The sequence below is a fragment of the Streptomyces sp. NPDC002845 genome (assembly GCF_053591955.1).
Genome location: NZ_JBSFUU010000011.1, coordinates 55,693 through 164,231, shown reverse-complemented (window position 1 = coordinate 164,231; position 108,539 = coordinate 55,693). Strand labels below are relative to the sequence as shown.

The following is a 108,539-nucleotide window of genomic DNA, read 5'->3' as shown; positions in this document are numbered from 1 at the left end:
GCCCGCGTCGCCGAAACCATTCCTTGGTCCATCCTGGAAAGTTATCCCGAAATGACCAAGCGTGGCCCATCAATCAAGAAGCAGCTTCCGACCCGCCGTCACCGTCGTGAAACTCAGCGCGTTGCCGACCACGGCGACGGCCGCCAGAGCGGTCAGGGCCGCGCCCGCGGTGAGCGTGACCTGCGTGGAGCGGGGGCTGCGCCACAGCGCGTAGAGCACCCAGCAGAACACCGCCGCGAGCAGGACCACGCCGACGACGCCCTGCTCGGCCGCCTGCTGCAACGGTGCGGAGTGAGGCTTGCCGTCGGTCGGCAGCGACTGGGCGACCGTCGCGCTGAGCTCCCCGAAACGGCCGGGCCCCACGCCGAGCGCCGGGTCCCGGTGCACCATGTCGAGGGCGTCGCGCCACAGCAGGACCCGCTGCGGGGAGAGCCAGCCCTCCAAAGAGGCGGTGAGCCCGGCCGGCAGGACGTCCTCGGCGATCGCCCAGCTCGCCCCGGTCACCAGGGCCGTGGCGAGCGCGAGCCCCGCGAGCCCCGGGCCACGGCGCGGCATCCGGGCGGCGGCCAGCGAGCACAGCAGCACTCCGGCGCAGGCGACGAGCCCCGTCATCGAGCCCAGGAAGCCCGCGGTCACCGCGACTCCGGCGGCCAGCAGCCGCAGCGCGAACCGCAGGCCCGGCGGGCGGGCCGCCCAGGCCGCACAGTACGCGGCTCCCGCCGACAGGGCCAGCAGCGCGGCGGTCGCGCCGGTGTGGCCGAGCGGGGAGACCAGGGGCGAGCCCGCGACGGTGTGCGGAGCGGCGAGCGCGAGGCCGAGGCCGGCCAGCGCGGCGGCACACGGCGCGGCCACCGGCAGCAGCGCCCCGCAGATCCGTCCCGCGGCACAACCGGCGGCCACGGCGAGCACCGCAAGGAGCACGCCCTCCGGGCGGCCGCCGCGCCCGGCCGCCGTGATCAACGACCAGCCCGCACAGGCTCCGAGCACGAACACACCCGTGACATCCGGAACGCCGCGTCTCTCACCCGCGGCCGCCGAACCGGCCGCGGACTCCGTTCCCCTGGACCCCACCCCGTCGCCCCCCCCGATTGTGACGGGCCCCGACGGTCGTGGCAGCCTTCGGCCGCACGTCAGTGGCTCGGGCACACGGTAACGGGTGATGCGCCGGTTTGTGGATGAGTTGGGCAGGAACGTTGCGGCAGATGTGCGGGAGGGCGGTCGGGTCCCGTACCGCGGGTGCGCTGCCGGGCCCTGGACCGCGGGTGCGCTGTCGCGCCCTGGACCGCGGGCGCGCTGCCGGCCCCCCGGACCGACCGCCCTGTCGGCGCGCCGGTCACGCGCCGTACACTTCCCGGGGTGACCGTCACCGCAACTCCCGTAGGCGAGCCGGAGCAGCTCGACCCCCAGGCCACGCCCCTGTCGCGCGCGGCCCGATGGGCGCGGCGGCTCCTTCCGGCCGCCGCCGCGGCGCTCTCCGGAGTGCTGCTGTACGCCAGTTTCCCGCCGCGCACCCTGTGGTGGCTGGCCCTGCCGGCCTTCGCGGTCTTCGGCTGGGTCCTGCACGGGCGTACCTGGCGCGCGGGTCTCGGACTCGGTTACCTCTTCGGCCTCGGGTTCCTGCTGCCGTTGCTCGTGTGGACCGGCGTGGAGGTCGGTCCCGGGCCGTGGCTGGCGCTCGTCGTCATCGAGGCGGTGTTCGTCGCCCTCGTCGGGGCCGGTGTCGCCGTGGTCTCGCGGCTGCCGGGATGGCCGGTGTGGGCGGCGGCCCTGTGGATCGCGGGCGAGGCGGCACGAGCGCGTGCGCCGTTCAACGGCTTCCCCTGGGGCAAGATCGCCTTCGGGCAGGCGGACGGCGTGTTCCTGCCGCTCGCCGCGCTGGGCGGCACCCCGGTGCTCGGCTTCGCCGTGGTGCTGTGCGGATTCGGGCTGTACGAGCTCGTGCGCCTGGCCGTGGACGCGCGGCACACCGGCGCTCTACGCCGGGCAGCGGCGGCCGTGGCGGCACTGAGCGTGGCCGTTCCCGTCGTGGGCGCGCTCGCGGCCCGCACCCTGGTGAGCGACCGGGCCGAGGACGGCACCGCGACCGTGGCCGTCATCCAGGGCAACGTCCCGCGCGCGGGGCTCGACTTCAACTCCCAGCGCCGCGCCGTGCTCGACTACCACGCGCGCGAGACCGAGCGGCTGGCCGCCCAGGTCAAGGCCGGCGAGGCCGACCAGCCGGACTTCGTGCTGTGGCCGGAGAACTCCTCCGACATCGACCCGTACACCAACGCCGACGCCTACGCCGTGATCGACGCCGCCGCCAAGGCGATCGGCGCCCCCATCTCCGTCGGCGGTGTCGTCCTGCGGGACGGCAAGCTCTACAACGAGCAGATCCTGTGGGACCCGGAGACGGGCCCGGCCGACACGTACGACAAGCGGCAGATCCAGCCCTTCGGCGAGTACCTCCCGCTGCGGTCCCTGATCGGCGCGATCAACAGCGAGTGGACGTCGATGGTCCGCCAGGACTTCAGCCGTGGCAGCGAGCCCGGTGTGTTCACCCTGGACGGCACCCGGGTCGGCCTCGTCACCTGTTACGAGGCCGCGTTCGACTGGGCCGTGCGGGACGCCGTGGCCGACGGCGCGCAGATGATCTCGGTCCCGAGCAACAACGCGACGTTCGACCGCAGCGAGATGACCTACCAGCAGCTCGCCATGTCCCGGGTCCGCGCCGTCGAGCACAGCCGCACCGTCACCGTGCCGGTGACCAGCGGGGTCAGCGCCGTGATTCTGCCGGACGGGACGATCACCCAGCGCACCGGGATGTTCGTCGCCGACTCGCTGGTCCAGAAGGTCCCCCTGCGCTCCTCCGAGACCCCGGCCACACGGCTCGGCGTACTGCCCGAGGTCCTGCTGCTGCTCGTCGCGGCGGGCGGGCTCGGCTGGGCGGTGACTTCGGTATTGCGCGGGCGACGCGCCGGTGACGTGTAGCCGTACGCCGGTCGTATGCGCCCCCGAAAGCCACCGGGGCGGCGGAACCGGGCCGTTAGGGTCGGGCGCATGGCAACTCCTGACTTCATCCGCACCCTCCGGGCCTCCGCCGGACATCAGCTGCTCTGGCTTCCTGGAGTGACCGCCATCGTCTTCGACGACGAGGGCCGAGTGCTGCTGGGCCGCCGCTCCGACACCCGCGGGTGGGCGCTGATCGGCGGCATTCCGGAGCCGGGGGAGCAGCCGGCGGTCTGCGCCGTACGGGAGGTCTTCGAGGAGACCGCGGTCCGGTGCGAGGTCGAACGCGTCGTACTCGTCCAGGCCAACGAGCCGGTGACGTACGCCAACGGCGACCGCTGCCAGTACATGGACGTCACCTTCCGCTGCCGGGCCGTCGGCGGCGAGGCGTGCGTCAACGACGACGAGTCGCTGGAGGTCGGCTGGTTCGCGGTGGACGCGCTGCCCGACCTGAACGAGTTCGGCCGGTTCCGGATCAAGCAGGCGCTGACCGACGCGCCGACGTGGTTCGACGCCATGGTCTGACGGCGAGGCACGGGCGCCGGGCGCATCGGCCGGAGCGGGGTGCTTATGCAGTGTTCATGCCATGTCTGCCTTCTGGTGGGTGTTCTCGACGAGGGATCTTCACGCACGGCGGACAGGCTGTGAGTACACCCGACCATGAGCCGAAGGAGCTTCCGCGTGCCGAAGTCCCGTATCCGCCGGTCCAACGTCCTCGCCGTGACGTCCTCGCTGGTGGCGCTCGCCGTGACGCTGCCCGCGCAGGCACACGCGTCCGGCGTCCTGCCCGCGGTCACGCCCCGGGCCGAGACGCCGGCGCTGTACGACGACGAGGCGGGCGGCAACGCCGACGCGGACGACCCGGCGATCTGGCGCAACGCCGCGAACCCGGGGCGGAGCCTGGTCATCGCCACGGCGAAGGAGGACGGCCTGCGCGTGTACGACCTCGCCGCCCGGCAGATCCAGGCCGTCGCCGCCCCGGCCGGGCCGACGCCCGACGACGCCCCCGGCCGCTTCAACAACGTCGACCTCGTCCACCGACTGCGGCTGTCCACCGGCCGGGCGGACCTGGCGGTGACCAGCGACCGCGGCAACGACCGGCTGCGGTTCTACCGCATCGACCGCGACCGGCCGGGCGGCCCGCTCACCGACGTCACCGCCCCAGCGGTACCGCCCGTCTTCTCCGCGGATCAGGAAGAGATCAACGAGCAGCGCACCGCCTACGGCCTGGCCACCTGGACCGACCGCTCCAGCGGCCGCGCGTACGCGCTCGTCAGCCGGCGCGATACCACCAGCGTCGCGCTCCTCGAACTCGTCCCCGGCCGCTCCGGCACCGTCACCTACCGCACGATCCGCACGCTCGACCTGCCGTCCTCCTTCCGTCTGCCCGACGGTACGTCCTGGACGCCGTGCGAGGAGCCGGGCGAACTGCCGCAGGTGGAGGGCATGGTGGTCGACCCCGCCAACGGCACGCTCTACGCCGGCCAGGAGGACGTCGGCATCTGGCGGCTGCGCGCCGACCTCACCGGTACCCCCGAACTGATCGACAAGGTCCGCGAGTACGGGGTGCCCGGTACCTACGACGAGACGACCGAGGAGTGTGCCCCGGGCGCCGACCCCGGCTTCGGCGGGACCCGGCTCACGGCGGACGTCGAGGGCCTCACCCTGATCACCGAGGCCCGCGGCGACGGATACCTCCTCGCCTCCAGCCAGGGCGACAACACCTTCGCCGCGTACGACCGCGAGCTCGACGACGACAACGAGTACGAGGGCGGCTTCCGGGTCACCGCAGCCTCTGCGACCCTGGACGGCTCGGAGGAGTGCGACGGCGCGGCGGCGCTCAACGCCCCGCTCGGCGCCCGCTACCCGCACGGCCTGCTGGTCGTCCAGGACGGCGACGCCACGCCGGAGAGCGACGGACGCCCCGCCACCGGCTTCAAGTTCGTGGACCTCGCGGACGTGATGGACGCGCTGGACGACTGACCGGCGCACGGCCGTGCGGAAGAAGCGCCGGCCTCAGGTGGACTCCCGTACGACGAGATGGGGTGTGAAGACCACCTTCCGCTCCGGGACCGCCTGCCGGGCGAGCCGGGCGATCATCAGGCGGGCCGTCTCCTGGCCCATCCGCTCGATGGGCTGGTGGATGGAGGTGAGCGGGGGATGGGCGTGGACGGCGACCGAGGAGTCGTCGAAGCCCACGACCGCGACATCGTCCGGAACGCGTCGCCCGGACTCCGCCAGGACGTCCAGCGCGCCGGCGGCCATGAGGTCGTTGGCGGCGAACACGGCGTCCACCTCGGGGGCCCGCGCGAGGAGGTGGCGCATGGCGGTGACGCCCGAGTCGCGGGTGAAGTCGCCGTGCGCGACCGGGCCCTGGGACAGACCCGCCTCGGCGAGGGGGCCGCGGAAACCGGTCCAGCGGTCGACACCGGCCTGGATGCCCAGCGGGCCGGTGATCACCGCGATCCGGCGCCGGCCGCGTTCGAGCAGATGATGAGCGGCACGTCGTCCGCCGTCGGTGTTGTCGAGGTCGACGCTGAAGTCCGGTGTGTAGCCGGTGGGCGCCCCCATCATGACCGTGGGCATACCGCACGCGTCGAGCGTCCGGGGCAGGGGATCGTTCTCGTGCAGTGAGCTGAGCAGGACACCGTCGACATGACGTGCCGTCAGAAAGGCCGTCAGGCGAGCGTGTTCCTGCTGGGAGTGGGCTATGGCCAGAAGCAACTGGATGCCCTCGGCGGCGAGGGTCGCCGTGGCGCTGCGGACGAGAGGCGAGTAGAACGGGTCGTCCCAGAAGCCCCGTTCCTCGGTCACGGCCACCACGAACGCGACGGTGTCCGTGCGCTGCCGCACCAGCGCGCGGGCGGCCTGGTTCGGTACGTAGCCCAACTCCGCGACGGCGCGCAGCACCGCCTCGCGGGAAGCCTCGCTTACGGGCCCGGAGTCGTTGATGACGCGTGAGGCCGTGCCCCGGCCGACGCCCGCCCGCGCCGCGACGGCCTCCAGCGTCGGCCTCGGACTGCGCCGCTCCATGAACCAGCCCCCATCTCACGATCAACTTGTGGCTCTATATTTTAGGCAACCTTCCTGAAAGATAAGCCCGTTTCTGGGCAACACCACATCCGGCGGGCCGCAGGGCGCCCGGGACGTCCCCGCCCCGTCCGGGGCGGGGACGTCGTCATGGTTACCGGTTCAGCAGGGCCAGGGACACCGCCGCCGGTACGAGGGCGTACCCGGCGGGCCGGGTGGTGAACGTTCCTCTGCCCTGCGTGCGGCTGCGCAACCGGGTCGCGTAGCCGAAGAGTTCGGCCAGCGGCACGGTCGCCGTGACCACGGTCGTGCCGGCCCGCGCGGTCGAGCCCGAGACCCGGCCGCGCCGTGCCGCCAGGTCACCGAGCACCCCGCCCACGGCGTCGTCGGGCACGGAGACCGTGACCTCGGCCACCGGTTCCAGAAGCGCGGGCACGCAGGCGCGCAGCGCTTCCCGGAGCCCGAGCCGGCCCGCCGTGCGGAACGCCATCTCCGAGGAGTCCTTGGAATGGGTCGCCCCGTCGGTCAGCGTGACCCGCAGCCCGGTCACCGGATGGCCGCCGAGGGGACCCTCGGCCAGCGCGTCCCGGCAGCCCGCCTCCACCGCGCGGACGTACTCCCGCGGCACCCGGCCGCCCACCACGGCCGACCGGAACACGAACTCACCGGCCGAGCCCGCCGCGATCTCCAACGGCTCGACGTCCAGGACGACATGGGCGAACTGGCCCGCGCCGCCGTCCTGTTTGACGTGCCGGTACACCAGCCCGGACACCCCACGCACGACCGTCTCGCGATACGCCACCCGCGGCCGGCCGACGGCGACCTCCAGCCCCTGGTCGCGGCGGAGCTTCTCCACCGCCACGTCGAGGTGCAGCTCGCCCAGGCCCGACAGCACGGTCTGGCCCGTCTCCGGTTCGGCCCGCACCACCAGCGACGGGTCCTCCTCGACCAGCCGGGCGAGTGCGGAGGCCAGCCGGTCCGTGTCGAGGCTCCGGCGGGCCTCGATCGCCACGGACACCACCGGCTCGGCCGCGGTGGGCTGTTCGAGGACCAGGGGCGCGTCGGGCGCGCACAGGGTCGTCCCCACGCGGGCGGCCTTCAGCCCGACCACGGCGACGATGTCCCCGGCCACCGCCAGGTCCGTCTCCGCGTGCCGGTCGGCCTGCACCCGCAGCATCCGGCCGACCCGCTCGGTCCGCCGTACGCCCGTGTCGAGCACCGTGTCCCCCTTCCGAAGCGTCCCCGAATACACCCGCAGACAGGTCAGCCGGCCCGTGGCGGTCGAGTTCACCTTGAAGACCAGCGCGGCGAACGGCGCCGCCGGATCGGCGGCCCGCTCCAGCACCGTGTCGCCCAACGTGCCGCGCACCGGCGGCACGTCGAGCGGCGACGGGAGGTACGCCACGACGGCCTCCAGCAGCGGTTCGATACCGCGGTCGCGGTACGCCGACCCGCACAGCACCACCACGCCCTCACCGCCGTGGGTGAGTTCGCGCAGCGCCGTGGCCAGCGTGCCCGCGGAGAGCGCCGAGTCCGCGCAGAACTCCTCCAGCGCGGCCGGGTGCAGCTCCGCCACCGTCTCTTCCAGTGCCCGGCGGCGCCGTTCCGCCTCCGCACGCAGCGCCTCGGGCACCGGACCCTCCTCGTACGTGTCACCGCCCGCGCCCCAGACCAGCGCACGCATGCGCACCAGGTCGACCACACCGGTGAACCCGTCCTCGCGCCCGATCGGCAGCTGGACCACCAGCGCAACCATGCCCAGCCGCTCCCGGATCGAGGCGACCGCCGCGTCGAGGTCGGCACCCGCGCGGTCCAGCTTGTTGACGAAGGCGATGCGCGGTACGCCGTGCCGGTCGGCCTCCCGCCACACCGCCTCGCTCTGCGGCTCGACCCCCGCCACGGCGTCGAACACCGCGATCGCCCCGTCGAGCACCCGCAGCGAGCGCGTCACCTCGTCGGAGAAGTCCACGTGGCCCGGCGTGTCGATGAGGTTGAGGCGGTGGCCGTCCCAGTCACAGCTCACCGCCGCGGCGAAGATGGGTGATGCCACGGTCGCGTTCCTGCGGGTCGAAGTCGGTGACGGTCGTGCCGTCGTGCACTTCGCCCCGCTTGTGGGTCGCGCCGGTGAGGTAGAGGATCCGCTCGGTCACCGTCGTCTTGCCGGCGTCCACATGGGCGAGGATGCCGAGATTCCGTACGGCGACGAGGGGAACGGTGGGACGGGGTTGCGGGTTCGTGCGCACGGCCCGTGGCCTGTCGTCAGGCTTTCGTCAGAGACGAGAGGATCGAGAAGAGGGCAGCGCGATTCCGCGACGAAGGACGGAGGACGAACAGGGCGTGGCGCGGGCGGTCGGAACGCCTGGCGCGGGCTCGGGTTCACTCCGCGCGCGGCGCGGGCGTGCCGAGGCAGGCTCGGACGCCCGCGCCGCCGGGTGCGGGAGGGTGTTCGTCGCGGTCGTCCGGTGACGGCCGCGCAGCCGGCACCGGGTCTACGAAGACACGAGGATCACGTCGTACCGTGCGCGGGGGACGACGACCGCGGTGCGGTACCGCACAGCCGGGCTCCCCTCGTTCGTCACACGGATGGAAGCGCGCCGCGCTCTGCGGGCGGCGCGCACGGCGAGTGCAGGGAGACCGGCTCCGTCCCGGCATCAGGTTTTTCGACGCCTGCCGGGACGGAGGCCGGGCTACTCCACCGCGCGGCGCCTGGCTACTCCGCCCCGCGGCGGGCGGCGGCCTGTCCGCGGCGGCGGAGCAGGAGGAGGCCGCCGGCGACGGCGGTGATGCCGGTCGCGGCGGTCCACAGGGGCAGCTCGGAGGAACCGGTGGCGGCCAAGTCCCCGTCCCGCCCGCCCTGCGAGCTCGGGGAAGGGTCCGCGGCGGGGGACGCGGCGGCCGAAGCCGGGTCCGACGGCGTTTCCGAAGGCGTGCCGGACGCCGCGGCGGACGCCGAAGCCGACGGGCTCGGCGACGTGGCCTCGACCACCGCCTTGTCCCGGGTGAACGCCAGCGTGCCGAAGCCGAGCTGGTCGTAGCCGCCGCTGTTGGGGCCGTAGTCACCACCGCCGCCCTCGGGGGCCGACTTGGCCGCGATCTGCGTGAGGTACGAGGCGGACAGGCCCTGGCGCTTGGTGTAATGGTTGGCGATCATGGCCCAGATCGGGCGGGTCATCGCCGGGTCGACGGCCGCGGCCGCGGTCGCGGTCTCCGTCCCCGACCAGCCCTCGACAGCCCCCTTCTCCCGGGTGTTGGCGGTGTACGGCACATACCCGCCCATGCTCCACTTGGCCACGTACTGCGCGCCCTTGAGGAACCGGTTGTCGTCGTAGCCGTACAGGTCGATGCCCTGGTTCCAGGCCATCTCGCAGAAGGTGCCCATCAGGCCGACGCCGAGCAGCGCGTGCCCCTGGTCGCGCCCGGCCTCCAGCCACTCGGCGAGCCCGTCGTCGCGCACGACCGGGATGGCGTTCTTGACGGAGCCCAGGCCCTCGCCGTGCTTGAAGTACTCGACGGCGCGCTCGACTATGGCCTTGTCGTCGCAGAAGATGCCGGTGGCCAGGACGCAGGCCATGTTGCACAGGTCCCAGTTCGGCCAGTAGTTGGTGACGACCGCGCCGTTGTGGCGGACGAGGAAGTCCTCGCTGAGCGGGTAGAAGACGTCGAGCATCATCTTCTGGAACCGCTCCAGCTCGAAGCTGTCGTGGTCGCGGACGAGTTCGGCGGCGTTGGCGAACTGGTAGCCGTACAGCCCCGCCGCCAGGAACCGGTCCGCGCTGCCCTTCAGGCTGGTCAGCGTGGCCGACCAGGCGTTGAGGATCTCCACGGCGGTGTCCGCGTGCGCGGTGTCGCCGCTGACGTGGGAGCGCAGGGCGTTCTGGTAGGCGGCGTGGATGTCGTTGTAGAGGGTCCGGTAGTTCTGCGGGGAGCCGTTTCCCCGGTACACCGTGGCCTGCGGGTTGGCCTTCCGGTCGCTCTGCGCGTGCCGGTTGGCGGTCAGCTTGGCGAAGCCGGCCGTGTAGGGGGCGGCGCCCGCCGTCACCTTCGCCGCCATGCGGTCGAGGCCGGCCCGGGTGTGCAGCAGCCCGGGGTGTGCGAAGGCCGGCTCCGCGGCCGTGGCGGGTGCGGCCGCCGTCCCGATGCCGATACCGACCGCGCCGCTCGCCACTCCCGCGGCCTTCAACATGCTCCGGCGGCTGATCTGAGGTGTCACTGCGTCGTTCCTCGCACTCTCGTGGGTGGACGGTGCCTACGCACGGGAGACGGCGGAGGGGGACGCCGATAACAGAAAACGAGCGGCACCGATCTTGCGGTGCCGCTCGGGTGATGCCTCGGCGCCGGGGCGCCTCCTGAGGGCTCAGTCCCGTCCCGCCCCCCGGTACAGATCCAGCTCTCCGTCCAGCTCGACGGCCAGGACGGTCGCGTACGCGTCGAGATCGGCCTCGCCGGGCGCGTCGATCCAGGTCACGCCGGGTACGTGGTCGAGGCCGCCCGTGACGTGGTGGCGCAGTTGTGTGCCGGTGCCCACGACCGTCACCCGCTCGACACGGTTGCGCAGCCCGCGCACCGAGACGGCCTCACGCGGCACGTCGAAGCACATCAGGTACAGCGTGCGCCGGTCGGCCGAGAGAGTGCTCGGGCCGTAGTGGTGCCCGGCGGGCAGCCCAGCGGCCGTGCCGTAGACGGCGTCGGCGTGCCGTGCGATCCACGTGCCGAGGCCCTCCAGACGCTCGACCTGCTCGGCTGGGATCGTCCCGTCCTCCTTCGGGCCGACGTCGAGGAGCAGATTGCCGCCCATGGCGATGGTCTCGGTGAAGTAGCGGACCAGCTGCCGCACCGACTTGTAGTCGTCGTCCCGGGGCTGGTACCCCCAGGAGTCGTTGATCGTCAGGCACAACTCCCAGGGCCCGTCCGGCGTTTGGAGCGGCGCGCCCTGCTCGGGGGTGGCGTAGTCGCCGCGGCTGAGCATGCGGGCGTTGAGGACGGTGTCCGGGCTGCCCGCGAGGATCAGCTCGGCCAGCTCCCCGATCCGCCACTGCTCCTCGGTGCGCTCCCACTCGCCGTCGAACCACAGCAGGTCGGGGCGGAACCGGTCGACCAGCTCACCGACCTGCCCGTCGCGGTACGCGAGATAGCGCGCCCAGGCCTCCGGGTCCTCCTTGCCGGGCTCGGCGTGGGAGTAGGGGTTGGCGTCGTTGCCGCCCGGATGGGTCTCCGGCCACGCCTCGATGCCGGGGTGGCGCAGGCTCGCGTAGTCGGGGTGGTTCCAGTCGGAATGCGAGTAGTACAGGCCCACCTTGAGGCCGTGCTCACGCAGCGCGTCGACGTACCCGGTGAGCAGGTCGCGGCCTGCCGGGGTGTGCCGGACCACGTTCAGGTCGCCGTGCGCGGTGTCCCACAGGGCGACGCCGTCGTGGTGGCGGGCGGTGAGCACCGCGTACCGGGCGCCCACGCGGGCGAACAGCCCGGCCCAGGCGCGGGGGTCGTACGCCGCCGCCGTGAAGCCGTCGAGCTGTTTCATGTACCGCTCGTGCGGAACCTCGCCGGTGTAGAAGGACCAGGACTCCGGCACTCCGTCCACGGCGTAGATGCCGTAGTGGATGAAGACGCCCAGCTTGGCGTCGGGGAACCAGGGTTGCATCGGCATGCGCCCACGCTAAGCACGCACCGGTGACGGACGCGTGGGCAGCGGTCACCATCACTGGTTCATTTTCACCCTGTGCACCCGCCGGCAGGCGCATCCCTCGTATCGGCGCACTTGGCCTTATCCGGCACGGCGTACGCGGCCGCCGACGAATACGCGCGGATCCTCGCCGAACGCCCGCTGAGCACCGACCCCGGCCGCACTCGCGCCGAACTCCACGACTGCCAGAGGCACTTGGGCGAGGCGCTGGGCGCGATCCACACCGCCGAGGCGGCGCTCCAGCGCAACGCCGAGGACTGGATGGAGGCCTGCCGCCGCAATGTGACCGGCGAGGAGGCGTTCACCGACGTCGTCGACAACCGCCTCGCGATCGTCTTCCAGATGGCCGGGCGCATGGCCTACGACGTCCTCCACGGCAGCCTCTTCCGCACGGCGGGCTCCCGCCACGCCCGCGACGGACAGCGGATGCAGCGCTACTTCCGCGACGCGGCCACGTACCTGACGCATGTCGGCGCGTCCATGGCCGAGCCGCTCGCCCGGCGCGTCGGCTGCGACCGCCTGGGGCTGCCGTCCAAGGACATCCCGCTGATCCCCTGAATCATCGGTGACTCCGTGAAACGTTGGGTGACCTCGTGAAACGTCGGGTGATTCGCTGAACCGTCGAATCATCGAGGACGGCTCCGAACCCCCGTGTTCAGGAATGCTCCGGCCCTGGACGGGTACGCGAGTTGCGACGCGCCCGGGACGGATCTTGTTGGGGATCTTGTCCCGGGCGGCCGCAACTACCCCGGGATCTGCCATGGACACACCCTCGAACAACAACGCGCCCCAGGCCGTGACACCGGCGCAGGAGGCGCTGAACACCCTCGCCCAGGACACCGGGGACACGGCCGCACTGGACACGCTGGCCGGTAGCGAGGTGCTCGTCCCGGTGCCGGACGACGCCAGCGACGAGGAAGCCACCGACCCCGCCGCCGTGGCGCTGCCCGTTCTGGAGCAGCCGGGCGGCGAGCAGGTGGTGCCGGTGTTCACGTCGGAGCTGGAGATGGCCGGACTGCTGCCGTTCGTCTCCCGCTACCGTCTCGTGCCGCTGGGCGCCCTGGCCTCCCAGTGGCCGGAGGGAGACCTGTCGCTCACCATAGACGCCAGTTCACCGCACGGCCTGACGCTCAACTCGGAGGGAGTACGCACCCTGCTGGCGCGCTGACACCGGACGGGTTCGTCCGCCGTCCCCGCGTCAGCCGTCCAGCATGCGGGCGAGGACGGCGCGCTGCAGAGGGAGGACCGCGGTGTGCAGGTCACGGCCCTTCCGGGTGAGGGCCACCCACACCCCGCGCCGGTCTTCCTGGCAGACCGAGCGCTCCACCAGGCCGTCCTTTTCCAGGCGGCCGATGAGCCGGGACAGGGCACTCTGGCTGAGGTGGACCCGGTCGGCGATGTTCTGTACCCGGCACTGCTGACCGGACTCCGCGGCGGCGGCCTCGGACGCGAGGATGTCGAGCACCTCGAAATCGCTGGCGCCCAGGCCGTGCGGATGCAGCGCGCGATCGATCTCGCACATCGTGCGCGCGTGCACCGCGAGGATGTCCCGCCACTGCTCCTCGAGCCGGGCATCGGCCGTGTTCGCTGCCATACCTGCACGGTAACAGAGGTCCGGCCCTTAATTGAGTGTGCAACTAGTGCGGTTGCATCTACGGTCGTGCCTACTCGGCGGCGGTGTCCTGCAGGAGCCCGATCAGATTCCCGTCCGCGTCCTTCACCGATGCGATCAGCCTGCCGCCACCGACGTCGTGCACGTTCTGCAGCGGCTCCGCACCCGCGCCGAGCAGGGCCGCCAGGGTGGCCCGGATGTCCGCCACGTGCCAGTACGGAACGGGCCCGGTCATGCCCTTCGCGTGACCGTTGGGGTCCAGCCCGACGTCCTGCCCCGCGTCCTTGAACCCGACGTAGTACGCCGAGTCCGCGTACGGCTCGCTCCCCAGCAACTCACCGAACAGGGCCTTTGCCCGGTCGAGATCCTTGACGGGGTAAATGATCGTCTTCAGGCCGGCGGTCATGGCGTACTCCTCCGTGGTCGTGTCGTACCGGCGGGCTTTCACCGGTGCCTTCACGCTAGGGCGCGGGAGCGGCGGGCCGCTTCTCAGATCCTGACCGGTTGCCGCGCACCGGCCGTGCCGATGTCCGTCGCCGCCGGGGTCGGCACGGGGCCTTCGGCATGAGGGGGAACGCCCGGGGCGAGGACGTACGGGGCCTCGCCCCGGGCGTTGTGCCTCACAGCCGGTCGAGGATGCTCCGGAGCTGCGTGACCTCGGCGGACTGGGTCGTGACGATGGCGTCGGCCATCTTCTTGACGTCGGCGTTCGAGCCGTTCCGCCGCTCGTCCTCGGCCATGGTGATCGCGCCGTTGTGGTGCTCGATCATCATCTCCGCGAACATCTTGTCGAACTCCTTGCCCTTCATGGCCATGAGCTCTTTCATGTCCGCGTCGGACATCATGCCGTCGCCACCGTGGTCCATGCCGGGCATGGACTCCATCGTGGCCGGCTGGTTCCAGGACTCCAGCCAGCCCGTCATCGTCCGGATCTCGGGGTCCTGGGCCTTCTCGATCTCCGCGGCGATGTCCTTGAGCTCCGCGTCGGAGGCCCGGCCGTCGGCCGTCCGGGCCATCTCCAGGGCCTGCTCGTGGTGCGGGATCATCATCTGCGCGAACGCCACGTCCGCGTCGTTGAAGTCCCCGGACTCGGCGCCGGCGCCGGCGGCCGCGGAGTCGGTCGCGGCGGCCGAGCTGCTGTCACCGGCGCCCGAGTCGGCGCTGTCACCGCCGCAGGCGGCGAGCAGGAGGGCTCCGGCGGCCAATGACGCCGACGGCCGCGATACGGCGAGCGGACGTGCGGCGCGGGGCGCGCGTGAAGAAGACATGCTGAATCCACCTCGTACTGTCAGTTGTCGCGTGTTCTTGGGCGTACGTCGATGACGCGGGACCGCGCGTGCGTGCGCGCCCGCGGGAGGGCGTACGGCCTATATCCGCAGAACCGACAGCTGGGTGAGATCAGGACCGCGCGGCGGTGGATCGGGGCGCCGAACGACGGGCCCCGGCGCGAGGAGGCCGAGCGTCCGGTCCGTGCGACGGGCCAGCGCCGCACGGACGAGCACGACGACGAGCAGCAGATGCCTGAGGGCACCTCCTGCTCGCTGAAGCCGGCTCATGCTCACCGGGCAGCGTCTCTGATTGGCTTAGGGATCCCCCGTGTTGCTCAGGGATGTGAGCCAGTCGCCTTCGTGCCCTGGTGCTGAACAGCGGAAGCCGTCAGCCCTCGTGGCCCGTCCCTCCGGACGCTGGTCGGTGAGCTCTCGCGACCTCACCGAGGAGGGTGCCCGACGTCGCCTGGGCGCCGGGCGTGCGCGTGGCGTTCTGTCACGGGATCGCTACGGATCGCTAATCCAATTGGTGAGCCTCCGTGGGTTGTGCGGCTCCTGTGCGGCGCGTACGCCGATGCTATGCCAGGAGATACGGAGCCACCTCCGGAGGGTGTTCAACCGTATGCGCGGGGAATCAGGTCGAGTCCCGCCGTACCAGCTCGGTCGGGAGGATCACCGCCGCCGGGTCCTCGCCGCCGATCTGCGCCAGCAGCACCCGCACCATCTCGTTGCTGATGCGGTCCCACGGCTGGCGGATCGTGGTGAGGGCGGGGCTGGCGGCCGTGGCGGCGGGGGAGTCGTCGAAGCCGCCCACGGCGACGTCCTCGGGGACCCGGCGCCCGGCGCGGTGCAGCGCGGTCAGCACGCCCTGCGCCATCAGGTCGGAGGCGACGAACACCGCGTCCATGTCCGGGGCCTGCGCCAGCAGCCGCCCGGCGCCCGCCTCACCGCTGGCCCGGCTGTAGTCGCCGGAGACGATGAGGCGGTCGTCGATGGTGAGGCCCGCCTCGGTGAGCACCTCGCGATAGCCCGCGAGCCGCTCCACACCGCCGGGGGTGTCCAGGGGACCGGTGACCACGCCGACGCGGCGGCGGCCCAGCGACAGCAGATGGCGCACCATGTCACGGGCGCCGTCGCGGTCGTCCGCCGCCACGTAACTCACCTTGGAGCCGAGGCCGATGGGCTTGCCGCACGCGACGAGCGGCACCCCCGCCTCGCGCAGTTCCTCGGCGACCGGGTCGCCGGAGTGGCTGGAGACCAGCAGGACCCCGTCGACGTGCCCGGCCGTGATGTACCGCGTGATGCGCCGCCGTTCGTCCTCGGTGCCCGCCAGCATCAGCAGCAGCGGGGTGTCGTGCGCGGCCAGCGCCTGGGTGCAACCGCGCAGCAGGACATTGAAGTTGGGGTCCTCGAAGAACCTCTCCTGCGGTTCGGTCAGCAGGAAGCCGATCGAGTCGGAGCGGCCGGTGATCAGCGAGCGGGCGTGCCGGTTCACGACATAACCCGTCCTGCGGATGGCCGCGTTGACCGCCTCCTGCGCCGCCGGGCTGACGTAGTGGCCGCCGTTGAGCACGCGCGAGACGGTGCCACGGGAGACTCCCGCCTCGCGCGCCACATCGTGAATCGTCGGCGGCCTGCGCCGGCCCCCCGTGTTGCTCATGGTCATGACTTTACGGCTCCGGAGAGCAGATCGAGGCTCCAGAAGCGCTGGATGACCAGGAAGAGCGCGATCAGCGGGATCACCGCGAGCAGCGCGCCGGTGATCACCAGGGTGTAGAGCGCCGGGGTGTTGGCGCCCTGTTCGAGGAGCGTGAACAGGCCCAGGGTGATCGGGAACTTCTCGTCGTCGCTGAGCATGATGTACGGCAGCAGGAAGTTGTTCCAGACGGCGACGAACTGGAACAGGAAGACCGTGACCAGCCCCGGCACCATCATCGGCAGCGCGATCCGGGTGAAGATCCGCCACTCGCTCGCCCCGTCCATCCGCCCGGCCTCGACCACGTCACCGGGGACCGCGGCAGCGGCGTAGATCCGGGACAGGTACACGCCGTACGGCGACAGGACCAGCGGGAGCAGCACGGACCAGTACGAGTCGGTCAGGTCCACCTTGGCCAGCAGCAGGTACTGCGGTATCGCGAGGATGACCGGCGGCATCAGTACGCCCGCCATCAGGATGTTGAAGACACTCTCGCGGCCCCGGAAGCGGTAGATCGCCAGCGCGTAGCCGCTGATCGCGGAGACGGCCGTCGACAACAGCGCGCCGAGGCCCGCGTAGAGGGCGGAGTTGCCCATCCACGTCCAGTAGACGCCGTCGCGGTAGGCGTTGAGCTCGGACAGGTTGTCCGCGAAGCCGGTGCCCGGCAGGAAGGTGAAGGTGGAGAACAGCTCGCTGCCCGACTTGGTGGCCGCGATCACCACCCAGGCGACGGGCAGCAGACAGTAGATCGCGCCCAGCAGCAGGGTGAGCGTCGGGACGAGGGCGATCCGGCGGCGCAGCGGCGGGCCCTGCGCGGTGCCGGGCGTGGTGCCCGCGGCCGGTGCGGCCTTGCGGACGGCAAGAGAACTCATCGTGCGGCTCCTTGACTGCCGTCCCGCTTGTTCCGGGAGTTCGCGGCCCGCAGGAAGCCGAAGGACAACACGAGCGTGGCGATGGCGATGATCACGGCGCCCGCGGCGGCCGCGTAGATGTCGCCCTTGCCGAAGGCGTCCTGGTACACCTTCATCAGCGGACTCCAGGTCGTGGAGACGGAGTTGGTGAGGGGCTTGAGGGTGGTCGGCTCGCTGAACACCTGGAGCGTGGCGATGATCGAGAAGAAGAAGGTCAGCACCAGCGAGGGCGCCACCATCGGGATCTTGATCCGCAGCGCGATCTGCAGCGGGGTGGCGCCGTCCAGCTTGGCCGCCTCGTACACCTCGGCGGGGATCGCCTGAAGCGACGTGTAGATGACGATCATGTTGAACCCGGTGCCGCCCCAGACCGCGATGTTCGACAGCGCCCCGTACAGGCCCCCGCCGTCCAGCAGGTCCGGCTGCGGCAGGCCCAGCTTGTCGAGCACGAAGTAGAAGGGGCTGACGTCCGGCAGATACAGAAAGCCCCACAGCAGCGCCGCCACGACGCCGGGGATGGCGTACGGCAGGAAGATCGCGAGCCGGGTGACGGGGGCGAGCCGGACCTTGTCGCTGTCCAGCATCAGCGCGAAGACCAGCGCCAGGCCGAGCATCACCGGGACCACGATCGCGCCGTAGCCGAGGACGCGCAGTGCGCCGTCCAGCAGCTCGGAGTCGGTCAGGGCGTCGGCGTAGTTCTCGAAGCCCGCCCACACTTCTTGCCGGGCGCCCGCCCCCAGGCCCAGGCCCTTGACCTCGACCTTGTGGAGGCTGAGCCAGACCGCGTAGCCGATGGGCAGGGCGAAGAAGAGGGCGAAGAGGATGGTCGCGGGAAGGAGGAAAAAGTAGGGGGCGCCTCGCGCTCGTTTGAGGGTGGTGGTGGGAGACGGGAGGGCGTACGGGGCCCCCTTGACCCCGTACGACTTCCGGCGTGCGCTGGTCACTCCGCGACCTCGAAGCCCTGCTTCTGAAGGTCGGCGACCGTGTCGTCCTGCATCGTCTTCAGGGCGGCACCGAAGTCCGACTTGTCCTTGGCGGCCTTGCCGAACGCGTCCTTGAACGTGGTGTAGGCGACGTTCACGTTCGGGCCCCACGCGGAGGGCGCGGTGGTCTCGGCGATCTTGGTGGCCTGGGCGTAGAAGTCCGGCTGGTTGGCGAAGTACGCCGGCGGCCCGGTGAACGCCTCGGAGGTCTGGGCGGTCGTGGCTGCCGGGTAGATGCCGCCCTCCTTCGCCAGCGCGGTCAGCGCGTCCGGGTCGGTGTTCAGCCAGGCGGCGAACTTGGCGGCGGCCTCCTTGTGGTCGGAGTCCGTGGTGACGGCCGTCGAGGAGCCGCCCCAGCTGCCGGTGACGTTCTCGCTGTCCGACCACTGCGGCAGCGGCGCCATCTTCCACTTGCCCTCGGTGTCGGGGGCCGCGCTGGTCAGTGTGCCGGGCGCCCAGACCGCGCTCACCCAGGCGATCTGCTCGCCGGTGTTGAGCGCCTTGTTCCAGGCCGGGGTGTACATCGGCTGGTTGTCGATGGCGCCCTCCTTGACGAGGCCGCCCCAGAAGTCGGCGACCTTCCGCGTGGCGGCGTCGTCGATGCCGACCTTCCAGGTGTCGCCCTCGGTGGTCCACCACCGGGCGCCCGCCTGCTGGGCGAGGCCCGCGAAGAGGCCGGAGTCGTTGGCGGAGAAGGTGGTGAGGTCCACGTCCGGCGCCTTCTTCTTCAGCGCGCGGGCGGTCTCGGCGAACTCGTCCCAGGTGGCCGGGACGGTCAGGCCGTACTCCTTGAAGAGGTCCTCGCGGTAGTAGAACATCATCGGCCCGATGTCCTGCGGTATCGCGTAGACCGCGTCCGTGCCGAGCGTCGTCTGCTGCCACACGCCCTCGGCGAACTTGCCCTCCGCGTCGCCGGACTCGCCCGAGATGTCGGCGACCGCGTCATTGCTGACCAGGGTCGGCAGTGCCTGGTACTCGGCCTGCACCAGGTCGGGTCCCTTGCCGGCCTTGTGCGCGGTGAGGATCTTGGTGACGAGGGTGTCGCCGGAGGCCTGCTTCTTCACCGTGACGGTGATCTGCTGCTCCTTGCCGGGACCCTCGTTCCACAGGTCCACGACCTTGTCCATGCCCGGCGTCCAGGTCCAGTACGTCAGATCGACGGGGCCGGACTGGGCCTCGCTGTCGTCGTCGGACGAGCCGCAGGCGGCGAGGGCGGTGGCGCCGAGCGTGACGGCGAGGGCGGTAGTCACGAGGCGGCGGTGCTTCGTGTTGGTGGGCATGGATCGTTCTCCCCTGACCTGGGTCCTCGCCTCTTGCGAAGACCTGCCGTGTCCCTGCGCGGCTCGCCGCGCTTCTGTGAGCGTTCACAGTAGAGAAACATCCAGGACACTTGTCAATGGTTGTTGCTGTGCGGTTATGTTGGGCTCACGCCGACAACGTTGTGTGTGCACGTTCCCAAATGATCGATTAAACGGGAGAGATCCATGCCGGAGACCACCCCCAAGGGCCTCACCCGGCTCGCCTTCGGTGGGGACTACAACCCCGAGCAGTGGCCGGAAACCGTCTGGCGCGAGGACGTCCGGCTCATGCGCGAGGCGGGCGTCACCATGGTGAGCGTCGGCATCTTCTCCTGGGCACTGCTGGAGCCCTCGCGCGGGGCGTACGACTTCGGCTGGCTCGACCGTCTGCTCGACCTGCTGTACGAGAACGGCATCCGCGCCGACCTCGGTACGCCGACCGTCGTACCGCCCGTCTGGTTCTACCGCGAGCACCCCGGGGCGCTGCCGGTGGCCGCCGACGGCACGCGCTACGAGTTCGGCTCCCGCGGCGCGATCTGTCACAGCAACGCCGACTACCGGGCCGCCGCCGCCGACATCACCACCCAACTCGCCACCCGCTACGCCGATCACCCGGCGCTCGCCCTCTGGCACGTGCACAACGAGTACGGCGTCCCGGTCTCCGCCTGCTACTGCGACTCCTGCGCCGCCCACTTCCGCCGCTGGCTCGCCCGGACGTACGGCACGGTCGACGCCCTCAACGAGGCCTGGGGCACGGCGTTCTGGGGCCAGCGCTACGCGGACTTCGAGCAGATCAACCCGCCGCGCGTGACGCCCACGGTCGGCAACCCGGGCCAGGCGCTGGACTACAAGCGGTTTGCCGACGCCACCATCCGCGAGAACTTCCGTAGGGAGCGGGACATCCTGCACCGCCTCTCGCCCGGCGTCCCGGTCACCACCAACTTCATGACCGCGCTCAGCCAGTGCGACTCCCTCGACTACTGGGCCTGGGGCCGCGAGGTCGACCTCGTCACCAACGACCACTACCTGATCACCGACGGCCGCCGCACCCACGTCAACCTCGCCATGGCCGCCGACCTCACCCGCTCCGTCGCGGGCGGCGCCCCCTGGCTGCTGCTCGAACACTCCACGTCCGGCGTCAACTGGCAGCCCCGCAACCCCGCCAAGGCCCCCGGCCAGATGGCCCGCAACTCCCTCACCCACGTGGCGCGCGGCTCCGAGGGCGCCCTGTTTTTCCAGTGGCGCCAGTCACGGCGCGGCGCCGAGAAGTTCCACTCGGCGATGCTCCCGCACGGCGGCACCGACACCCGGGTCTGGCGCGAGGTCGTCGAACTCGGCGCCTCCCTCGACTCGCTGGCCCCGATCCGCTCCACCCGCACTGTTGCCGACGTGGCCGTCCTGTGGGACTGGCACTCCTGGTGGGCGCAGAACCTCCAGTGGCGCCCCAGCGAGGACCACGACCCGCGCGAACGCGCCGACTCCTTCTACGAGGCCCTCTACGACCGCCACCTCACGGTCGACTTCGCCCACCCGGAAGCCGACTTGTCGGCCTATCCCCTTGTCGTCGTCCCCGCCCTGTACCTGATGACCGAGGCCGCCGGGCACAACCTCAAGGCGTACGTAGAGAACGGCGGCACCCTCGTCGTCTCGTACTTCTCCGGCATCGTCGACGAGCACGACGCCGTCCACGAGGGCGCGTACCCGGGCGCCCTGCGGGACGTCCTCGGACTGAACGTCGAGGAGTTCTCACCGCTGCTCGCCGGGGAGAGCGTCCGCGTCACCGGACCCGACGGCTGTGAACTCACCGGTGACGTCTGGACCGAGTTCGTGGTGCCGCGCGGCGCCGAGACCGTGTGGACGTACGCCGACGGACTCACCGCGGGCCACCCCGCCGTCACCCGGCACCGGCTCGGCGAGGGCTCCGCCTGGTATGTGTCGACCCGGCTCGACGCGCAGGGACTGGACGCCCTGCTCGGCCAGGCCGCCGACGACGCCCGGATCGCGCCGCGCGCCGATCTGCCGCGCGATGTCGAAGTGGTGCGCCGCACGGGCGAGTCGGGCACCTTCCTGTTCGCCGTCAACCACACCGCGCTCGACGCCAAGGTGCCGCTGGACGCGCACGGCACCGAGCTGCTGACCGGGGAGCGCGCCGCGGGCCGCCTGTCCGTGCCTGCCGGCGCCGTCCGGGTCGTACGACTCGACACCTGATCCGGGCGGCCGCACGCGGTGGCTCCCCCCCCGAGCCCCGTACTGCGACGGCCGCCCCCGCAGCCGTACGTCGTGACGGCTGCACCCGGCCCGCGGCTGTCCCCAGCCCCGGGCCACCACCCCCCGAACGTCGGCCGGAATTCCTGGGGGACGTCCGGCCGACCCTGGCGGCGCCGTGTCCAGGCCTTCGGGCACGGCGCCGCCGCACCCCCCCCCGCAAGTCCCCACCTTCGTCGAAGGGACGACGATGTTCCACGCGAGACGCTCACTCAAGGCCCTGCTGATACCGCTCTTCGCGGGCCTGGCACTCACCACCCTGCCCGCCACTTCGGCCCAGGCCGCCTCAACGCTCTCCAACGGCGGCTTCGAGTCGGACGGCACCGGGACCGCGACGCCGGCCGGCTGGTCGACGTACTCGGCGGGCGGCCAGAACGCCGCCTCCTTCACCGAGTCCGGTGGCCGCAGCGGCAGTTACCGTCTCTCCCACTGGTCGTCCTCGGCCTACAAGGTCGAGACCTACCAGTACCTGTCGGGGCTGACCAACGGCACCTACAAGCTCACCGCCTGGGTGCGCTCCGGCGGCGGGCAGAACTCCGCGTACATCGCGCTGCGGAACTGCGGCAGCGCCGAGCAGCGCACCGACATCCCGGTCTCCTCCAACGGCTGGATCCGGATCGTCACGTCCATCGCGGTGACGAACAACCAGTGCACGATCAGCATCAACTCCGATGCCAGGGCGGGCAACTGGATCAACGTCGACGACGTCACCTTCACATCGGGCTCGACGGGCCTGTCCATCAAGGGCTCCGACGTCTCGTCACTGGCCAAGAGCGAGGCGCTCGGAGGCGCCTACCGGTGGAGCTCCGGCTCGACCGGCGACGCGCTCGCCATCCTGAAGAACGCCGGGCAGAACTACGCGCGCCTGAAGGTCTGGGTGAACCCCGCCGACGGCTACAACAACAAGACGCGCGTGCTCGCGATGGCCAAGCGCATCAAGGCGCAGGGCATGAAGCTGCTGGTCGACTTCCACTACTCGGACACCTGGGCCGACCCGGGCCACCAGACCAAGCCCGCCGCCTGGGCCGGACACTCCTACAACCAGCTCAGGTCGGACGTCTACAACCACACGTACGACGTCCTGAACGCCCTCAAGGCGCAGGGCACCACGGCCGACATGGTCCAGGTCGGCAACGAGATCAACGGCGGCATGCTCTGGAACGAGGGCTCCACCGACAACTGGTCGCAGCTCGCCGGGCTGCTCAACTCCGGCTACGACGCGGTCAAGGCGGTCAACTCCGCTACGACCGTGGCGTTGCACCTCGCCGAGGGCGGCGATCTGTCCGGCACCCGCTGGTGGTTCGACAGCGCGGTCGCGGGCGGCGTGAAGTTCGACGTCATCGGCCTGTCGTTCTACCTTTGATCTTGCGCAGCGCTCCTCCGTTTACGGGGGGGGGAGGTGAAGCGCATCCTCGGCCTTGCGGTGCGGAGCACCGAACAGCATCACTCTGTAACGCATCTGGTACGCTCAGTGCACCGTCGGGGACGACAACCAAGTCCCCAACAACCCGAGTGAGTCCCGTACTTGCTCCAGCGGCCGGAAGGGTCGTCGTCGGACAGACATGACCTGTCAAACTCCCCGGAGCGATCCAGGGGAGAGTCTCCCGGATTCATCCGGGAGAGAACTTCAATGGGAGTCCACCTGGACCGCCGTGGGCGGCAACGGCTGGGAGAACCAGGCACTGTTCGGCTACGACGACCGGGCGCTGCCCGCGATGTCGTGGTTCAGCCACCGCTGACCTCGAAAGAGATGACCGACGAGGGCCCGGCCGCAACGGCGAGCGGGCCCTTTCCGCGGTCGTCCCCGAACACGTGCCCGGGACGGAGCACGGCCCGGTCACCGGTCAGCCGAAGCGGGCCGCGAGACGGCGGTAGAAGGCGGGGGCCGCACCGCGCAGCCGTCCCGGCAGGCGCAGCCAGGAGGGTACGAAGATCTCGTCCCGGTCCTGCGTGACGACCTGCCAGACGGCGTCGGCGATGCGTTCGGGCGGCACTGGCGCGGGACGTGACCGGTGGTAGGGGGCGCCACGGCGTTCGAAGAACGGGGTGTCGACGACGCCGGGGACGACATGGCTGATCCCCACGCCCGTGCCGCGCAGTTCGTAGCGCAGGGCGTCGGCGAAGGTGGCCACCGCCGCCTTGGCCGCGGAGTACACGGCTTCGTCGCGCACGCCGACACAGCCCGCGATGGAACCGATGAGGACCACGCGGCCGGTCCCACGGCTGATCATGCCCGGCAGCAGCAGTCGGACGAGCCGGACCGTGGCCACCAGGTTGACGGAGAGGACCTCGTCGAGGGCGGGCGGCGGCATGGTGGCGAACGGTCCGGCCCAGCCGACGCCCGCGCCCGCCACGAGCAGATCCACGCGCCCGACGGAGTCCAGCACGTCGTCGGTCAGCCGCCGGTCCGCACCCGGCTCGGCGAGGTCCGCGGGGAACGCCGTGGCCGAGGTGTCGGCGGCGACGCGGGCGAGGCGGGTCCGGTCGCGGCCGTTGAGCAGGAGCTGCCAGCCGCCCTCGGCCGCCAGCCGCCGCGCCACCGCGGCGCCGATGCCCGAGGACGCGCCGGTCACGAGGGCCACCCCGGCCGGGGCGTCGGGCGAGGCGGAGGTGTGCGGGCGTACCTGGTCGGTGGTGCGGACGGGGGAAGCGGGGGCCGAATGGGTGGGGAAGGAGAAGTCGGACACGTCGTCGTCCTTAGCAAACCGGTGGAGCCACGGATGCGCTCTGGGGGAGTCGGTGTGGGGGAGGGACCACGCGGAACTGCCTTGTTCCCTCCGGGCAACGCTCCCGGGCGGCCGCCGGAGGTGCGGGCCGCGCCATCCGCCGGTCCTCTCGTCCCATGCAGAACGGCGATTGGCGCGTCTCCAGAGCCTACGTCGGTTTTCTTACCAATTCTTCGTCCGGCTCGGTAGGCCCGCCTCAACCTTGACCGCACGGGGCTGCCCGACACCGGGTGACGTCACCCGAACGGCCTACTCGGGTGGCCCCGGACGACCCGCGTGCACCGTTGCCGACCCCCGCGTTACCCTGTTGACCGGCCGCGATCTTGCCTCGCGGCGCGGCGGTGGGGCCCGCCGTACCCGAACCGCGGCGCCGGTGCCGCCAACGGTCCCTGCTTGCGACGGAGCGTGCCCGGCGGTGGCCGGGCCCCGGCGAGTAGGAGACGTACGCACATGACAGTCCCGCACCCCGACCGGGTCGAGACCCCCGACGTCGCCGTACGCCCGCCCGGCCGGCGACGGTCCGTGTGGCAGGGGCAGGGGCCGGTCGTCGCCGTGGTCGCGCTCGGCGGTGGTGTCGGCGCCGCCGCCCGCTACGGAGCGTCGCTGCTGTGGCCCGCACCGTCGGGCGGATTCCCCTGGACCACGTTCGGCGTGAACATCGTCGGATGCTTCGTGATCGGCCTCTTCATGGTCCTGATCACCGACGTATGGGCGGCTCACCGGCTGGTGCGGCCGTTCTTCGGCACCGGAGTACTCGGCGGCTTCACCACCTTCTCGACATACGCCGTCGACATCCAGACCCTGGTGGACGAGGGGCACCCCCGAACCGCCCTCGCCTACCTCGCCGCGACCCTGCTCGCAGCCCTCGTCGCGGTCTGGCTCGCGGTGACGGCGGCACGCCGGGCACTCGCATGGAGGCAGCGATGACATGGCTCAGGGCCGACGCGCCGCGACGGCCGGCGACGGCGGGACGCACGCAGACCGCGTCTCGAAGGCCGGCGAGGGCGACGGGCACGCGGACCGCATCTCGAAGGCCGGCGACGGCGAGGCGCACGCGAACCGCACCCCGGAGGCTCCCGTGACCAGACTCACCGGCCGCGCCCTCCGGCTGACCGCCTTCATCGGCGAGCACGACACCTGGCACCACAAGCCGCTCTACTCCGAGATCGTGCACCGCGCCCGGGCCGCGGGCCTCGCGGGGGCGAGCGTCTTCCGGGGCATCGAGGGCTTCGGCGCCTCCTCGGTCGTCCACACCACGCGGCTGCTGTCGCTCAGCGAGGACCTGCCCGTCGCCGTCGTCATCGTGGACACTGAGGACCGCGTACGCGGCTTCCTCCCGCAGCTCGACGAACTCGTCACCGAGGGTCTCGTGATCCTCGACGGCTGCGAGGTCATCCGGTACGCCGGCGGCGAGGACAAGGCCGGTGACCAGCCCGGCGACAAGTCCGGCGGGATGGGTACGACCGGCGGGACGGGTACGAAGGGTAAGAGGTCGTCGTGAACTGGGTGCTCGTCATCGTCGGCGGTATGGTCGGCGCGCCCTTGCGCTATCTCACCGACCGCGCGGTCCAGTCCCGGCACGACACGGTCTTCCCCTGGGGCACCTTCACCGTGAACGTCGTCGGCTCCCTGCTCCTCGGTCTGCTCACCGGCGCCGTGGCCGCGGGCGCCGCCCACTCCGACCTGCGGCTCCTCGTCGGCACGGGGCTGTGCGGGGCGCTCACCACGTACTCGACGTTCTCGTACGAGACCCTGCGTCTCGCCCAGGACGGCGCCCGCTTCTACGCCGCCGCCAACGTGGCCGCGAGCGTGGTGGCGGGCCTGGGCGCCGCCTTCGTGGGGGTGTCGCTCGCCCAGGCCGTATGGGCGTGAGGCAGGGGCTCTTACCCGGCCGCCGTACGACTGTGGCCGATGACTGCCACCGTTTCCCCTGATCAACAAGGCCGCGCCGAGCTGCCGCCGGTCGGCCTGCGAACCCGCCGCCGCTTGACAGCACCCTCCTGTCACCCGCAGGATCGCTGCGTGAACCTGTCAGACAGCCAGACAGGTGGCCCGGTGCCGCGGCGCGTCAGCGCCATGGAAGCGGTCCTCGGCCACCTCCGCGGCGCCATCGAGCGCGGCGAGTACGCCATCGGCGACAAGCTCCCCTCCGAGGCCGAGCTCTGCCGGCGGCTCGAAGTGAGCCGTCCGGTGCTCCGCGAGGCGCTGCGGGCCCTGCAGGTGATGGGCCTCACGAGATCCCACACCGGCAAGGGCACCTTCGTGATCGCCAGCGCCGTCGAGGACCCCACCTTCGGCGACTACGCGGCGAGCGACCTGCTCGAAGTGCGCCGCCACGTGGAGCTCCCGGTCGCCGGGTACGCGGCGCGGCGCCGCACCCCGGAGAACCTGGACCACCTGGCCCACCTCCTCGACCGGATGGAGCGGGAGACCGACACCACCGCGTGGGTCGCCATGGACACGCTCTTCCACCTGGCCGTCGCCGAGGCCGCCCAGAACCCCGTCTTCCGCCGGGTCATCGAGGAGATCCGGGACGCGCTGGCCCGCCAGTCGGCCTTCCTCAACGAGCTGGGCGGCCGCCGCGAGCAGTCCAACCGCGAGCACCGGGCGATCGTCGAGGCGCTGATCGACGGTTCCGAGCACGACGCCGTGGAGGCCATGTCCCACCACCTCGACCGCGTCGAGACCACCCTCACCGACATCGTGCGTTCCCCGCGCACGGACACCCCCACGGAAGGCGGACCCGAGGAGTGAGCGAGTCCCTCCGGGAAAGACGCCGTGCCGACCGGGAGACCGGCGGGCCGGGCCGCATCCTGCGCTCCACGGCCCTGGCGGGCTTCGTGCCCGGGTTCACCGTCTGCCACCTGCTGTTCTGGCGGAAGACCCGGAACGGCGAGCCGGCGAGGCCGGGTTACCGGCTGCCGGGCTCCCCATGGACCGAGCCGGTGCCCCTGCTCCTCCTCGTGTCGGTGCTGGTCCTCATGTACGCCGACGGCGGCGCGGGCCGTATGACGGTGCTGTGTCTGCCGCTGATCGTCGCGGCCTTGGCAGGGGGGTGGTTCGGCGTACGCGGCCGGATCGCCCGTAAGTCCGCCGGAGTGGCTGGAGTGGATGCGTGAACCAGACAGTGATGTACGACAGTTCGGTGGCTCCCGTGGCCGAGGCTCCCGTGATCCGGGAACCGCTCCACGCGCCCGTCGCCCACCTCATACGCGGCGGGGTCGTCGAAGGCATCCACTACGGCTCCGTCGTGGTGCTCGACGCCGACGGCAACGTGGAGTTCCAGCTCGGCGACATCGAGGCGGCCTTCTACCCGCGCTCGTCGCTCAAGCCCGTGCAGGCCGTGGCGATGCTGCGGGCCGGGCTGCCGCTGGACGGCGAGCTGCTGTCGCTGACCGCGGCCAGCCACTCCGGTGAGGAGCGCCATCTCGCCGGGACCCGGCGGATCCTGGAGCTGGCCGGGGTCGCCGAGGACGACCTGCGCAATGTGCCGGACATGCCGTTCGATCCGGTCGTACGGGACGCCTGGGTGCGCGAGGGCCGGCTGGCGTCCCGGCTCGCGCAGAACTGCTCCGGCAAGCACGCGGCCATGCTGTACACGGCCAGGCTCAACGGCTGGTCCCTCGACGACTACGCCGACCCCGCCCACCCGCTTCAGCGGGCCATCGCCGAGACCGTCGAGGAGCTCACCGGGCAGCGCGTCGCCCAGGTGACCGTCGACGGCTGCGGCGCGCCCCTGTTCTCCGTCTCGCTGCACGGCCTCGCGCGCGCCGCCGCCCGCATCACCACCGCTGCGCCCGGCACCCCCGAGCGGGTGGTGGCCGACGCGATGCGTGAGCACGCCGAGATGGCGTCCGGTTCCGGGCGGGACGTGGCCGCGCTGATGCGCGCCGTGCCCGGGCTCCTCGCCAAGGACGGCTTCGAGGGCGTCCAGGTCGCCGCGCTCCCGGACGGGCGCGCCGTCGCCGTGAAGATTGCCGACGGGGCGAACCGGGCGCGGGTGCCTGTCGCCGCGGCCGCCCTCGCCCGCGCGGGCGTCGACCCCGTGGCCCTCGCCGAGTTCGCGGGCGAGGCGCTCCTCGGGGGCGGGACGGTGGTCGGCCACATCCGCCCGGCCCGCGCCCTCGACCCACTCCCGCACCCGTAGGCCGTCCCGCGTGCTCCTTACTCGCCCCCGCCGCCCCTACCCGTCCCATCCCCGGGGCTCCGCCCCGGACCCCCGGGTGAGTGCGGGCGGGTGGGTGGTTCATCGGCCTTGCGGCCTCGTCCTCAAGCGCCGGACGGGCTGAGGGGTGTCTGGGTTGGGTGTGTGCGGCTGGGTGGTTGGCGAATCGGCCGCCGGCCTCGTCCTCAAACGCCGGACGGGCTAAGGGGCGCGGGGAACTGCGCGACCAGCCACAAACAACCCGCACCCACCCCACAACCCACGCCACCCACCGCCGACCCACAACCCACGCCACCCACCCCCGACCCACAACCCACGCCACCCACCCCCGACCCACCCCCCACTCACCCGAACGACTCCTCCCACTCCAGGCACCCCAGCTCTCACCCACCCGCTCACTGCCCACTCACCCCGCACCCCCAGCGGGGTCGAAGGGGCGGCAGCCCCTGGGGATGGGACGGGTAGGGGCGGCGGGGGCGAGCAAAAACCGCAAAAGACGCCGCACGCCCAGTTCGCCCCACCCACACCTCCACGAAAGAAGGCCCGCACAGCCATGACCGCCGCCCCCGCGACCCACCGCAGCGAACACGACCTGCTCGGCGACCGCGACGTCCCCGCCGAGGCGTACTGGGGCGTGCACACCCTGCGCGCCACGGAGAACTTCCCCATCACGGGCACCCCGATCTCCACCTACCCGCACCTGATCGACGCCTTGGCCGCAGTCAAGGAGGCGGCGGCCCGAGCCAACGAGGAACTCGGCCTGCTCGCCCCCGAGAAGGCGGCGGCGATCGTCGAGGCCTGCCGGGAGATCCGGGACGGCAAGCTGCACGACCAGTTCGTCGTCGACGTCATCCAGGGCGGCGCCGGCACGTCGACCAACATGAACGCCAACGAGGTCGTCGCCAACCGGGCATTGGAGCTGCTGGGCCATGAGAAGGGCCAGTACCAGCACCTGCATCCCAACGAGGACGTCAATCTCGGCCAGTCGACCAACGACGTCTACCCGACCGCCGTGAAGATCGCGACCGTCTTCGCGGTGCGCGAACTGCTCAAGGCGATGGCCGTGCTCCAGGACGCCTTCGCCCGCAAGGCGGTCGAGTTCCGGGACGTCCTGAAGATGGGCCGCACCCAGCTCCAGGACGCCGTACCGATGACCCTGGGCCAGGAGTTCTCCGCGTACGCCGTCATGCTCGACGAGGACCGCAGCCGACTCGCCGAGGCCGTCGAGCTGGTCCAGGAGATCAACCTCGGCGCCACAGCCATCGGCACCGGCCTCAACGCCCCCGCCGGATACGCCGAGTCGGCCCGCCGCCACCTCGCGGAGATCACCGGGCTGCCGCTGGTCACCGCCGCCAACCTGGTCGAAGCGACCCAGGACTGCGGCGCGTTCGTCCAGATGTCGGGCGTGCTGAAGCGCATCGCCGTCAAGCTCTCCAAGAGCTGCAACGACCTCCGGCTGCTCTCCTCCGGGCCGCGCGCGGGCCTCAACGAGGTCAACCTGCCGCCCGTACAGGCCGGTTCGAGCATCATGCCGGGCAAGGTGAACCCGGTGATCCCCGAGGTCGTCAACCAGGTCGCCTTCGAGGTGATCGGCAACGACGTCACCATCACCATGGCGGCGGAGGCGGGCCAGCTCCAGCTCAACGCCTTCGAGCCGATCATCCTGCACTCCCTGTCGGAGAGCATCACGCACCTGCGGGCCGCCTGCCTGACCCTCGCCGAGCGGTGTGTCGACGGGATCACCGCCAACGCGGAAGGTCTGCGCACGGCCGTGGAGAACTCCATCGGCCTGGTGACCGCGCTCAACCCGCACATCGGGTACGAGGCCGCCACCGACATCGCGAAGGAAGCACTGGCGAGTGGCCGCGGCGTCGCCGAACTCGTCCTGGAGAAGGGCCTGTTGCCCGCCCAGCGCCTGGAGGAACTGCTGCGGCCCGAGGTGCTCGCGGGCAGCGGTTCCCCCGTCGCCTGACCTGCGGTGACGCACCAGGACCGGCGGGAGGCACAATAGTGATCATGACAACGACGTCGTCCCTCACCTTCCAGCCGGTCCTGGAGCGCATCGCCGAGGAGATGGAGCGCACGCCGGGTCGCGGCCGTCCCGCCGACTACATCCCGGCGCTCGCCGCCTGCGACCCGCGCCGCTTCGGCATGGCCGTCGCGGAGCTGGACGGCACGGTGTACGGCGTGGGGGACTGGCGCGAGCCGTTCTCGACGCAGTCCATCACCAAGGTCTTCACCCTCGCCCTCGACCTGGCCCGCGAAGGCGCCGTCCTGTGGGAGCACGTGGGCCGCGAGCCCTCCGGCAACCCCTTCAACTCCCTGGTCCAGCTGGAGTACGAGAACGGCATCCCGCGGAATCCTTTCATCAACGCGGGTGCCCTGGTCGTCACCGACCGCCTCCAGACCCGTACCGGCGACGCGGCGGGGGAACTGCTGTCGTTCCTGCGCGCGGAGAGCGGCAACCCCGGCCTCGACTTCGACCACGAGGTCGCCGCCTCCGAGACCGCGCACGGCGACCGCAACGCGGCCCTCGCCCACTTCATGGCCTCCTACGGCAACATCGACAACCCCGTGCCGGACCTCCTCGACCAGTACTTCCGCCAGTGCTCCCTCAATGCCTCCTGCGCCGACCTCGCCCTCGCCACCACCTTCCTGGCCCGCCACGGCGTCCGCGCCGACGGCTTCCGCCTGCTCACCCGCAGCCAGGCCAAGCAGGTCAACGCGGTCATGCTCACCTGCGGCACCTACGACGCGGCGGGCGAATTCGCCTACCGCGTCGGCCTTCCCGGCAAGAGCGGCGTCGGCGGCGGCATCATCGCCGTAGTACCGGGCCGCTGCACCCTGTGCGTCTGGAGCCCCGGCCTGGACGAGCGCGGCAACTCGGTGGCAGGCGTGGCGGCATTGGACCGCTTCACGACGCTGACGGGCCTGTCGGTTTTCTGAAGAAGGAGGACTTATAGACATACGGTGTCGCCGACGCAGTCAGGGGCGCGGGGCTGTGACATGGTGCGGCTCCGCCGCGTGGGCGCGACCTGCCACGACGACCCCGCAGTCGACCACGCACCCGTAACACCCCGGCCCCCGCCCGGAGGGCCCCACGTCGCTTTCCGGCCACCCGGAATTGCCACGCTTCCCCGGTGTTGGCCATGGCTTTCCCCGTCGACCTCCGCCGCTGCCAGGTACTGGGCCTCGCCGGCTCCGCCAGCCTCGCCCTGGGCGGTGAGACCGCCGGCGCCCTACCGGTCCGCGACCTGCTCTCACCGGCGTCGGGACGCGGAGCGCTCGGGCTGGTCGGCGTGTACTTCGGCGTCGTCCTGCTGATCGCCGCGTGGGCGCTGCTGGGCAAGGTCGTACGAGGTCCCGAGCCGCCGGCTCCCCGCGCCCTGCTGGCTGTCCTGGCCCTCTGGGCGGCACCGCTGCTCCTCGCGCCACCGCTGTTCAGCCGGGACGTCTACAGCTATCTCGCCCAGGGCGCCATGGTCGACGCGCACCTCGACGTCTACACGCACGGGCCCGCACATCTCGGCGGCCCGCTCGCCGACGAGGTGGCGCCGATGTGGCAGCAGACGGCGACGCCGTACGGGCCCGTCTTCCTCGCCCTGGCCTCCGGGTTGGCCGGCCTGACCGAGGGGCGGCTGCCCGCGGGGCTGCTCGGTATGCGGCTGGTCGCGTTGCTCGGGGTGGCCCTGATGGCGGTGGCGCTGCCCCGTCTCGCCCGGCACAGCGGCGCCGACCCGGCCGCCGCCCTGTGGCTGGGCGCGCTGAACCCGCTGGTGCTGCTGCACCTGGTGGCCGGGGCGCACAACGACGCCGTCATGCTCGGGCTCCTCGGCGTGGGCCTGGTGGCCGCGCGGGGCCGCTGGTACTTGCTCGGCGCCGCCCTTGTGACGCTTGCCGCGCTGGTCAAGGCGCCCGCCGCACTCGGCCTGCTGGCGGTGATCGTGATGAGGGGCCGTGCCCGTTGGGTGCGGACGACCCTGGCGACCGTGGCCGTCGCGCTGGTGACCACTGTCGTGGCGACCGCCGCCGCCGGTACGGGATACGGCTGGATCGGCGCCCTCAAGACCCCGGTGTCCCCGGAGAACTGGTCGCCCACCAGCGTCCTCGGCCGCGCCACCGCCGCCGCGCTCCACGAGCTCGGCAGCGACCTCGCGCCCCTCGCGCTGCCCGCCTGGCGCGCCGCCGGACTCGCGGCGACCCTGGCCGTCGTCCTGTTCATATGGCTCCGGCTGCGGCCCGGCCCGCTCTACGCGCTGGGCCTCAGCCTCGCCGCGGTGGCCGTGCTCGGCCCGGCGATCCGGCCCTGGTACGCGCTGTGGGGGCTGTTCCTCATCGCTGCCTCGGCACCCGACGGTTCCGTCCGCGGGCGGGTCGCGGCCGCCAGCGCCGTACTCGCCCTCGGCGTGCTGCCGAGCGGCGGCCCGCCCGACGCCGAGCAGATAGCGCTGGCCGTCTCCGGCGGGGTCCTCGCGGTGGTCGTGCTCTGGCAGGCCCACCAGGCGACCCGGGCAGCGGTGTGGGAGCGCACGGCATGAGACCACTCCGGCTGCCCGCCACGGACCGTGGCCGCGTGGTGGTGCTGCTCGCCCTCGCCACCGCCGTCGCGGTCTTCACCGCGACCGTCCCCCTGCTGCGCGACTGGTTCGACCTGCGTGTCTACCACGGCACCGTCGACACCTGGATCCACCACGACGGCCGGATCTACGACTACCGGGTGCCGGGGACGACGTACGGCTTCACCTACCCGCCGTTCGCCGCCGTCGGCATGCTGCCGATGGCGCTGGTCGGGCTGAAGACCGCCGTCGCGCTGTGCTTGCTGCTGAACCTGGCGGCGCTGGCGTTCGTGCTGTACGTCCTCGCCGGGCCGCCGCTGCGGCGGCCCGGCTGGTTCGGGATCGGCCTGACGCTGTGCGGGCTGGCGTTGTTCGAACCGCTCCGGGACACCTTCAGCTTCGGTCAGGTGAACCTTGTGCTGCTGGCCCTCGTGCTCGGCGACGCCTGGCTGCTGTCCACCGGCCGGAGCCGATGGGCGGGCGTCGGTATCGGTCTGGCCGCGGCCGTGAAACTGACGCCCGCCATCTTCATCGGCCTGCTCCTGCTCGCCGGGCGCCGCCGGGCCGCCGGGCTCGCGACCGCCGTCGCCGTGGCCGCCACCGCGGCGGCGGCCTGGATCGCCCCGGACGCCTCCCGCTTCTACTGGACCGAGGCCCTGTGGGACACCAGCCGCATCGGCCGCCTCTCCTATGTCTCCAACCAGTCGCTGCAGGGCGTCCTGGCCAGGCTCGCGGCACCCGGGGAACCGAGCCGTGCGGTGTGGGCACTGCTGGTAGTCGCGGTGCTGGCCGTCTGGGCGTGGCGCGCCCGTCGCGCCGTGCGCGAGGGGGACCTGACGGCCGCGTTCGCCCTCACGGGGCTGGCCGCGTGCCTGGTCAGCCCGATCACCTGGGTGCACCACCTGGTGTGGCTGCTGCCGTCCTTCGCGGTCCTGGTGAGACACCGGCGGCTGCTGCCGGTCGCGGCCTGTCTGTACACGGTGCTGTGCGGCAGTGTCGTCTGGCTGTGGTTCGACGACGCGTCCGGCGTCGACGGCTTCCTCGGCGGCAACACATACGTATGGATCACGCTGGGCCTGCTGCTGTGGCTCCCCATCGGCGAGCCGACGGGTCAGTCACGGGCGAGCCGGCCCGCCTTGAGCCGCAGGGCCAGCGCCACGGCCCCCGCGCCGAACCCGGCCGCGCCCGCGATCGTGCCCGCCTCCGACCAGCCGGGCCCCGTCGCCTCCTCCTTGACGGCGGGTGACGGGTCGTCGGGCCCGGCCTGCGCCACCGGCCTCGGCGGCACCAGCGAACCCACCGGTTCGACGCGCCCGGCCGCGTCGAAGCCCCAGTCGAGCAGTGAGCGCGCCTCCTCGTAGACGGCGAACCCGCCGCCCGCTTGAGGGTTCATCACCGTCACGACGAGGGTCCGGCCACCCCGGCGGGCGGCGGCGATCAGCGTGTTGCCGGCCTTGCTGGTGTAGCCGTTCTTGACGCCGATCAGCCCCGGATAGCGTCTGACCCCGGCGCCCGTGAGCAGGCGGTTGGTGTTCTGGATGCCGTACGACGAGCCGCCCGCCGGGAACATGGCCTGCGCCGTGGCGCAGTACCGGGCGAACTCCGCGTTGCGCAGCCCGGCCCGCCCGAACACCGCCAGGTCGTACGCCGACGAGACCTGGCCCGGCGCGTCGTAGCCGTCGGGGGAGACGACCCGCGTGTCGCGGGCGCCCAGAGCGCGCGCCTTGGCCTGCATGTCGGCGGCCGTGGTACGCCAGCCGCCGTTCATCGCGGCCAGCACGCGCACGGCGTCGTTGCCGGAACTGAGGAAGACACCACGCCACAGATCGGCCACGCGATACGTTCGCTTCTCCTTGATCCCGACCAGGCTGCTTCCCGCGCCGATGCCCGTCAGTTCCTCGCGCCTGACGGTGTGCGGGGTGCCCGCGGGGAGAGCCGGCAGCACGGTGAGCGCGAACAGCGCCTTGATGGTGCTGGCGGGCGGCAGCCTGCGGTGCGCGTCGTGCGCGGCCAGCACCGCACCGCTGTCGGCGTCGGCCACGAGCCACGACAGGGCGGTGACGTCCCGCGGCAGCCCGGGTGTTCCGGCGCGCGGGCGTACATGCGTCCCGGGCCGGTTCAAGGACGGCTGCTGCTTCGGTGAGGCCGCCGGATGCTGCGGTGAGGCCACCGGACTCGGTGTGCCCGGATCAGGGCTGTTGACGGCCGAGGCCGGGTACGGCGCGAGAGCCAGGGCGCCGACCATGCAGAGGGCGGAGCAGGAGAGGGCGGCGCGGGAGGAGAATCCGATGGTCATTCCGCCAACGTAGGAACGGGCGGCGCGTCGCGCCCGGTTACCGGGGCCGAGCGGGTGGATCGAGTACCCGGATGCATCAAGAGGCGGGCAGTGTCGGCTTGACCAGCCGCAGGAAGGCCGCGTTGTCGGGGGTGGCGCGCAGCCGTTCGAGCAGGGTTTCCAGGGTCGCCTGGCCGTCCCGCGACTGCAGGGCGCGCCGCAGCCCTCGTACGGTCGTCAACTCGTGTGCGGACAGGAGGAGTTCCTCGCGGCGGGTGCCGGACGGGGTGATGTCGACGGCCGGGAAGACCCGCCGGTCGGAGAGGACGCGGTCGAGGCGGAGCTCCAAGTTGCCCGTGCCCTTGAGCTCTTCGAAGAAGAAGTCGTCGGCCCGGGAGCCGGTCTCCACCAGGGCCGTGGCCAGGATGGTGAGCGAGCCGCCGTCCTCGGCGTTGCGGGCGGCGCCGAAGATCCGCTTCGGGCCGTGCAGGGCGGCGGCGTCGACACCACCGCTGAGAGTGCGGCCACCGGAGGCGGCCGCGTTGTTGTGCGCACGGCACAGCCGGGTGAGCGAGTCCAGCAGGATCACGACGTCCTCGCCCTGCTCCACGAGCCGCTTGGCGCGTTCCACGACGAGGTCGGCGAGCGCGATGTGCTGCTTCGGCGTCTGGTCGAACGTCGACGCGTACACCTCGCCCCGCACCGAGCGCCGCATGTCGGTCACTTCCTCGGGCCGTTCGTCGAGCAGTACCACCATCAGGTGGCACTCGGGGTGGTTGCCGGCGATCGCGGCCGCCACCTGCTGGAGCAGCACCGTCTTGCCGGTCTTCGGCGGGGCCACGATCAGCCCGCGCTGGCCCTTTCCGACGGGTGCGACGAGGTCGATGAGACGCCCGCTCAGCCCGCTCGCCGGGTGTTCGAGGCGCAGGCGCTCGTGGGGGTGCAGGGGGACGAGGTCACGGAAGTGCGGGCGGCCGCGCAGCTCTTGAGGCGTACGGCCGTTGACCTGCTCGACCTCGGTGAGGCCGCGCTGACCGCCGCGTACGCCGACGACGGTGTCGCCCTTGCGGAGGCCGTACCGGCGGATCAGCGCGGCCGGGACCTGTGGGTCGTTCGGGGCGGGCAGACAGCCCGCGGTACGCAGATGCCCCTGCCCGCCCTGCGCGATGTCGACGACACCGGAGACCTGGGTGGAGGGCTGCTGCTGGAGGGGAGGACGTTCGAGTGTGGTGGTCATGGGGTGAGGTCCTTTCACGGACGAGAGACAAGGCAGGGAGAAGGGGGATGCGCCGGGGAGACGGAAGTGGTCACGCCTCGGTACGGCGGAAGACGCCACGCGAGATGCGGGGCGGCGAAAGGAAGAGAGAGGAGATGAACCGAGTGGAACCGGCACCGGCGCCCACGACGGGGCAAACACACGTGCTGTAAGCAGCGTAGCACCATGGGGGACGGCGCGGAGGATTGAACTGAAACAGCGCAGGAGCCGTACACAGGGGAGCGGTCCGGTCTCCCGAGCCCGGTCCGCCGTACCAGCACCGCGTTTCGTCGGAAGGACCCTCGGGGTGTCGCTCTCCACACGTGCCGACCAACTGCCTGACACGGACGATGAGTCCGTCGCCGATGTGGAACAGGAAGAGCCAGCCGGCACGGACACGGAACGCGCCGTGACCGAGGACGACAAGCCTGAGGAAGACAAGTCTGAGCAAGACGAGCCTGAGGGCGAGAGGCCCGGGGACGACCAGCCCGAGAAACCCGTCGAGTCCGAGGAACCCGCCGGGCCCGAGAAACCCGTCACCCCCCGAAGCGGCTGGCGCGCCAAGTATCCCGTGGCCGCGCGGACCCTGGCCTGGACGACGAGCCTGCTGGCAGCCGGACTGATCTTCTTCACGCTGCTCGTGCCGGTGAGGGCCGACTACATCGAGCCGAGTGTCTTCCTGCGGATCCCGGTGGAGATGATTCTCGGGGCCGCACTGCTGATCGTGCTGCCGCGGAAGCCGCGGTTGGTGGCGGCGGTGTGCGTCGGAGTGAGCCTCGCCCTGCTGATGATCATGAAGCTGTTCGACATCGGGTTCAACATGTTCCTTGGGCGGGGCTTCAACCTGGTGCTGGACTGGGGGTTGCTGGACGACGCCGAGTCGTACCTGGAGGATTCGGTGGGGGGCGGCGGCGCGCTCGCGGCCGTGATCGGGGCCGTGGTCCTCGTGCTGGCGGTGCTCGCGGTCATGACGCTGGCGGTCGTACGGCTCGCCAATCTGATGGCCCGCAACAAGGACACCGCCACCCGGGCCACCGTCATCGCCGGAACCGTGTGGATCGTCTGCTCGGCGCTCGGCCTGCAGGTCGTCGGCGACAAGGCGTTCGCCACCCGCAACACGGTGGGGTACGTGCAGGGACGTGTGGCCCGGGTGCAGGACACCCTGAAGGACGAGGCCGCGTTCGCCGCGCAGGCGAAGAAGGACGTGTTCGGCGATGTCCCGCCCGATCAGCTGCTGACCGCGCTGCGCGGCAAGGACGTCATCTTCGCCTTCATCGAGAGCTACGGCCGCAGCGCGCTGGAGGACCCGGAGATCGCTCCCGGGGTCGAGGAGACCCTCGACGACGCGACCGAGCGTCTGGGCAAGGAGGGATACTCCGCCAAGAGCGGCTGGCTCACCTCCGCGACGTACGGCGGCAACAGCTGGCTCGGTCACTCGACGTTCCTGTCGGGCCTGTGGATCGACAACACCCAGCGGTACCGCACCGTGACCGCGGGGGAGCGGCTGACGCTCCCCGGTGCCTTCAAGCGCACGGGCGCCTGGCGGACGGCCGGCCTGATGCCGGGCGTCCAGAAGAACTGGCCCGAGGGCGACTTCTACGGCCTCGACCAGGTCTACGACGCCCGCGACCTCGGCTACAAGGGGCCGAAGTTCAGCTGGTCGACCATGCCCGACCAGTACGCCCTGGAGGCGTTCCACCAGCGGGAGCAGGCGAAGAAGGGTGACAAGCCCCTGGTGTCCCAGCTCATCCTGACCTCCAGCCATCAGCCCTGGGCGCCCCTGCCCAAGATGCTCGACTGGGACGACCTCGGGGACGGCTCGGTCTACAAGGACATCGCGAACGCGGGCAAGAACCCGTCGGACGTGTTCTCCGACTCCACCGTGGCGAAGCAGGAGTACGGCAAGTCCGTCGAGTACTCGATCCAGAGCCTTATCGAGTACGTCGTGCGGTACGGCAGCGAGGACACGGTCCTCGTCTTCCTCGGCGACCACCAGCCCATGGCCCAGGTCAGCGGCAACGGTGCCGACCACGACGTACCGGTCACCGTCGTCGCCAACGATCCGGACGTCCTCGACCGGATCTCCGACTGGAAGTGGTCCGACGGCATGCGGCCCAAGGCGGACGCACCGGTCTGGCGGATGGACCGCTTCCGCAACCGTTTCCTGAGGGCGTACGGGCCGCAGGGCGACGCGGGTCCGGCCCCGTCGGCGTCCGCGTCCCCGGCGACCCGCTGAGGCGACGCCTCCTCAGGCGGCCGGCCCGTCCCGTGGGTGCTCGACGGGGGTACGGGCGGGCAGGCCGCGCAGGAGGGTGTCGAGGGAGAGGTCGAAGCGGGGCGGAGTCCCGCTCGGGGAGAGGACCTGTCCCGTCACGGCCGGCCACTCCCGCAGTACGTCCAGACACCGGAGGACGCCGGCTACGGATTCGGGGCCATGGCCACCACGGCAGGGCTGGTGCTCGCGCCGATGGCCGCCGGGATGGTGCCGGCGGCGCCCCTCTCGGCACGGCTGTCGGCCCGTACGGGCAGTCGTACGACGTTCCGGACCGGCGCGGCGCTCGCGGCGGTGGGCCTGGCCTCGCTGGGTGTCGCGCACGAGGAGCTGTGGCACTTCGTCGCCGCGGGCGCCGTGCTCGGTGTCGCGTACGGCTTCGTGTTCGCGTCGCTCGGCGGGCTCGTCGTCAGCGCCGTACGACCCGACCGGACGGGCGCGGCCACCGGCGTCAACACGCTGCTGCGGACCGTCGGTGGGTGGTCGTCGCCCAGGCGGCGGTCGTCATCACCACCTCCGACGCACCGGGCCCCACCGAGTCCGGCTGCACCACGGCCTTCGCCACGGCGGCGGCCACCGCGGGCCTCGCCCTGGCCCTCTCGGCGGCTCTCCCGAGGGGCGGTGCCAAGGCAGGGCCGTGAGGGGTGGGGTGCCTCTATCGGCTGTCGAGTTCGAAGATCCCGTACCCGAAGCCCTGCGCGGCGATGCTGTCGGCGGAGACATGGACGCCGGAGGCCTCCAGTGCCACCGCCCGCCGGGTGTCGTTGTAGGCGTGACTCCCGCCGTTCCGCTGCGGGTTGACCACCACGAGGTACCGCCCGCCGCGTACGTACACGAACGGGTAGCCGGCGTGCAGCACCTCCACCGAGCCGCCGGAGCCGAGTTCGGGGGCGACCGCGCGCAGGGCGACGAGGCGGCGTACGAGGTGGAGGAGGGAGGTGTCGTCGGCGCGCTGGGCGGTGACCGTCGGGCGGTCCGGCGACGGGTCGACGGGGAGGTAGAGGAGTTCGGACGGGGCGGTGGAGAAGCCGGCCGCCGGGGTGTCGTCCCACTGCATCGGGGTGCGGGAGCCCGCGCGGTTGTAGCGGGGGCCGAGGACGCTGCCCTCCTTGTCGGGCAGGCCCGGGACGTAGCGCATGCCGATCTCGTCGCCGTAGTAGATGGCCGGGAGCGTCGGCCAGGTGAGCTGGAAGGCGAAGGCGGCGGGGAGCTGTTCGGCCGTGCGGGGGCCGCAGTTGAGGCGGGAGAAGTCGTGGTTGGCGGTGGGGAGGGAGATGAAGCCGGTGCCGTTCAGGGCTGTGGCGGCCTTCTCGTAGGCCTCCAGGAACGGGCGCGGTGAGCCCTTGCCGCTCGGGTCGAAGAAGCAGTCCAGGGGGTCCCAGGTCTCGTTGACCGTGCCCGTGCCGTTGCTCCACAGCGAGCGCAGGGCGAGGCCGTCGGTGGGGCCGCCGAACTGGAGGAAGAAGTCGGTGTGGAAGCCCGCCGGGACCGACACCTCGGGCTCGCCCCACTCCGAGAGGAGGACGGCGTCGGGGTGGGCGGCGTCCAGCCAGTGGCGCAGTTCCGTCCAGAGCCCGGCCGTCTCCCGCTTGTCCGGGTCGTCCTTGACCAGGGAGGAGGCCATGTCGACGCGGAAACCGGACAGGCCGAGGCGCAGCCAGTGGTCCATGATCGAGCGGAGCGCCTCGCGGTTGGCGCGCGGACCCTCGGCATCGACCGGCCGGCGCCATGGTTCGGCCGGATTCTCGCGGGCGTAGCCGAAGTTGAGGGCCGGCTGGGAGTCGAAGAAGTTCGGCAGGTACGCGCCCGGACGGGTACCCGGCGAGGCGACGAAGCCGTCCGGGCAGCCCTCCGGCGTCCAGATGTAGCGGTCGTCGTCCGGGTCGTCCGCCGAGGCCCTGAACCACGGGTGCTCGTCGGAGGTGTGGCCCGCGACGAGGTCCAGGAGAACCCGGATGCCGCGGCGGCCCGCCTCGTCGACGAGCGCCGCGAGATCGTCGTTCGAGCCGTAGCGGGGCGCGACGTGTCGATAGTCGGAGACGTCGTATCCGGCGTCGCGGAACGGTGAGACGAAGCACGGGTTGAGCCAGACGGTGTTGATGCCCAGCCAGGCCAGATGATCGAGGTGTTCGGTGATTCCGTTGAAGTCGCCTACGCCGTCGCCGTTCGAGTCGGCGAACGACTGCGGGTAGATCTGGTAGAAGACGGCGTCGGCCAGCCACGAGGGCGCGGGGCGGAACGAAGTCATGCAGGGGACCATAGGTCAGCACATACGGAGCGCGCTGCCCCTAAGCTGAACGTGATGTTCACCCCGCAAGGTCCCAGCCTCCGCGAACTGGCTGTGCAAGCGCTGTCCTCCGTCGAGCGCGGCTACGACCTGCTCGCGCCCAAGTTCGACCACACGCCGTTCCGCACCCCGGAGTCGGTCCTGGACGCCGTCGAGCGGGCGCTCGGCCCCCTGGGACCGTTCGAGCACGGGCTCGACCTGTGCTGTGGCACCGGCGCGGGGATGGGCGTCCTGAGCGAGGTGTGCCGGAAGTCGGTCACCGGGGTCGACATCAGCGCGGGGATGCTGGCGGTGGGCCGCGAGGAGGTTCCCGAGGTCCCCGGCCGGCCGCGTGTCGCCTGGGTACGCGGTGACGCCCTCGCCCTGCCCTTCGGCCCGGTCTTCGACCTGGTCGTGAGCTTCGGGGCGTTCGGCCACTTCCTGCCCCGTGAACTGCCGGCACTGTTCTCCCAGGTCCACTCCGTGCTGCGCCCGGGCGGCCGTTTCGCCTTCCCGCTCCCGGCGCCCGCCCCGCCGTCCTCCCCCTGGTACTGGGCCATGCTCGGCTTCGACACGGCGATGCGGGTACGCAACGCCCTCTGGCGTCCGCCGTTCATCATGTACTACCGGACGTTCCGCCTCAGCGACGTGCGGCGGGAGCTGGAGCGCGCCGGGTTCGAGCTCGAACTCTTCGCGCTCCCCGAGTTCGGACAACGACGCGACGGAAGCCCCCGCTGCCGGATGGTCGTGGCGACGCGCTCCGGCTGAGCGCGGACGCCCGCGTCCCGAGTGCCCTGGCGTCCGTCCTGAGGACGGCCCGCCGTTCGGCAAGCAACCGGAGACACGCTCCGCCACGGGAGGACCTGCCGCTCGCCGGGGGCGACGACGCCGAACTCGTCGTGCGGATACGGCCGTTGCCGGTCGCGGGCTGAACACGGGCGCGGCCGCGCACTTCACCGACGCCCTCTCGCCCCGCCTCCACACCCGTCGGCGGACCCCGCGTCCCGTACCCGCCGCCGAGTCGGCCGTCCGCTTCACTCCGTCCCTCGGCCGAGGCGGGACCGGTCGACGGCGGCTCCCGGGATGGGTGCCTCAGGCCGAGGCTGAGGTTTCTCGAAGATCTTCCGCCTGTCCCGTCACACTCATCCGTCGCGCGCCGTCGAGGTGGTGACGCACCCACCGCACCCGGCCGGAGCGAGTCCGCCCCGGCAGCCGATCGATGAGGAGCACCCCATGTCCACCGCCCACGCCATCGTTACCGTTCTCGCCGCCGTCATGGTCGGCTTCTCCGCCGTCTCCGTCTTCCTCCGCGTGCCGTGGGTCGTGCGGCCCATGGCCGACTACGGCGTCCCGCGCTCGTGGTGGGTCTGGCTCGGTACGGCCAAGGCGCTCGGGGCCGTGGGCCTGCTCGTCGGTCTGGCGGTGCCGGTCATCGGTGTCGCGGCCGGGATCGGGCTGGTGCTGTACTTCGCCGGGGCCGTCGTCACCGTGGCGCGGGCACGCTGGTACACGCACATCCCGTACCCGCTGGTGTACGCGGCGCCGGTGGTCGGGGCGCTGGCACTGGGCCTGGCCGCCTGAGACCTGGGCCTGCCGCCGGGCGCCCGACGAGCAAACGACTCTGGGCGGCGCCCGGCGACGGCACGCTCACAACGCGCCGTACACCGCGTCGACGAGGGCCATCTTCCGCGGGTCGTCGGCGATGTGCGGGCCCATGCGGTTCATGACGTAGCCGAGCGAGACGCCCGCCTCCGGGTCGGCGAGGCCGCAGGAGCCGCCGAAGCCGTCGTGACCGTAGGCCCTCGGGTTCGGCCCGTACGAGCCGTTGGGGCCGCTGAGCCACAGGCCGAGCCCGATCTCCGTCTCGTGCTCGAAGCCGGCGCCGAGCACCAGGTCACGGCAGCTGCCCTGCCCTTCCCGGACCCGCTCGACCGCCTCCGGCGACAGTATCCGGCGGTCGCCCCACAACCCCTGCTGGGCGAAGATCCCGTACAGCGCGGCGACCGCCCGTGCCGTGCCGTGGCCGCCCGCGGCCGGTATCTCAGCGGCCCGCCACCGCGAGGTGTTGGCCTCGGCCGCGCCGACGACCGGGTTGGTGAGGGCGGCGAGTGCCGCGGGCGCCAACTGGGCGAAGAAGGCGGCCCGTTCGCTGGTGGAGGCGACCGGAGCATGCACCAGCTCGGCGGCGCGCCCGGCCTCCTTCTCCGGCAGCCCGATCGTGAAGTCGATGCCGAGCGGCCCGGTCACCTCCCGCTCCAGGAAGGCTCCCGGCAGCAACCCCGAGATCCGCCGGACCACTTCACCCACCAGGAACCCATACGAGAACGCGTGGTACCCGGACCGCGTCCCCGGCTCCCACCAGGGCTCCTGCTCGGCGAGGCGCTTGACGGTCAGCTCCCAGTCGCAGAGCTGCGCGAACGAGTGCGGCTCACGCGGCCCGGACAGCCCCGCCCGGTGCGACAGCAGATGCCGTACGAGAACGCCCTCCTTTCCCGCCGCCGCGAACTCCGGCCAGTACGTGGCCACCGGGGCGTCGAAGTCGAGCAGCCCGCGGTCGGCGAGGATGTGGGCGCACAGCGCGGTCGGGCCCTTCGAGGTCGACCACACGTTGACCAGCGTCTCCCGCTCCCAGGGCCGGGTGCCCGCCGCGTCGGCCCAGCCGCCCCACAGGTCCACCACGGTCTCGCCGCCGAGCGTGACGCAGACCGCCGCGCCCAGTTCCCCGCGGGCACGGAAGTTCTCCTCGAACGCGGTGCGCACCGTCTCGAAACGTGGGTCGCAGTGACCGTGAACCTCGGGCATGGGTGGTCCTCCGTCGTCCGGGTGTCGGGTGGGGCCCGGAGACGGATCCGGGCCCCATGAACATACCGACTGGTCGGACAGGGGGGAAGTCGTCGTGCGGCTATTCGGTCACCGGAGTGAGGAACAGCGGGCCGGCCGGTTCCCGGTGGCCCTGGGCCGTGTGCCAGTAGTCGCGGGCTTCCACGGCCAGGCCCTCCGTGTCGAACCGTACGAGGACACACCCCGCCAGCGTCGACGGCTCCCCGTTCTCCTCGCCGAGCACGCGGAACTCCGCGACGGCCAGGCCGTCCTGGCCGATCACGGGCGGGGAGAACCGTACGTCGAGCGCGCGCTCGTCGGTGAACGACCAGCGCAGGTACGCGGCGAGTTCGTCCCGGCCCCGGTGCGGTTCGCGGAACGGCATCGAGCGGTGGACGCAGTCGTCGGCGTACAACGCGAGGATCGCGTCGACGTCATGGGCCGCCCAGGCCCGCTCCCAGACCCGGACGAAACGGCGGGCGGCCTCGGCCGTCTCCACGGCGGCGCCCTCAGAGGTGCTTCGGGAGCCAGCTCAGCTGGGCCGCCTGCTGGTAGGGGCCGCCGCCCTCGTGGTCGTTGAAGTCGTACACCTCGATGTGCTTGTTGTCGTGTCCCCAGGCGTTGAAGGCGGCGAACACCGTGGACGGCGGGCAGGTCTGGTCCTCCAGGGCCGCCGAGAACAGGGCCGGTGCCCGGCCGCGCGCGGCGAAGTGCACGCCGTCGAAGTAGGAGAGCGTGCGCAGGACCTGCTCGGTGCGGCCGCGGTGGGTCTTGAGGAAGTTGCCGATCTCCCGGTACGGGTCGCGGTCCGTCAGGACCGTCGCGCGCGGGAAGTCGCACAGGAACGGCACGTCCGGCGCGATCGCGGCGAGGTCGGGCACCAGGCCGCCGACGGCGAGGGTGATGCCGCCGCCCTGGCTGGAACCGACGGCCGCGACGCGCGCGGCGTCCACGAGGGGGTGGGAGCGGACCGCCTCCACCGCCCGTACGGCGTCGGTGAACACCCGCCGGTAGTAGTAGTTCTCGGGGGCGTCCACGCCCCGCGTCATGAAGCCGGGGAAGGCGGGGGCGCCGCCCACCGGGTCCGGGGTGCCGCCGCCACCGCCCCACGCGCTGCCCTGGCCGCGCGTGTCCATCACGAAGTGCGCGAATCCGGCCGAGGCCCACAGCAGATACTCGTGCGGCAGGCCGCGGCCACCGCCGTACCCGATGTACTGGACGACCGCGGGCAGCGGGGTGTTCGCCCAGGCCGGCAGGACCAGCCAGCCCTTGACCGGGTGGCCGCCGAAGCCGGAGAAGGTGACGTCGTACACCTTGACCGTCTTCAGCTGCGTCTCGACCGGCTCGAAACGCGCGTCGAGGTCGTGCTCGCGGGTCTCCTGGAGCGTCTTCGCCCAGAACCCGTCGAAGTCCTCGGGCTCCGTTGAAGCGCTTCGATGGTCACGAAGCTCGTCCAGGGGCAGGTCGAACAGGGCCATGAAGGGACCACCTTCTGAGGTCGGTCATGCGGATGATCACACCGTACGGTGCGGGTCCGGAGGCCGCCAAGGGCCTCCGGACGAATCACCGCTGGTCGGCGCCGACCAGAGCGCGGACCTCGAACTCCTCGAACACCTGAGGCTCCTGGGGTTTGCTCAGTACGGAGCCGAGCCAGCCCAGCAGGAAGCCCGCCGGGATCGACACGATGCCGGGGTTCTGCAGCGGGAACCAGGCGAAGTCGGTGTCCGGGTAGACCGAGCTGGGAGTGGAGGAGATGACCGGGGAGAACACGACCAGGAGCACCGAGCAGAGCAGGCCGCCGTACAGGCTGAGCAGGGCGCCGCGGGTGGTGAAGCCCCGCCAGAACAGGCTGTAGACGATCGTCGGCAGAATGGCGGACGCCGCGATCGCGAAGGCCAGGAACGCCAGCGTGGCAGTGCTCGTGCCCCAGGACAGCAGGGCCAGCAACATGCCCATGACACCGATGAGGGCCGCGGCGATCCGGGCGACGGCCACCTCCTCCGTCTGTGTCGCCTTCCCCTTGCGGATCACTTCGCTGTAGAGGTCATGGGCGATCGAGGAGGCCGCGGCGAGTGTGAGTCCGCCGGCGACTCCGAGCAGCGTGATGAAGGCCAGGCTGGACAGGAGTGCTACGAGCACGGGGCCGCCGAGCTCGTGCCCGAGCAGGAGCACCGCCGCGTCGCCCCTGGGGTCGACTTCCGCGATCTGCTCCCGGCCCACGATCCCCGTGGCGCCCAGACCCAGCACGCCCGCCATCAGACACACGAAGCCGACCAGCCCCACGGCCCATACCACCGAGCCGCGCAGAACACGTGTGGTGCGCGGGGCGAGCAGCCGCATCATGATGTGCGGCAGCGCCGCGAGTCCGAGCACGATGGCCAGTTGCAGGCTGAAGAAGTCCAGCTTGTTGGTGGTGGTGCCGCCGTACCGCAGCCCGGGGCCGAGGAAGCGGTCGCCCAGGGCGCTGTTGTCGGCGGCGGACGACAGGAGTTTGTCGATGTTCCAGCTGAAGTGCTGCAGCACCATGATGGCGGTGATCCCCACCCCGACGACCAGCATCACGGCCTTGACGACCTGGATGATCGTGGCGCCCGGCATGCCGCCGATCGCCGCGTACACCACGACTATGGTGCCGATGACCACCACGCACATCGTCCGGGCCGTCCCGCTCGGGGCGCCGATGAACTGTGCCAACAGGGCTACGCTGCCCACGAGTTGGGCGACCAGGTACAGGAGGCACACGGCCAGTGTGCACAGGGCGAGCGCCAGCCGGACCGATCGCTGTCCGTGCGGCAGCCGCAGCGCCAGGGTGTCGCCCAGTGTGAACTTGCCCGAGTTGCGCAGGGGTTCCGAGATCATCAGCAGCGCCATCATCCAGGCGACCACCGTGCCGCCCAGATAGAGCAGACCGTCGTAGCCGGTCAGCGCGACGATTCCCGTACTGCCCAGCAGCGTCGCGGCCGACAGGTAGTCACCGCACATCGCGAGCCCGTTGCGCAACGGCGACATGTCACGGTTGCCGAGGTAGAACTCGCTGATCTCGTCGCGCTGCGGGGCCGTCAGCAACACCGTGAACAGGGTGACCACGACGACGGAGATGAACAGGACGAGCGTCAGTTGCAGACTGGCCCGGTCGGCGATACCGGCCGCGTTCACGGAAGCCTGCGCCGGCACGGCAGCGTGCGTCACCACGTGCGGAACCGCCTTCCCGCCGGGACACGGCGCTGCTGCGCCTGCGTCTGCGCCTCGTTCTCGCGCAACTGGGCGCGCAGACGGCGGACGGCCGGGTCGACCCGGTCGCGCATGTGGCGGACGTAGAGCCAGATCGTCACGCCCATGACGAGGAACTGGAAGAGACCCAGAGCCAGACCGACCGTCAGATGGCCGACCAGCGGCTGGTTCATCACACCGGCGGCGAAACTCGACAGCAGGACGTATACCAGGAATCCGCCCACCGAGACAAGCGTCGCCACCACGCCGAAGGAGCGATATGCGCTGCGCATTGAATAGAATTCAGGAGAGTTGTGTACCGACCCCGGACTTGTGGGTTCAACTCCTGGTGGACGAGTCGGGTAAAAACCGTCGTTCGGCGGTGGGTGTAGGGACATAATGCACCTTCTTCGCTGCCTTATGTCGCGCACGTGACCTGTCCGAGCTGCGGAAATATGCCAGGGGGACGACCGCAGGGGAATAGGTCACGTTTTGGTCGCGGACCATGGGGAAGGGAAATTGGAGTATGGCAGTGCGCCCCTTGAACAATCAACCTGATGGCGAAATGGAAAACGCGGCTGTTCAGATTCGGCTCCGTGCCTGCCTGTTGAGCCTGTCCGCAATTTGACTTGAGGTCAGTCTCGTCAGGCCCAGCGGCGTGCCCAGACGGGCTCGGTGCGGGACCACTCCCGTTCCCATTCGGCCAGCCGGCGCCGGGTGGCGACGGCGCGCACGGCGGCGTACGTGACGAGGACGACGGTGACGACGCCACCCGTGGCGCACGCTCCGGCCGCCACGGTGTGCTGCCAGATCACGGCGTCGGTCGTCGGCGGCTCGGCGCTGCGGCCCCGCTCGTCCAGCCAGACATCGGCGCGATCGCCGCGTCGACTGCCCGCCGGGACGTGGGCGAGGCCGGTGCGAGTGCCCTCGTCCGGCTCGGTCCAGCGTGCCTTCACGGGGAACATGGGTTGCTTGCCAGGGACCGAGGGGATCGTGGCCGGGGCGTTCTCGACGAGGACGGCGCTCACCCGGTGGCGCTCGGCCCGCTCCCGCTCCGCCGTGGCCCGTACGCTCTCGTGCGCCCACCAGCCCGTGGCGATCCCGGCGGTGGGCGCGCCGACCAGCAGCAGGACGACGACGATCAGGACCGTCCACCCCTCGACGACATCGCAGCGGCGGCGCAGCGGGTTGGGGCGCCGACGCCAGCCGCGCACCCGGGTTCGCATCTTCGACCTCCTCGCGACCGAGAGCCCTCGCGCGGGGCCCGTGCACATCTCACCGGGGCCCACCGCTGGGACCCGCACACCGAGTACCCCGTGAACCGGAAGAGGTGGCGTGCCGAAAGACCGCCGGGCGCAACCTGGGCGGCCGAGGCAGGACAGCAGGGGCGTGTGAGGTGACGCACGTCAGCGGACCGGGACGGCGGAGCCACGTCGGCCGAGGTGTGCCCGCCGTGGAGTACGGCGGTGGAGGGCGCCCCGCGTCAGCTGAAGCGCGGCAGCCGTGGAGCGCCAGCCAGGGAGGGGCAGTCGGGGGGCGTCAGCCAGGGAAGGGCAGCCAGGGAGGGGCAGTCGGGGGGCGTCAGCCAGGGAGGGCCAGTCGTGGAGCATTGGCCAAAGCGGGCCCGCCGCCGCCCCGTCAGCCGAAGCGCTCGATCCGGATGCGGTCCACCGGCTGCCCCGCCTCGACCAGCAGCCGTGAGGCGTGTTCCGCGAAGCCGTTGGAGCCGCACACATAGGCCTCCCACCCATCAGGAGGCGCCGTGGCCAGGAGCGGTGCCAGGTGCGCGGCCGACATACGTCCCACGGCCACACCCTCCGGAGCGCCGCGCGTGAAGACGGGGGTGGTCTCCTCCCCGTACTCCCGCGCGTAGATCAGCTCCTCGGGACTGCGCGCCGACACGAGCAGCCGCAGCGGTACGGTCAGCCCGCGCGACCGGTGGTGCCGGACCATCGACATCAGCGGAACGACACCGGAACCTGCCCCGAGCAGCAGCGCGGGCCGGTCTCCGGGCCAGGCGAAGAAGCCGCTGAGCGGACCGCGCACCTCGACCCGGTCACCGGGCCGGGCCACCGTGTGGAACCAGCCGGACACCTCGCCGCCCTCGACATGGTCCAGGGTCAGCTCGATGTGCCCGGTGTCGTCGGGCGGGGACGCGATCGAGTAGTGGCGCTGGGCCACATAGCCGTCCTCGGCGGTGAGCCGCAGCATCAGGTGCTGCCCGGGCAGGTGCCCCGCCCAGCCGGGCACCGCGAACCGGAGGGTGGACGCGCGCGGGGTCTCCCGCCGGATGCCGGTCAGCGTCGCGGTCTGCCAGAGGGAGGCGGCCTGCTCGCTCACAGCGATCCGTCCGGGAACGGCGAGGCGGGTCGGGGGTACGAAGGTCTCAGTCACCGGAGTACCGCTGCTCCTCCCACGGATTCCCGCGCGCGTGGTACCCGTTCTGCTCCCAGAAGCCCGGCTCGTCGTGGTCGAGGACCCGCAGCCCGGCGATCCACTTCGCGCTCTTCCAGAAGTACAGGTGCGGCACCAGGAGCCGGGCCGGACCCCCGTGCTCGGCCGGCAGCGGCCTCCCGTCGTACTCCCACGCGATCCACGCCCGCCCGCCGGTGAGGTCGGCGAGCGGCAGGTTCGTGGTGTACCCGGTGTGCGAGTACGCCACCACATGCGTGGCGGACCCGTGGGGCCGGACCGCGTCCAGGAAAGCGTCCAGCGACACGCCCCCGAACCGCACCCCGAACTTCGACCAGCTCGTCACACAGTGGATGGCCCCCTCGTACGCCGACCCGGGCAGCGCGTGCGCCTCGTCCCAGTCCCAGGTGCGCGGCTCGGCGACCAGACCGTCGACCCGGAACGTCCAGTCGGCGGGCGCCAGATCCGGCGTGACCTCGGCGGACAGAACGGGCCAGTCGTCGCCCGCGTCGTACTGGCCGGGTGGCAGCCCGGTGTCGGGGACGCGCGGGCGCCCGGTGAAGCCTCGGGTGACGTTCATGGTTCAACGGTAAGTGGTCATGGGCGGTGCTCCGTGCGATGGTCACGGCGGACGCGTGAACTCTCCGGTGCTCCGGGAATAGCCGCCGCGTGATCTTCCTTGCTGCTGATGCCGACGCCGGTGGCCCCGGTGACCGGATGACAGCGGAGGAGAGTGAGGGAACCCATGCCGAAGGCGTACGTCTTCACCCAGTACGGAGGACCGGAGACCGAGTCCCTCGTCGAGGTGGACCGGCCGAGCACCGGCCCCGGCGAGCTGCTCGTCGCGGTGCGCGCGGCGGGAGTGAACCCCGTCGATTGGAAGCAGCGCACCGGCTACGCCCGTGCCGGGGGTGTCGCGCGTGCACTGCCCGCCGTGTTCGGCAACGAGGTCGCCGGAGTCGTCGAGGAACTCGGCGACGGCGTGACCGGCTTCGCCGTCGGCGACGAGGTCTTCGGCAACCCGGTGGCCGGCGGCTACGCCGAGTACGCCGTACTGCCCGTCACGGTGGCCGCGCACAAGCCCGTCGGGCTCTCCTTCACGGACGCGGCCACGCTGCCCGTCGCCGCGGCCACCGCGTACGACGGAATCCACCAGCTCGACCTGCCCTCCGGCGCGACCCTGCTGGTCACGGGCGCGGGCGGCGGTGTCGGCTCCGCGGTCGCGCAGATCGCGCACGCCTACGGGCTGAATGTCGTCGGGGTCGCGAGCGAGGGCAAGAAGGGCTTCGTCGAGTCGCTCGGCGCGGTACACGTCCCGTCGGGCCCGGACCTGGCCGAACGGGTACGGGCGGCCGCCCCGGACGGCATCGACGGCGTCTTCGACCTCGTCGGCGGCGATGTGTACGCGGAGGCCGCCACCCTCCTCGCCGACCGTACGAAGCTGATCACCGCCGGGGCGTCCCCGCAGGACGCGGCACGGCTGGGCGGCGCGCGCGTCGCGCGGGCCCGCAACGCCGCCGTACTCGACGAGGTGGCCAGGCTCGTCGTCGAGGGGAAGCTGCGGCCCTTCGTGACGCGGATCTTTCCGCTCGACCAGGCCGCCGAGGCGCTCCGGACGGTCGAGGAGGGCCACGCGCGCGGCAAGGTCGTGATCGAGGTCGCTGAGGTCGCCGAATGAGCCGATCTGACCCTGTGGCGGGTACGGGTGCTCAGCACGTCCTCGACAACCCCGCCCTCGCCGCACTGACCGGTCCGCACGCCCGCTTCGCCGAGCGGCGCGGCAGGGTTCTGCGCTACTCCGTCGACGTATCACCGTGGCTGGCGCTGCCCGGCGAGTCCGACGCCGACGACTGGGCGGACGTGGCGGCGCTGGCGGGCCCCGGCGGGGAGTTTCTGCTGCTCGGGTTCGACGGGCGGGCGCCGTCCGGCTGGGAGGTGGTGTGGCAGGCCGAAGGGGTGCAGCTCGTCGACGACGGGATCGCCGCCGCGCCGGAACCCGAGGCCGTACGGCTCGGCCCCGCCGACGTGCCCGAGATGCTGGCGCTGGTCGAACGCACCGACCCCGGCCCGTTCCTGCCACGCACCCTCGAACTCGGCACCTACCTCGGCATACGCCGGGGCGGTGCCCTCGTCGCGATGGCGGGGGAGCGGCTGCACCCGCCGGGCTGGACCGAGATCAGTGCGGTCTGCACCGACCCCGGGCACCGGGGCGAGGGCCTGGCCACCCGCCTGATCCTCGCCGTCGCCCACGGCATCCGCGAGCGCGGAGAGACGCCGTTCCTGCACACCGGGGCCGGGAACACCAACGCCCTGCGGCTCTACGAGTCGTTGGGCCTCCGGCTGCGCCGTACGACCCGGTTCATGGCGGCGCGGGTACCGGTCGTCGAGGCCGGTGCGGAGCGGATGGCGGTCAACGGGTGAGGTAGTGTGTCCGGGCCAGTCACGATGTCGCCCGAGGAGGTGAGACCCATTACCGCTGTGTCAGGTCGGGTGCTCTCACCTCAACGCGGCGCGGTGCACTGCCAGTAGGCCACCGCGAGAGCGCCCTTCGGCTCACCGAAAGGCTCGCGGCTCCCATGCCCTCCTTCTCAACACCCCTCTTGACGCCCGCTGTTGTCACCGCACTTCGTTCCGCCGGCTGTGTCTTCGCCGAGGACGAGGCGGAGTTGATCCTCTCCACCGCCCGCACCCCGGACGAATCCGCTGCCATGGTGGACCGCCGGGTCGGGGGCGAACCCCTCGAAATCGTCCTCGGCTGGGCCGAGTTCGCGGGCCTGCGCATCACCGTGGAACCCGGTGTGTTCGTGCCCCGCCGCCGCACCGAATTCCTCGTCGAACAAGCCCTGGCCACCGCTCCCGACGCCTCCGTCGTGGTCGACCTGTGCTGCGGCTCGGGCGCGATCGGCGCCGCCCTCGCCACACGCCTCGGCGGCGCCGCCGAGCTGCACGCCGCCGACATCGACCCCGCGGCCGTGCGCTGCGCCCGCCGCAACGTGGCGCCCTTCGGCGGTCACGTCCATGAGGGCGACCTGTTCGCGGCCCTGCCCGACACCCTGCGCGGCCGTATCGCCATCCTCGCCGCGAACGTCCCGTACGTCCCCACCGGCGAGGTCGGCCTCCTGCCGGCGGAGGCCCGCGACCACGAACCCCTCACCGCCCTCGACGGAGGCGCCGACGGCCTCGACATCCTGCGCAGGGTCGCCGCCGACGCGCCCGCCTGGCTCGCCCCCGGCGGCTGCCTGCTCGTCGAGACGAGCGAACGGCAGGCCCCGCAGGCCGTGGAGGCGCTCAGCCGCGATGGGCTGAGCGCGCGGCCGGCGGTGTCGGAGGAGTGGAACGCCCACGTGGTGATCGGCACGAGACGCTGAGCGGGTCCGCGGCAGGCGCGGGTGCGTTCCCGTGCCTGCCCGAACTTCCCCGGACCCGCTTGGAATCTGTCGGGCTGATCACGCCGAGACGGGCGACGCGGAGCGTCGGCGACCGACGGCAACGCGGCTGGGGGCGCCCCCTCCGGGGGAGTGCGTGCCGGACTCCGTGGCCCGGGGTGATCCAGGCCCCAAGCCTGTCGTCCGACTCTCGCCCCAGAGCGCCCACCCTCCGGGCGAACGGCGGGAGTTGGACGACAGGACGGCAGGACCTGAGGGGGTCGGGCGAAGTCAGCTGCGGCCGGGCAGCGCCCCCGAAGGGGCGCGGGGCGGCGTCAGAGCCTGTGTCATATCCCCGGCCGGGCGCCCGCCGCCTGGCACGCACGCTCGCCGCGTTGCCGGAAGGTCCTAGTAGCTCCGCTACGAGGACCTTCCGGCGCCTTGCGATCGCACGCTCCCCCACTCTCGGCTGCGCTCGAGCGGGGGGACCCCCATGACGACGTGCGCTGATCCGGCCGGGGATATGACACAGGCTCTCAACATGCGGCTCCGCCGGGTGGGCGCGACCAGCCATGACGACCGGTACCCGCGCCGCAGACGAACGACGGCACATCGTGGCACTTCCAGCGGAGCGCTCAGCGGGCGCTGCCGCCGCCCTCGCGCACCCCCGCGTCCGCGTACCGGCGGACGACCGGCTCCAGGTAGTCCGACCGCGTCCCGCCGAGGCCGGTCAGCTCGTCCGGGGCGCGGAGTACGGCGATGCGGTCGAACTCCGGTTCGCGCCCGAGCGCGGTCTCCGAGGCCACCAGGCCCGCGAACCGTTCGCGCAGCAGGGAGGCGGGCAGAGGCGGGGCGTGGAAGAGGACGCCGACGCTGCCGTTCTCGCCACGGGTGACGAGCCGCAGGGTCAGGTCGTCGGACGGCGTGACGACACCGGTCTCCTCGACGAGTTCTCGGGCGGCGTGCCGGCGCAGGGCGGCCAGGTCGAGCGGCCGGTGGTCGGCCGGCGGTTCGACGGACCCGCCCGGCAGCTGCCAGCGGCCGGGCGCCGCGGTCCAGGGTGCCATCCGTCCCACCAGCAGACCCCCGTCGTCCGTCGGCTGCACGATGCTCACGAACAGCGACGTCAGCCGCACATCGGCCCCCGGAACCTGCCGCAGGGCGCGGTACCGGTAGGTCACCCGCGCCCAGGTGACGACCAGACTGTCCGGCCCTTCCCACTCCAGCCCCGCACAGGCGGCCATCGGCCCGTCGAAGAGGCTCGGGTTGGCCTGAACCGCCGCGTCCCATATGCGGTTCATGGCCGCCCGGTGTTCGGGCGGCACGGGAGGCACTGAGCCTTCGCTCAGGCGGAGTCGGCGTACATCCAGGAGCTGAGCGCCGGACGGTCGTGGGAGTGGATCGGCCATTGGATCATGCTGGCACATCAGGTGCCCGGTCTTTCCTGCCGCGAGCTTGTTGTGCAACTAGTTGCACAAACCCTGGCTCGTCGTCTACAACGGAACGGACGACGCCACGCACGGAGGCCCCCATGAGCCGTTACCCGCACCTGCTGAGCCCCCTCGACCTGGGCTTCACCACGCTGCCCAACCGCGTACTCATGGGTTCCATGCACGTCGGCCTGGAGGAGGCCGAGCGCGGCTTCGAGCGTATGGCGGAGTTCTACGCGGCCCGGGCGCGCGGGGGAGTGGGGCTGATCGTCACCGGTGGGATCGCGCCCAACGAGGCGGGGCGGCCGTACGAGGGCGGTGCGAAGCTCACCACGGAGGCGGAGGCCGAGCGGCACCGGGAGATCACCGACGCCGTGCACCGCGAGGGCGGCAGGATCGCGATGCAGATTCTGCACTTCGGGCGGTACGCCTACCATCGCGACCTCGTCGCACCGAGCGCCCTCCAGGCCCCGATCAGCCCCTTCGTACCGCACGCGCTCACCGACACCGAGGTCGAGCGGACCATCGACGACTACGCCCGCGCGGCCCGGCTCGCCCGGAGAGCCGGATACGACGGCGTCGAGATCATGGGCTCCGAGGGTTATCTCATCAACGAGTTCATCGCCGCCGGGACCAACCACCGCGACGACCGCTGGGGCGGCTCGTACGAGAACCGCATGCGCTTCCCCGTCGAGATCGTGCGCCGCGTGCGCGAGGCGGTCGGCGAGGACTTCATCGTCGTCTACCGGCTGTCGATGCTCGACCTCGTCCCCGGCGGTTCCACTCTCGACGAGGTGGTCACCCTCGCCCGCGCCGTCGAGGCCGCCGGAGCGACGATCATCAACACCGGCATCGGCTGGCACGAGGCCCGGATCCCCACCATCGCCACCTCGGTGCCGCGCGGCGCGTACGCCTGGGTGACGAAGAAGGTCATGGGCGCCGTCTCGATCCCCCTCGTGACCACCAACCGCATCAACACCCCGGAACTGGCCGAGGGGTTGCTCACCGACGGATACGCCGACATGGTGTCGCTGGCCCGCCCGATGCTCGCCGACCCGGACTTCGTCAACAAGGCACGCGACGGCCGGCCCGAGGCCATCAACACCTGCATCGGCTGCAACCAGGCCTGCCTCGACCACACCTTCAGCGGCCGGATCACCTCCTGCCTGGTCAACCCGCGCGCCTGCCACGAGACCGAGCTGATCCTCTCCCCGACCCGGCTGCGCAAGCGCGTCGCCGTCGTGGGCGCGGGCCCGGCCGGACTCGCCTGCGCCGTCTCCGCCGCCGAGCGCGGTCACCACGTGACGCTGTACGACGCCGCCCACGAGATCGGCGGCCAGCTCAACGTCGCCCGCAAGGTACCGGGCAAGCAGGAGTTCGACGAGACGCTGCGCTACTTCCGTACCCAGCTCGAACTGCACGGCGTGGACGTACGGTTGGGCACATACGTCGACGCGGACGACCTCTCCGAGTACGACGAGGTCGTCGTCGCCACCGGTGTCACCCCGCGCACCCCCGACATCCCCGGCGTCGACCACCCCAGCGTCCTCGGCTACCTCGACGTCCTGCGCGACGGCGCCCCCGTCGGCGACCGGGTCGCCGTCCTCGGTGCCGGCGGCATCGGCTTCGACGTCGCCGAGTACCTCACCGACAGTGGCGACAAGACGAGCGAGGACCCGGCGGCGTACTGCCGGCAATGGGGCGTCGACATGGACTACCGCGCCCCCAGCGGCCTCGCCGCGCCCGAACGGCCCGCCCCACCGCGCTCGGTCCACCTCCTGCAGCGCAAGACGGCCAAGGTCGGCGCCGGACTCGGCAAGACCACCGGCTGGATCCACCGCACCGAGCTCAAGCACCGCGGCGTCACCATGGTCCCCGGCGTCCAGTACGACCTCATCGACGACGCCGGACTCCACGTGACCGTCGACGGCGTACGACAGCTCGTCGAGGTCGACACGATCGTCCTCTGCACGGGACAGGAGCCGCGCCGCGATCTGTACGAGGAACTCGTCGCCGCGGGCCGCAGCGCCCACCTCATCGGCGGCGCCGACGTGGCGGCGGAACTGGACGCCAAGCGCGCGATCAAGCAGGGGACCGAGCTTGCGGCGGCGCTGTAGGGGGCGCGCAGGCCGTCCCTAGGATGACCCCCATGTCACTCCCGCACGCGATCCTCACCGCCCTGCTCGAAAAGCCGTCGTCGGGCCTTGAGCTGACCCGCCGGTTCGACAAGTCGATCGGCTACTTCTGGTCGGCGACGCATCAGCAGATCTATCGCGAGCTGGGAAAACTGGAGGGCGAGGGCTACATCCGCGCCCTGCCGTCCGAGCAGCCGACGCGCGGGCAGAAGAAGAGCTACGAGGTGCTGCCGGCGGGCCGCGAGGAACTGGCCCGCTGGACCGCCACGCCCCAGGACCCCAAGCCGCTGCGGGACGCCCTGCTGCTGCGGCTGCGCGCCTCGGCCGTGGTCGGCACCGCGGGCATCGAGGCCGATCTGCGGCGCCATCTCTCCCTGCACCAGCGGCAGTTGGCGGAGTACGAGACGATCCAGGAGCGGGACTTCGGACCCGACAGAACCTCACCCCAGGACCGGCTCCAGCATCTGATCCTGCGGGCCGGCATCGACCTGGAGACCTTCTGGACCGAGTGGCTGACCCATGCCCTGGAGGAGTTCGAGCAGCTGCCCACGCACGGAGAGCGCACGTAGGCGGCCGTACACACGCCGGCGGCCACCTACGCGGAGAGCCCTCAGAGCCGGTGCGGCTTCGCCCGCCGGCGCAGGAACCAGACCGTCGCCCCCGCGCCCACGGCCACCAGGGCCCCGCCGCCCACCAGCGTGAGGGTGCCGTACTCCTTGGCGGCCCCGCCGACACCGCCGATGACGCCGAGCGAGGGCGAGGCTGTCGCGGAGATGGTGGGGGTCGCGGAGACGACGATGGACTGGGTGCCCGCCGTCTGCTGGTTCGAGCCGCAGATCACGATGACGGTGTACGTACCGGGACTGACGTTGGCCCAGGCGGCGGACTGGGTGGCGCTCGTCCCGGTCAAGGTCGCCTGGCGCCCCTGGGCGAAGTTCGCCTGCCCGCTGGACAGCAGCGAGGCCCTGCCGAAACTGCCGTCGGCGGTCGCGGTCGGGCATGCGCTCGTGGTCACCGAGACGCTGGACCCGGTGGTGCTCACCGAGATCCCCGACCCCTGGGCGGAGACCGACGGGGCGGCCAGGGCGAGCGGAAGCGCAGCGGCGGCGGCCACGGTCGGGCCGGCGCGGAGGAGTAGCTGAATGGTACGCATAGGACTGCCCTCCGGCGGCACGGTTGGCGGTACATCCCTTGCGCCGCCGAGGATCGGGAAACCCCGTGCTGCCACAGGGAGAGCCAACGCGCCCTCGGCCCGGCCCGCATGCGGACGGCCCCCGGGCAGGTGACGGATTCCTTCGTCCGGCGGAGGGCGGAGGGCGGAGGGCTCAGGGCCGAGGGCGCCGGGCGGACGAAGGATGACGAAGCTGTACGTGGCCTCGTCCCGCGGAGCGTCGCCGTACACCCCGGTCGTCCGTCGACATGGTGCCGCGCGGCCCTGTCAAGAGGGTGGACGGAAGGCTTCCCGGTTCGCCGGACCGGTGCGGGCGTACGTATGCTGATGTCTGACGCGGCGTGAACTGGCCTGCCACTCAGGGCAGTTCGTGCTGTACGGCGCGGGCCGCTGTCGTCGCTGATCCCGCGTCGGCGTGGGCGGCCGAGCGGCCGGGGCCGAGCGAGGTCCGGCCTCTCGGCCGCACGCCCGCGAGGAGGGCGCCGTGCACCGTCCGGCCCCCTCCCAGTGGCCGTCTTCCCCGACCCCCTCCACCTTTGGTGAGTGACCGTCAGTGTCCCCCAGGAGAGGGCCCCTTATCGTGCGTGTCCCGTCGCTGACGCTGGCCGTGGCCGGCGCCGCCCTGCTCGCCCCCGTCGCACTGTCCGCTTCGGCACAACCGCGGGAGGCCATACAGCATGAGGGCACCGTCCGCGCCGCCGACCTGCTGGCCCGGCTGCACAGCTGCATGGTCGTCTCGAAGGGCCACTACCGCAGTGACGCCGGTGCCCCCGCCGACATCCCCGTCTGCGGCACACAGGGTGCGGTGTTCTGGAAGGCCGACATGGACATCGACTGCGACGGCCGTCCGGGCGCCCGCTGCAACCGCGACACCGACCCGTGGTTCCACCCGAACACCGCCTACCAGCAGTCCGACGGCCGCCCCCTGGACGCCGAGACCCTCCCGTTCATCGTCGTCCCCGCGCCGAGCGCCATCTGGAACTACCGCGACCACGGAGTCCGCGGCGGTTCCGTCGCCGCCGTCATCCACCAGGGCCGCGTCCAGTACGCCGTCGTCGGCGACACCGGCCCGAGCACGGTCATCGGCGAGGCCTCGTACGCCACCGCCAAGGCCCTCGGCATCAACCCCGACCCCCTCCGCGGCGGCGTCGACTCGGGAGTCACCTATCTCGTCTTCAAGGACTCCCACGTGTCACCCATCGAGGACCAGGCGGCGGCGGTGGCCCAGGGGGAGGAGCTGGCGCGGAGGTTCGTGGAGGGCGAGTGAGGACGCCACGCCCCGTTCGGCCGGGGATCACTCCTTCCGGTACGTGTACGCCTCCGAAGCCGCCGCCGCCACCGCCGCGAGATCCCCGCCTGCCGAGGCCGTGACGACGGCGGCGACCGCGCCCTCGACGAAGGGGGCGTCGACCAGCCGGGTGCGGCCGGGGAGTTCGTCGCCCTCGGCGAGGAGGGCCTTCACGGTGAGGACCGCGCTGCCGAGGTCGGTCAGGACCGCGACCCCGGCGCCGCGGTCCACGGAGGCGGCCGCCTCCGAGATCAGCTCGGCGCTGGTTCCCAGGCCGCCGTCCTCGGTGCCGCCCGCCGGGGCGACCGGAGCGGTCGTACCCCCGCCCGCGAGCCCCTTCGCAAGCTCGGCGACCGAGGCGGCGACAGCGGCGCTGTGCGAGACGAGCACGATGCCGACGAGTTCCTGTGCGGAGTCAGACATCGGCGGCCTCCGCGAGCGCGGCGATCAGCAGCGCGGACGAGGTGGCCCCCGGGTCCTGGTGCCCGATACTCCGCGCGCCCAGATAGCTCGCCCGGCCCTTGCGTGCCTGCAACGGCGTGGTGGCCAGCGCGCCCTCCTCGGCGGCGGCCCCGGCCGCCGTGAACGACTCTTCGAGGGCGTCGACTGCGGGCACCAGAGCATCGACCATGGTCTTGTCCCCCGGAGCGGCCCCTCCGAGGGACATGACCGCGTCGACACCCGTGCGCAGCGCGTCCGTGAGCTGCCCCTGACTCACCTCGCCCGCGTCCCCGAGCGCCTTGCCGGTACGGCGCAGGAGGGTGCCGTACAACGGCCCGGACGCCCCGCCCACCGTCGAGATCAGCTGCCGCCCGGCGAGTACGAGGACGGCGCCGGGCGTCTGGGGCGTCTCCTTCTCCAGCGCGGCCACCACGGCGGTGAACCCGCGCTGCAGATTGCTGCCGTGGTCGGCGTCACCGATCGGTGAGTCGAGGGCGGTGAGCCGTTCGGCCTCGCGGTCCACAGCCGCCGCGGTGGCCGCCATCCAGCGGCGGAAGAAGTCGGCGTCGAGCACGGAGTCTCCTTGCGTGGTACGGATGGTGAGCGAGCGTCGGATGATGTCCGTGACCGTCAGATGCCCCAGCGCAGCCCCGGCGTCTTCACCGGCGCGTCGTACAGCCGCAGCAGTTCCTCGTCGATCTGGCACAGGGTCACCGACGCGCCCGCCATGTCGAGCGAGGTGACGTAGTTGCCGACGAGCGTGCGTGCCACGGCCACCCCGCGCTCGGCCAGCACGCGCTGCACCTCCGCGTTGAAGCCGTACAGCTCCAGCAGCGGGGTCGCGCCCATGCCGTTGACCAGGACGAGGACGGGGTTGCGCGGGGTGAGGTCCTCCAGGACCGCGTTCACCGAGAAGTCGGCGATCTCCCGCGAGGTCATCATCGCCCGCCGCTCCCGCCCGGGTTCGCCGTGGATGCCGATGCCCAACTCCAGCTCCCCGGCCGGGAGATCGAAGGTCGGGCTGCCCTTGGCGGGAGTCGTACAGGCACTGAGGGCGACACCGAAGCTGCGGGAGCTGTCGTTGACCTGCCGGGCCAGCGCCTCGACCCGCTCCAGCGGCTGCCCCTCCTCGGCGGCGGCACCGGCGATCTTCTCCACGAACAGCGTGGCGCCGGTGCCGCGCCGCCCGGCGGTGTACAGGCTGTCGGTGACGGCCACGTCGTCGTTGACGAGGACCTTGGCGACCTGGATGCCCTCGTCCTCGGCGAGCTCCGCCGCCATGTCGAAGTTCAGCACGTCCCCGGTGTAGTTCTTCACGATGAACAGCACCCCCGCCCCGCTGTCCACGGCGGCCGCGGCCCGCACCATCTGGTCCGGCACGGGAGACGTGAACACCTCACCCGGACAAGCGGCCGACAGCATCCCCGGCCCCACGAACCCGCCGTGCAGCGGCTCGTGCCCCGAACCGCCGCCGGAGACGAGCGCCACCTTCCCCGCCACCGGCGCGTCCCGCCGTACGATCACCCGGTTGTCGACGTCGACCGTCAGCTCCGGATGCGCGACCGCCATTCCTCGAAGGGCATCCGCGACCACGGTCTCCGCGACGTTGATGAGCATCTTCATGAGTACCTCCTGGTGGGGCCGGCGGCCGGTTCTCCGATCGCAGTATCGGCGCTGCGGGTGCCGATGGTCACGTGTACCGACACGTTGGGTGCGCACGGGTCGCACGGCTGGTGGCGCCCGACGGCCACGAACTCGTTGTCGTAGCTCCGGATCTTGGCGCGGACGGTGAACTTGCCCTTGGCGTCGACGACGGTCCGCGCGTTGTACTCGCTCTCGAAGTACGTCCGCAGGAAGACCCGCGTGCCGGCGACCGGGGTGCCGTCGGCCAGGGTCAGGCGGCCGGTCAGGTTGACGGTGCGGTTGTTGAAGGTGGTCAGGAACTTGGCGCTGTCGATCGTGAGTTCGTAGGCCGCCGCCACCGCGGTGCTCCGCGCGGGGGCGGTCTCGGCTCCGTGGGCCGGCAGTGTGCCGGCCCCTGCCGTGGCCCAGGGCGAGGAAGGCGGTCGCGGTCAGACGGGCCGCCAGTGAAGGCATACGCACGTGGACTCCCCTTGCTGTACGGCTTGTTGTACGGCTTGTCGTGGTCGGGTGCCGTTGCCGGTGGAGTGCGGCACTGGTTTGACCCATGAGATGTCACGTGTGGTTGTATGCCCGTGCCGAGACATTGTTCTCCGGTTGTCTGCCGCGGCCGTCGGCGCCGCGGGCTCCGTGCGATGGGCCGGAACCAGCCGTCCCGAGTGCTCTGTGTGACGGAAGTTCTTGAAAGCCTGAACATGCGTCCGAGCTGAGCTAGCCTCATGTTCTTGAGGGGCGAACTGGCGTACGCCAGAGGCGAACTGGCGTACGACGAAAATCACTTCGGGGGTTCCGTGTCAGAAGAGCGACCGGTGCCACCGGACCCGGTGGCGAACGAGGCGTCCGCACTGCGGGAGGCCGCTGCCGCACCCCTGCGCCCCGGCGACCCGCGCCGCGTCGGCCCCTATCTGCCGCTGGCGCTGCTCGGCAGCGGTGGCATGGGACGGGTCTATCTGGCACGCCCCGAGGACGACAGCCCCGGTCTGTTCGCGGTGAAAGTGATCAGGCCCGAGTACGCGGAGGACACCAGGTTCCGGCGCCGGTTCGAGCACGAGGTGTCGGTGCACGGCCAGGTCCGTACGCCGCACACGCCGAGATTATGCGGGACGGGCTTCCAGCACGAACTGCTGTGGATGGCCACCGAGTACCTCCCGGCACTCGACCTGGCGGAAGTCGTACGTGAGGACGGTTCCCTGGGGGCGGCCACGGTCTGGCGGCTGGTGGCGGAGCTGGGGGAGGCGCTTGCCGACCTCGCCGCCACAGGCATCGTGCACCGGGATCTGAAGCCGTCCAACGTGCTGCTGTCCGTTCGGGGCGCACATGTGATCGACTTCGGCATCGCGAAGGCCGCCGACGCGAGCGCGATCACCGGCACGGGCAACCGGGTGGGAACCCCGGCCTACATGTCGCCGGAGTACCTGAGGACGGGCCGGTGCGACACGGCGTCGGACGTGTTCTCGCTGGCCGGGACACTGGTCTACGCGGCGGCCGGGCGTGCTCCGTTCGGCGACGGCACCGGGGTCGACGTGATGCACCGGGTGGCGTTCGAGGAGCCGAATCCCGAGGTGATCGGCGAGATCTCGGAGGCGGACCCGGCGCTCGGCTCGCTGCTGTCCGCCTGCCTCGCCAAGGAGCCCGAGCAGCGGCCCACCCCGCGGGACCTGATCGACGCGGCCGGCGCGCAGGCCCGGACGCCCGGCTGGCCCGAACCGCTCCATGGCAAGGTGCTGGCCCGGCAGCGGGCGTACGAGGCGCTGCATCTCCTCCCCGTCGAACGGATGGCGCACCTCCGGTCCGCGGACGACCCGCCGAAGGCGGTGCTGCCGGCCCCGTCGGAACGCGCCGCCCAGTCGGCTCCGCCCCAGTCCGGGCCGCCGGTGGAGGCGACAGGACCTTCCGCCGAAGCCGAAGCGCCGCCGAAGCCGTCACGCCCAGCGGGAGCCCTCGCCCGGGTCCGCAGGAAGCCGGTGCCGGCCGTCGCCGCGGGCATCACCCTCTGCGCCGCGGCCGCGGCGCTCTTCGTGCTCACCCGCCACGACGCTCCTTCAGCCGCCTCTCCCCCGGGGGCCGTCGCGCCGACCACCGCCGGAACCGGCGATGACACCTTCCCGCCGACGCCCGGGTCCTCGGACGGGACGTCCGCCCCGGGTACGTCCGGCAACGGTGCCAACGTCGCCGGCGGCGATGCCTCGCCCTCCGAGGTCTCCGGCTCCGCCGGCGACGGCCGACGAGACGACCCCGCTGTCCCCGGCACCGAGACCAGCGTCGGAGCCGGTGCTGACGCCGGTGCCGGTGCCGGTGCCGACGCTGGTACCGATATCGATACCGGCACCGTGACCGACCCCACTCCGTCGTCGACCTCGACCAGCGCATCGCCCGAGTCCGCGACAGCGCCCTGGAACTCGGACTGCACGCACTACTCAGGCAACGGACGCACACGCCAGGGAAACCAGGGCAAACGCGTCCAGCAATTGCAGTGCATGCTGACAAAGCGCGGGTACGGAGTCGGGAGCACCGACGGGGACGGCAACTTCGGCCCCGGAACAGAGGCCGCGGTGCGAAGCTTCCAGAGCGACAAGGGCCTGGACGCCGACGGAGTCGTGGGCCGCGAGACCTGGGTCGCGCTGCGTGGGACGGAGTGACGCGCCGGGCGCCGGGCCACGGTCACGAACGGGTTCCCGCCGTGAACTCGACGAGGACTGCCGGCGCCCGGCACCGTCAGCCCTGTGTCTCCTGCGGCTTGACCTCCACCTCGCGCAGCCCCTCGTCCCTGAGCGCGGTGAGTGCCTCCGTGCGGTGACCGCGGGCGATGTAGTCGCGCACGACCACCTCGACGGCCTCCTGAGGTGACCCGACCCCGGTCAGGACCATCACTTCCACCACCAACTCGGCATCGAGTCTGATGTTGATTTCGGCCACAGCCGCCTCCTTCGTGTTCATTCGGCCCAATCCTCTCAGCCTTCTCTCCCGCCATGGTCGGGCCGTCGCCGCTGTGGGGGCCCGTCCGGCCGGGGACAGGGGCCGACCGCCCAAGTGGAGCCCGGTGGCATCTGGACAAGCTGGATCTGCGGGGCAAACCCGGCATCGGGGAGCCCTCCGTGGGACAGTCCGCCCGTTGGGGCGGTCCGACGAGAGGGAGCGGTGGCCATGGCGGAACAACAGGCGTCGTCCAGCACGGCGGGGAGGCCCCCGGTCGGCGACCTCGGGCGTCGCCTCGCGCTGCGCCGCGCCGAACTCGGTCTGACCCGGGCGGAGACAGCCACCCGAGCGGGCGTGGCCACCAGCTACCTCCAGTACTTGGAGGAACAGCCCGGCGCTGCACCGGCACGGGCGCGCTCTTCAGGCTGGCGGACGTCCTGAAAACCACCGTCAGCGAACTCACCGGTGGCAGCGTGGAACGGCCGCCCGGACTCGGCCTGGCCGCCCCTCACCCCGAGTTCGTCGAGCTGAGCGCCGCGGAATGCCGGGCCCTGCTCTCGACGCACGGCGTGGGCCGGGTCGCGGTGCCCACCGTCTCGGGGCCGGTGATCGTGCCGGTCAACTACAGCGTCGTCGACGACGCGATCGTCTTCCGCACCGACCCCGGTACGACACCGTCCCAGGCCGCGGGCTGCCAAGTGGCGTTCGAGGTCGACCACGTCGAGGCGTTCAGCGAGGGGCTGAAGCGTGCTCGTACGTGGCCGTGCGCGCGAGGTGAGAGCCTGTGTCCTATCCCCGGTCGGATCAGCGCACGTCGTCATGGGGTCCCCCCCCGCTAGAGCGCAGCCGAGAGTGGGGGAGCGTGCGATCGCAAGGCGCCGGAGCGCCCTCGATGGGTGTGCCCCCGCGCGAGCCGAGCGAAGCCGGTTCGAGCGTGGGGGAGGAGCCACGTGGGCGTTTCGGCAACGCGGCTGGGGGTCCCCCCACGCCCTTAAGGCAGTGGGGGAGTGCGTGCCAGGCGGCGGGCGCCCGGCCGGGGATATGACACAGGCTCTAACGGAACCCGCCGCCGTGCGCCGGCTGACAGAGCGGGCGTACAGCACGCCCTGGGCGGGCGGACGGCGCGACCTGTGGGTGCGTATCGACCTGGTGAGCGTCACCGGGCGCCGGATCAGGACATGATCTGGCAGGGGCCGGGTGGCCGTGTCGTACGGCCGGGTGGCCGCTCCCCGCGCCCGGGGCGCCCGGCGACGCTGGGGGAGTAGGACCTCCAGGGGCCTCCAGGAGGGAGGGACGTCATGAAGACGCGGCGTCTGTTCCTGCTCACGGAGGAAGTCGTCCTGTACGCGCTCGCTGTGGTGCTTCTCTTCCTGACCTTCGCGCTGGCCGCTCCGGTCCCGGGGCATCCTGGTGCCGTTCGCCGGCCTGGGCGTTGTAGCGCTGTTCCTGCTCGCACGGCACGTCGATGGCGCCCGGCACGCCGCCGCCCCCGGCCGTGACCTCGTGCGCGGCGAGGCTCGACGGGCCCTGACACAGGGGCCGTTCGGCCTCCCCAGTCCGTCCCGGTACACGGGTGAGGTGGGAGGGACCGGACAGGAGGGCACTCGGGAGATGCGATGGACACTGCCACCGCCACCTCGGCATCCGCGCTGCGCGCTGCCCGCGGGCCCTGCGGTTCCAGGGTCCTCGCGAGCGGCCCGGCACGAGCAGGGGCTGGGGGCCTCGCCAAGGGGAGCGGATGGCCCACTCAGGCCGTCTGCGCAGGCAGGGGCGATCGGGGGAGCAGCAGCGGGGTCGCCAGGAGGAGGAGACCGGCGATCGCGATCGCCGTGCGGGGGCCGGTGAGGCCGGCCAGCAGGCCCCACAGGGCGGTCAGGGCCGCGATGGTGGCCTTGCCGGTGACCGACCACGCGGACAGGGTGCGGGCGACCCGGTCGGGCGCGGTCCGGTCGAGCCGGTATGTGGCGAGGACCGGGTTGAACACCCCTATGCAGGTGATCAGCCCGAGTTCGATGGTCATGACGAGCACGAGACCGGCGGTGCCGGGGCGGACAAAGGCCAGCCCGAGCGGCCAGCACGCGCGCAGGGTCCCGGCGACGAGCATGACCCTGTGCCGCCCGGAGCGCGCCACGAGCCGCCGGGCCAGCCGTGAGCCGATCAGGCCCCCGACGCAGGGCACGGCGAAGGCGAGGGCGTACTGCCAGGGCGCGAAGCCCAGACGGCCGAGCATGAGGACGGCGAGCAGCGGCGAGGTCGCCATGATGAGGCCGTTGACCAGGACCGCGTTGAGAAACAGCGGGCGAAGCACCGGACTGGTGAGGATGTACCGCCACCCGTCGAGCAGATCACCGGCCCGGGGCCGCCGTGACGTCTCGGCCGGTACGGGGCGAGGCTCCTTGCCGCCCATCGCACGGATGCCCACGGCCGACAGCAGGTAGCTGACCGCGTCGGCCACCACGGTCGTCACCGGCCCGAACAGCCCGAACGCGGCCCCGCCGAGCGGCGGCCCGAGCGCGGTGGCCGTCCAGGTCGTGGCCTCGAACCGCCCGTTCGCGACGAGCAGGTCCTGGGGCCGGACGAGCGCCTTCAGACAGGCGCCGCTCGCCGCCGTGAAGGTGATGTCCGCCGCCGAGACGACGACAGCCACAACCAGAAGCTGTACGAAGCTGAGCAGATCGAGCGCGAACGCGGCGGGGACGGTCATCAGCGCCGCGAACCGGATCAGATCCATCGCGACCATCACCGGCCGCTTGCGGCGGAACTCCACCCACGGGCCCAGCGGCACCGCCACCGCCGCCCCCACCGCGAGCCCCGCTGCCGCCAGCAGCGCCACTTCCGTCGGCCCGGCGTCCAGCACCAGGACCGCGATCAGGGTGAACGCGTCGAACGCCAACCGGGTGCCGAACGTACTGACCGCGTACGCCGCCCACAGCCACCCGAACCGCCGCCCCAGCGACTGCCTGGCCCTCATGCCGAGCTCAACCTCCCGTTGACCGCCGACATCAAAGCGCGTGGCGGGCGGGCACATCAAACAACCGGTGGCCGGGGCGAGTTACAACCATCTGTTGTGCCTCTACGATGACCGCCGTGGATCTCGAAGCCGTACGCACCGTCGTCGCCGTGGCGCACGCGGGCCAGTTCCAGGAAGCCGCCGCCCAGCTGTCGGTCACCCAGCAGGCCGTGTCCAAGCGCGTCGCCGGGCTGGAGAAAGAACTCGGGGTGCGGCTGTTCACGCGTACCGCGCGGGGAGCCCGACTCACCATCGACGGGCAGGCGTTTCTGCCCCACGCCCGCGACCTCCTCCGGGTCGCGGAGCGGGCGACCGCTTCCGTACGGCCGGGACGGCGCGCGTTGCGCGTCGACGTGATCGGCCGCCATCTCGCTCCGGCCGACCTGCTGCGTGACTTCCACCGCGCGTACCCCGACACCGAACTCGACGTCGTGACCCTGTTCGACGCCGACGCGGCCATCGCGGCCGTCCGCTCGGGCACGATCGACGCGACGTTTCGGGCCGTCACCGTGCCCGCCCGGCAGCTCCCCGACGGGATCGAGGCCGCCCGGGTCCACGACGAGCCCCTCCAGCTCCTCGTCGGACCGGCCCACGAACTCGCCGCCGCCCGTGCGGTCACCCCCGCCCGGCTCGCCGGGTACCGGATCTGGATGCCCGGCAACGTCGCCGGTACGGAGTGGGCCGCCTACTATGACGACCTCGCCGCCGCGTTCGGGTTCTCCGTCGAGGTGACCGGCCCCGACTTCGGCACCGAGCCGCTCCTCGACACGATCGCCGGCTCCGCCGCACTGGCGACCTTCGTCGGCGAACAGACCCGCCTCGTCTGGCCCGCCGAGCACGACCTGCGGCGCGTTGCCCTGCACGACCCCACACCGGTGTACCCGCACTCACTGATCTGGCGCGGCGACAACCCGCACCCCGCGCTCACCACGCTCCGAACCCACCTCGGCTCGCCCCGGCCCGACGCCGGGACCTGGACACCGGCATGGGCGTAGTGACCAGCAGTGACCAGCAGTGACCAGCAGTGACCAGGAGGGGCGAGGAGGGACCAGGCAGGACCTGAAGCGGCCGGTGTCGACCGCGTCGGCCCGTAACGCCTAGACCGCTTCCGCGGCCGGAGTGTGCCTGGTCACCGCCCTGCGGACCCCCGTGCCGGTGAACAGCAGCGCTCCGGCCGCCACCGCGGCCAGCAGGGTCGGGCCCAGCGCGTAGGAGCCGTAAGAGGACTACTACGAGCCGATCACCTACGACTACGACAACCTCGTCAGCGCCCCGGCCAGCCAGGACATCCCCGTGGCCAGCCCGCGCTCGGTCCTCACCGGCAAGCCGACCTCCATCACCTGGGGCTCCAACCGGGCGGACGGCCTCGGCGGCGCCCCCGAGAACGCCGGCGGCGACCCCAGCCTGACCGGCGAGTGCGCGCAGAAGGTGAAGTTCGAGTTCGAGCAGACCTTCCTCTTCCACTTGCCGCGCCTGTGCGAGCACTGTCTCAACCCGGCCTGCGTGTCGGCCTGCCCGTCGGGCGCGATGTACAAGTGGGTCGAGGACGGCATCGTGCTCGTCGACCAGGACCGGCGCGGACTGGAGCTGATCCACTGAGCCCTGTCGGACGCGGATTCTCCGTACCGGCACGTCCTGGCCGCGCTGCTCACCCTGCGCCCGCCGCCCGCCGCGGCGGACCTGGAGGCCGTGGCGGAACTCGTGGCCCAGGGACCACCCGACGAAGAAGTGGGCCTCGACCCCTACGGGACGTACGGCGAGGGCGAGTACGCCCCGCCCGGCACCTGCGTCCCGCCCGAGCGGGCCCCGCCCACCACCCCTCTCGACTCCGGAAGGCTTGCGATGAGCACCTCCGGCCCTTAGAGCCTGTGTCATGTCCCCGGCCGGGCGCCCGCCGCCTGGCACGCACTCCCCCACTGCCTTAAGGGCGTGGGGGGACCCCCAGCCGCGTTGCCGGAAGGCCCTAGTAGCTCCGCTACGAGGACCTTCCGGCGCTTTGCGATCGCACGCACCAGACGACGTGCGCTGATCCGGCCGGGGATATGACACAGGCTCTTACTTCGCAGCCGACTCCGCCGTCGGCGGCGGCGACCTCCTCCTCTGGGGCGCGGTCCCCTACATCTGCCTCGCCGTGTGCGTCGTAGGCCATGTCTGGCGCTACCGGCACGACCAGTTCGGGTGGACGTCCCGCACCAGCCAGCTCCTCGAACACCGCCGGCTGCGCTGGGGGCAGTCCGCTGTTCCACCTCGCGCCTTCATGGTCATCGCCGGGCATGTGGTGGGTCTGGCCGTCCCCGCCTCCTGGACCGAGGCCGTCGGCATCAGCGAGCACGCGTACCACAACGCGGCCGTCTGGGGCGGTTCGGTGGCGGGCGTGGCCATGGTCGCCTGGCTCGGCATGCTGTGCGCCCGGCGGCTGCTGACCCGCAGGATCCGGCTGGGCACCGACCGCAGCGACAAGGTGCTCTTCCCGCTGCTGTCCGCCACCGTGCTGTTCGGGATCACCGCCACCGCTGCCCACAACGTCTTCGGTGACGGCTACGACTACCGCTCCACCGTCTCCGTCCGGTTCCGCGGCGTCTTCACCCTCCAGCCCGACCCCGGGGCGATCACCGGCGCACCCCTGCTGCTCCAACTGCACGCCCTCACTGCCTTCCTGCTCTTCGCGGCCTGGCAGTTCACCCGACTCGTCCATGTGTGGAGCGCCCCGATGGGCCATCTGGTCCGGCCGTACCTGGTGTACAGGGCGCGAGGCGCACGCCCCGGGCCGATCGGGGCCCGCGGAGGGCCGGTCGGACCACGCGTGTCCGGGTACTCGGACAGGACGCTGGAAGTGGCCAAGAGGAGGAGGGAGACATGAGCAGCAAGATCGAGCGGCTGTCCGGCCGGCCGCTGCCCGACCTGTTCGGCTGGGTCGAGGCCGGGTTTCCCGGGGCACACGTGATTCCGGGGACGCACGGCATCCGTATCGAGGAGAACGTCACGGACGGAAAGTACGTGCTGCGCGCAGAACTGCCGGGCATCGACCCGTCCGAGGACGTCGAGATCAGTGTCACGGAGGGTGTCCTGACCCTACGCGCGGAGCGCAGTGAGGAGACCACGGAGAAGCATCGCACCGAGTTCCGCTACGGCACCTTCGCCCGCTCCGTCCGGCTGCCTGCCGGGGCCGTGGGGGACGAGGCCACCGCCGAGTACAAGGACGGAATCCTGACCATCATGGTTCCGGTGCCGGAGGCGAAGGCGGGTACCAGGACCATCCCCGTGCGGCGCATCTGAGCGCGGATGCGCGCCGCGCCGAGTCGTACCGCGTGTGCGTGACCGGTCACCCACGGTCATGCGCACGCGTTCATGCGCACGCGTTCATGCGCACGCGTTCATGTGCACGTGAGGCCGTATGAAGACATGCCGTATGAAGACATGAAGGGGCGGGAAGGGCCCCATCCACTTCTCGCGGATCCTGATTGCGCGGTGCGCGGTTCCCAACCGCTTCTCCGCGTCTGTCCTGGGTCCTTCCCGTCACCTTCAGCACATCACGCGGGACGGGAAAACACCAGGGCCGATCGGCCTCGGTTGCCCCCGGGGCAAGCGCCGCATCAGACCTCTGTGAGAGCCGGTCGGCTCATGTGCCGCCGCCCGTAACGGAGTTGGCTGTCAGTGGAGGAGCAGCGCGACTTCGAAAAGGAGCGATCGCCGTGGGTACGAGTCTGACGCCGGAGTTCTGGGAACGGTTCACCGTTCTGCTGGTGCTGGTGCTGGTGCTGGTGCTGGCCGTGGGCGTGGTCTGCGTCCTCACCGCGGCGTTCGACGCGCTGCCCGTGCGGCTGCTGCGGCACCGCGCGCAGGCCGGTGGCGCAGGCGGCCTCCCCGTCGACGACCGCGGAGGACGGCTCGTCCGTAGGCTGGTGAGCGGGCGTGCCCTCAGGGAGCCCCATGGAGCGGGCGGGAGGAACGACATGAGTGAGTCCCGACTGGGAGGCCAGGGAATCCCGGCGCCGGGAACTGCCGCTGCGCCCGTACGCCGGGAGGGCCCGCCCGGCGTACGGGCGGGCGCGGCCCGGCCGGAACCGCGAACGGCGCAGTACCGGGCGCGGCGCGTGCTGCGCGGCGTCAGCGACCGGCTCGCCGAACGGTACCCGCGGCTGTACATCGCCGCCGAGCAGGTGCGCCTGCCACCGGGGCCCGCCCTGCTCGCCGAGGCCCAGGACGCCGAGCTGCTGGTGATCGGCAGCCGGGGTTTCGGCGGCGTCGGCGGGTTGCTCTCGGGCTCCGTCGCCCTGGCGACCGTGGCCCGCACCGGTCGGCCGGTCGTCCTCGTACGGGCCGGTGAAACACTGCGGAGGCCGAACACCTGCTTGACCTGTCCGGCAGGCCCTCGGCGCGTACGCCCTACCGTGACGTGGCGGTCGCCGTGGACGTCGGGATGACCTGTGACACCGTGCTGGAGTTCGTGTTCCGGGCCGCCGAGCTGCGCGGGGCACCGCTGCGGGCGGTGCACGCCTGGCACGTGCCGTACGGGCACGGCATCCCGGACGCCGAGGAGCGCGGCCGGGTCCGCCAGGAGGCGGAGCATCAGCGCGGTGCTGCTGGAACCGTGGCGCGAGAAGTTCCCCGGTGTCCATGTGCGGGAGACCGTGCTCGAAGTCCGCGCGGCCCATGTCGTCGCCAAGGCCGCGGGCGGTGCGTGTCTGCTGGTGGCGGGCCGCCAGGGTCACCGCGCGGCGATCGGCTCTCGTACGGGACCGGTGGCCCACGCGCTCATCCACCACGTGACCTGCCCGGTCGCGGTGGTCCCGTGGGCACGGCGCGGACGCGCCATGTACGGGAACCACCGCGCCGAAAGCTTCCGCGACGGAGCGCGAGCCGGTACGGCCGTCACGGGGAGACAGGGCCGGACAGGTCGACGATGTCGTCGGAGGCCACGTCGTGCAGCCGTATGGCGAGGTCCTCCAGCGCCCGGCTGGCGGCGAGTTCGTCGCCGATCTCCGGGACGGGGCGGTCGACCGGGTTGCGCCGGGCCACACCCTTGCCGGTGACCGTCGACGTGGCCGGGGTGCTCAGAACGGCACGCGCGCGTGTGTCGTCGCCCTCCTCGGTGATGTCGATCTCAACGGTCCAGTGCTTGGTCTGCTTGCTCTCCATGGCGATCACTCCTGTGGTCCTCCTCCTCAGCCTGCGCCTGTTCCCCGGCGGGGGCCAGAGCTGAACGGCCCTGGCCCCACGACGAAAGAGCAGTACTGATCATGACCACGTCCTGTGTACGCCCGAGCCACGCGGCCCACCATCTCGTCCGGGCCGCCGTCGCCGCGCCGTCGGTGCACAACACCCAGCCCTGGCTGTTCGTCGAGGAGGCCGGGGGCGGTGGTGTCGAGGTCCACGCGGACGTCACCCGGCGCCTGCTTCTGACCGATCCGTACGCCGCGAGATGGTCATCAGCTGCGGCGCCGCCCTGTTCAACATCCGCCTCGCCATGCGGCACCTCGGCTTCAGCCCGCTCGTGGAACCCTTCCCGCACCCGTGGAACCCGGCGTTCCTCGCCAGGGTGGGCTGGGGAGCCCATGGGAGGCCCACACACGACGAGGAACGGATGCACGCGGCCCTGGGGCAACGGCACACCGTCCGCGGGCCGCTGCGCGCCGACCCCGTGGTGCCGGTTGTCGTCGACGTGGCCGACCTGCCGCCGTCGTCGTGCCGCTGCACGGCGCTGCCGCGTGCGTCGGACGGTCCCCGGGCCACAAGGCTCTGCTCATCGACTTCATCGACTTCATCGACTTCATCGACTTCATCGACTGCAGCGGACTGGGCGTGCTGTGCCGGGCTCACAACCGGGTCCTGGAACGGCACGGCCGGCTGCGCCTCGTCTCCGACAGCGACCGCTTCCCGCGGCTGCTGCGGGGCGCCGGGCTGGGGCACGCCTTCGAGGTGCACGGGCGGTTGCCCGAGGCCCTGGCAGCGCGGCTCGTGCGGCACCAAAGGCTGAACGGCCCTCGTCCCGCACCGGACTTGGCCCGGTCGGCCCTCCGGTGCCGTCTGGTCGGCCCATGCCGGGGCGTGGCGCGGTCTGCCACCTTCCAAAGGGTGACCCCGAGGAGGTGCGGACCATGAGCGGCGAGCAGGGTACCGAGCAGAGTACGGGCGTCCCGCCGACGGCACGCTCGGTGTGGGGAGACGTGGACCTGATGAGGGTTCCGGTCATGGCGAGAGGAAAACGGGCACGGCGGACCGTACGGAAGGGCCGATTGGTCCCTCTTGGTCCTCCCGCGCCGTGGCCTCGCCGGAGCCGCGGGCGCCCGCGCCGACCGGCCACGGATTCAGGGCCGCTCCGCGTCGGGCCGGGACCGGATGGCCCCTCACCCAGGGGCGCGGCACGTCTGATGGTGGGATGCAGACAGCTGTATCAGGCGAAGGACGGGTGACCCATGTACCCGAATGATGGCTTCCGTGAACTGGGCCGTCAGGAGTGTCTGCGTCTGTTGGCGAAGGCTCCGGTCGGCCGAATCGTCCACACGCGTCAGGCGCTGCCCGCGGTGCTGCCGGTCAACTCAGCCTGGATACCGACGGCGCGGTGCCGGTGCGCACCTCGGCCGCCTCCGAGCTGGTGCGTGCCATCGACGGCGTCGTCGTCGCCTTCGAGGCGGACGAGGTCGACGCCGTCGCCCACTCCGGCTGGAGCGTGGTCGTCACCGGCCGTGCCGCCGTGGTGACCGACCCCGACGAGAACGAGCGCCTGTCCCGTGTCGGCCCGCGTTCCTGGGCCCCCTCGCCCGAGGAGGTCTTCGTACGCATCGAGCCCGAACTGGTCACCGGTCGTGAACTCGGCGGCGGACGCACGCTGTACGGCGTGAACCACATTGTGTGAGCCCCCGATCGTCCGGGCCCCGGCCAACCGGCCGCTGGTCACCCGCACCTCGTTCCGCCTCCTCCAGACCCTCTACAACCTCGGCCCCGCGCCCGAGCCCAACCCCACCGTGCTGTGGTCGCCCGAACTGCCCGCCGGGTTCAAGGAGTTCTGCGCCCAGGTCTCCATAGACACCAGCGCCGTTCAGTACGAGTCCGACGACCTGATGCGGCCGTGCACCGGCGACGACACCGCGATCGTCTGCTGCGTCTCCGCGACGGCGGTCGGCCGGCAGATGCAGTTCTTCGGCGTCCGGGTCACCCTCGCCAAGGCACTGCTGTACGCGGTCAACGGCGGCCGGGACGAGAGGACCGGCGAGCAGATCGCACCCGCGACGCCCGCGCTCGTCCTGGCCGGGCTGCGCAACGTCGACCGGGTGGACGTCCTGCCGTTCCACAAGCTCGGCGCCGCCAAGTACGACGCCCTCGGCATCGACTTCCCGCTGCGGGACATGCCGGTGCCCGACGCCGGGCTGGTCGAACGGGTGCGGGACCAGTTCAGGGAGTACGGCTTGCGGGCCTGTGAAGCAGGAGGCTGTTCCCGTCCCGTCCCGTCCCGTCTCGGCACCGGCGCGCGAGCGGGAGCAGGGACGGGGGCTCCACCGTCGCCGGGCGCCGGGACGCGGTCTCCACCGTCGCCGTGCGCCCGGCGGCTCGTCCCGGAGCAAACACCGCCGCGCCGTCACCCTGCCCGGGAGCCGGGACCCGAGCACCGGGCGGTCCCCGGATGTGGCCCGGTGGGCCCTGTCGGGTACCCGGAGGGTCCGTGAAACGTGGGGAGGTGTGACCCGCCGACCCCGGCGGCCCGCACCCCGACCAGGAAGGGGACTCCACCATGACCGTCGACACGCAGCAGGCGTCCACCCGGCTCACCGACGCCGAGCTGAGGACCCTGGACGCCCACTGGCGCGCCGCGAACTATCTGTCCGTCGGCCAGATCTACCTCATGGCGAACCCCCTGCTGACCGAGCCGCTGCGCCCCGCACACGTCAAACCGCGCCTCCTCGGCCACTGGGGCACGTCCCCCGGTCTGAACCTGGTGCACACGCACCTCAACCGCGTGATCAAGGCCCGTGACCTGGACGCCCTGTGCATCTGGGGTCCGGGCCACGGCGGGCCCGCCGTGCTGGCCAACTCCTGGCTGGAGGGGACGTACACGAAGACGTACCCCGACATCACCCGGGACGCCGACGGCATGGCGCGCCTCTTCAAACAGTTCTCGTTCCCCGGCGGGGTCCCCAGCCATGTCGCGCCGGAGACGCCCGGCTCCATCCACGAGGGCGGCGAACTGGGCTACGCGCTCTCACACGCCTACGGCGCCGCCCTCGACAACCCGGGCCTCGTGGTCGCCTGTGTGATCGGCGACGGTGAGGCCGAGACGGGCCCGCTGGCCACGTCCTGGCACTCCAACAAGTTCCTCGACCCGGTCCACGACGGCGCCGTCCTGCCGATCCTGCACCTCAACGGCTACAAGATCGCCAACCCGACCGTGCTGGCCCGGCTCCCCGAGGCCGAGCTCGACGAGCTGCTGCGGGGCCTGGGCCACGACCCGCTCCACGTCACCGGCGACGACCCGATCGCCGTCCACCGGCTGATGGCCGGGGCGATGGACACCGCCCTGGACCGCATCGCCGCGATCCAGCGCGCCGCCCGTGAGGACGGCGCCACCGAACGCCCCCGCTGGCCGGTGATCGTGCTGCGCACCCCCAAGGGCTGGACCGGCCCGGCGGAGGTCGACGGCAAGCAGGTCGAGGGCACCTGGCGCTCCCACCAGGTCCCGCTGTCCGCCGTACGGGACAACCCTGATCACCTGCGAGAACTGGAGGCGTGGCTGCGCTCGTACCGCCCCGGGGAACTGTTCGACGAGCACGGCAGCCCACGGCCCGACGTGCTGGCCTGCGTCCCGGACGGCGCCCGCAGGCTCGGCGCCACCGCGCACGCCAACGGCGGACTGCTGCTGCGCGAACTGCCCCTGCCGTCGCTGGACCGGTACGCCGTCGCCGTCGACGAACCAGGCGCGACCCTCCACGAACCGACCCGCGTGCTCGGCGACTTCCTGGAGCACGTCATGCGCGCCACCGCCGACCGGCGAGACTTCCGTATCGTCGGCCCCGACGAGACCGCCTCCAACCGCCTCCAGGCCGTCTACGCCGCCAGCGGCAAGGCCTGGCAGGCCGGCATCCTCGACGTGGACGAACACCTGGACCGGCACGGCCGCGTGATGGAGATCCTCTCCGAACACACCTGCCAGGGCTGGCTGGAGGGCTACCTCCTCACCGGCCGGCACGGACTGTTCTCCTGCTACGAGGCGTTCGTGCACATCGTCGACTCCATGGTCAACCAGCACATCAAATGGCTGCGCGTGACCCGCCGCCTGTCCTGGCGCGCCCCCATCGCCTCCCTCAACTACCTGCTGACCTCGCACGTCTGGCGCCAGGACCACAACGGCTTCTCCCACCAGGACCCCGGCTTCGTCGACCACGTCCTCAACAAGAGCCCCGAGGTCGTACGGGTCTACCTGCCGCCCGACGCCAACACCCTGCTGTCGGTGGCCGACCACGCCCTGCGCAGCCGCGACTACGTGAACGTGATCGTCGCCGGGAAACAGCCCTGCTTCGACTGGCTGACCATGGACCAGGCCCGTGTCCACTGCGCCCGCGGCGCCGGGATCTGGGAGTGGGCCGGCACCGAGAACGGCAGCGAGCCCGACGTGGTGCTCGCCTGTGCGGGCGACGTCCCCACCCAGGAAGTGCTGGCCGCCGCCCAGCTGCTGCGCCGCCACCTGCCCGAGCTCGCCGTCCGCGTGGTCAACGTCGTCGACATCGCCCGGCTGCTGCCGCGCGAGGAACACCCGCACGGGATGACCGACTTCGAGTACGACGGCCTCTTCACCCCTGACAAACCGGTGATCTTCGCCTATCACGGCTACCCGTGGCTGGTCCACCGCCTCGCCTACCGCCGCACCGGGCACCAGCACCTGCATGTGCGCGGCTACAAGGAGATCGGCACCACGACCACCCCGTTCGACATGGTCGTCGGCAACGACATGGACCGCTACCGGCTGGTCATGGACGTCATCGACCGCGTCCCCGGCCTCGCGGTCCGCGCCGCGGCCGTACGGCAGCGGATGGAGGACGCCCGCACCCGGCACCACGGCTGGATCCGCGAGCACGGCACCGATCTGCCCGAGGTCGCGGAGTGGACCTGGGGCGGCTGAACGGGCCCCGCCGGTGGGGACGTTCGGCCCCGTCGTCCGGGTCCGGCAGCCCCTGCGATCCCTGGCGCCGACGCGGGACATTGAAGGTGCAAACAAGAGGCCTCAAGTCCCCGTGCACCACCCCTGGAAGGGATCAGCACCATGGCAGTCCACGACCCCTCGCACCGGCACCTGGGGTTGTCGCCGCCCTGCTCGCCGCCGCGGAGGAGGCGGAGCTGCTGGTCCTCGGCTCCCGCGGCCTGAGCGGCGTCACGGGGTTCGTGGTCGGCTCCGTGTCCCAGCGGGTCGTCGCCCGGTCCCCGCGACCGGTCGTGCTCGTCCGCGCGGGGGAGACCTCCGCCGGCGCACACCTTCCGGCATCCGACGGCGTCTCACCGGAGGAGATCCCCCGGCCCCGTACCGCGACGTCGTCCTCGGGCTGGACACCCGGCGTCCCTGCGACGAACTGATCGAGTACGCCTTCGAGTCCGCCCGCCGCCGCGGCGCGGCGCTGCGGATGGTCCACGCGTTCCGCGGCCCGTCGGTGCTCGGCTCGAGCGATCGAGCGGACGGGACGCCCGGACCGGAACTGCTCGCGGCCCAGGAGCACCCCGTCGTCGCGACGCTGCGCCCGTGGTCGAGAAGTTCCCCGAGGTCGCGGTGACCGAGACCGTCACCGAAGGGCGGGCCGGCGCCGAGCTGGTGCGCGCGTCGACCGGAGCGTCTCTCGTCGTCGTGGGCCGCCGGACCCGGGACAGCCGCCTCGGCACCCGCATCGGGCCGGTCACGCACGCGGTGCTGCACCACGTCCGCTGCCCGGTCGCCGTCGTCCCGCACGCGTGACACAGGCTCCGTCTTGCCCCAACGACCAAGAACGGAACGAGCCATGACATAACCACCCGTCATGTGACCCTCGGCGTGGACGGTTCGGTCAGCGCCGTACGAGCCCTGGACCGGGCCGCCGACGAGGCCGCCCTGCGCGCGACCGGACTGGAGAGCGTGTACGCCGTGCCCGAACCCGACGAGGAGGGCGGGCACGGCCGCTACCTCGGCCCCGTCTCCCGCACCCTGCTCCACCGGGCCCACTGCCCGGTGCTGCTGGTCCCCACCGGGCATCCAACCGCTCGTGAACCCCGTGTCGGTAGCCTTTTCCTACAGGGGTTGGCAGACCGTCTCCCGCGGGCTGGAGGTCTGAGCCATGCGTATCGTCGTCGCCCTCGGCGGCAACGCCCTGCTGCACCGGGGCGAACACCCCGACGCCGACGTGCAGCGGTCCAACGTCGAACGCGTCGCCACCGCCGTTGCCGCCCTCGCCCACGAGCACGACATCGTCGTCACTCACGGAAACGCGCCGCAGCTCGGAGTGCTCGCCGTCGAGAGCGCGGCCGATCCCGCCCTGCGCGCGCCGTATCCGCTGGACCTGCTCTGCGCCCAGACCCAGGGCATGATCGGTTCGCTGCTCGTGCGGACCCTCCACAACGCCCTGCCCGGGCGCCGGATCGTCACGCTGGTCACCCACACCGTCGTACGCGCCGGCGATCCGGCCTTCGGCCGGCCGGCCACGTTCGTCGGACCGGAGTACCCACGGGCGACGGCGCGGTCGCTCGCCCGCAAGCACGGCTGGTACGTCGCCGAGGACACCGCCGGCTGGCGCCGCGTCGTCGCCTCCCCGGCGCCCGAGTGGATCGTGGAGACCGACACGGTCCACAACCTCCTGGCCAAGGGCACCCTCGTGATCTGTGCCGGCGGCGGAGGCGTCCCGGTCGTCGCCGACAACGACACCGGCGCGCTGCACGGCGTGGAGGCCGTCGTCGACAAGGACCTCGCCGCCGCCCGCCTCGCCCAGGACCTCAAGGCCGACTTCCTGCTCGTCCTCACCGACGTCCCGAACGTCTACGCCGACTACGGCACCCCCCACCAGCGCCCCGTCCTCGACGCCACCCCCACCGACCTGCGCCGCGTCACCTGCCCCGGCACCACCATGGGCCCCAAGACCGAAGCCGCCGCCCGCTTCGTCGAACGCACCGGAGCCCTGGCCGCCATCGGCGCCCTCGACGCCGCCTACGACATCGTCCACGGCAGATCCGGCACCCTGGTCCGCCCGGACCTGACCGTGGGGTGATCCTGGCTTGGGCCGGTCACTCCCAACCGGGGCCGAGTACCCCCAGCCCGTCCCACGTTTGAGGACGAGGCCGTTCAGGCCGATCCCGCAACAACCCCCACTCACCCGCACACACCCCTGACCACCCCCAACGAGGGTGGCGGCAGCCGCACACGGCCACCGGCACGTTGGGGCCCATCGGCCCCGTTCGGGGACCTGCGGCCCCTCCCCCCCCGAACTCCCTGACCACGAAGCTGAAAGCGGATGCCGAAACAGGAGGTGGAGAGCATGCCCCGCACTGTGACCGTGGGTCCGGACGGCTCACCGGAGAGCCACGCCGCCGCCATGGGGGCACCTCCCACGCCTTGAGGGCAGTGGGGGAGGGCGGCGCGCGAGGCCGCGATCGACGTCACCGACGACAAGCTGGAACTGGCCGCGGAACTCGGCGCCGACCTGGTGATCGACGCCCGCAAGGACGACCCCGGCGAGGTCCTGCGGCGGCACGGCGGAGCGTATGCGGCGCTCGCACTCGCGGTGAACGAGACCGCGTTCGCGGCGGTCAACGCCGGACTCAGGCGCGGCGGCAAGCTGGACATGGTCGCCCTGCCCGCGCACGGCACGATCCAGGTCCCGATCTTCGACACCGTACTGCGCGGAACCTCCGTGATCGGCTCGATCGTGGGTACCCGGCAGGACCTGGCGGAGGTCTTCCAACTGCACGTGGCCGGCCGCACGAAGGTCGTCTACGAGACGCGGCGGCTCGCCTCTGTCAACGACTCCATCGAGGACGTCCTGCGCGGCCGGATCAAGGCCCGCATCGTCTTCGACTTAGGTGCGGGACGGTGAGGACAATGGAACTTCCCCTGGTCGTGGGCGTCGACGGCTCCGAGCCCAGCATGCGCGCCGTCGACTGGGCCGCCGACGAGGCCGCAATGCGCGGAGTGCCGCTGCGGCTGGTGTACGCCTCGCTCTGGGAGCGGTACGAGGGCGCGGAACTCGCCGAGGACCTCGGCCGGACCACCGGGCAGATCCAGGCCGACAGGATCGTCGAGGCCGGGGCTGGGCGCGCCCACCGCCGCCAGGCCGACGTGAAGGTGTCCACCGAGGTCTGGCCGGACGGGCCGGTGCCCGCGCTGCTGAACGAGAGCCGCAACGCCGCCGCCCTGGTCATGGGCACCCGCGGCCGCAGCGGCATCGCCGAGGTACTGCTCGGTTCGGTCAGCCTCGCGGTCGCCGCCCGCGCCGACTGCCCGGTGATCGTGCTGCGCGGCAGTCACGACAACCGGGCGACCCCCGGAACGCGCGGACGCATCGTGGTCGGCGTCGGCGAGGAGCCCGAGGACTCCGCCGCCGTACGCTTCGCGCTCCAGGAGGCGGCCGAACGCCGGGTGCCCCTGGAGGCCGTACGCGCCTGGCGGTGCCCCGCGCACGAGACCACCGACCATCCTCCCCCAGACTTCGTCCGGGGGTACCCCCAGCTCGCCGGAGAGCCCGCCCACGAGCACGAGCGGCGGGCCACGGAAGCGCTGGAGGCGGCGCTACGGGACGCCCCGGCGGACGTGGAACTGCACCGCCGCGTCGTCGAGGGCCCCGCCCGCAAGGTGCTGCTCGCGGCCTCCGCCGACGCCGACCTGCTCGTCGTCGGTGCCCAGCGCCGCCAGGGCCACTTCGGACTCCAGCTCGGCCGTGTCGCCCACGCGGTACTGCACCACGCCGCCTGCCCCGTCGCCGTCGTACCGCAGCGGGTGTGAGCGCCGTGACCGGCTCAGAGGCCCGCCGTGTGATCGGGGACGTAGGTCTGCAGATCGCGCGGCGGGCGCACACTCATCGGCGACCCCGCCTCCTGCGTATTCGACCCGCCCTGACCCAGGTCAACGGCACCCTGGCCAAGGTCTTCGGCTGGTACGACAACGAGTGGGGCTACACCAACCGCCTCCTCGACCTCACCGCACTGGTCGCCGACGACTGACGAGCACGGTGGGGACCGGAACCGCTGTGCCCCGCTCCCGGGCCGGGCACAGCGGCCGAGGGCTCGGCCGCTTGCGGATGTGGATCGGAGCCCTCCCCGGGTACCCGTGGTGAACTGGCGAAGCACGGAGCGGACCCGGTGGCCGACGATGTGACGGAGCGACTCGGGCCGGAGGGCTGAGGATGCGCGACTGGATCTGGGAGTACGAGGGATACGACCCGGACGAGGAGAGCCTGCGCGAGTCGCTGTGCACCCTCGGCAACGGCTACTTCGCGACCCGCGGCGCGGTGCCCGAATGCGGCGCCGACTCCGTCCACTACCCGGGCACATACGCGGCCGGCTGCTACAACCGGCTCGCCTCCGAGGTGGCGGGACACCGGGTCGAGAACGAGGACATGGTCAACCTGCCCAACTGGCTGCCGCTGCGCTTCCGTCTCCCCGGCGAGGACTGGCTGACCCCGGACAGCGACCGGCTCCTCGACCACCGCCTGCGCCTGGACCCCCGCACCGGCCTCCTGGAGCGCCGCTCCCGCTACGCCGACGGCACGGGCCGTCGGCTGCTGGTACGGCAACTGCGCCTGGTGCACATGGGAGTTCCCCATCTCGCCGCGCTGCGCACCGAGTTCACCGCCGAGGACTGGTCGGGGGAACTGGAGGTGGAGGCGGCGCTGGACGGGTCGGTACGCAACAGCGGAGTGGCCCGCTACCGGGAGCTCCAGGCCAGGCACCTCGTGCACGTCCACACCGGTACGGCCGACCCCGACACCGTGTGGCTGCGCTGCCGCACCAGCGCCTCCGACATCCGCGTCGGCATGGCGGCACGGACCACCAGCTCCACCGGAGCCAAGCCCGAGCCCCTCCAGGACGGGCCGCGAGCCGCCCAGCTGTTCCGCCTCGACCTCGCCCCTGGCCGGACCGTCACGCTGGACAAGACCGTCGCGCTGCACACCTCCCGCGACCCCGCCATCGACGACCCGCTCCACGCCGCCCTCGACCGCGTCGGCCACGTCCCCGGCTTCGACGAGCTGCTGGAATCCCACCTCACCGCATGGGACCTGCTGTGGCGCAGGGCCGACCTGGAGGTACCCGGCAAGGCGGGCCAGATTCTTCGGCTGCACCTCTTCCATGTGCTGCAGACCCTTTCCCCGCACACCGCAGACCTGGACGTCGGCGTCCCCGCGCGCGGACTGCACGGCGAGGCCTACCGGGGCCATGTGTTCTGGGACGAGCTGTTCGTCCTGCCGTATCTGGACCTGCACTTCCCGGAGGTCTCCCGGGCACTGATCACCTACCGCCACCGCCGCCTGGAGGAGGCGTGCGCGGCCGCCCGGGACGCCGGCCGGGCGGGCGCCATGTACCCCTGGCAGAGCGCGAGCGACGGCCGTGAGGAGACACAGCAGCTGCACCTCAACCCACGCTCCGGACGCTGGCTGCCCGACCACACCCACCTGCAGCGCCACGTCGGCTCGGCCGTCGCGTACAACGTGTGGCGGTACTGCGAGGCCAGCGACGACACGGAGTTCCTGCACACCAAGGGCGCCGAGATGATGCTGCAGATCGCCCGCTTCTGGGCGGACGCGGCGACCTGGGACGCGGACCTCGGCCGCTACCGCATCCGCGGCGTGGTCGGGCCCGACGAGTACCACGACGCCTATCCCGGCGCCGACCGGCCCGGACTCGACGACAACGCGTACACGAACGTCACCGCCGCCTGGGTGCTCGCCCGCGCCGGGGAACTGCTGGACACGCTCCCGCAGCCGCGTCGCCGCGAGCTCGGCGAGCGCACCGGCTTCGACGGCGGCGAACTCGAACTGTGGGAGGACGTGTCCCGCTCGCTCCACGTGCCCTTCCACGCGGGCGTCATCAGCCAGTTCGAGGGCTACGGCGAACTGGCCGAGCTCGACTGGAGCGCGTACGGCCGGAAGTACGGTGACATCCGGCGGCTGGACCGGATCCTGGAGGCCGAGGGCGACACCGTCAACCGGTACCAGGCGTCCAAGCAGGCCGACGTGCTGATGCTCGGCTACCTCTTCTCGCCCGCCGAACTGAGCGCCCTCTTCGCCCGGTTGGGGTACCGGCTCGACGACGAGACCTGGCGGCGCACCGTCGACTACTACCTGGGCCGCACGAGCCACGGCTCCACGCTCAGCGCCCTCGTCCACGGCTGGGTGCTGGCCAGGGTCCGGCGCGCCGAGGCATGGACGTTCGTGCAGGAGGCGCTGGCCGGGGACATCGCCGACCTGCACGGCGGAACCACCGGCGAGGGCATCCACCTGGGCGCCATGGCGGGCACTCTCGACCTGGTGCAGCGCGGCCTGACCGGCCTGGAGACCAGGGGCGGCGCCCTGTGGCTCGACCCCGTTCCCCTGCCGGAGCTGTCCGAGTTCGCGCTCTCCATCCGCTACCGGGGCCACTGGGGCGTACGTCTGCGCCTGCAGCCGGGGCACCTGCACATCACCGTGCCCGACTCCGACCTCGACCCGATCGCCGTCGTCCTCGCCGACCGCACCGTGTCCGTGGCGCCGGGGGAGTCCTGCGACCTGACACTGCCGGACTGAGGCGGGACTCGGCGGCCGTCCGATGCGGCGGTGCCGCCGGCCAGGCGCGGGCCGGTGTGCGTCGGCAGGGACTCTACGAGGAGATGTCCCCGGAGAACCTGCGGCTGCGGTTCTTCTCCACGAGCAGGCGTTCCGCCGCGCTGGCCGCCGACTGGGCCTGCCCCGCCGCACCCCGGCCACTGGGTCCGGACATCCCGACTGTGCCCGGCGCCAAGCGGGCCATGGAGCAACTGGATGTCAGGAAGCACGCCACCTTCCGTGGTGGCCTGGAGGAAGTCGCGAAGGGCCGGGTCGCCCGGATGATCATCCGGGCGACCAGGGCGGCGACTTCCGTGACTTCGGCCGGATCGAGGACTGGGCCGCACGGATCGCAAAGGAGCTGACTGTACCGTGAGCCGCCAGGGGCGGACCCCGGGTTTCTCGCCTCCCGCCGACCGTCAGCAAATCCGCGGCAGTTGCTCCCCCAACGGCATCTCCACGATCCGCCGAGCCCCCACCAGCGTCCGCAGAGTCACCCGCCCGCGAGGCCCCTCCGCCGACACGTCACCGATCTGCACCGCACCCGCCCCCTCGGGCAGGGACCGCATGGCGGCAAGGGCGTCCTCGGCCACGGCGGCCGTCACGAAGGCGACCAGGCAGCCCTCGTTGGCGACGACGAGAGGGTCGAGCCCAAGGAGGTCGCAGGCGGAGGCGACGGCTTCCGGGACCGGCACCGAGCGCTCGTCGATCTCGACGGCGACGGACGAGTCCCGGGCGATCTCGTTGAGGGCCGCGGCAAGCCCACCCCGCGTCGGGTCCCGGAGCGCATGGACGTGCGGACCCAGCGGGGTCAGCGCCCGCACGAGGCGGTGCAGCGGCCGCGAGTCCGAGGCGATGTCACTCTCGAAGCCGAGCCCCTCCCGCGTACCGAGCACGGTCGTACCGTGCAGCCCGACCGGCCCGGACAACAGCACCGCGTCCCCGGGACGGGCCAGCGCGGCGGACGGGCGCAGCGAGCCGTACCGCTGCCCGATACCGGTGGTGTTGATGAAGAGCTTGTCGGCCGCCCCCCGCCCCACGACCTTGGTGTCCCCGGCGACGACGGGCACCCCGGCGTCCTGCGCGGCCTTGCCCAACGAGTCGAGGACGGCGCGGAGTTCGGCCAGCGGCAGCCCTTCCTCGACGATGAGGGAGACGGACAGGGCGAGCGGCCGGGCCCCGCGCATGGCGAGGTCGTTGACCGTGCCATGGACGGCGAGGGAGCCGATGTCCCCGCCGGGGAAGAAGAGCGGGCTGACGACGAAGCTGTCCGTGCTGATCACCAGGTGCGGGTGGTCCGGCAGCAGTGCCGCGTCCTCCATGGGGCCGGTGCCGCCGCCAACGGCGGGCAGGATCAGCCGGTCCAGCAGCTCCGCGGTGAGGCGGCCGCCGGCTCCGTGGCCCAGCAGGACGACCTCGTCCTCGTGGGTCGGGGTGGGGCATTCGATGGTCATGCCGAGCTCCTGGTGCGTCCGGCCGCGTGGAAGGCGGCGCAGGTGCCCTCGGTCGACACCATGGGCGCGCCGAGGGGATGGCGGGGCGTGCAGCGGGTGCCGTACGCCGGGCAGTCGGTGGGCAGCCGGGCCCCAGTGAGGATGGCACCCGCGCTGCACTCGGGGTCCTCCACGGGGCGCAGCCCCGACACGTCGAAGCGGCGGGTCGCGTCGAACCGCTCGTAGCCCCGGCGAGTTCGAGACCGCTGTCGGCCAGCGGCTCGAATCCGGTGACGACGATGGGCCCCCGGTAGCGGGCGGCGATCGGCTCGTACTCGTGCCGGCCCATCACCGCGCAGACGTGCCCGGTCGCGAGGAAGGCCTGCACCTCGCAGTCGGGGTCGTCGAGCAGCGCGGTCATCGCCGGGGGTACGAGGACATGACTGACCAGCATCGAGAAGTTCGTCAGGCCGAGGCGGGCCGCGTGCAGGACGGCGGTGGCGTCGGCGGGCGCGGTCGTCTCGAAGCCGACGGCCAGGAACACCACCTCGCGGTCGGGGTGATCCGCGGCGATGCGCACCGCGTCCATCGGGGCGTACACGACACGGACGTCCGCGCCGCGCGCCCGCAACGACAGCAGGTCGGTGTGCGTGCCGGGGACCCGCAGCATGTCGCCGAAGCTGGTGAGGATCACGCCGGGGTGGGCCGCGATGCCCATGGCCCGGTCGAGGCTTTCCAGCGGGGTGACGCAGACGGGGCAGCCGGGGCCGTGGATCATCCGCATGCCGGCGGGCAGCAACTCGTCGATGCCCTGCCGCACGAGGGTGTGCGTCTGGCTGCCGCACACCTCCATGATCCGCCACGGGCGCGTGGCGGTGCTCCGCAGCTCGTCCAGCAGATGCCGGGCGAGCGTGGGATCGCGGTATTCGTCGAGATACTTCATCGGTGCACGAGGTCCAGGCGGGTGTCGACCACGCCCTCGACCGCCCGCACGGCCCGGGCGACGACGGGTACGAGCCCGCGCTCGGGCAGCGAGCCGCCCAGCGTGACCACCCCCTCCACGACCGTCACCGTCAGGTCGGTCGTGATCGGGAGCCGGCCGAGGACGTCGTGCCGGACCTCCTCGGCGATCTCCTCGTCGGAACGCAGGAACACCTTGAGCAGGTCACCGCGGCTGACCACACCCTCCAGCATCCCGATCCGGTCGACGACCGGGAGCCGCTTGACGCGGCGGCGTGCCATGATGCGGGCCGCCTCGGCCAGTGAGGCGTCCGCGTGCACGGTGACGGCCGGGCTGCTCATCAGCTCGCCCGCGGTCACCGCCGCCGCCTTGATCCGCTCCGCGGGCCGGCCCTCCCGGTCGTCGGCGCTCCGGAACTCCTCCTTGGGCAGCAGATCGGCCTCCGAGACCACTCCGACCACCCGGCCCTCGCCCTCAAGCACGGGCAGGGCGCTGACCTTCCACTCCTGCATCAGCTCGACGACTTCCTTGAACGGGGCGTCGCGGCCGACGGCGACGACGGTGTGCGTCATCACCTCGCTCACGGTGTACGGGGAATCAGGCATCGCGGTCTCCTTCAGGTACGGACGACCGTCAGGTCGAGGAAATGGGTGGAACAGGAGATGCACGGGTCGTGATTGCGGATCGCCCGCTCGCACAGCGCCGTCAGCATGTCGAGGGCGACCTTGCCGTCCCGCACGATCCAGAAACGGTCGGCCCGCCGCCCCTCCTCGAACAGGCGCCGGCCCTGCGGGAAGCGGACCTCGCGGGCCACGCGGAGGAGCCGTCCGCGATGTTCGGCGGGCACCGCGGCCGTCAGTCGCAGCGCGACGCTCCGCGTAGCCGCCGTCCGTGTAGCGTCCGCCGGTCAGCACCCGGTCCTGGACGGCGATGGCCCGCAGGCCACGGGGGCGGACGCCGAGGAAGGCGTACGAGGGTGCCGCGGGCTCCCGCGGGGTGAACGTCACCTCGCCCCCGGGCGTACGGTCGGCGTTCCAGAGCCGTTCCCGCTGCGGGTGCAGACAGTTCTTCCAGGACTGCGGGCCCGCGCTGTGCGCGAAGGCGGCGCCGTCCTCACGGGGGACGAGACGGTAGTGGCCGGCGCCCAGCTCCACGCCCCACCCGAACGGCAGCCCGTCCGCCGACGTCAGCTCGGCCGGCACGACCGCCCCGTCCCGGACCGTCGGCCCGATCACGGTGCGGCCGTCGGCCACCAGAGCCGCGACCAGGGCGTCGAGCCCGGCGCGGTCCAGGACTGCCGGGGCTTCGGTGACGGTCATCGCGGTCCTCCTCGTCGGGGACGGTCCCGTGTCCTCTCCCTCCACCCTCCACCCTCCACCCTCCGGCCGGAGCCCGGTGCGGGGCAGGGGCCGTACGGCCCTTCGACAGGTCCGGTCGGGCAACACGAGCCCGTGCTCACGGAGCGACTCAGGGCAGGGGCTCGCCCAACTCACCCTCGACCGCGCCCGCCATCGCCCGCAGCACATCGAGCGTGCGCCGCGCCTCCGCCTCGTCGACCTCGGTGATCGCGAAGCCGACGTGCACGATGACGTACGTGCCGACGTCCGCCCCGGGCGTGCAGCTGAGGCAGACCTCGCGCCGTACGCCGCCGAAGTCGACGGTGGCCATGCGCAGGCCCGCGTCGTCGTGGACGTCCAGGACCCGTCCCGGGATGCCCAGCACATGGGCGCTCACCCTTCCCCGGCCAGCCGTGCGGCCGCGGCCGCCTCCTGGCCGTGGCTGATGCCGCCGTCCCCGACCGGGACCTGTGCGCCGACGAGTACCCGCAGGCCCTGCGCGCGCAAACGCCGCCGGACCTCGGTCAGCAGCCGCCGATTGACGAAGCAGCCGCCGCCCAGGCACACCGTGTGCGGGGCACCCTCGGCCACCGCCCGGGCGACGAGTTCGGCGGTGACGAGCGCGAGCGTGAGATGGAAGGCCGCCGCCAGCCGCGGCACGGGCCCCCGCCGAGCCGCCGGGCCAGCAGATCGGCCAGGGTGGGCGTGGAGTCGTACACCCACAGGCCCCGCACCCGGACGACGCGGTGGGCGAGCGGTACGGCGTGCTCGTCGCCGGCCGCCGCTTCGGGCAGCACGGCCGCCTCGCCCTCGTAGCCGACCGCGTCGGCGAGGCCGAGGAGGGAGGCGACGGTGTCGAAGAGCCGTCCGGCGCTGGACGCGCGCGGGCAGTTGACGTTCCGGGCCACCATGGCGCGTACGGCGGTGGTCTCACGCGGATCGAGCCGGTCCATGAAGGGCCGCGTCAGCCACGGATACGGCCGTGGGCTGCCCAATTGCTCACCGCCCAGCTGCTGCCCGAGGGCGGTGCGGGAGCGATGGCGTACCGCCGCGTCGCCGCCGGGCAGGGGCGCGGTCGCGAACCTGCCCACGCGACGGTAGCCGCTGAGATCGGCGACGAGGATCTCGCCGCCCCACAGGGTGCCGTCGTTGCCCAGGCCAAGATGGTCGTACGCGACCCCGAGGAACAGCCCGCGCACCCCGTGCTCGGCGGCGCAGGCGGCCACGTACGCGTGATGGTGCTGGACGGCCATCCGGCGCGGTGGCTGCTCCTTTGCCCACTGCGTGGACAGATAGCCGGGGTGCAGATCGTGCGCGATCACCACCGGTTCGATGCCGGTGAGCCGCCCCAGCCCGTCGTACGACGTCCGGAACGCGTCGTACGTCGCCGAGTCGGACAGGTCCCCGTGGTGCGGCCCGACATGGGTCTGCCCGTCGGCGGCGAGCGTGACCGTGTGCTTCAGCTGGGCGCCCACCCCCCCCGCGACCGGCTCGCGCACATCGAGCGGCAGCGGAGAGCCGGGGCCAGCCCGCGCGCCCGGCGGACGGTGATCCGGGTTCGTCCGGCGAACTGCACGACGGAGTCGTCGTAACGGGCGTGGATCGGCCGGTCGTGGGTGAGGAAGCCGTCGGCGACGGCGGCCAGCGTGCGCCGGGCCTCGGCGTCCTCCACGGCGATGGGCTCGTCGCTGAGGTTGCCGCTGGTGACCACCAGCGGCCGGGCAAACTCGTCCAGGAGCAGGTGGTGCAGGCCGGTCGTGGGCAGGAACAGCCCGACACGGGACAGCCCGACGCGGGACAGGCCGGGGGTGCACCTCGGGCGCGAGCGGCGGCACACCGCGCCACCGGCTCCGCGCGAGCAGCACCACGGGAGGGGCCGGGGACGTCAGGGCCGCGTACTCCGTGCTGCCGATCCGGACCGGCCGGGCCGCCGCGTCGACGTCCCGCCAGCTGCGGCGCCGCAAGGCCCCGAGCCGCCGCCCGACGACCACGAGTTCGGCGTTGCCCGAGTCCCGGATCAGGGCCTGCGCCGGGGCGAACAGGAGCACGTCGTCGAGGACCCGTACGCTCGGGTACTTCTCCCGCCACGGCCGCAGCACCTCCGACAGCAGCTGCGCCTCGTGGTCCTCCCAGGTGGCGCGGTCCTCCTCCGGGCACCTGGAAGGGCAACCGCGCGGCGGACGGGGCAGCGACCAGGCGTGGAGCGCGTGCAGACGTACACCCCGCGGACGTGCCGCCGCGAAGGCGAAGTCGATCGCCGCGTCCGCCGGATCACGCGCGTCGACACCGAGCACGACCTCGCCGGACCTGCGCACCGTTCGTCATGGACGAGCCCGCACGGCACGAGGACCACTGGGCACGCGGACAGCCCTGTGACGGCCGGCGCCGTCGATCCCAGCGTGAGACCGGCGAAACCGCCCTCACCGCGCACCCCGAGCACGATCATCTCCGCGTTCACGCTCTGCGCGCGCAGCACCGCCACGGCCTCTCCGGCCGGCCGTACGGCCTCGACGGTCAGCTTCGGATACTTGTCCGCCGGCCCGGCCACCACGCGGTCTGCGACGACCTCCCGGCGGTGAGGCCACTGTTCCGGGGCTCCCGGAGCCGAGGCGTGCACCACCCACAGCGGCAGCCCGCGCCGCAACGCCTCGTGCGCTGCCCAGTCGGCGGCGACACGGCTGCGCGCCGATCCGTCGACAGCGGCGACGATCACTCGACCCATGGCTCTCCTCCCCGAGTCACGAGCCCCGCCCTGGCCGCGGATGGCGGGAGCGCGCTTGGGCCGGTCGGTCCCGACCCGAGCCCTGGCGGCCCATGTGCGGTGAGTGCCCGCCGGGGTGACGCTGGCGGTGTGGAGCAGGCCGAGTGCTGGAAGTGCTGGAGGTGCGCGTGATGCTGCCGCCCGTGATCGCCGGAGTGGATGGTTCGTCGGAGAGTCTGGCCGCTGCCGCGTGGGCGGCGCGTGAGGCGGTGCGCCGGGAACGGGCCCTGCGGCTCGTGCACGCCTGGAACTGGAACCCGCGCCCGGAGGGTGAGCCCGCCACCGCCGCGCAGCGGCACCTGGCCCGGCGTGCGCTGCGGCGGGCGGAGCGGCATATCCGCGGCGCGTGCCCGGATGTGCTGCTGCTCGATGAGCAGGTCGAGGGCCCGGCGACGGCGGCTCTGCTGCGTGCGGCCGGGCAGGGTGTGCTGCTGGTGGTGGGTTCGCGTGGGCTGAGTGGGGGCACCGGGTTCCTGGCCGGGTCCGTGGCGTTGGGGGTGGTCGCGAAGGCGACCCGTCCGGTGGTGCTGGTCCGGGCGGGGGAGGAGGCGGCGGACGAGCACCTGCCGGCGGAGGACGGCAGTACGTCGACGAGCACCGGGTACCGGGATGTGGTGCTCGGTATCGATCTCGGTAATCCGTGCGACGAGGTGATCGAGTTCGCCTTCGAGGCGGCCCGGCTGCGTGGTGCGCGGCTCCGGGTGGTGCACGCCTGGCAGCCGCCTTCCGCGCTCAGCCTGGGTCCGGGTGACATCGGCCTGGCCCAGGAGCCGCAATGTTCCTACGAGTGGCAGGGGTTCCTGTCGGCCGTTCTGCAGGTGTGGCGGGAGAAGTACCCGGATGTCGAGGTCCTTCAGACGGTGGCGGAGGGCAAGGCCACGACCGTGCTGGTCCGCGCCGCCTCCCCCGCGAGCCTGCTGGTCGTCGGGCACCGTCTGACCGAGCGTCCGCTGGGCCCGCGCACCGGCCCCGTCACCCAAGCCGCGATCCATCACGTCGGCTGCCCCGTGGCCGTCGTCCCCCACGAGTGAGAGGCACACAAGCCGTGATGAGCACGCCGAAGAAGTACGTGTACGGATTCGCCGAGGGCAGCCGCGAGATGGCCGGCCTTCTCGGTGGCAAGGGAGCCGGCCTGGCCGAGATGACCCGGCTCGGGCTGCCCGTGCCGCCGGGCTTCACCGTCACGACCGAGGCCTGCAAGGTCTACCTGGCGACCGGGGAGGACCCGCCCGAGCTCGGCGTCGAGGCGGCCACCGCCCTCGTCGCCCTGGAGCGCGCCATGGGCCGTACGCTCGGGGCGCCCGAGGACCCGCTGCTGGTGTCCGTGCGGTCGGGCGCCCGGTTCTCGATGCCCGGGATGATGGAGACGATCCTCGACATCGGTCTCAACGACGACTCGGTCACCGGACTGGCCAAGGTGTCCGGACAGGAGCGGTTCGCCTGGGACTCCTACCGGCGTCTCGTGCAGATGTTCGGCCGCACGGTGATGAGGGTCGACGGCGACCTCTTCGAGGAGGCCATCGCCGCGCACAAGGCACAGCGGGCGACGACCGACGATCACGATCTCGACGCAGCCGAACTCGCCGTCCTCACTGAGGAGTTCAAGGAGATCATCCGCCGGGAGACCGGCGAGGACTTCCCCCAGGACCCGGCCGAGCAGTTGCAGCGCGCCATTCGCGCGGTCTTCGACTCCTGGAACGGCGAGCGGGCCCGTGTCTACCGTCACCGCGAGCACATCCCCGAGGACCTCGGCACCGCCGTCAACGTGCAGGCGATGGTCTTCGGCAACCTCGGCCAGGACTCCGGCACCGGCGTCGCCTTCACCCGCGACCCGGCCACCGGCGCACGCGGCATGTACGGCGACTACCTGCAGGACGCGCAGGGCGAGGACGTCGTCGCCGGCGTCCGGGACGCCGTATCGCTGGACGAGCTGAGGACCCTCGACCCGCGCTCGTATGCCCAACTCGGCGAGCACCTACGGACGTTGGAGGACCACTACCGGGACCTGTGCGACGTCGAGTTCACCGTCGAGCGCGGCCGGCTGTGGATCCTGCAGACCCGGGTCGGCAAGCGCACCGCCGAGGCCGCCTTCCGCATCGCCCACGACCTGCGCGAGGAGAAGGCGATCACGGCGGACGAGGCCCTGGTCCGCGTGGACGGCGCAGAGCTGACCCGGCTGATGTTCCCCCGCTTCGAGACCCGGCCCACCGACGTGCCGTTGGCGCACGGCGTGGCCGCCTCGCCGGGCGCCGCCGTCGGTGTCGTCGTCTTCGACTCCGCCGAGGCGATACGGCGTGCCGCGGACGGGCAGGACACCGTCCTCGTACGCCGTGAGACGACCCCCGACGACCTGCCCGGCATGATCGCCGCCCAGGCGGTACTGACCAGCCGCGGCGGCAAGACCAGCCACGCGGCCGTCGTCGCGCGCGGCATGGGCAAGGTGTGCGTGTGCGGCGCCGAGTCCCTCACCGTCGACACGGCGGCCCGCCGGTTCACCACGGGATCCGGGACGGTCGTGCGCGAGGGCGACACCGTCTCCGTCGACGGCACCGCGGGCACCGTGCACCTCGGCGCGCTGCCACTCACCCCCTCCGACGTCGGGCGGGCGCTGGAGACCGGGACGAGCACCGACTCGCTCACCGAGGCGGTGCTCGGCGCGCTCGACCACGCCGACTCCGTACGCCGCCTCGACGTCCGCGCCAACGCCGACACCCCCGAGGACGCCGAACGCGCCCGCCGGCTCGGCGCGCAGGGCATCGGCCTGTGCCGCACCGAGCACATGTTCCTCGGCGAACGCCGGGCCCTGGTCGAGGCGATGATCCTGGCCCGCGACGACACCGCGCGCGAACGGGCCCTGGACGCCCTGCTGCCGCTCCAGCGCGCCGACTTCACCGGCATCCTCAAGTCGATGGACGGACTGCCGGTGACGATCCGGCTGATCGACCCGCCGCTGCACGAGTTCCTGCCCGACCGCACGGACCTGGCCGTGCGCCTCGCGGGCACCGAGCACCCCGAGCCGCACGACCGCGAACTCCTCGACGTCGTCGAGCGCATGCACGAGCAGAACCCGATGCTGGGCCTGCGCGGCGTGCGCCTGGGCCTCGCCGTGCCGGGGCTGATGGCCATGCAGGTACGGGCGATCGCCGAGGCCGTCGTGGAACGGCTGCGCGAAGGCGGCCGGCCGCGCGCCGAGATCATGATCCCGCTGGTCGGGACGGTCGAGGAACTGCGCCTGGCACGCGCGGAGACGGAACGCGTCCTCGCCGAGGTCGCGGAAGAGACCGACACCGCCCTGGACTGCCCGATCGGCACGATGATCGAGCTGCCGCGGGCCGCGCTCACCGCCGGGCGCATCGCCGGAGCCGCCGACTTCTTCTCCTTCGGCACCAACGACCTCACCCAGACGACCTGGGGGCTGTCCCGGGACGACGCGGAGGCGTCCTTCTTCCCGCTCTACCTGGAGAAGGGCATCTTCGACGTGTCGCCCTTCGAGACGGTCGACCAGGAAGGTGTCGGACGCCTCGTGGAGATCGCGGTGGAGGAGGGGAGGTCCGTCAACTCCCAGCTGGAGACGGGGGTGTGCGGGGAGCACGGCGGAGACCCCGAGTCCATCCACTTCTTCCACCGGACGGGCCTCGACTACGTCTCCTGCTCGCCCTTCAGGATCCCGGCCGCCCGCCTGGAGGCGGGACGAGCGGCCCTGACGGACACAGAGACGAGCGACAGCCGGTGAAGGGTGAAGAGGTACAGAAGAGGTACAGGGGTGAAGGGGGTGATGGTCGTGTTCAGGCCCGTCGCGGCCGGTCTGGACGGTTCGCGCGAGAGTGTCGCCGCGGCAGCCTGGGCCGCCCGGGAAGCCCTGCGCCGCGGACTGCCACTGCGCCTGGTGCACGCCTGCGCAGGCCTGCCCGAGGACGGGACGGACACGGCCCTGCCCGAACTGCGGGCCCCACGGGACCGGGCACACCGGGTACGGGAGAAGCTGTCCGAAGGGCGCCCCGCTCACGTGCTCGTGGAGGCCGCGGACGGGGCGGCTCTGTTGGTGGCGGGCCGCCGTCGGCGCCGTACCGCGACCGGCTCCCACGCCGGTCCGGTGGCCCACGCGCTGATCCGTCACGCGCACTGCCCGGTCGCCGTGGTTCCGCATGACTGACACCACGGACGTCTTCTGGGGCCGGGGCGGTGCTGCCGGCGACCACGGCAGGAGACCACGGCATCAAAGCCGTGCGAAGATTGCCGGAACGAGGCAATGTCCCGTTCCGTCCGCACATGTGAGCATGCGTTCACGGGTGGGGTGAAGGCGAGGGAGAGGCGGTGAGCGCGGATGGCCTGGTTTCTGGGTCTCGGCATCGCGGGGATCGTACTGCTCCTCCTGTCCCTCGTCCTGGACGGTGTCCTGGAGGGAGCCTTCGACGGAGCGCTGGACGGCCTGTTCGACGGCCTGCTGTCGCTGCCCGTCATCGCCGGGTTCCTGTCCATGTTCGGCTTCGCCGGTGCGATCGCCCTGGGCACCACCGGGGTGGGAGCCGTCGGGGCCGCCGCTGTCGGCGTACCGGCCGGAGTCGCCACGGGCTGGCTCACGTACCGGCTCAGCCGCGCGCTGCTGAGCGACCGGTCCGGGGCCGCGCCCCGCGAGGACGACCTGATCGGCACGTCGGGCTCCGTGGTGACCGCCATCCCGGCCGACGGCTACGGCGAGGTGCTGGTGCACCTGGGCGGGCAGCCGGTCAAACTCGCGGCCAAGAGCCCGGTCCCGGTGGCGCGCGGCGCCGAGGTCTGGGTGGAACGCGCGCTGTCGCGTACGGCGGTGTCCGTGCGCCTCGTCGAACGCTGACGTCCTTTTCGGTACCGGCCGGTCGGTACCCCGCACACTTCACGCACCCTTCTCGATTCGCCGTCCCCTGGGAGGGCTGAGGGGAACCATCATGAGTTCAGTCGTCATCGCCGTCGCGGGAGTCGTCGTACTCCTCGTGCTTCTCGCGCTCGTCGTCGTCACGCGCTACAAAGTGGCCGGCCCGAGCGAGGCGTTCATCGTCACCGGGCGGCGCGGCAAGAAGGCCACCGACCCGGAGACCGGCCGGGTGTTCACCGACAACAGCGGACAGAAGGTCGTGGTCGGCGGCGGTGTGTTCGTCGTACCGTTCGTGCAGCAGAAGTTCGCCCTCGACCTGTCCTCGCGGCACATCCCGGTCGCCGTGCGCGGCGCGGTGACCCTGCGCGGGGTGAAGGCCAACCTGGAGGGCGTCGCGATCGTCAAGGTCGGCGGCACCGAGGACACCATCCGCGCCGCCGCGCAGCGGTTCCTGATGCAGCAGGACGGCATCGTCGGCTTCACGCAGGAGGTGCTCTCCGGCGCGCTGCGTGCCATCGTCGGCCGGATGTCGGTGGAGGACATCATCCGCGACCGGGCCGCCTTCGCCGGGCAGGTCGCCGAGGAGGCCGAGGCGAGCCTGTCCGGGCAGGGCCTGGTGCTCGACGCCTTCCAGATCCAGGACATCACCACCGAGGGCTCCTACCTGGAGGACCTCGGCCGTCCGGAGGCGGCCCGTGCCAAGCAGGAGGCGGACATCGCCGAGGCCGTGGCCCGCCGCGCCGCCGAGCAGGCCCGGCTGAAGGCCGAGGAGGAGATCGCGATCGCCCAGCGGACGTTCGCGCTCAAGCAGGCCGAGATCAAGGCCGAGACCGACGAGGCCGCGGCCCGCGCGGCCGCCGCCGGCCCGCTGGCCGAGGCCGCACGGCAGCAGGAGGTCCTCACCGAGCAGGAGAAGGTCGCCCAGCGGCAGGCCTCGCTCACCGACCGCCAGCTCGACACCCAGGTCCGCAAGCCGGCCGACGCCCAGCGGTACGCCGCCGAGCAGGAGGCCGAGGCCACGCGGGTGGCCCGGGTCAAGCAGGCCGAGGCCGGGGCCGTCGAGGGCCTCAAGCAGGGCGAGGCCGAGCGCGCCCGGCGCGCCGCGATCGCGGAGGCCGTCCGCCTGGAGGGCGAGGCCGAGGCGGCGGCGATCGGCGCGAAGGGTGCCGCCGAGGCCGAGGCGATGCGCAAGAAGGCCGACGCGTTCGCCCAGTACGGTGACGCGGCCGTGCTGCAGATGTTCGTCGAGGCACTGCCGCAGGTCGTCGCCAAGGCCTCCGAGCCGCTCAGCGCCGTGGAGAAGATGACCGTCATCTCCACGGACGGCGCCGGCCGGCTGTCGCGGACCGTCGCCGACAATGTGGCCCAGGGCGTCGAACTCCTGAGCTCCACCACGGGTGTCGACCTCGCCGAACTGCTCCAGGGCCTCGCTCGGCGGACCGGCGGCGGCACGCAGCCCGGACCCGCGGCCCTCGCCGAGACCACCGAGGCCGGCGAGACCACCGAGGCCGGCGAGAGCACCGAGGCCAAGGGGAAGACCGAGGTCACCGGCTGACCCGCCGGGAGACCTGACCGAACGGGAGCGCCTCCGGCGCCGGGTTTCCGCAGCCCGGCACCGGAGGCGTCCCCGTTTCCGCCAACAGCTGTGTGAGCTGTGTGAAATCGCCCCGCGGGTCCCCGCATTGCCGTGATCCGGCAATATTGATGTGCCGTAGATGCCGCGCCCCTCTCCCCGACGGACGTCCGCCAGAGTCGTCCGCCGCGTGGGAGGAAGGCGCCGGCGACGCATCAGGGATACGGGAGGGCTTGTGACGGGGTGGGAGATGGCCGAGGAGTATCTGGACGGGTACACCAGAATCCTCACCGAGGTGTGCGCGACCGGACGCCGCCTCACGCGCGACGAACTGGAGTCCCTGCGGACCCAGGGAGAGCGCGCCGCGGAATCGGGGCAGGGGCTGCGCGCCCTCGTACGCGCGCATCTGTCCGCGACCCGCACGATCTGGCCCGACCTCCCGCCCACCGGAGCCGACCGGCTGCTCGCCGCCGTCGAGCACGCGGTCGACGCCTTCGCCGAGGGACACGAGCGGGCACAGAAGCTCGCCATGCGCCAGGAGGAGGCCGCCCGCCGGGAGTTCATCGACGACCTCCTCTACGGCCGCAGCGACCTGGGGCGCCTCGCCGAGCGCGCCGAACGCTTCGGCCTGCTGCTGTCCCGGGCCCACGCGGTCGCCGTCGCCCAGGGCGGCCCGGCGGTGGACGACACCCACCCGGCCACCCGGCACGTGGAGAGCGCCCTCGTCGCCCGCTTCGGCGAGCGGCGCATCCTGCTCGCCACCAAGGACGGACGGCTGATCTGCATCGCGCCCGGCGACCAGGACGACGTGCTGGTCTTCTTCGCCAAGCAGGCGTACGCGGCCACCGACGGCGGCCAGGTCGCGATCGGCCGGGCCCACCCCGGCGCCGGCGGAGTCGTCCACTCCTACGAGGAAGCCCTCAACGCCCTCGACCTGGCCACCAGCCTGGACCTGAACGAGCCCGTACTGCGCGCCGCCGACCTCCTCGTCTACCCGGTCCTCACCCGCGACCGGCAGGCCATGGCCGACCTCGTCGGCAACACCCTCGGCCCGCTCAAGGCCGCGCGCGGCGGCGCCCGGCCGCTCGTCGACACGCTGACCGTGTACTTCGACGCCGGCTGCATCGCAGCCGAGACGGCGCGCCGGCTCAGCCTGAGCGTGCGCGCCCTGACCTACCGCCTGGAACGCATCCACAAGCTCACCGGCACCAACCCGGCCGACCCCGTCCACCGCTACACCCTGCAGACCGCGGTGATCGGCGCCCGGCTCCTCGGCTGGCCGGACAACGAGGTGTGAGGCCGGCCGGGCGCCCTCGGCTCGGCCACCCCCGCACCCTCACGCCCGCCTCCGGCAACCGGTCCTGGAGCAGCCACTCGGCCTCGGTGGCGAACCCGCCCTGGAGACGGGCAAGCCGCTCGGCGTGGTCCGGCACGGCCGCACGGTCACGGGAGACGAGGCGAGACGAGCCGACCCGGCTCGCCGCTCGCAAGACATCCGTGTATACGGCAAGTTGGTGCCCCATCGGGGGGTAAGGACCGATACCGCCGGGCACCATGGGGATATCTGCATCCTGCGGTGCCACCCCGGACCCCGGTGGCGTCCGGCGCGAGGAGAAGACCACCGGGGTGAGCCATGGACAGCCGCGATCACACCTTCGCCCTGCACCACCACACCACGGGCGGCAGGACCGTCCTCGAACTGCACGGCGAACTCGACGCCTGGGCCGATCAGGAACTCTTCCCCCGGTTGGCCCCGCTCCTCGACCGCCCCCGCCCCGACGTCGTCGCCGACCTGAGGCCCGCGTCCTTCCTCGACGCGGGTGGCCTGCGGCTGCTCCTCCGGATCAACACGTACGTGGGCCGGCGGCACGGCACCCTGCGGATCGTCTGCACCGGCCCGCGTCTCCTGCACGTCCTGCGCCTCACCCGCCTCGACCGGACGTTCACCATCCTCGACGAACCGCCATCCCTCCCAACCACCCCCGGAAAACGGGGAGTTGCGGTCTAGGGCCGCCCCCGCGAGGGCTCAGCGGAGACGGCGCTCGAAGAACGCCATCGTGGCGTCCATCGAATCCGGCCACCGCGGCCCGAAGGCGTGCCCCTCACCGGGGTACTTCACGAGCCGTACGTCCTTGCCGGCCGCCTCGAACGCGGCGGCGGTCCGCTCCGACCAGGCGAGGGGGCACGTGTCGTCGGCGGTGCCGTGGAGCATCAGCAGCGGCTCGGTCACCCGGTCGACGTAGGTGAGGGGCGAGACTTGCTTCCAGAAGGCGGGGTTCTCCTCCGGGCTGCCGTGCTCGGCGTCGATCTCCGCGGCGAGCGGGTCGCCCTCGCGGCGCTGGAAGAGGTCGACGTTCTCGGCCGGGCGTGAACTCACCGGCGCGAAGACCACGGCGGCGTCGACCAGGCCGGGGGCGACCACCAGCGTGTTGTAGACGACTCCGCCGCCCATCGACCGCCCGAGCAGGCCGATCCGGTCGCCGTCGATCTCCGGACGGCCGGACGAGCGCAGGGCCATGACGGCGCCGATGACGTCCTCGGTGTATCCGAGGCGCAGGTTGACGTCGTTGTCCGGGTCGTCGTCGGAACCCGCGTGGTTGCGGTAGTCGGTGTGCAGGACCACATAGCCGTTGCGGGCCAGGAGGTCCTGTTCCCGCGCCAGCCCACGGCCGGAGGTGTAGACCGCCGGGTCGATGTATCCGTGCGCCAGCACCAGCGCCGGGAACGGCCCCTTGCCCTCGGGGATGTTCATGATGCCCGAGATCGTCAGCCCGTTGGCCTCGTACGTGACCGCGTACTGGGTGTAGGCCCCGGTCCGGGCGCGAACACTGCCGAGCCGGAGGCCGGAGCCCGTGTGCTCCCGTGCGATCAGGCCGGGGATCGACACCGGGTCGGCCGCCGTCGGGGTCGGGGAGGGCGTCGTGCCCGGGTCCTTGCTCGCGGCTCTGGTGGACGGGAGCGGGTCGGTGCGCGCGGCGTCGCCGTCCCCGGTGCAGCCGACCGCGGTCGTCAGGGCCAGTACGAGCATCAGTCGGGCGGTGACGCCGGTCATGCCTCGTAAGCGCATACGGCCAGTATCGCGCCGGTGTCCCGCGCATCCGAAAGCCCGAAAGATTTTTCTCCGACGACCGCTCAGTTCTGTGGCGCCGCCCGGTCTACCTCTACGCAAGGCGCACCAACCCCCGGACAACACACAGGAGACAGTCCCATGAGCGCGACCGTGCCCCAGACCCAGACCGCCACCCAGTCCCAGCCCTCGACCTCTTCCCGCACCGCCCGCTTCCTCGACACGCGCCCCGTGTGGCTGGTCGGCATCGTGGCGACCCTCGCCGGTGCCGTCGTGACCGAGGTGTTCGCGCTCATCGCCCGCGCGGCCGGCGTGCCGATGGCGGCGGCCAGTCCCGGCGACAAAGAGGCCGCGGAGATCCCGGTGGGCGGCTTCGCCGGTGGTGTGCTGTTCTGGTCGGTCGCCGGGATCGTCCTGGCGGTGGCCCTCGCCCGCTGGGCCAAGCGGCCCGCCCGTACCCTCGTGGTGACGACCGTCGCGCTCACCGCACTGTCCCTGGCCGGTCCGGCCGTCGCCCCGCACACCGCCACGTCCACCCAGGTCGTCCTGGCGCTGAGCCACCTGGTCGCCGCCGCCGTGATCATTCCCCCCCTGGCGCGCCGGCTCTCCCACCAGCGCCGGTGACGCAGCCCGGAACCGGAAGGCACCGCCAACGACCGAGACCCGGTCGCACCGTCGGCACCGGCCGAGGGTGCGACCGGGTTCTTTGTGCGCCGTCCGGCCCGCCGCTCACCGGATTCAGTTGCCCGGCTGCTGAATGCGTTCGCCTTCTTCTATTGGACCTCTGACGACGAGGGAGCGAGGCTGGTATGTGCCCCGGTAGAGCCGCGGCCCATTCGAACGCGACACCCGAAAGAGGTCACGAGCACATGCACACTCGCCGCATCGGTGACGTGAAGGTCAGTGCGATCGGTCTGGGCGCGATGCCCATGTCGATCGAGGGGCGCCCGGACGAGACCCGCTCCCTCGCCACCATCCACGCCGCGCTGGACGCGGGCGTGACGTTGATCGACACGGCGGACGCCTATCACCGGGACGCCGACGAAGTCGGTCACAACGAGACCCTGATCGCCAGGGCACTCGCCTCCCACGAGCGAGGCGCGGACGTGCTGGTCGCCACCAAGGGCGGACATCTGCGTCCCGGCGACGGCAGCTGGACGCTGGACGGCTCGCCCCGGCACCTCAAGGAAGCGTGCGAGGCATCCCTGCGCCGGCTGGGCGTGGAGGCCATCGGGCTCTACCAGTTCCACCGCCCCGACCCGAGGGTCCCGTACGAGGAGTCGGTCGGCGCGGTACGCGAACTGCTGGACGAGGGCAAGATCCGGATGGCCGGCATCTCCAACGCCGATCCCGACCGGATCCGCCAGGCCAACGAGATCCTCGGCGGACGTCTGGTCTCCGTGCAGAACCAGTTCTCCCCGGCCTTCCGCTTCAGCGAGCCCGAGCTCCGCCTGTGCGACGAACTCGGGATCGTGTTCCTGCCCTGGAGCCCCCTCGGCGGCATCTCCCGTGCCGGTGAGCTGGGTTCGGTGTTCGCCCCCTTCGCGCGGGTGGCCGAGGCCCACGGTGTCAGCCCGCAGCGCGTCTGCCTGGCGTGGATGCTCGCCAAGTCCCCGGTCGTCGTCCCGATCCCCGGCGCCAGCCGCCCCGAGACCATCCGCGACTCGCTGGCAGCCACGGAACTCACGCTGTCCGCCGAGGAGTTGGCAGAACTCGACACCGTTTGAGCAGCGAGCACCCGCGGCGCCCACCCCGAGGACCGTGCGCCACCGTGATCAGTCCGCGGGCTTCTCCCACACCGAGACATGGCGTTCGCTCTCGCCGGTGAACGGCTTCCGGGTCCAGTCCTCCCACCGGTCGCGCAGGCGCAGTCCGGCGAGCCGGGCCATCAGGTCCAGTTCGGCCGGCCAGACGTAGCGGAAGGGGATGGACCAGTACTCGGCGCGTCCGTCGACGATGGTGACGTAGTTCGAACTCATCGCCTGCGTGGCGGTGTCGTAGGTGTCGAACGCCCAGCGGGTCGGGCTGATGTGGAACGGTACGGCGTTCTGGCCGGGCGGCAGGCGGCGCAGGCCGGGCACGCCCACCTCGACGACGAAACAGCCGCCGGGCGCGAGGTGGGCGGCGGCGTTGCGGAAACAGGCCACCTGGGCGTCCTGGGTCGTCAGGTTGTTGATCGTGTTGAAGACGAGGTAGGCGACGGCGAACGTGCCCGGCACCCGCGTCGTCGCGAAGTCGCCGATCGTCACGTCGACGGCATCGCCGCCGGGCTTGGCACGCAGCCGGGCGACCATCGCGCGTGACATGTCGATCCCGTGCACCGCGACGCCGCGCCCGGCCAGCGGCAGCGCGAGCCGCCCCGTGCCGACGCCGAGTTCGAGCGCCCGGCCTCCGCCGGCGAGCCCGGTCAGCAGGTCGACCGCCGGGTCCACCACCTCCGAGCGGAACATGTCCGCCGCCGACTCGTCGTAGGTGGCCGCGATGTCTTCTCCGAAGTACCCGTCCTCATCGAGCATCCCCGGACCGTACCGGTCGCGGCCGCATGGACGCGTGCGATTTTTTCGGGCCACGACGGGCCACGACGGGCAGCGATGCACCTGACCCGAGGATGGTTCCGCCGGCAGGCAGGCTACGGTGGGAGAACCGGACCCTCGACCGCTTCCTCGACGCCCTCGCCGCATGGATCGACGACTCCCCGGGCTGGTATCGCAACTTCGCCAAAGGGCTTCCGGAGGAGGGCGACTGGACCTTCCTGGCGCGAGCGCTCCAAGCCGCCACCCTCTATGAGTGAACCCACCCGCCGGCAAGTGAACCGAGGCCCGGTCACCTAACGTGTACTCCAAGGCGAACGTCGGTTCCCCACAAGGAGGTTGCCCGGTGATGGAGGACTCGTCCGACCAGGACGCCGAGGCGTCGGTGTTGATCGACGCGACGGTGCCGCACTCGGCCCGGATCTGGAACTACTGGCTGGGCGGAAAGGACAACTACCCCGTCGACCACGAGGCGGGTGACGCGTTCCGCGAGGTCTTCCCCGGTATCACCGATCTTGCCCGCGACTCACGCGCCTTCCTCGGCCGCGCCGTGCGCCACCTGGCCGGTGAGGCCGGGATCCGTCAGTTCCTCGACGTCGGCACCGGGCTGCCGACCGCGGACAACACCCATGAGATCGCCCAGCGGGTGGCGCCCGACGCCCGCGTCGTCTACGTCGACAACGACCCTCTGGTCCTGACCCACGCCCGGGCGCTGCTGACCAGCACGCCCGAGGGAGTGACCGACTACATCGACGCCGATCTGCACGACCCCGACACCGTCCTGCGGGAAGCGAGCCGGACGTTGGACTTAAGCAAGCCGGTCGCCCTTACACTGATGCAGGTCAGCGGGCACATCGCCGACTACGACGAGGCGCGGGCCATCATCGGCGCGCTGATGGGAGCCCTGCCGCCGGGCAGCTACTTCGCGTTCAACGACAGCGTCGACACCAACAAGGCGAACGCCGAAGCCACCCGGCGCTACAACGAGAGCGGGGCAGCCCCTTACCACCTGCGCAGCCCTCAGCAACTCGCCGGATTCTTCGACGGCCTGGACCTGCTGGAACCCGGTGTCGTTCCCCTCGCCGACTGGCGGCCTGACCCCGGGTCGGCCGATGCCACCGGCGAGGTGATCGCCCTGTGCGGTGTGGCCCGTAAACCATGAAGCCCACGTGCCGGGTTGTTGCCCCGTAGGCCAGATGGTCGTCAACGCTGGACCGGTCCGAGCACCGCCGCGAGCCTCGCTACATGTTGATCATGTGCCCGGCCAGCCCGTGCAGCGCCTCCTTGACCGCCTCGCCGAGGGTCGGGTGGGCGTGGACGTTGCGGCCCAGTTCGTGGACCGTCAGGTCCCACTGCTGGGCCAGGGTCAGTTCGGGAAGGAGCTCGGTGACCTCGGGGCCGATGAGGTGGGCGCCGAGGAGTTCGCCGTGGGTGCCGTCGCTGATGACCTTCACGAAGCCGACGGCGTGGCCCAGGCCGTGGGCCTTGCCGTTGGCCGTGAACGGGAACTTGGCGACCTGGACGTCGAATCCCCGCTCGCGGGCCTGCGCCTCGGTCCAGCCGAAGCTGGCGACCTGCGGCTGGCAGTAGGTGGCCCGCGGGATCATGACGTAGTCCAGCTCCATGGTCTCCGCGTCCGCGATGGTCTCGGCGGCGACCATGCCCATGGCTTCGGCGGCGTGGGCCAGCATCAGCTTGGCGGTGACGTCCCCGATCGCGAAGATGTGCGGCACGCTCGTACGGCAGCGGCCGTCGACGTCGATGGCGCCGCGCTCGGTGAGGCGGACCCCGGTGTTCTCCAGCCCGTAGCCCTGCACGTTCGGGGCGAAGCCGATGGCCTGGAGGACCTTGTCCGTCTCCAGCGTGCGGCGCTCGCCGCCCTTGTTCACGGTCACCCGGACGCGCTCACCGGAGTCGTCGATGGACTCCACGGCCGTACCGGTGAGCACCTCGACGCCGAGCTTGCGGTAGTGCTTCGCGAGTTCCTTGGAGATCTCCTCGTCCTCCAGCGGGACCATGCGGTCGAGGAACTCGACGATGGTCACGTCCACGCCGTAACCGCGCAGTACGTACGCGAACTCGACGCCGATCGCCCCCGCCCCGGCGATGACGATGCTGCTCGGCAGGGTCTCGCTGAGGATCTGGCTCTCGAAGGTGACGACCCGGTCCGACAGGGAGGTGCCGGGGAGCAGCTTGGGGCTCGCGCCGGCCGCGATGACGCAGTGGCCGAAGGTCACCGTCTCGGTGCCGCCGTCCGCACGCGTCACCACGAGGGTGTGGTCGTCGGTGAAGGTGCCGCGTCCGTCGAACTGGGTGATGGCGTTCTTCTTCATCAGATAGTGAATGCCCCGCACCCGGCCGTCGGCGACCTTGCGACTGCGCTGGTAGGCGGCTCCGTAGTCGGCCGAGACCTCACCGCCGACCGAAATGCCGTACGACTTGGCCTCGTTGGTGACGAACTGCACCATCTCGGCGTTGCGCAGCAGGGCCTTGGAAGGGATACAGCCGACGTTGAGGCAGACGCCTCCCCAGTAGCGCTCCTCGACCACCGCGGTGGACAGGCCGAGCTGCGCGCTGCGTACGGCGGCGGTGTAGCCGCCGGGGCCGGCTCCCAGAACAAGTACGTCAAAGTGGCTCACAAGGGAACCCTCTTCCTGTGGGGCGGGACTCGCAAGCGGTTCGGTCCGGTACCCGCTGTGATCTCGCCCTCGCTCACTCACGCGGGTGCGGACATGTTCCACGAGGGGGCAAACGGTTGTCCACTGCGCTGCCAGGGGCTGAAGCGTTGGTCTGTACGGCTGACGCGACGGGGTGAGCGGCTGCCTCACAGCCAGCCCCGGCGGGCGGCGATCGCGCCTGCCTGGAACCGGCTCGTCGCGCCGAACCGGGCCTGCAGTGCGCTCATTCGGCGTCGCATCGTGCGCGACGACCAGCCGAGCCGCCGGGCGATGGCGTCGTCCTTCAGCCCGGCGGCCAGCAACGCCAGCAGGGACCGGTCCTCGTCGCCCAGCTCGTCCGCGGCGTCGCCGTGCAGCGGCACCGCCTGCTGCCAGCACAGCTCGAAGAAGTCGACCAGGGCGTCCAGCAGCGCCGAGGGCCGGACCACGACCGCGTGCACGTCGCCCATGTCGAACGACAACGGCAGCAGCGCCAGCCGGCGGTCGGAGATGGCCAGTTTGACCCGCAGGCCCGGCAGCACCCTTGCCTGCTCGCCGTGGTGGGTGAGGTTCCGGATCTCCGGCAGGCTGGCGGCTTCGAGTGCCTCCGGGGCGTACACGCCGCGGTAGCGGACGCCGCGAGCCAGCGCAGGGCTTTCGGCGGCGTTGCGGGGGCCCTGCGCGTACGGCGGCCGGTCCAGGCCGAGGACCTCCTCACGGGCCTCCTGTTGCAACCGCACGAACCATCCCAGCAGGGCGTCACTGCCGTACACGACCTCGATCTGCTCCGCGCCGTCGGCCTGCGCGGCCACGAACAGCCGCGACAGGTCGCCGACCGCGGCCCGGATCTGGTCCAGTTCGTGGGCGCGGGACCGGACGAGAGCCTCCACGGCGACATGCGGGTCGACGGCCGCGTACCGGCGCTGCCGGCCCGCGAGCCGGACGATCAGCCCGTGTTCCTGTAACCGGTCGAGCGAGCGGGCGGCCCGTTCCCGGGTGCAGTCGAGCTCACCGGCGACATCGGGCGGTCCGGCGATGCGCCGGGCCAGCACGACCCGGTAGGCCGCCTCGTCGAACGGGTTCACACCCGCGGCGCTGAGCTGATTGATCACGAGTAGCGATTGTGGCCGCCAGCGGCCACTGGCCGCAATGGGCCCGGCAAAGGTCTGGCCTCCGCCCGGGGCGGCAGCGATATGAACGAATGCGTTCACCCCCACCGTGAGGAGCACGATGACCATGATCCGTCAGCGGCTCACCCGAAGACTCGGCCCTGGCCTGGCCGGAGCATTACTCATCGCCGGAATCGGCGCACCGGCCGGCGCGGCGCCCCCCGACCCCGTTCCCGACCCGGCCGGCGACAACGGCGTCACGGTCACCTTGATCACGGGCGACACCGTCAGCATCACCCAACTCGGCGGCGGTCGCCAGGCGGTGCACGTGACGCCCGGCAAGGGCCGCTCGGGCGTCGTGTTCCACCAGCAGGAGGAGGCCGGTGAGCTGAGCGTCATCCCGTCCGACGCGCTCGGGCTCCTGCACACCGGCACCCTGGACGACCGGCTGTTCAACGTCACCGCCCTGATCCGCGACCGGTTCGACGATGCGCACCTCGACGCCCTGCCGCTGATCGTCGGCCACACCGGCGACCGGGCACCCGTGGCCCTCGCCCGGGCGGACGGCGCGACGAACGAGCGCACACTGGAGAGCATCGACGCGACCGCCGTCGAGCAACGGCGCGACGAGGCCGCCGAGTTCTGGGCCGACATCGTGCGTGAGCCCGCGGCCAGAGCCGTGCGCGAGCCCGCGGCTCTGGCGCCCGGCCTGCGCAAGGTGTGGCTGGACGCCCGGTACGAAACCCGGGACGACGTCGGCAACGCGCAGATCGGTGTGCCGGCGGCCCGGGAGGCCGGGTACACCGGCAAGGGCGCGAAGGTCGCGGTGCTGGACACGGGCTGGGACCACGACCATCCGGACCTGCAGGGCAGGGTCGTCGCCGAGCACAACTTCGCGAACGGCTCGGACAACGCCGACGACGACAACGGCCACGGCACCCACGTGGCGGGCATCGTCGCCGGCAGCGGCGGCGCCTCCGGCGGCCGGTACGAGGGTGTGGCGCCCGACGCCGACCTGCTCGTCGGCCAGGTCCTGGGCGCGAGCGGTTCCGGCTTCGGCTCCGACATCATCGAGGGCATGGAGTGGGCCGTCGCGCAGGGGGCGGACGTCGTCAACCTTAGCCTCGGCAGCCGCACACCCAGCGCCGGAGACGACGTGCTGTCCCAGGCCGTGAACACGCTGTCGGCGCAGTCGGACACGCTGTTCGTCGTGGCGGCGGGCAACTCGGGGCCGGGCGCCACCACCGTCGGCGCGCCGGCCGCGGCGGACGCCGCGCTCACCGTCGGCGCGGTCGACTCCGCCGACGCCATCGCCTCGTTCTCCAGCCGCGGTCCCCGGCTCGGCGACGGCGCGATCAAGCCGGATATCACCGCTCCCGGCGTGAATGTGATCGCGGCACGGGCCAAGGGCACCCCCGCCGGAGACCGTGACCCGGTCGACGACAACTACGCCAGGCTGTCCGGTACCTCGATGGCCGCGCCGGCGACGGCGGGCGCGGCGGCGCTGCTCGCCCAGGCGCATCCGAAGTGGGACGGAGAGCGGCTCAAGGCCGCGCTGACCGCCACCGCGAGTCCGCAGCCCGGGCAGAGCGTGTACGACCAGGGCAGCGGCCTGACCGACGTGGCCCGGGCGGTGCGCCAGCCGGTGACCGCCACCCCGACCAGCCTGCGGATGGGCTCGTTCCAGTGGCCGCACGCGGACAACGCCGCGGTGACGCGGACCGTGACCTACCGCAACGACGGCGACGCGCCGGTGACCCTGCGGCTCAGCCCGTCGCTCAGCGCACCGGACGGGGGGAGCCCGCCGACCGGGCTGCTGAGCCTGTCCGAAACCGAGATCACCGTGCCGGCGCGAGGGACGGCCGACGTGGACGTGACGGTCGACCCCGCCAACGCCACGCCGACCGGTGGCGAGTACGGCTGGTGGCTGGAGGCGACCGGCCCGGACGGCGCGACCCGGGTGCAGACCACGGTCGCCGCCCAGTTCGAACCGGAGAGCTACGAGTTCGCGTTCACGGCCGTCGACCGGGACGGCAACAGGCCACTGGGGATCCACCCGACGGTCGTCATGGTCGATCCGCTCGACCGGATCGGGCCCTCGACCTCCGTGTGGGTGAGCGCGGCGACCGCGCCCACGGTCCGGATGCGCCTGCCCAAGGGCGAGTACGGCATCACCGCGACCACCCACACGGCGGACCCGGAGACCCGCCAGAGCATCGACGTCACCCTGGAAAGCCGGCCGAGAGTCACCCTGGACCGCACGACCTCGATCGCCTTCGACGCCCGCAAGGGCAAACCCGTGTCGGTGGGCGTCGAAGGCGATGACACCGTGGCGCCGTGGTTCGAGGACCTCGGTGGGTTGCACACCGCCGTCGACGGCTCCGGCGCACGGGAGACATCGAGGTGGGGCTTGTGGCGTCCGGATTTCTCGCCGACG

General features: G+C 72.0%; 93 protein-coding genes and 20 pseudogenes (1 of these 113 running past the window's edge). 63 read left to right on the top strand and 50 right to left on the bottom strand.

All coding sequences use genetic code 11. The annotated features are described in order from the left end of the window. Positions 1 to 69: 69 nt before the first annotated feature. Positions 70 to 993: an O-antigen ligase family protein gene (locus ACWD3C_RS10790; RefSeq protein WP_451142268.1), complete on the bottom strand. Its 924-nt coding sequence runs from the start codon at positions 991 to 993 to the stop codon at positions 70 to 72. 363 nt (positions 994 to 1,356) lie between these two features. Here ACWD3C_RS10790 and lnt point away from each other — a divergent pair, with 363 nt between their 5' ends. From lnt to ACWD3C_RS10775, 3 genes are all read left to right on the top strand, one after another. Continuing rightward, a complete protein-coding gene (lnt, locus tag ACWD3C_RS10785; RefSeq protein WP_451142266.1) occupies positions 1,357 to 2,970 on the top strand; it encodes an apolipoprotein N-acyltransferase in 1,614 nt (537 codons plus the stop codon). 69 nt (positions 2,971 to 3,039) lie between these two features. After that, positions 3,040 to 3,513, top strand: a complete 474-nt coding sequence (locus ACWD3C_RS10780; protein ID WP_451142264.1) for an NUDIX hydrolase — start codon at positions 3,040 to 3,042, stop codon at positions 3,511 to 3,513. Positions 3,514 to 3,669: 156 nt separating this feature from the next. Then, the gene (locus tag ACWD3C_RS10775; protein ID WP_451142262.1) at positions 3,670 to 4,971 is read left to right on the top strand and encodes a phytase; all 1,302 of its coding nucleotides are present in this window, start codon (positions 3,670 to 3,672) and stop codon (positions 4,969 to 4,971) included. Positions 4,972 to 5,004: 33 nt separating this feature from the next. On the opposite strand, the gene ACWD3C_RS10770 is transcribed toward ACWD3C_RS10775, so the two are convergent. From ACWD3C_RS10770 to ACWD3C_RS10755, 4 genes and pseudogenes are all read right to left on the bottom strand, one after another. After that, positions 5,005 to 6,021, bottom strand: a complete 1,017-nt coding sequence (locus ACWD3C_RS10770) for a LacI family DNA-binding transcriptional regulator (RefSeq protein ID WP_451142260.1) — start codon at positions 6,019 to 6,021, stop codon at positions 5,005 to 5,007. Positions 6,022 to 6,172: 151 nt separating this feature from the next. Continuing rightward, positions 6,173 to 8,261, bottom strand: a pseudogene (gene fusA / locus ACWD3C_RS10765) (elongation factor G). Positions 8,262 to 8,728: 467 nt separating this feature from the next. After that, entirely contained in the window at positions 8,729 to 10,201 is a 1,473-nt protein-coding gene (locus ACWD3C_RS10760) for an alginate lyase family protein (RefSeq protein WP_451142290.1), read from the bottom strand. A 171-nt stretch (positions 10,202 to 10,372) separates the two neighbouring features. Next, on the bottom strand, positions 10,373 to 11,662 hold the full coding sequence (locus tag ACWD3C_RS10755; protein ID WP_451142258.1) for an alpha-L-fucosidase: 1,290 nt from the start codon (positions 11,660 to 11,662) through the stop codon (positions 10,373 to 10,375). Positions 11,663 to 11,773: 111 nt separating this feature from the next. Between ACWD3C_RS10755 and ACWD3C_RS10750 the strand changes: the two genes are divergently transcribed. Continuing rightward, positions 11,774 to 12,256, top strand: coding sequence for a hypothetical protein (locus ACWD3C_RS10750; protein ID WP_451142256.1), 483 nt, complete (start codon positions 11,774 to 11,776; stop codon positions 12,254 to 12,256). Positions 12,257 to 12,458: 202 nt separating this feature from the next. Next, positions 12,459 to 12,866: an SseB family protein gene (locus ACWD3C_RS10745; protein ID WP_451142254.1), complete on the top strand. Its 408-nt coding sequence runs from the start codon at positions 12,459 to 12,461 to the stop codon at positions 12,864 to 12,866. Positions 12,867 to 12,896: 30 nt separating this feature from the next. Here ACWD3C_RS10745 and ACWD3C_RS10740 read toward each other — a convergent pair whose 3' ends face one another. From ACWD3C_RS10740 to ACWD3C_RS10705, 8 genes are all read right to left on the bottom strand, one after another. Next, positions 12,897 to 13,292 (bottom strand): MarR family winged helix-turn-helix transcriptional regulator, encoded by a 396-nt coding sequence (locus tag ACWD3C_RS10740; RefSeq protein ID WP_451142252.1) that lies wholly within the window; start codon positions 13,290 to 13,292, stop codon positions 12,897 to 12,899. Positions 13,293 to 13,362: 70 nt separating this feature from the next. Continuing rightward, the gene (locus ACWD3C_RS10735) at positions 13,363 to 13,716 is read right to left on the bottom strand and encodes a VOC family protein (RefSeq protein ID WP_451142250.1); all 354 of its coding nucleotides are present in this window, start codon (positions 13,714 to 13,716) and stop codon (positions 13,363 to 13,365) included. Positions 13,717 to 13,930: 214 nt separating this feature from the next. Further along, entirely contained in the window at positions 13,931 to 14,578 is a 648-nt protein-coding gene (locus ACWD3C_RS10730) for a DUF305 domain-containing protein (protein ID WP_451142248.1), read from the bottom strand. 99 nt (positions 14,579 to 14,677) lie between these two features. Further along, positions 14,678 to 14,866 carry a hypothetical protein gene (locus tag ACWD3C_RS10725; RefSeq protein WP_451142246.1) on the bottom strand — a complete coding sequence of 63 codons (189 nt, stop codon included), beginning with the start codon at positions 14,864 to 14,866 and terminating at the stop codon, positions 14,678 to 14,680. A 346-nt stretch (positions 14,867 to 15,212) separates the two neighbouring features. Further along, the gene (locus tag ACWD3C_RS10720) at positions 15,213 to 16,244 is read right to left on the bottom strand and encodes a LacI family DNA-binding transcriptional regulator (protein ID WP_451142244.1); all 1,032 of its coding nucleotides are present in this window, start codon (positions 16,242 to 16,244) and stop codon (positions 15,213 to 15,215) included. Next, complete coding sequence (locus ACWD3C_RS10715; RefSeq protein WP_451142242.1) at positions 16,241 to 17,146, bottom strand: carbohydrate ABC transporter permease; 906 nt, start codon at positions 17,144 to 17,146, stop codon at positions 16,241 to 16,243. Before ACWD3C_RS10715 ends, ACWD3C_RS10720 begins: the two co-directional genes overlap by 4 nt. After that, positions 17,143 to 18,129: a carbohydrate ABC transporter permease gene (locus ACWD3C_RS10710; protein WP_451142240.1), complete on the bottom strand. Its 987-nt coding sequence runs from the start codon at positions 18,127 to 18,129 to the stop codon at positions 17,143 to 17,145. Before ACWD3C_RS10710 ends, ACWD3C_RS10715 begins: the two co-directional genes overlap by 4 nt. Beyond that, positions 18,126 to 19,448, bottom strand: a complete 1,323-nt coding sequence (locus ACWD3C_RS10705; protein ID WP_451142238.1) for an ABC transporter substrate-binding protein — start codon at positions 19,446 to 19,448, stop codon at positions 18,126 to 18,128. Before ACWD3C_RS10705 ends, ACWD3C_RS10710 begins: the two co-directional genes overlap by 4 nt. A 204-nt stretch (positions 19,449 to 19,652) precedes the next feature. On the opposite strand from ACWD3C_RS10705, the gene ACWD3C_RS10700 reads away from it, so the two are divergent. Next, entirely contained in the window at positions 19,653 to 21,674 is a 2,022-nt protein-coding gene (locus ACWD3C_RS10700) for a beta-galactosidase (RefSeq protein ID WP_451142236.1), read from the top strand. Between the two features lie 247 nt (positions 21,675 to 21,921). Further along, a pseudogene (locus ACWD3C_RS10695) lies at positions 21,922 to 23,470 on the top strand (glycoside hydrolase family 53 protein). A 105-nt stretch (positions 23,471 to 23,575) separates the two neighbouring features. Here the strand turns inward: ACWD3C_RS10695 and ACWD3C_RS10690 are convergent. After that, positions 23,576 to 24,418: an SDR family NAD(P)-dependent oxidoreductase gene (locus ACWD3C_RS10690; protein ID WP_451142234.1), complete on the bottom strand. Its 843-nt coding sequence runs from the start codon at positions 24,416 to 24,418 to the stop codon at positions 23,576 to 23,578. 489 nt (positions 24,419 to 24,907) lie between these two features. On the opposite strand from ACWD3C_RS10690, the gene crcB (ACWD3C_RS10685) reads away from it, so the two are divergent. The 10 genes and pseudogenes from crcB (ACWD3C_RS10685) to ACWD3C_RS10640 all read left to right on the top strand — a co-directional run bounded on the left by crcB (ACWD3C_RS10685) (position 24,908) and on the right by ACWD3C_RS10640 (position 34,539). Further along, a complete protein-coding gene (crcB, locus tag ACWD3C_RS10685; RefSeq protein WP_451142232.1) occupies positions 24,908 to 25,384 on the top strand; it encodes a fluoride efflux transporter CrcB in 477 nt (158 codons plus the stop codon). A 151-nt stretch (positions 25,385 to 25,535) separates the two neighbouring features. Continuing rightward, positions 25,536 to 25,958 carry a DUF190 domain-containing protein gene (locus ACWD3C_RS10680; protein ID WP_451142288.1) on the top strand — a complete coding sequence of 141 codons (423 nt, stop codon included), beginning with the start codon at positions 25,536 to 25,538 and terminating at the stop codon, positions 25,956 to 25,958. Then, entirely contained in the window at positions 25,955 to 26,329 is a 375-nt protein-coding gene (gene crcB, locus ACWD3C_RS10675) for a fluoride efflux transporter CrcB (RefSeq protein ID WP_451142230.1), read from the top strand. The genes ACWD3C_RS10680 and crcB (ACWD3C_RS10675) overlap by 4 nt, the downstream gene beginning before the upstream one ends. Before the next feature lie 204 nt (positions 26,330 to 26,533). Further along, entirely contained in the window at positions 26,534 to 27,211 is a 678-nt protein-coding gene (locus ACWD3C_RS10670) for a FadR/GntR family transcriptional regulator (protein ID WP_451142286.1), read from the top strand. A gap of 101 nt (positions 27,212 to 27,312) precedes the next feature. Further along, positions 27,313 to 27,576: pseudogene (locus ACWD3C_RS10665) on the top strand (amino acid permease); the annotation flags it as partial. A gap of 11 nt (positions 27,577 to 27,587) precedes the next feature. Continuing rightward, a complete protein-coding gene (locus ACWD3C_RS10660) occupies positions 27,588 to 28,604 on the top strand; it encodes an asparaginase (RefSeq protein WP_451142284.1) in 1,017 nt (338 codons plus the stop codon). Between the two features lie 571 nt (positions 28,605 to 29,175). Beyond that, positions 29,176 to 30,594, top strand: a complete 1,419-nt coding sequence (aspA, locus tag ACWD3C_RS10655) for an aspartate ammonia-lyase (RefSeq protein WP_451142228.1) — start codon at positions 29,176 to 29,178, stop codon at positions 30,592 to 30,594. Between the two features lie 44 nt (positions 30,595 to 30,638). Then, positions 30,639 to 31,568 (top strand): glutaminase, encoded by a 930-nt coding sequence (locus ACWD3C_RS10650; protein WP_451142226.1) that lies wholly within the window; start codon positions 30,639 to 30,641, stop codon positions 31,566 to 31,568. A gap of 203 nt (positions 31,569 to 31,771) precedes the next feature. After that, positions 31,772 to 33,160, top strand: a complete 1,389-nt coding sequence (mptB, locus tag ACWD3C_RS10645; protein WP_451142224.1) for a polyprenol phosphomannose-dependent alpha 1,6 mannosyltransferase MptB — start codon at positions 31,772 to 31,774, stop codon at positions 33,158 to 33,160. Further along, complete coding sequence (locus ACWD3C_RS10640) at positions 33,157 to 34,539, top strand: glycosyltransferase 87 family protein (protein WP_451142222.1); 1,383 nt, start codon at positions 33,157 to 33,159, stop codon at positions 34,537 to 34,539. The genes mptB and ACWD3C_RS10640 overlap by 4 nt, the downstream gene beginning before the upstream one ends. 83 nt (positions 34,540 to 34,622) lie before the next feature. Here the strand turns inward: ACWD3C_RS10640 and ACWD3C_RS10635 are convergent. Further along, positions 34,623 to 35,423, bottom strand: a pseudogene (locus tag ACWD3C_RS10635) (D-alanyl-D-alanine carboxypeptidase family protein); the annotation flags it as partial. A gap of 127 nt (positions 35,424 to 35,550) precedes the next feature. Next, entirely contained in the window at positions 35,551 to 36,690 is a 1,140-nt protein-coding gene (gene rho / locus ACWD3C_RS10630) for a transcription termination factor Rho (RefSeq protein WP_451142220.1), read from the bottom strand. A gap of 325 nt (positions 36,691 to 37,015) precedes the next feature. Between rho and ACWD3C_RS10625 the strand changes: the two genes are divergently transcribed. Next, complete coding sequence (locus ACWD3C_RS10625; RefSeq protein WP_451142218.1) at positions 37,016 to 38,944, top strand: sulfatase; 1,929 nt, start codon at positions 37,016 to 37,018, stop codon at positions 38,942 to 38,944. Between the two features lie 12 nt (positions 38,945 to 38,956). Here ACWD3C_RS10625 and ACWD3C_RS10620 read toward each other — a convergent pair whose 3' ends face one another. After that, entirely contained in the window at positions 38,957 to 39,082 is a 126-nt protein-coding gene (locus ACWD3C_RS10620) for a hypothetical protein (RefSeq protein ID WP_451142216.1), read from the bottom strand. A 60-nt stretch (positions 39,083 to 39,142) separates the two neighbouring features. Here ACWD3C_RS10620 and ACWD3C_RS10615 point away from each other — a divergent pair. Both ACWD3C_RS10615 and ACWD3C_RS10610 read left to right on the top strand, forming a co-directional pair. Then, positions 39,143 to 39,400: pseudogene (locus ACWD3C_RS10615) on the top strand (MFS transporter); the annotation flags it as partial. Between the two features lie 59 nt (positions 39,401 to 39,459). After that, positions 39,460 to 39,621, top strand: a complete 162-nt coding sequence (locus ACWD3C_RS10610; protein WP_451142294.1) for a hypothetical protein — start codon at positions 39,460 to 39,462, stop codon at positions 39,619 to 39,621. A gap of 14 nt (positions 39,622 to 39,635) precedes the next feature. On the opposite strand, the gene ACWD3C_RS10605 is transcribed toward ACWD3C_RS10610, so the two are convergent. Next, positions 39,636 to 41,228 (bottom strand): alpha-amylase family glycosyl hydrolase, encoded by a 1,593-nt coding sequence (locus tag ACWD3C_RS10605; protein ID WP_451142214.1) that lies wholly within the window; start codon positions 41,226 to 41,228, stop codon positions 39,636 to 39,638. 54 nt (positions 41,229 to 41,282) lie between these two features. On the opposite strand from ACWD3C_RS10605, the gene ACWD3C_RS10600 reads away from it, so the two are divergent. Continuing rightward, entirely contained in the window at positions 41,283 to 42,014 is a 732-nt protein-coding gene (locus ACWD3C_RS10600; protein ID WP_451142212.1) for a class I SAM-dependent methyltransferase, read from the top strand. A 465-nt stretch (positions 42,015 to 42,479) separates the two neighbouring features. Next, the gene (locus ACWD3C_RS10595; protein WP_451142210.1) at positions 42,480 to 42,827 is read left to right on the top strand and encodes a DoxX family protein; all 348 of its coding nucleotides are present in this window, start codon (positions 42,480 to 42,482) and stop codon (positions 42,825 to 42,827) included. A 66-nt stretch (positions 42,828 to 42,893) separates the two neighbouring features. Here the strand turns inward: ACWD3C_RS10595 and ACWD3C_RS10590 are convergent, their stop codons facing one another. The 8 genes from ACWD3C_RS10590 to ACWD3C_RS10555 all read right to left on the bottom strand — a co-directional run bounded on the left by ACWD3C_RS10590 (position 42,894) and on the right by ACWD3C_RS10555 (position 50,268). Next, positions 42,894 to 44,048, bottom strand: coding sequence for a serine hydrolase domain-containing protein (locus ACWD3C_RS10590; protein ID WP_451142208.1), 1,155 nt, complete (start codon positions 44,046 to 44,048; stop codon positions 42,894 to 42,896). A 100-nt stretch (positions 44,049 to 44,148) separates the two neighbouring features. Beyond that, the gene (locus ACWD3C_RS10585; RefSeq protein WP_451142206.1) at positions 44,149 to 44,565 is read right to left on the bottom strand and encodes a nuclear transport factor 2 family protein; all 417 of its coding nucleotides are present in this window, start codon (positions 44,563 to 44,565) and stop codon (positions 44,149 to 44,151) included. Positions 44,566 to 44,575: 10 nt separating this feature from the next. Continuing rightward, positions 44,576 to 45,544, bottom strand: coding sequence for an acetylxylan esterase (locus ACWD3C_RS10580; RefSeq protein ID WP_451142204.1), 969 nt, complete (start codon positions 45,542 to 45,544; stop codon positions 44,576 to 44,578). 85 nt (positions 45,545 to 45,629) lie between these two features. Continuing rightward, on the bottom strand, positions 45,630 to 47,255 hold the full coding sequence (locus tag ACWD3C_RS10575; protein ID WP_451142282.1) for a solute symporter family protein: 1,626 nt from the start codon (positions 47,253 to 47,255) through the stop codon (positions 45,630 to 45,632). Beyond that, entirely contained in the window at positions 47,252 to 47,569 is a 318-nt protein-coding gene (locus tag ACWD3C_RS10570) for a DUF485 domain-containing protein (RefSeq protein ID WP_451142202.1), read from the bottom strand. The genes ACWD3C_RS10575 and ACWD3C_RS10570 overlap by 4 nt, the downstream gene beginning before the upstream one ends. A gap of 351 nt (positions 47,570 to 47,920) precedes the next feature. After that, positions 47,921 to 48,502, bottom strand: a complete 582-nt coding sequence (locus ACWD3C_RS10565; protein WP_451142200.1) for an Rv1733c family protein — start codon at positions 48,500 to 48,502, stop codon at positions 47,921 to 47,923. 412 nt (positions 48,503 to 48,914) lie between these two features. Then, positions 48,915 to 49,670, bottom strand: a complete 756-nt coding sequence (locus tag ACWD3C_RS10560) for a ferredoxin reductase (RefSeq protein WP_451142198.1) — start codon at positions 49,668 to 49,670, stop codon at positions 48,915 to 48,917. Next, complete coding sequence (locus ACWD3C_RS10555; protein WP_451142196.1) at positions 49,663 to 50,268, bottom strand: sulfite oxidase-like oxidoreductase; 606 nt, start codon at positions 50,266 to 50,268, stop codon at positions 49,663 to 49,665. The genes ACWD3C_RS10560 and ACWD3C_RS10555 overlap by 8 nt, the downstream gene beginning before the upstream one ends. A 165-nt stretch (positions 50,269 to 50,433) precedes the next feature. Here ACWD3C_RS10555 and ACWD3C_RS10550 point away from each other — a divergent pair, with 165 nt between their 5' ends. The 3 genes from ACWD3C_RS10550 to ACWD3C_RS10540 all read left to right on the top strand — a co-directional run bounded on the left by ACWD3C_RS10550 (position 50,434) and on the right by ACWD3C_RS10540 (position 53,056). Further along, positions 50,434 to 51,366, top strand: coding sequence for an NADP-dependent oxidoreductase (locus ACWD3C_RS10550; RefSeq protein WP_451142194.1), 933 nt, complete (start codon positions 50,434 to 50,436; stop codon positions 51,364 to 51,366). Then, positions 51,363 to 52,109 carry a GNAT family N-acetyltransferase gene (locus tag ACWD3C_RS10545; protein ID WP_451142192.1) on the top strand — a complete coding sequence of 249 codons (747 nt, stop codon included), beginning with the start codon at positions 51,363 to 51,365 and terminating at the stop codon, positions 52,107 to 52,109. The genes ACWD3C_RS10550 and ACWD3C_RS10545 overlap by 4 nt, the downstream gene beginning before the upstream one ends. Positions 52,110 to 52,264: 155 nt before the next feature. After that, positions 52,265 to 53,056, top strand: a complete 792-nt coding sequence (locus tag ACWD3C_RS10540) for a putative protein N(5)-glutamine methyltransferase (RefSeq protein WP_451142190.1) — start codon at positions 52,265 to 52,267, stop codon at positions 53,054 to 53,056. 632 nt (positions 53,057 to 53,688) lie between these two features. On the opposite strand, the gene ACWD3C_RS10535 is transcribed toward ACWD3C_RS10540, so the two are convergent. After that, positions 53,689 to 54,354, bottom strand: a complete 666-nt coding sequence (locus ACWD3C_RS10535; RefSeq protein ID WP_451142188.1) for an NUDIX hydrolase — start codon at positions 54,352 to 54,354, stop codon at positions 53,689 to 53,691. Between the two features lie 230 nt (positions 54,355 to 54,584). Between ACWD3C_RS10535 and ACWD3C_RS10530 the strand changes: the two genes are divergently transcribed. Together ACWD3C_RS10530 and ACWD3C_RS10525 are read left to right on the top strand one after the other, a co-directional pair. Next, complete coding sequence (locus ACWD3C_RS10530; protein WP_451142186.1) at positions 54,585 to 56,600, top strand: oxidoreductase; 2,016 nt, start codon at positions 54,585 to 54,587, stop codon at positions 56,598 to 56,600. Positions 56,601 to 56,632: 32 nt separating this feature from the next. Then, positions 56,633 to 57,187, top strand: a complete 555-nt coding sequence (locus tag ACWD3C_RS10525) for a PadR family transcriptional regulator (protein WP_451142184.1) — start codon at positions 56,633 to 56,635, stop codon at positions 57,185 to 57,187. 41 nt (positions 57,188 to 57,228) lie between these two features. On the opposite strand, the gene ACWD3C_RS10520 is transcribed toward ACWD3C_RS10525, so the two are convergent. Then, positions 57,229 to 57,771 carry a hypothetical protein gene (locus tag ACWD3C_RS10520; protein WP_451142182.1) on the bottom strand — a complete coding sequence of 181 codons (543 nt, stop codon included), beginning with the start codon at positions 57,769 to 57,771 and terminating at the stop codon, positions 57,229 to 57,231. A 376-nt stretch (positions 57,772 to 58,147) separates the two neighbouring features. Then, the gene (locus ACWD3C_RS10515) at positions 58,148 to 58,279 is read right to left on the bottom strand and encodes a hypothetical protein (RefSeq protein ID WP_451142180.1); all 132 of its coding nucleotides are present in this window, start codon (positions 58,277 to 58,279) and stop codon (positions 58,148 to 58,150) included. Positions 58,280 to 58,369: 90 nt separating this feature from the next. Here ACWD3C_RS10515 and ACWD3C_RS10510 point away from each other — a divergent pair, with 90 nt between their 5' ends. Continuing rightward, the gene (locus ACWD3C_RS10510; protein ID WP_451142178.1) at positions 58,370 to 59,056 is read left to right on the top strand and encodes a glycoside hydrolase family 75 protein; all 687 of its coding nucleotides are present in this window, start codon (positions 58,370 to 58,372) and stop codon (positions 59,054 to 59,056) included. Between the two features lie 27 nt (positions 59,057 to 59,083). Here ACWD3C_RS10510 and dhaM read toward each other — a convergent pair whose 3' ends face one another. From dhaM to ACWD3C_RS10490, 4 genes are read right to left on the bottom strand one after another with little or no spacing between them, the layout of a single operon-like run. Then, a complete protein-coding gene (gene dhaM, locus ACWD3C_RS10505; protein ID WP_451142176.1) occupies positions 59,084 to 59,500 on the bottom strand; it encodes a dihydroxyacetone kinase phosphoryl donor subunit DhaM in 417 nt (138 codons plus the stop codon). Next, the gene (gene dhaL / locus ACWD3C_RS10500; RefSeq protein WP_451142174.1) at positions 59,493 to 60,092 is read right to left on the bottom strand and encodes a dihydroxyacetone kinase subunit DhaL; all 600 of its coding nucleotides are present in this window, start codon (positions 60,090 to 60,092) and stop codon (positions 59,493 to 59,495) included. Before dhaL ends, dhaM begins: the two co-directional genes overlap by 8 nt. A gap of 56 nt (positions 60,093 to 60,148) precedes the next feature. Continuing rightward, a complete protein-coding gene (gene dhaK, locus ACWD3C_RS10495) occupies positions 60,149 to 61,141 on the bottom strand; it encodes a dihydroxyacetone kinase subunit DhaK (protein WP_451142172.1) in 993 nt (330 codons plus the stop codon). Then, positions 61,138 to 61,500 carry a hypothetical protein gene (locus tag ACWD3C_RS10490; RefSeq protein ID WP_451142170.1) on the bottom strand — a complete coding sequence of 121 codons (363 nt, stop codon included), beginning with the start codon at positions 61,498 to 61,500 and terminating at the stop codon, positions 61,138 to 61,140. The genes dhaK and ACWD3C_RS10490 overlap by 4 nt, the downstream gene beginning before the upstream one ends. A gap of 450 nt (positions 61,501 to 61,950) precedes the next feature. Here ACWD3C_RS10490 and ACWD3C_RS10485 point away from each other — a divergent pair, with 450 nt between their 5' ends. Then, the gene (locus ACWD3C_RS10485) at positions 61,951 to 63,798 is read left to right on the top strand and encodes a protein kinase domain-containing protein (protein ID WP_451142280.1); all 1,848 of its coding nucleotides are present in this window, start codon (positions 61,951 to 61,953) and stop codon (positions 63,796 to 63,798) included. A gap of 76 nt (positions 63,799 to 63,874) precedes the next feature. Here ACWD3C_RS10485 and ACWD3C_RS10480 read toward each other — a convergent pair whose 3' ends face one another. Further along, positions 63,875 to 64,096: a type II toxin-antitoxin system VapB family antitoxin gene (locus ACWD3C_RS10480; RefSeq protein ID WP_451142168.1), complete on the bottom strand. Its 222-nt coding sequence runs from the start codon at positions 64,094 to 64,096 to the stop codon at positions 63,875 to 63,877. Positions 64,097 to 64,303: 207 nt separating this feature from the next. On the opposite strand from ACWD3C_RS10480, the pseudogene ACWD3C_RS10475 reads away from it, so the two are divergent. Then, positions 64,304 to 64,852, top strand: a pseudogene (locus ACWD3C_RS10475) (helix-turn-helix domain-containing protein); the annotation flags it as partial. A 273-nt stretch (positions 64,853 to 65,125) separates the two neighbouring features. Next, positions 65,126 to 65,257, top strand: a pseudogene (locus tag ACWD3C_RS10470) (DNA-binding protein); the annotation flags it as partial. A gap of 565 nt (positions 65,258 to 65,822) precedes the next feature. Here the strand turns inward: ACWD3C_RS10470 and ACWD3C_RS10465 are convergent. Then, positions 65,823 to 67,046 (bottom strand): MFS transporter, encoded by a 1,224-nt coding sequence (locus ACWD3C_RS10465; RefSeq protein WP_451142166.1) that lies wholly within the window; start codon positions 67,044 to 67,046, stop codon positions 65,823 to 65,825. Positions 67,047 to 67,162: 116 nt separating this feature from the next. On the opposite strand from ACWD3C_RS10465, the gene ACWD3C_RS10460 reads away from it, so the two are divergent. From ACWD3C_RS10460 to ACWD3C_RS10430, 7 genes and pseudogenes are all read left to right on the top strand, one after another. After that, positions 67,163 to 68,080: a LysR family transcriptional regulator gene (locus ACWD3C_RS10460; RefSeq protein WP_451142164.1), complete on the top strand. Its 918-nt coding sequence runs from the start codon at positions 67,163 to 67,165 to the stop codon at positions 68,078 to 68,080. Between the two features lie 226 nt (positions 68,081 to 68,306). Further along, a pseudogene (locus ACWD3C_RS10455) lies at positions 68,307 to 68,660 on the top strand (4Fe-4S dicluster domain-containing protein); the annotation flags it as partial. 114 nt (positions 68,661 to 68,774) lie between these two features. Further along, the gene (locus ACWD3C_RS10450) at positions 68,775 to 68,948 is read left to right on the top strand and encodes a hypothetical protein (protein ID WP_451142162.1); all 174 of its coding nucleotides are present in this window, start codon (positions 68,775 to 68,777) and stop codon (positions 68,946 to 68,948) included. A 220-nt stretch (positions 68,949 to 69,168) separates the two neighbouring features. Continuing rightward, a pseudogene (narI, locus tag ACWD3C_RS10445) lies at positions 69,169 to 69,945 on the top strand (respiratory nitrate reductase subunit gamma); the annotation flags it as partial. Next, entirely contained in the window at positions 69,942 to 70,361 is a 420-nt protein-coding gene (locus tag ACWD3C_RS10440; protein ID WP_451142160.1) for an Hsp20/alpha crystallin family protein, read from the top strand. The pseudogene narI and the gene ACWD3C_RS10440, both read left to right, overlap by 4 nt. A gap of 416 nt (positions 70,362 to 70,777) precedes the next feature. Further along, positions 70,778 to 71,509 (top strand): universal stress protein, encoded by a 732-nt coding sequence (locus ACWD3C_RS10435; RefSeq protein ID WP_451142158.1) that lies wholly within the window; start codon positions 70,778 to 70,780, stop codon positions 71,507 to 71,509. 3 nt (positions 71,510 to 71,512) lie between these two features. Then, positions 71,513 to 71,818, top strand: a pseudogene (locus tag ACWD3C_RS10430) (hypothetical protein); the annotation flags it as partial. Between the two features lie 139 nt (positions 71,819 to 71,957). On the opposite strand, the gene ACWD3C_RS10425 reads toward ACWD3C_RS10430, so the two are convergent. After that, a complete protein-coding gene (locus ACWD3C_RS10425) occupies positions 71,958 to 72,224 on the bottom strand; it encodes a DUF1876 domain-containing protein (RefSeq protein WP_451142156.1) in 267 nt (88 codons plus the stop codon). Positions 72,225 to 72,770: 546 nt separating this feature from the next. Here ACWD3C_RS10425 and ACWD3C_RS10420 point away from each other — a divergent pair. From ACWD3C_RS10420 to ACWD3C_RS10360, 13 genes and pseudogenes are all read left to right on the top strand, one after another. Beyond that, the gene (locus ACWD3C_RS10420; protein ID WP_451142154.1) at positions 72,771 to 73,187 is read left to right on the top strand and encodes an STAS domain-containing protein; all 417 of its coding nucleotides are present in this window, start codon (positions 72,771 to 72,773) and stop codon (positions 73,185 to 73,187) included. Between the two features lie 314 nt (positions 73,188 to 73,501). Beyond that, positions 73,502 to 73,941, top strand: a pseudogene (locus ACWD3C_RS10415) (pyridoxamine 5'-phosphate oxidase family protein). A 28-nt stretch (positions 73,942 to 73,969) separates the two neighbouring features. Next, positions 73,970 to 74,326, top strand: a pseudogene (locus ACWD3C_RS10410) (pyruvate formate lyase family protein); the annotation flags it as partial. Between the two features lie 3 nt (positions 74,327 to 74,329). Beyond that, positions 74,330 to 74,500, top strand: a pseudogene (locus ACWD3C_RS10405) (pyruvate formate-lyase-activating protein); the annotation flags it as partial. 314 nt (positions 74,501 to 74,814) lie between these two features. Continuing rightward, entirely contained in the window at positions 74,815 to 77,196 is a 2,382-nt protein-coding gene (locus ACWD3C_RS10400) for a phosphoketolase family protein (RefSeq protein ID WP_451142152.1), read from the top strand. 86 nt (positions 77,197 to 77,282) lie between these two features. Continuing rightward, positions 77,283 to 77,645 (top strand): universal stress protein, encoded by a 363-nt coding sequence (locus tag ACWD3C_RS10395; RefSeq protein ID WP_451142151.1) that lies wholly within the window; start codon positions 77,283 to 77,285, stop codon positions 77,643 to 77,645. Then, the gene (locus ACWD3C_RS10390) at positions 77,632 to 78,018 is read left to right on the top strand and encodes a universal stress protein (protein WP_451142278.1); all 387 of its coding nucleotides are present in this window, start codon (positions 77,632 to 77,634) and stop codon (positions 78,016 to 78,018) included. Before ACWD3C_RS10395 ends, ACWD3C_RS10390 begins: the two co-directional genes overlap by 14 nt. 355 nt (positions 78,019 to 78,373) lie before the next feature. Continuing rightward, positions 78,374 to 79,297, top strand: a complete 924-nt coding sequence (locus ACWD3C_RS10385; RefSeq protein ID WP_451142149.1) for a carbamate kinase — start codon at positions 78,374 to 78,376, stop codon at positions 79,295 to 79,297. A 366-nt stretch (positions 79,298 to 79,663) separates the two neighbouring features. Next, positions 79,664 to 80,122, top strand: a pseudogene (locus ACWD3C_RS10380) (zinc-binding dehydrogenase); the annotation flags it as partial. 5 nt (positions 80,123 to 80,127) lie between these two features. Next, on the top strand, positions 80,128 to 81,027 hold the full coding sequence (locus ACWD3C_RS10375; RefSeq protein WP_451142147.1) for a universal stress protein: 900 nt from the start codon (positions 80,128 to 80,130) through the stop codon (positions 81,025 to 81,027). Between the two features lie 66 nt (positions 81,028 to 81,093). Beyond that, positions 81,094 to 81,245: pseudogene (locus ACWD3C_RS10370) on the top strand (type I glyceraldehyde-3-phosphate dehydrogenase); the annotation flags it as partial. Positions 81,246 to 81,427: 182 nt separating this feature from the next. Then, positions 81,428 to 83,803, top strand: coding sequence for a glycoside hydrolase family 65 protein (locus ACWD3C_RS10365; protein WP_451142145.1), 2,376 nt, complete (start codon positions 81,428 to 81,430; stop codon positions 83,801 to 83,803). A 56-nt stretch (positions 83,804 to 83,859) separates the two neighbouring features. After that, positions 83,860 to 84,186 carry a hypothetical protein gene (locus ACWD3C_RS10360; protein ID WP_451142143.1) on the top strand — a complete coding sequence of 109 codons (327 nt, stop codon included), beginning with the start codon at positions 83,860 to 83,862 and terminating at the stop codon, positions 84,184 to 84,186. Between the two features lie 54 nt (positions 84,187 to 84,240). Here the strand turns inward: ACWD3C_RS10360 and hypE are convergent, their stop codons facing one another. The 10 genes and pseudogenes from hypE to ACWD3C_RS10310 form a co-directional block, all read right to left on the bottom strand. After that, positions 84,241 to 85,275 (bottom strand): hydrogenase expression/formation protein HypE, encoded by a 1,035-nt coding sequence (gene hypE, locus ACWD3C_RS10355; RefSeq protein WP_451142141.1) that lies wholly within the window; start codon positions 85,273 to 85,275, stop codon positions 84,241 to 84,243. Next, positions 85,272 to 86,197: pseudogene (gene hypD, locus ACWD3C_RS10350) on the bottom strand (hydrogenase formation protein HypD). The gene hypE and the pseudogene hypD overlap by 4 nt, the downstream one beginning before the upstream one ends. Beyond that, complete coding sequence (locus ACWD3C_RS10345) at positions 86,194 to 86,820, bottom strand: CBS domain-containing protein (RefSeq protein WP_451142139.1); 627 nt, start codon at positions 86,818 to 86,820, stop codon at positions 86,194 to 86,196. The pseudogene hypD and the gene ACWD3C_RS10345 overlap by 4 nt, the downstream one beginning before the upstream one ends. A gap of 104 nt (positions 86,821 to 86,924) precedes the next feature. Beyond that, positions 86,925 to 87,080 (bottom strand): annotated as a pseudogene (locus tag ACWD3C_RS10340) (regulator); the annotation flags it as partial. Between the two features lie 602 nt (positions 87,081 to 87,682). Next, entirely contained in the window at positions 87,683 to 87,949 is a 267-nt protein-coding gene (locus ACWD3C_RS10335) for a HypC/HybG/HupF family hydrogenase formation chaperone (protein ID WP_451142137.1), read from the bottom strand. Beyond that, positions 87,946 to 88,212 carry a Kae1-like domain-containing protein gene (locus ACWD3C_RS10330; RefSeq protein ID WP_451142135.1) on the bottom strand — a complete coding sequence of 89 codons (267 nt, stop codon included), beginning with the start codon at positions 88,210 to 88,212 and terminating at the stop codon, positions 87,946 to 87,948. Before ACWD3C_RS10330 ends, ACWD3C_RS10335 begins: the two co-directional genes overlap by 4 nt. A gap of 74 nt (positions 88,213 to 88,286) precedes the next feature. After that, positions 88,287 to 88,970 (bottom strand): annotated as a pseudogene (locus ACWD3C_RS10325) (Kae1-like domain-containing protein); the annotation flags it as partial. Positions 88,971 to 89,011: 41 nt separating this feature from the next. Further along, the gene (locus ACWD3C_RS10320; RefSeq protein ID WP_451142133.1) at positions 89,012 to 89,389 is read right to left on the bottom strand and encodes a Sua5/YciO/YrdC/YwlC family protein; all 378 of its coding nucleotides are present in this window, start codon (positions 89,387 to 89,389) and stop codon (positions 89,012 to 89,014) included. Positions 89,390 to 89,567: 178 nt separating this feature from the next. After that, positions 89,568 to 89,846: pseudogene (locus tag ACWD3C_RS10315) on the bottom strand (universal stress protein); the annotation flags it as partial. Between the two features lie 56 nt (positions 89,847 to 89,902). Continuing rightward, a pseudogene (locus tag ACWD3C_RS10310) lies at positions 89,903 to 90,274 on the bottom strand (universal stress protein); the annotation flags it as partial. Between the two features lie 170 nt (positions 90,275 to 90,444). Here ACWD3C_RS10310 and ACWD3C_RS10305 point away from each other — a divergent pair. From ACWD3C_RS10305 to ACWD3C_RS10275, 7 genes are all read left to right on the top strand, one after another. Further along, complete coding sequence (locus ACWD3C_RS10305) at positions 90,445 to 91,344, top strand: universal stress protein (RefSeq protein ID WP_451142276.1); 900 nt, start codon at positions 90,445 to 90,447, stop codon at positions 91,342 to 91,344. A gap of 17 nt (positions 91,345 to 91,361) precedes the next feature. Further along, positions 91,362 to 94,046, top strand: coding sequence for a pyruvate, phosphate dikinase (gene ppdK, locus ACWD3C_RS10300; protein WP_451142131.1), 2,685 nt, complete (start codon positions 91,362 to 91,364; stop codon positions 94,044 to 94,046). Positions 94,047 to 94,094: 48 nt separating this feature from the next. Continuing rightward, positions 94,095 to 94,466 carry a universal stress protein gene (locus ACWD3C_RS10295; protein ID WP_451142129.1) on the top strand — a complete coding sequence of 124 codons (372 nt, stop codon included), beginning with the start codon at positions 94,095 to 94,097 and terminating at the stop codon, positions 94,464 to 94,466. Positions 94,467 to 94,637: 171 nt separating this feature from the next. Continuing rightward, positions 94,638 to 95,147, top strand: coding sequence for a hypothetical protein (locus tag ACWD3C_RS10290; RefSeq protein WP_451142127.1), 510 nt, complete (start codon positions 94,638 to 94,640; stop codon positions 95,145 to 95,147). 91 nt (positions 95,148 to 95,238) lie between these two features. Beyond that, positions 95,239 to 96,720 carry a flotillin family protein gene (locus tag ACWD3C_RS10285; RefSeq protein WP_451142125.1) on the top strand — a complete coding sequence of 494 codons (1,482 nt, stop codon included), beginning with the start codon at positions 95,239 to 95,241 and terminating at the stop codon, positions 96,718 to 96,720. 268 nt (positions 96,721 to 96,988) lie between these two features. Further along, positions 96,989 to 98,035: a PucR family transcriptional regulator gene (locus ACWD3C_RS10280; protein ID WP_451142123.1), complete on the top strand. Its 1,047-nt coding sequence runs from the start codon at positions 96,989 to 96,991 to the stop codon at positions 98,033 to 98,035. A gap of 336 nt (positions 98,036 to 98,371) precedes the next feature. Next, the gene (locus ACWD3C_RS10275; protein ID WP_451142121.1) at positions 98,372 to 98,746 is read left to right on the top strand and encodes an STAS domain-containing protein; all 375 of its coding nucleotides are present in this window, start codon (positions 98,372 to 98,374) and stop codon (positions 98,744 to 98,746) included. A gap of 18 nt (positions 98,747 to 98,764) precedes the next feature. On the opposite strand, the gene ACWD3C_RS10270 is transcribed toward ACWD3C_RS10275, so the two are convergent. Beyond that, positions 98,765 to 99,805, bottom strand: coding sequence for an alpha/beta hydrolase family protein (locus ACWD3C_RS10270; protein WP_451142119.1), 1,041 nt, complete (start codon positions 99,803 to 99,805; stop codon positions 98,765 to 98,767). Positions 99,806 to 99,946: 141 nt separating this feature from the next. Here ACWD3C_RS10270 and ACWD3C_RS10265 point away from each other — a divergent pair, with 141 nt between their 5' ends. Together ACWD3C_RS10265 and ACWD3C_RS10260 are read left to right on the top strand one after the other, a co-directional pair. Then, entirely contained in the window at positions 99,947 to 100,429 is a 483-nt protein-coding gene (locus tag ACWD3C_RS10265) for a DUF6069 family protein (RefSeq protein WP_451142117.1), read from the top strand. A gap of 245 nt (positions 100,430 to 100,674) precedes the next feature. Beyond that, positions 100,675 to 101,532 carry an aldo/keto reductase gene (locus ACWD3C_RS10260; protein ID WP_451142115.1) on the top strand — a complete coding sequence of 286 codons (858 nt, stop codon included), beginning with the start codon at positions 100,675 to 100,677 and terminating at the stop codon, positions 101,530 to 101,532. Between the two features lie 48 nt (positions 101,533 to 101,580). Here the strand turns inward: ACWD3C_RS10260 and ACWD3C_RS10255 are convergent, their stop codons facing one another. Next, positions 101,581 to 102,321 carry a class I SAM-dependent DNA methyltransferase gene (locus ACWD3C_RS10255; protein ID WP_451142113.1) on the bottom strand — a complete coding sequence of 247 codons (741 nt, stop codon included), beginning with the start codon at positions 102,319 to 102,321 and terminating at the stop codon, positions 101,581 to 101,583. 92 nt (positions 102,322 to 102,413) lie between these two features. Between ACWD3C_RS10255 and ACWD3C_RS10250 the strand changes: the two genes are divergently transcribed. Further along, positions 102,414 to 102,596 (top strand): DUF7660 family protein, encoded by a 183-nt coding sequence (locus ACWD3C_RS10250; RefSeq protein WP_451142111.1) that lies wholly within the window; start codon positions 102,414 to 102,416, stop codon positions 102,594 to 102,596. An 89-nt stretch (positions 102,597 to 102,685) separates the two neighbouring features. After that, positions 102,686 to 103,498 carry an SAM-dependent methyltransferase gene (locus ACWD3C_RS10245; protein ID WP_451142109.1) on the top strand — a complete coding sequence of 271 codons (813 nt, stop codon included), beginning with the start codon at positions 102,686 to 102,688 and terminating at the stop codon, positions 103,496 to 103,498. A gap of 79 nt (positions 103,499 to 103,577) precedes the next feature. Here ACWD3C_RS10245 and lpdA read toward each other — a convergent pair whose 3' ends face one another. Both lpdA and ACWD3C_RS10235 read right to left on the bottom strand, forming a co-directional pair. Next, positions 103,578 to 104,975, bottom strand: a complete 1,398-nt coding sequence (lpdA, locus tag ACWD3C_RS10240; RefSeq protein ID WP_451142107.1) for a dihydrolipoyl dehydrogenase — start codon at positions 104,973 to 104,975, stop codon at positions 103,578 to 103,580. A gap of 185 nt (positions 104,976 to 105,160) precedes the next feature. After that, complete coding sequence (locus ACWD3C_RS10235) at positions 105,161 to 106,105, bottom strand: helix-turn-helix domain-containing protein (RefSeq protein WP_451142105.1); 945 nt, start codon at positions 106,103 to 106,105, stop codon at positions 105,161 to 105,163. 118 nt (positions 106,106 to 106,223) lie between these two features. Between ACWD3C_RS10235 and ACWD3C_RS10230 the strand changes: the two genes are divergently transcribed. After that, positions 106,224 to 108,539 carry the 5' portion of a S8 family peptidase gene (locus tag ACWD3C_RS10230; protein ID WP_451142103.1) on the top strand. Its footprint extends 1,176 nt past the window's final position, so only the first 2,316 of its 3,492 coding nucleotides appear in the window; it begins with the start codon at positions 106,224 to 106,226; its stop codon lies beyond the right edge, outside the window.

Excerpts from the sequence above, each read along its gene's own strand:
- ACWD3C_RS10780 (WP_451142264.1), top strand. The coding sequence starts at position 3,040 with ATGGCAACTCCTGACTTCATCCGCACCCTCCGGGCCTCCGCCGGACAT.
- ACWD3C_RS10770 (WP_451142260.1), bottom strand. The coding sequence starts at position 6,021 with ATGGAGCGGCGCAGTCCGAGGCCGACGCTGGAGGCCGTCGCGGCGCGG.
- ACWD3C_RS10760 (WP_451142290.1), bottom strand. The coding sequence starts at position 10,201 with ATGTTGAAGGCCGCGGGAGTGGCGAGCGGCGCGGTCGGTATCGGCATC.
- ACWD3C_RS10755 (WP_451142258.1), bottom strand. The coding sequence starts at position 11,662 with ATGCCGATGCAACCCTGGTTCCCCGACGCCAAGCTGGGCGTCTTCATC.
- ACWD3C_RS10745 (WP_451142254.1), top strand. The coding sequence starts at position 12,459 with ATGGACACACCCTCGAACAACAACGCGCCCCAGGCCGTGACACCGGCG.
- ACWD3C_RS10740 (WP_451142252.1), bottom strand. The coding sequence starts at position 13,292 with ATGGCAGCGAACACGGCCGATGCCCGGCTCGAGGAGCAGTGGCGGGAC.
- ACWD3C_RS10735 (WP_451142250.1), bottom strand. The coding sequence starts at position 13,716 with ATGACCGCCGGCCTGAAGACGATCATTTACCCCGTCAAGGATCTCGAC.
- ACWD3C_RS10730 (WP_451142248.1), bottom strand. The coding sequence starts at position 14,578 with ATGTCTTCTTCACGCGCGCCCCGCGCCGCACGTCCGCTCGCCGTATCG.
- ACWD3C_RS10725 (WP_451142246.1), bottom strand. The coding sequence starts at position 14,866 with ATGAGCCGGCTTCAGCGAGCAGGAGGTGCCCTCAGGCATCTGCTGCTC.
- ACWD3C_RS10720 (WP_451142244.1), bottom strand. The coding sequence starts at position 16,244 with ATGACCATGAGCAACACGGGGGGCCGGCGCAGGCCGCCGACGATTCAC.
- ACWD3C_RS10715 (WP_451142242.1), bottom strand. The coding sequence starts at position 17,146 with ATGAGTTCTCTTGCCGTCCGCAAGGCCGCACCGGCCGCGGGCACCACG.
- ACWD3C_RS10705 (WP_451142238.1), bottom strand. The coding sequence starts at position 19,448 with ATGCCCACCAACACGAAGCACCGCCGCCTCGTGACTACCGCCCTCGCC.
- ACWD3C_RS10700 (WP_451142236.1), top strand. The coding sequence starts at position 19,653 with ATGCCGGAGACCACCCCCAAGGGCCTCACCCGGCTCGCCTTCGGTGGG.
- crcB (WP_451142232.1), top strand. The coding sequence starts at position 24,908 with ATGACAGTCCCGCACCCCGACCGGGTCGAGACCCCCGACGTCGCCGTA.
- ACWD3C_RS10670 (WP_451142286.1), top strand. The coding sequence starts at position 26,534 with ATGGAAGCGGTCCTCGGCCACCTCCGCGGCGCCATCGAGCGCGGCGAG.
- ACWD3C_RS10660 (WP_451142284.1), top strand. The coding sequence starts at position 27,588 with ATGTACGACAGTTCGGTGGCTCCCGTGGCCGAGGCTCCCGTGATCCGG.
- aspA (WP_451142228.1), top strand. The coding sequence starts at position 29,176 with ATGACCGCCGCCCCCGCGACCCACCGCAGCGAACACGACCTGCTCGGC.
- ACWD3C_RS10650 (WP_451142226.1), top strand. The coding sequence starts at position 30,639 with ATGACAACGACGTCGTCCCTCACCTTCCAGCCGGTCCTGGAGCGCATC.
- mptB (WP_451142224.1), top strand. The coding sequence starts at position 31,772 with ATGGCTTTCCCCGTCGACCTCCGCCGCTGCCAGGTACTGGGCCTCGCC.
- ACWD3C_RS10640 (WP_451142222.1), top strand. The coding sequence starts at position 33,157 with ATGAGACCACTCCGGCTGCCCGCCACGGACCGTGGCCGCGTGGTGGTG.
- rho (WP_451142220.1), bottom strand. The coding sequence starts at position 36,690 with ATGACCACCACACTCGAACGTCCTCCCCTCCAGCAGCAGCCCTCCACC.
- ACWD3C_RS10605 (WP_451142214.1), bottom strand. The coding sequence starts at position 41,228 with ATGACTTCGTTCCGCCCCGCGCCCTCGTGGCTGGCCGACGCCGTCTTC.
- ACWD3C_RS10600 (WP_451142212.1), top strand. The coding sequence starts at position 41,283 with ATGTTCACCCCGCAAGGTCCCAGCCTCCGCGAACTGGCTGTGCAAGCG.
- ACWD3C_RS10595 (WP_451142210.1), top strand. The coding sequence starts at position 42,480 with ATGTCCACCGCCCACGCCATCGTTACCGTTCTCGCCGCCGTCATGGTC.
- ACWD3C_RS10590 (WP_451142208.1), bottom strand. The coding sequence starts at position 44,048 with ATGCCCGAGGTTCACGGTCACTGCGACCCACGTTTCGAGACGGTGCGC.
- ACWD3C_RS10580 (WP_451142204.1), bottom strand. The coding sequence starts at position 45,544 with ATGGCCCTGTTCGACCTGCCCCTGGACGAGCTTCGTGACCATCGAAGC.
- ACWD3C_RS10570 (WP_451142202.1), bottom strand. The coding sequence starts at position 47,569 with ATGCGCAGCGCATATCGCTCCTTCGGCGTGGTGGCGACGCTTGTCTCG.
- ACWD3C_RS10565 (WP_451142200.1), bottom strand. The coding sequence starts at position 48,502 with ATGCGAACCCGGGTGCGCGGCTGGCGTCGGCGCCCCAACCCGCTGCGC.
- ACWD3C_RS10555 (WP_451142196.1), bottom strand. The coding sequence starts at position 50,268 with ATGAACGTCACCCGAGGCTTCACCGGGCGCCCGCGCGTCCCCGACACC.
- ACWD3C_RS10550 (WP_451142194.1), top strand. The coding sequence starts at position 50,434 with ATGCCGAAGGCGTACGTCTTCACCCAGTACGGAGGACCGGAGACCGAG.
- ACWD3C_RS10545 (WP_451142192.1), top strand. The coding sequence starts at position 51,363 with ATGAGCCGATCTGACCCTGTGGCGGGTACGGGTGCTCAGCACGTCCTC.
- ACWD3C_RS10540 (WP_451142190.1), top strand. The coding sequence starts at position 52,265 with ATGCCCTCCTTCTCAACACCCCTCTTGACGCCCGCTGTTGTCACCGCA.
- ACWD3C_RS10535 (WP_451142188.1), bottom strand. The coding sequence starts at position 54,354 with ATGAACCGCATATGGGACGCGGCGGTTCAGGCCAACCCGAGCCTCTTC.
- ACWD3C_RS10530 (WP_451142186.1), top strand. The coding sequence starts at position 54,585 with ATGAGCCGTTACCCGCACCTGCTGAGCCCCCTCGACCTGGGCTTCACC.
- ACWD3C_RS10525 (WP_451142184.1), top strand. The coding sequence starts at position 56,633 with ATGTCACTCCCGCACGCGATCCTCACCGCCCTGCTCGAAAAGCCGTCG.
- ACWD3C_RS10520 (WP_451142182.1), bottom strand. The coding sequence starts at position 57,771 with ATGCGTACCATTCAGCTACTCCTCCGCGCCGGCCCGACCGTGGCCGCC.
- dhaM (WP_451142176.1), bottom strand. The coding sequence starts at position 59,500 with ATGTCTGACTCCGCACAGGAACTCGTCGGCATCGTGCTCGTCTCGCAC.
- dhaK (WP_451142172.1), bottom strand. The coding sequence starts at position 61,141 with ATGAAGATGCTCATCAACGTCGCGGAGACCGTGGTCGCGGATGCCCTT.
- ACWD3C_RS10480 (WP_451142168.1), bottom strand. The coding sequence starts at position 64,096 with ATGAACACGAAGGAGGCGGCTGTGGCCGAAATCAACATCAGACTCGAT.
- ACWD3C_RS10465 (WP_451142166.1), bottom strand. The coding sequence starts at position 67,046 with ATGAGGGCCAGGCAGTCGCTGGGGCGGCGGTTCGGGTGGCTGTGGGCG.
- ACWD3C_RS10440 (WP_451142160.1), top strand. The coding sequence starts at position 69,942 with ATGAGCAGCAAGATCGAGCGGCTGTCCGGCCGGCCGCTGCCCGACCTG.
- ACWD3C_RS10425 (WP_451142156.1), bottom strand. The coding sequence starts at position 72,224 with ATGGAGAGCAAGCAGACCAAGCACTGGACCGTTGAGATCGACATCACC.
- ACWD3C_RS10400 (WP_451142152.1), top strand. The coding sequence starts at position 74,815 with ATGACCGTCGACACGCAGCAGGCGTCCACCCGGCTCACCGACGCCGAG.
- ACWD3C_RS10385 (WP_451142149.1), top strand. The coding sequence starts at position 78,374 with ATGCGTATCGTCGTCGCCCTCGGCGGCAACGCCCTGCTGCACCGGGGC.
- ACWD3C_RS10375 (WP_451142147.1), top strand. The coding sequence starts at position 80,128 with ATGGAACTTCCCCTGGTCGTGGGCGTCGACGGCTCCGAGCCCAGCATG.
- ACWD3C_RS10365 (WP_451142145.1), top strand. The coding sequence starts at position 81,428 with ATGCGCGACTGGATCTGGGAGTACGAGGGATACGACCCGGACGAGGAG.
- hypE (WP_451142141.1), bottom strand. The coding sequence starts at position 85,275 with ATGACCATCGAATGCCCCACCCCGACCCACGAGGACGAGGTCGTCCTG.
- ACWD3C_RS10345 (WP_451142139.1), bottom strand. The coding sequence starts at position 86,820 with ATGCCTGATTCCCCGTACACCGTGAGCGAGGTGATGACGCACACCGTC.
- ACWD3C_RS10305 (WP_451142276.1), top strand. The coding sequence starts at position 90,445 with ATGCTGCCGCCCGTGATCGCCGGAGTGGATGGTTCGTCGGAGAGTCTG.
- ppdK (WP_451142131.1), top strand. The coding sequence starts at position 91,362 with ATGAGCACGCCGAAGAAGTACGTGTACGGATTCGCCGAGGGCAGCCGC.
- ACWD3C_RS10290 (WP_451142127.1), top strand. The coding sequence starts at position 94,638 with ATGGCCTGGTTTCTGGGTCTCGGCATCGCGGGGATCGTACTGCTCCTC.
- ACWD3C_RS10285 (WP_451142125.1), top strand. The coding sequence starts at position 95,239 with ATGAGTTCAGTCGTCATCGCCGTCGCGGGAGTCGTCGTACTCCTCGTG.
- ACWD3C_RS10280 (WP_451142123.1), top strand. The coding sequence starts at position 96,989 with ATGGCCGAGGAGTATCTGGACGGGTACACCAGAATCCTCACCGAGGTG.
- ACWD3C_RS10275 (WP_451142121.1), top strand. The coding sequence starts at position 98,372 with ATGGACAGCCGCGATCACACCTTCGCCCTGCACCACCACACCACGGGC.
- ACWD3C_RS10270 (WP_451142119.1), bottom strand. The coding sequence starts at position 99,805 with ATGCGCTTACGAGGCATGACCGGCGTCACCGCCCGACTGATGCTCGTA.
- ACWD3C_RS10265 (WP_451142117.1), top strand. The coding sequence starts at position 99,947 with ATGAGCGCGACCGTGCCCCAGACCCAGACCGCCACCCAGTCCCAGCCC.
- ACWD3C_RS10260 (WP_451142115.1), top strand. The coding sequence starts at position 100,675 with ATGCACACTCGCCGCATCGGTGACGTGAAGGTCAGTGCGATCGGTCTG.
- ACWD3C_RS10255 (WP_451142113.1), bottom strand. The coding sequence starts at position 102,321 with ATGCTCGATGAGGACGGGTACTTCGGAGAAGACATCGCGGCCACCTAC.
- ACWD3C_RS10250 (WP_451142111.1), top strand. The coding sequence starts at position 102,414 with ATGGTTCCGCCGGCAGGCAGGCTACGGTGGGAGAACCGGACCCTCGAC.
- ACWD3C_RS10245 (WP_451142109.1), top strand. The coding sequence starts at position 102,686 with ATGGAGGACTCGTCCGACCAGGACGCCGAGGCGTCGGTGTTGATCGAC.